The sequence below is a fragment of the Bradyrhizobium sp. SRL28 genome (assembly GCF_018596315.1).
GTDB lineage: Bacteria > Pseudomonadota > Alphaproteobacteria > Rhizobiales > Xanthobacteraceae > Bradyrhizobium.
The window spans coordinates 52,435-158,553 of record NZ_JAHEAG010000018.1; the positions used below are offsets into that span (position 1 = coordinate 52,435).

A 106,119-nucleotide genomic window follows, 5' to 3' on the forward strand; every position below is an offset into this window, starting at 1 on the left:
GCTGGCGCCGCGGGTGGGCCGTGCCGCTGAGGCCTGGCCGATCCGGTCCGTGAAGTATGTCAACGGCTTCCCGGCCGGCGGCGCCACCGACACGCTCTCGCGCGTGCTCTGCCAGAAGATGAGCGAACTGTCCGGCCAGTCCTTCGTGGTCGAGAACAAGGCCGGCGCCGGCGGCGTGCTGGGCGCGGACGCGATCGCGAAGTCGCCGGCGGACGGCTACACGATCGGGCTCGGCGGCATCGCCTCCAACGTGCTCGCGATCGGCAGCTATGCCAAGCTTCCGTATCGTCCGCGCGAGGATTTCACCTTCATCACCGGCATGTGGCAATTGCCGAACATCCTGACCGCGAAGAAGGACCTGTTCTCCTCGGATCTCAAGGAATTGCTCGCGGCCTTCAAGAAGGAGCCGGGCAAGTACACTTACGCCTCCGCCGGCTTCGGCACCACGCTGCATCTCTCCGGCGAGATGATGAACAGCATGGCCGGCGTCCAGGTCAGGCACGTGCCCTATCGCGGTGCCGCGCCGGCGCTGAACGACCTGCTCGGCGGCAATGTCGATATGCTGTTCGACAATTTGCCGGGCTCGCTGCCGAGCGTGCGCTCGGGCGCGATCAGGCCGGTTGCGGTCACCGCGAAGAAGCGGATCGCGGAGCTTCCCGACGTGCCCGCGTTCGCCGAACTCCTGCCCGGCTTCGAGATGACCTCATGGACCGCGCTGATCGGCCCCGCCAACATGCCGGGCGATCTCGTCGCGCAGATCAACGCGCTCACCGCAAAGGCCCTGAAGGACCCCTGGGTGCAACAGCGCTATGCCGACCTAGGCGCCACCACCTGGCCGACTACTCCGCAGGAGATATCAGCCTATCGCGACAGCGAGGAAGGCCGGCTGTTGCCGATCATGAAAGCGGCCGGGATCAAGCCGGAGGGCGGGGGGTAATGCTTGCCGCGCAGGCGGCACACATCGCGCGTTGGCCCAATTAGCATTGCCGCGATTTAACTGGTGCATTTTGCCGGATCAGGGCAACACGCGGCGGTGCTGGGCGCACGAGGACTTCCTTCCATTCAGGCGATGCCGGATACCGAGATCACCGAGGAGTGCCGCGCCCTGATCGCTAGCGTGTTCGAGCCCCCGCCCGGGCGGCGCTTGCCGAACGGCAACTGGCGGACCGAGATCGACGCGGCAACGTGGCAGTGGCTGCAGAGGTTGCGGCTGCAAGACGAGTCGATATCGGACTGCATCATTCGCATCGTAATCATCGCCTTGCATAAGCGCGGCTTGCAATAAAGCGCGCCCTGCGCTTGCTTCCCCTTGACATGTTAGCGCTCCGCCATCCGAATGGCGAATAGCGCACAAAGCGCGCGTCGCGGGGTCTCACCCGGCGCATCAAAAACAAAGCGGGAGGATTTGCGAATGCTTCGCCATGTCAGAAATCTTGCTTTTGCGGCGCTTGCGGCCGCAAGCCTGCTCGGTGCCGGAAACGCGCAAGGCGCCTTCCCGGAGCGGCCGATCACGCTGATCGTGCCGTGGGCCGCCGGCGGGGGCACCGACGCGGTCGCGCGCCAGATCGCCCACATGCTGGAACGCGATCTCAAGCAGCCGGTGAACGTCGTGAACCGCACCGGCGGATCGGGCGTGGTCGGCCACCAGGCGATCGCCACCGCCGCGCCTGACGGGTACACGTTCGGTCTCATCACGCTCGAGATCAACCTGATGCACTGGGCGGGGCTCACCGATCTCACCTTTGAGAAGTATACGCCGATCGCGCTGGTCAACCAGGACCCCGCCGCGATCCACGTGAAGGCAGACTCGCCTTACAAGAACGTCAAGGAGCTGTTCGCGCACATCAAGGCGAACCCGAACAAGGTGGTGGCCTCAGGCACGGGGCAGGGCGGGAGCTGGCATGTCGCGCTCGCCGGCCTGATGCAGGCCGACGGCGTTTCGCCCACCTCGATCCGCTGGGTGCCGTCCACCGGTGCTGCGACCGCGCTGACCGATCTCGCGGCCGGCGGCGTCGACTTCGTCGCGTGCTCGATGCCGGAAGCCGAGGCGCTGATCAAGGCGGGGCGTATCCGCAGCCTCGTGTTCTTCTCACCCAAGCGCGCGCCAAATTTCCCTGATGTGCCGACCACCGAGGAGGCGACGGGTCACAAATGGCACAAGGGTGTGTGGCGCGGCTTTGCGGCGCCCAAGGGCCTGCCGAAGGAGATTGCCGCGCAGTACGAGACCGCGATCAAGAAGATCTGGGACAGCGCGGAGTTCAAGGAGTTCATGAACAGGCGCGGCTTCGACATGATCTATCTGGATTCGGCTGGCTTCGCGGAGTTCATGAAGGCGGACAACGAGGACAACGGCAAGGCGCTGAAGTCGCTCGGGCTGGCGAAGTAAGTGAATGAAGTGAGTGAATAGCGAGTAAGGCGGGTTAGCGAAGCGTAACCCGCCTTCGGCCAACATTCGCTGATCTAGCGCACGATTTTGATATCCGGGCCCTTCGGCTTGGGCTGCGGGCGCTCCTGCGTTGCCGCCACACATTCATATTGCGGCCACTTCGGCAATTTTTCGTCGAGATTCACTTCGCGCCATTTCGGGTGTCCGTTGACATCCAGCCAAGCCTTGTTCTCGCGGATAATTTTGGCCACCTTGGCCACATTCTGGCACTGTTCGCCAGCGTAGCTGAACGTTATCAGAACGGCTTTGACCGCTACCGTTCTCACCTCGGATTCCTGCCATTTGTATGTGCCAGCCGGGATGACTGCCGTGAGATAGCTGTCGAGGGCTTTGTCGTCCAACCCGATGAGCTGGAATTTATCGTCGACGGTTGTGTTCTCCGAAAAGAGCGTTGCCGGCGCGCCAGCCACATAGAACATTGCATCGATTTCGCCCTTGCGCAGCGAATCCAGCGCTTCTTTGCCGCCGAGAAATATCTCTTTCGACGGCGTGATTCCGGTCTGGAAGAAAATCGTCTTTGCAGTCAGGTATGTGCCGCTTCTTTGAGGACCTATCGCAACACGTTTGCCTTGCAAGTCCTGCAGCGTTTTCAAGGAGAGATCACCGAGAATGTGGACCTCCTCCTTGTAGAGCGGATAAACGGCGGCAAGCTTGGTGGCGATAACTTTCAGTTCCTGGTCGTCGGAAATGTCGCGGATATATTCGAGCACGTCCGACTGCACGATACCGAGTTGGACACCGCGCTTCCTGCGAACGTCGAACACGTTCTGGATGGAGCCGGCCGATTCAAGAACCTGCAAGTAGGTGCCGCTCGGTTCAGCGATCTTCCTGATGTCCTCGCCAATCTTGATGTAGGTGCCAGTCGCGCCACCGGTGACGATTCCCATCCGCGGCGACGTCGAGAGCGACATGGCAAGGAAAATGGCTGAAACAAGAATCTTCATCACTCATTACCTCGCGTTATAACCGCGATTTGAGACGTTAAACTTAAGGTAGTCTGGTGAGACAAATACGGCGAGTCTGCGGCGCAAAGCCGGAAAAATCTGACTTCCGGCGATCCAGGCCGGGAACTCACAACTCTACCGGGTGTCAGGCGTGAACGCCGCGCCCGCGTTCGCCTATCGGCAAGCATGCGTCTGGCCGTCGTAGCCCCGGTAAGTTCCGGACGACGGATTGTAGGTGCGGAAGCGGGTGCAGAACATGACCAGGGTCCGCTCGCGCGGCTTGTGGGCTGTCTTGGACGGTTGCACCGACTTGGATGGTTGCACCGACTTGGCCGGTTGCATCGATTTACGGTGCTCTGCCGCTTTGCTGCGGACAGCGCTTTTTGATTGCTTGGCGACGGACTTCTGCTTCAAGGCGGCCTTCTGCTTCAAGGCGGGCTTCTCGTGTGCAACCGCTGGTTTTTCCTCGGCAGGAGCCGGCTTCTGCTCGACAACCGCAGGCTTCGCGTCCGGGACGGCCGGCTTCTGCTCGACGATAGCAGGTTTGTCGTCCGTGGCGGCCGACTTCTCCTCGACGGCTGCGGGCTTGTCCTGCGCGATTGCTGGTTTCTCCTCCGCGGGTGCCTGCTTCTGCTCGACGATGGCAGGTTTGTCGTCCGTGGCAGCCGACTTCTCCTCCACCGCCGCGGGTTTGTCCTGCGCGATGGCTGGTTTCTCCTCTGCGGGGGCCGGCTTCTGCTCGACGGTGGCGGGCTTGTCGTCCGCGGCAGGCGGTTTCTCTTCTGCAGCGGCCGCAGGCTTTTCCTGGGCGGGCACCGAGGGCTGCGCTGCGGTCGGGCTCGGATTGTCCGTGGCCGACGTCTGCGCGAGCGCTTGAGCGCTTATCACCATAAACAAGACACAACACAGCACGCCGGCGCGCGCGGCGACGGCGGTCGATAGAACTGACAAACGCATGGATTGATACTCGGCTAATTGTCCCCATGAAAGTTCCACACGCATTTGCGGCAAGTCTGTGAACAGTGCGGCTCTTTCTCTGATGATGACGCGCTTAACGCCGAGCGTGTGTGCCGGCTGCCACACCACGCGTTCTTGAGGCTTGGCCAAGACAGCGAAAGCATCTTGAGAGTGCAGCTATGAAAGGAGACATAGTCATTCCACAACCAAAGCGAGCGTAGCCCGGATGAAGCGCAGCGAAATCCGGGGCGGTGTTGGAGTGGTCCCGGATTGCGCTGCGCTCCATCCGGGCTACGTGTGCGTCATTGTGAGCGAAGCGAAGCAATCCATCGTGCCGCAGGTGGAGACATGGATTGCTTCGCTGCGCTCGCAATGACGTGGGCATGCTTTCGCGATCTCGCGGCATGTTTCACCCGAGGTTTGAAAACTCTGTTGCCCTCCGTTTGAAAAGAGGGCGCAGGGAAGACCGGGTGCTTGCCGCACCCGCGGTCTCGCGTGCCAGTGCACATGGCAAAAGCGCACACGAGCATACAGGTTCGGCGGGAGCATCCCGGCCTTCCCTGCGCAGTGGCTTTACGGCTTACTTCGCGCTCTTCCCGGAGAACGGCTCTCTTGCCTCCGTCGCCTGCGCTTCTTATCGCAAGCTTAGCGCCAGCACCGCGGCGCCCGAACCACGCGACTTCACCGTACGCGTCGGGCGCGTGCGTCTCGCGCGCCTTCCGCGTCCACCGCATCCCACCGCGCGTTCGTGACGTGCGCAACGCCCCTCTCATCGGGTGAGACGGGCGGAGTCAAACCACTGATTTGCCCGACAACGAAAGCGAAATATTTTTAGCAAGGGCACTGGACAGGGGTTGGGTGATTTGCCCGTCGTGTTGTTTTGCCGCATGCGACGCGGCGAGATTTGACTTGCGCGCAGAGCAAATCAGCGGGCAGCGCCGAGGCTGGTTACGGCGGGCAGGCGTAGCCCGGATGAAGCCAACGGGTCGCGCGAATGCGCGCCCGATGACAGGCTCCGCGAAATCCGGGGTGGTGTCGGAGTGATCCCGGATTGCGCTGCACTCCATCCGGGCTACTTGCGGCATACGTGCTGCGCAACACGAAGCGAACCCGTTGTTAAGAATTGCCGCGCGCGGATTTGCGCGATTCCGATTCGTTCTTTGAGAACAAAATAGAGTCGGACGTAGAACGCAGGCTCAACCGGCTTTGGATCGGCCGGCCGATGATGGAATGATTTTGCCTTCATCCGCTTATGGATCGGCAAGTTTGGTCAGATCCCGCATGGCGGGATAGGTCAGGCCAGTTGACGATACACACCGCGCTTTCCAGACATGATGGCTGACGTCGGGCGCACTTGATGCTACCATGCGGCTCGCTCGGATCGTGCGGGTTATGCCTTCTTGCAGGTGTGTAAACCGTTCATCGGCCCTGTCTTAAGTCCGGTTCTGCGAGACAACGTCGTGAACCGGCGATCGGAGCCACAATCTCCCACATACTTCGCCCGTCTGCGGCGAAGCGCCGTTAGAGCATGATCGCGTCGGCGTTCAGCGCCTGCGCGAAGTTCGACATCAGCAAGGACAACGATATGCGCCTTACGTGCCAGCACGTCGTCTCTAACTCCGCGGCAGTTCGCGGCATAGGCGTGAGCCGCCGCCTGATCCAGGGAGGAACCAATGAGGCCCATCAACCCAAGCAAATACGCGATACCCGCCGCAGCGATGACACTTGCGAAAGCGACGCTCCTCGCCGGGGCACTGGTAGCCATTGCTACCGCGGCTGCCCTGGGACAGCCGATTGAAAAGAAGGGGACTACGCCCTACGTGACGCACTTCATTTTCAAGCCGTTGATGAGCATCGACATCTCCGGACTCGGTACGGCCACCACGCTGGAGGCGGTCGGGACTACCGAAAACATGAAGGGCGAGAAGATGCTGGACAAGATGTCGGCCCATTGCGTAGCGCTGAACGTGGCGTCCGGCGACAAGAAATACATCGACGGCGCCTGCGTGCTGGCCGACAGCGACGGTGACAAGATTTTCTCGACCTTCGATACGCGCGACCTCGATAAGTCGCAGCCGAAAATGGATTGTGGCACCCACATCATCACCGGCGGTACCGGGAAGTATAAGGGGATCACCGGGAGTGAGCCATTTGCCTGCATAACCATGCCTGCGCCAGCTGGCCCGGGCGGCTATTTCGCGATGGACATCCCGCATAACACAACGTGGGAAATCAAATAAGAACTCGATCCGGGGGCAGCGAGCGTAGCCCGGATCTCGCTTCGTTCATCCGGGCTACTCGCTGAGTTCAGTCCAACCGCGAAGGAGTATCCGATGAAATCGCTTTTGCTGCTCACGGCGAGCGGTCCGCTACTCATTCTCACATCGCACGAGTCCTTACGCGATCAGCAGCTTCTTGAGGTGCTCAAGCACAAAGGGATCGGCAAGTTCGTTGCGTTTGAGGTTCCATTGTCGCTCGCCAGGGAGCGCTACGGCGGGCATTTTCACGCGGTCGAAAGCAATCTGCACGAGACAGATGATTTGAGGATCCTCGACTTCAACGGCCAGCGGATCTTTCAGCTCTTCCGTTTCGATGAACTCGGTTCACCGATCCTGCAAGAACAGCGAGTGTAGCCCGGATGAGCAACGGGTCGCGCGAATGCGCGCCCCGCGACGAGCGCAATTGCGCTCGCACAGGGATGACAGGCTCCGCGATATCCGGGGTGATTGTCAGAGTTGTCCAGGGAGTAGGGCGGGTTAGCGTAGCGTAACCCGCCGACTTGGTCGCTTGGAACGGCGGATTACGCCTTCGGCTAATCCGCCCTACGCTTGCTCCGCTTGTTGAGCTACGGCGGACAGGTCGGCTAATGCACCCGACGCGCAGCGTGGCCGTCATGCGAAAATCGTCGGGTCAATCCCCAGACAATTGCGGCCGTGGCTGCCGTCGCGATCAGATGTTTCAAGGTGTGTCCGGTGACGAAACCGAAAGCGTTCGCGATCTCGTGGTCGAGCACCTCGACGACCTTGGCCAGGATGTACAGCACCATCGCGGTGGCGAACGCGATGCGATCGGTGCGCGGGGCGCGATGGATCGCTTGCCATAGCGGGATGAGGATGAGTGGGAGCCCTTGCAACAGGAGATATGGTCGCAGGTCGCCCGCGCCGTTCCTGTCGGTGATGGCCCACCACGCGACGCTGGCGACGGCGTAAAGGGCGAGAACGATCACGTCGATTCCGGTCTTCGATCCGCCCTGGGTGTCTCCGCGGACGCCGACGAGCAGGCCGACGCAAACCAGCGCGATCGGCAGCCTGTCCCAGATCAGGCTGATATTGTCGGGGGCGAGATGATAGAACGCGGACCCGAAAGCGGTCAGGAACAGTCCGACCAGGAACAGCCTGTAGCCGGGCCATCCGGCGCGCAACTGGTCGCTGGCGCGTCGGGGCCGCAATGTCAGCCAGCCCCAGATCGCGACCAGAGCGAACCCCGCGTTGGAAAACACATCGGCTGCGTGGGGAATGCCTGACACGGCCGACTGGTCGGCGAATTCGTTGTAATGCGCCGGCTGCGCAATGCGTCCGTGCAGCGCCAGGATCACAATCATGCCGACGGTGATGATCGTCGGAGCGTGCTTGATCCATGCGGCCATGGGGTGGCCCGGACCGATCGAGACGTCCATACCGGGGACGGGTTGCATCGTCGGCTTCTCCAGTACTTGAGCGTTGCTCAAGTATGAGTAGTCCGAAAATGAACAATGTTCAACAAGAATTTTCGATAGGAGCTTTGGCTGGGGATGACCGACCTTGTCGTCGATACGGCCGGGGCGACCTCTTCTCGTGCATCATGGTCTGTATTCAATGATTGTCATTCTATCTGTGGTTGAGAGAAGTTCCAGCGAGTTGCGAGTAGGGCGGGTTAGCGAAGCGTAACCCGCCGACTCGGTCGCGCAGAACGGCGGATTACGCCTTCGGCTAATCCGCCCGACGCTTGCCAATCGTCCTTGCGGGCTAGCGTTTGCTCTCGCTCAGTCGTGTCATCGCTGCCTTTACTTTGAGGGCGTAGCTGTCGGCTTGTTGTTTCTCTGCCGTGACAGGTTGAGAGGTGATTTCAGTGATCTCTAGAACGACTTCGGTAATGGGCTTGCGCGACATAGGCATGAGCATCTCCCACTGAATAAATCGCATTGAACGCATTCGGGGATGAGGAGCGGGAAGCGCGAAATCGAACCGGCCTCTTTGGCTGGAATCCAACGCTCCACCATTGAGCTACACCCGCCGAGAGCCGAAAACGAAGCCGCCAGGCAGAGGGCAATTCGCCTGGCGGCTTCGCTGGCGTGGACCCAGATGACTTGGGGGAAATCATCCGGTAATCGGAATCTATTCGGCTTGCGTAGTGTGGCAACCAAACTCGCGCGTTAAGCTTGATGTGCGCTCTGCAGGTTAATTCTGGAACCCGCCATCGGCCGCCAGGCGCTTGAACTGCCGCTTCATCGCATTGACCCTGACGATATAGGCTGTGACGAGATGATCGCCGCACCGCTCGCCGGGCATCATTTGAAAGTTGCGGCGCGCGAAGGCTGTGGCGGGACCCCCGCCGCAAAGATGGATAAACGCGGCGAGATCCTGCCTCTGCTGCAGGCTTGCCGGCACGTCGGGGACGCGGGCGAGAACCGCCGCGACATTGCGAGCCAGATACACGGACGCGAGCTCAGTGGCGTGGCTCGGGATCGCGCGGATAGTGAGGCTGGTGAACCCGCAGCCGGTATTTGTGACCGCATTCTCTCGGACGCAGGACCGCGCGGCCTCGGCGTAGGCCGGATCGGTCATCTGGAAGAGGCCGACGGCGCTGGAGGCGGGCCGGTAAATCGCGAAAGGATTCAGGCTCAATCGCCAGCGCCAGTAGGTGCGCGCCACCGGGTTGCCTGAACTCTCGACCTGCGCCAGCGCGGCCAGCAATTCGGGCGTGATCGTACTGGTGGAATAGGCGCGGAAGAGCGGTCCGTATTGCCGCCACGTCTCGGCCGGCTCCTTGTCGAGCGCGCCGCCAACGACGGCAAACAGCTCAGTCGGTTTGCGGATCACCTGATAGACAAGGTTCGTCAGCGCGATGAGCACAAGCAGGATCGCCACGACGCCAACGATCCGAGCCGCCCGCGGTGCTCTCGCGAGCTTCCGTCGCGCCCACCGCGCACCGCGCCGCCAGCGGCGGAGGCGTGGGAAGCTCTTGCTTTTTCTTGACATGCGTCTTTTGCACAATAACGAAACGTGTCGCGCTGACGATCTTCTATCCGGATTCGGCTGGCTTCGCGGAGTTCATGAAGGCGGACAACGAGGACAACGGCAAGGCGCTGAAGTCGCTCGGGCTGGCGAAGTAGGTGAATGAAGTGAGTAATAGCGAGTAGGGCGGGGTAGCCAGGCGTAACCCGCCGACGCGGTCGCGCAGAACAGCGGATTACGCCTTCGGGTAATCCGCCCTACGCTTGCTGATTTTCTCGAACAGCGTGAAAAATTTCAGTGCCGCCTTGTGCAACGTCTCACTCTGACGGTCAAGAATGCGTGCCAGGTGGGGAGGTGGATTTCCGCCGTAGTAAGCACTCATGAGCGGTGGAAGAATGGTCCAGACCATCAGAGCGATGAAGCCTAGGATGAGAGCTGTTTTCAAGAACTGCGCCATCAATGCACTCTGCATTTTTGGCTTCTTTCGCGGGAAAGCGGCTCTTGTGTTGTCAAGGCACAGCAAACCCGGCTCGGAAGCCAGTAGTTTGAAGTGCTTGACGGCGCTCGTCCCCATCAAAACCGTAAGCGGGTGAACATAGCTAAAGGTCGGGACACCTTACCCCGAGCCTCGGGGCGGCAGTCTAGACGAGCTTGGCCACAGCGTGTGGCCCACACCGCAATTAAGAACGGTTTTGCTATGTTCAAGGATCGAACCGGAATTTTCGGCTGGTAAGACGTTCTCAACCCTCAGCCGGGCCATAGCCGGCAGCGAGTAGGGGCGGGTTAGCGAGGCGTGACCCGCCGACTTCGTCACTTAGAATGGCGGATTACGCCTTCGGCAAATCCCCTTACGCTTGCTCGCTGACAGTGCCTAACAGTGGGAACGAGCTACGGCGCCGACAAGACTCCGATCGGCCAGACATCGCTGCGCCAATCAGGATTACGCTCGCTAAGCAGCGCTATTGATGATGTTTATGACGTCCGCTGTTGCCTCCTCGTCAAAGTGCCGGTTGGCCCATCGAGCACGGTTAGAATCTCGCCGATGGACCGCTCGCAGACGAAATCCGGTTTGATTTTCTCTGCTTCTGCGACGTAGTTCTTTTCCCTCTGAATGTCTTCAGTCGTCCAGTGCGAGATACGAACGAGCTTTTCATACATAGTACTATCTTTGTGAACCCCGTACTTTGCCCAGATTGCAAAACAGTCTGCCTTCTTAGCCATCAAAACATCTCTTGATATGCTGTCACCAATGTACGCGATGGATGACGTAATCTTATTTTCGACTCTGGCGATCTCAAACAACACCCGGGGGTCCGGTTTCGTTTCATCGGCAGGTAGCTCAGTGGTTATGTGAATCAAATTATCTTCGGGTGGCGGTCGCACTGGAAAAGGTGAATCGTTCTTGCTTTTGGCGCGGCAGAAGATGTGTTGGAATACGTTTGCTAGCCCTAATTGACGGATTCGATGGAGCGTTGCGAAGTAACTGCTATCTGTAAAAGCTATCAAGGTAATATCGCGCGTTCTAAGCTCATCGAGCGTCGTTCGTACATCCGGAAATAAAGCCAGGTTTTCTTTTCGCGTCTTATTGAACGCATGAAAGGCTGGGTCGAGGACCTGCAGAGCTTGGGAGGATCTTTCTTGAGATACGAACTCTTGTACAGTTTTCGTTTCAAGCAGACTAAATGGATGCTCCACGTCGTGATGCTTGACGTGCACGGATCGAAGCTCGTCTAGCAATGCATCTCGGTCGCACTTCAGGATCGATGTCGCGACATCTACCATCGCATAGAATGCAGGTAGAAATGATGCGTACCAATCGTACAGAGTATTGTCTAAATCGAAGACTGCCAACTCGACCCGTTTCATCCGACCGCCTTCAAGAAATTGGTTGCAACGAAGATAAGAAGCGCAAGAAATGCCAAGAAGAAAAAGATGAAATCATAGAACCATCGGAGCTTGTCGCCAGCATTGCGTTTATCGCGACCCACATAGTTGTAAGAGTGTTCCGGGCCGAGCTCTACAGCGGCATCCGAATGTCGGCTGAAGTGAGAGATCGCTTCGGTCATTCCCTTCGTGAGCCCGACAATATGCACGATGTGTCTCTGTTCGAGGTCTTCGCCAAAGCTAACGGCTCCGCGAAGCATTTGATGATAGACGCCGAGATCGAGCCGTCGAACTGCATAGACTGCTGCAGCCGCGGCAACAATAATTGCCAGGGATACATGTAGAACTATCGCGTGGCCGCAAACTGAGAAGGAGTATGCATAGACTGATCGTGCTGCGTCGGATTCACTCGATCCTCCTGGGGATCGTATGAATAAATAAAGAGCTGCGCCCAAGCTCGCTGCAACGAATGTTAGACCTAGTTGTCTGGACTTTACGCACATGTCGTTGAAGTGTTTTTGAGTGTCGACCGCTTGCTTCCAAATTTCGACCAGTAGCTTGTTGTGTGCCTCGGTGCCGTCATCGGCGGACGTTGTCGGATGGGATTTGGATGATTGATTGTCATCGTCATCAGGAATTTCCGGCATATTTACCCTCTATTGGCTCAGCGTTAGTTGGTCTCTTTCTTTCCAATCGCTATCCAAGGCAACGGGTCGATGCCGAGGATCTTCTTATGGTGCTGTCGTTGAAAATCGGGGTATAGATCGTTTATCGCTAGGCAATGAATGATTGCCTCAATCGAAAGAACGGCAAAGAATCCGATCTGCTCCGGAAGGTCGCCGTCGAGAAATGATGATGTAATCACACCAAGGGCATCGCCGTCCTCATGTATTGCGACTCCTCCGCTAAAGCCTCCTCTTGGCGTGGCGGATAGTATGAAGTGAATGAATGGCGCATGTCGCGGAACGACAAAGGCGTTGATCTCAGCTCTGGCTGCAATAAGTGCAGGAGAATTCGTCAATGGAATCGGCGGGTATCCGAGGACAATTGCATCAGACAGCTGCCAGTTGCCGCGATAGACCCAATCGTCGAAATGAACACCTAGCTTAATCGCGCCAACGTTGGCATGCGTCTTCTCCACTCGAAATACGGCTACATCGACGTCAGGATGATCGTGATACTTGGGGCCCTCAATGATCTTGAGGGGTTCCAACCAATGACTCATAAGGGTGGTGCGTTCTGCGCCCCAAGCCTTCTTATGTTGCTCCGCTCGCTCGTCCGGATTTTCTAACTTAAGAACATCGCGGAAGTATTCTTCGGCAGAAATACCTATCGGTTCTGTAATCTTGATTTCAAGAATCTCGTTATTTTCGACCACATGTCGGGCAGTTACAAACACATTGTTGCCGACGTGGAAAGCTGAACCAATTCCACGCGAGCCATCCGGTTTGCAAATATCGATGTACGCCATGGCGTCTGCATGTCGTGCGAAGAGAATTCTTGCAGCTCGACTATCCAATGCTCCTCCGAGCAAATGTTTGCGGGATAGATGGTAAGCTCATAGCGCCAATGTACGAATTGCGCTTGATCTGGCGACTGACGACTTCCGATGTTGGTTGTTCGGTAGTACAATTATAGGTTCTCAAAGCACTCCATGTAAATCGGTACTATGCAGAAGGGCGGCTTCGCAGCCGCCCTTTGCTTCGTGTATTAATCCAAGCTCGGTAGAACGATTAGCTCAAGAGCACCCCGTCGTGCTGCCACACGTATCGCACTTCATGCACGTCCCATTCCGCACCAGCGTGAAGTTGCCGCACTCCGAGCACATCTCGCCTTCGTAGCCCTTGGCCTTGGCTTCCGCCCGGCGTTCGGCCTTGGATGGTGCGACGGCCACCGCCGCGCTGCCGGACTTGCTCCATTGCAGGGCTTCCAGCTTTTCTGTCGGCGACAGGTCGTGCTGGGTTTCCTGCTTTAGCGCGACCGCGCCTTCATGCGCGTCGGAGGCGCGGGCGCTGGGGCCGTGTCCGCCGATCGCGGTGACGTTGCCGGAGCCGCGGGCGTCGACGTCGACGCCGCGCATGACCACCAGATTATCCGTGCGCGAGCGGGTCAGGCCCTTGGACAGATACTTGTTGGCCTGGTGGCCGCCGTCGGACGGCTCCTTGCCTTCCTCGACGCCTTTGCCCATCGCGTCGAAGTTGGACTCAGAGGGATCGACATGGGCGAGATCGAAGCGCGACATGTAGCTGACCGCGAGTTCGCGGAACACATAGTCGAGGATCGAGGTCGCGTACTTGATCGAGTCGTTGCCCTGCACGGGCCCCGCCGGCTCGAAGCGGGTGAAGGTGAAGGCGTCGACATACTCTTCCAGCGGCACGCCGTATTGCAGGCCGAGCGAGACGGCGATGGCAAAGTTGTTGATGAAGGAGCGGAGTGCGGCGCCTTCCTTGTGCATGTCGATGAAGATCTCGCCGAGACGGCCGTCGTCATACTCGCCGGTGCGGAGATAAACCTTATGCCCGCCGACGACCGCCTTCTGGGTGTAACCCTTGCGTCGGTCAGGCATCTTCTCGCGCTCGCGCATCACGACGATACGCTCGACCAGTTTTTCGACGATCTTTTCCGAGACCTGCGCGGCGCGCGCCGCCATCGGCTTGTCGTAATACGCCTCGGTCGCATCTTCCTCGTCGTCATCATCGCTGATGAGCTGCGAGTTCAAGGGCTGGCTCAGCTTCGAGCCGTCGCGGTAGAGCGCGTTGGCCTTCAGCGCGAGCTTCCAGGACAGCAAATAAGCCGCCTTGCAATCCTCGACGGTGGCGTCGTTCGGCATGTTGATGGTCTTGGAGATCGCACCCGAGATGAACGGCTGCGACGCCGCCATCATGCGGATGTGGCTCTCGACCGAGAGATAGCGCTTGCCGATCTTGCCGCAGGGGTTGGCGCAGTCGAACACTGGATAGTGCTCGGCCTTCAGATGCGGCGCGCCTTCGACCGTCATCGCGCCGCAGATATGCACGTTGGCGGCCTCGATCTCGCGCTTGCTGAATCCAACAGCTGAGAGCAGGTCGAAGCCGGGGGCTGCGATGGCTTCCGGGGCGATGTTGAGCGTCTCGCGCAGAAAGTCTTCGCCAAAGGTCCACTTGTTGAAGGCGAACTTGATGTCGAACGCGGTCGGCAGCGCCTTTTCGACCTTGGCCAGCGCTTCGTCGGTGAAGCCTTTGGCCTTCAGCGTGGAGACGTTGATGCCGGGCGAATTGGAGAGCGAGCCGTGGCCGACGGCGTAGGCCTCGATCTCCGCGATATCAGCCTCGCTGTAGCCGAGCGTCCGCAGCGCCACGGGGACTGCCTGGTTGATGATCTTCCAGTAGCCGCCGCCGGCAAGCTTCTTGAATTTCACCAGCGCGAAGTCAGGCTCGATGCCTGTGGTGTCGCAATCCATCACGAGACCGATGGTGCCGGTCGGCGCCACCACCGTGGTCTGCGCGTTGCGGTAGCCGTTGAGCTCGCCGAGTTCGAGCGCCTGGTCCCAGGCGGCCTTGGCGTGGGCGATGACGTCGGCTTGCGGGCAGGAGGCGTGATCGAGCGGCACGGGATTGACGGCCAGCGCCTCGTAGCCACGGCTCTCGCCATGCGCCGCGCGGCGATGGTTGCGGATCACGCGCAGCATGTGCGCCGCGTTCTTCTTGTAGCCGGGGAAGGGGCCGAGCTCCTTCGCCATTTCGGCCGAGGTGGCATACGAGACGCCGGTCATGACCGCGGTCAGCGCGCCACACAGCGAGCGGCCTTCCTTGGAGTCGTAGGGAAGACCCATGGTCATCAGCAGGCCGCCGATGTTGGCAAAGCCGAGGCCCAGCGTGCGGAACTCGTAGGAGAGTTCGGCGATCGCCTTCGACGGGAATTGCGCCATCATCACGGAGATTTCGAGCACGATGGTCCAGAGCCGGCAGAGATGCTCGTAGGATTCGACGTCGAACCGCTTGGTGGTGGTCGAATAGAAGGTGATGAGGTTGGCGGAGGCGAGGTTACACGCCGTGTCGTCCAGGAACATGTATTCCGAGCACGGATTCGACGCGCGGATGTCGCCGGACGACTTGCAGGTGTGCCAGTCGTTCATGGTGGTGTTGAAGTGCAGGCCGGGATCGGCCGAGGCCCAGGCGGCGTGGCCGATCTTTTCCCAGAGCTCGCGGGCCTTCAGCGTCTTGGTGATCTTCTTGTTGGTGCGGCCGATCAGGTTCCAGTCGCCATCGGTCTCGACGGCGCGGAGGAAATCGTCCTTCAGCGAGACCGAGTTGTTGGAGTTCTGGCCTGATACCGTGAGATAGGCTTCCGAATCCCAATCGGTGTCGTAGGTCGGGAAGTCGATGTCCTTGTAGCCTTGTTTGGCGAACTGGATGACGCGCTTGATGACGTTGTCGGACACCAGCGCACGGCGCGCGAGCTTGATCTCGCGGCGCAGGGCAGGGTTCTTTTCGGGATCAAAACAGTCGTCGCCGGAGCCTTCGCAATTGACGCAGGCCTTCAGCACGGCTTTCAGGTGTTTTTGGTTGATCTTGGAGCCGGTGACGAGAGCTGCAACCTTCTGCTCCTCCTTCACCTTCCAGTCGATATAGGTCTCGATGTCAGGATGATCGGCGTCGACCACGACCATCTTGGCCGCGCGGCGCGTGGTGCCGCCGCTCTTGATGGCGCCGGCGGCGCGGTCGCCGATCTTCAGAAAGCTCATCAGGCCGGACGAGCGGCCGCCGCCGGACAGCTTTTCGCCTTCGCCGCGCAGGCGGGAGAAGTTCGAGCCGGTGCCGGAGCCGTATTTGAACAGGCGCGCCTCACGCACCCAGAGGTCCATGATGCCGCCCTCGTTGACGAGGTCGTCACCCACGCCCTGGATGAAGCAGGCGTGCGGCTGCGGATGCTCGTAGGCCGACTTCGACTTGGTCAGCTTCCCCGTGAACGGATCGACGTAATAGTGGCCCTGGCCGGGGCCATCGACGCCGTAGGCCCAATGAAGCCCGGTGTTGAACCACTGCGGCGAGTTCGGCGCGACCATCTGTTTTGCGAGCATGAAACGCAGCTCGTCGAAGAACGCCTGCGCGTCTTCTTCGGTGGAGAAATACTTGCCCTTCCAGCCCCAATAGGTCCAGCAGCCGGCCAGGCGGTCGAACACCTGCTTGGCGCTGAGCTCGCTTACGAAACGTTCGGATTCGGGGAGAAGCGCCAAGGCCTCGGTGTCGGGCACCGAGCGCCACAGCCAGGACGGCACGGTCTCTTCCTCGACCTTCTTCAGGCGCGCGGCGACGCCCGCTTTACGGAAATACTTCTGGGCCAGCACGTCGGAGGCGACCTGCGACCAGAACTGGGGCACTTCGACATTTTCCAGACGGAACACGATCGAACCGTCGGGGTTCCGGATCTCGGATGTCGTCAGCCTGAAATCAATCCCTGCATAGGGTGACTGGCCGGAAGTGGTGTTGCGCCGTTCGATTCGCATAGGTCGTGCCCCGTCTTCTGCCCGGTCCGCTTTTTCGCGGTTGCCGGATGTTATCAATGAGCGAACCTTCGGCACCAAGGTTGAGACAACCTTGGGCCTGAGATCCGCTAGCTCTACCGGTGGACCCGGCCCTGTTTTCTGTCTTCGCCACCCCAAGGGTTCGTCCCGCCGCCGGCGAGGCCAACCCCTTCCACTCAACTCGTCACCTGAGCCATTCGGCTCGTTTTTTTCAGCGCCCGGGTCGCCCCCATTTTTGGGCAGACGAACCCTCGATCCGTGCCTCGACCGGCTGACGGAGTGCGCGTTCAGGAACCCGTTTGGGAGCGACCGGCGGGACCCAAAACTCACTCGCGCCGAACAGGAAGAAAGCTAGGCCAAACCCGTCGCGCCCGTCAAGGACTAGTACGAGTTCCTGAATCAAATACTAAATATGGTGGAAAGTGAGGGATAACAGGGGGTGATGCCGCCCCTGTGATGGGCCCAAGTATCAGTGAGTCCTCAGGGATTCCCAAGGGAAAAAAATTATCCCCACCCTGTGGAGCAAGGCTTCGCCCGCTGTTCACAGGGCAGGTATTTTTTCAGCCATCGGGATTGCGCTTGCGAGACTCACGTAAGCCTACGGAGCGGGGAGGGCTGGCATGTCGGCGCACCCGTGGTCGGAGAGGCAGATAAGCGGCAAGGTGAGGGCCGATTCCACCCTTGCCGGGCTCCATGACAGAATCAAAACCCACCAGCGCGGGTGCGCGGATCGCGCCCGCAGGCCTGATGTTCCTCGCCATCACCTCGGTGGGCTGGGGCTTTAACTGGCCGGTCACAAAATACCTCCTGAGCGAGCTGCCGCCGCTGACCTTGCGCGGCTCGACCGGCATGATCGGCGCAGCGCTCCTGGCCGTGCTGGCGCTGGCGCGCTCCCAGAGCCTGAGGGTCGAGCGGCATTTGTGGCCGCGGCTGATGCTGGCGGCGCTGCTCAACGTCACCGGCTGGATGGTGCTGATGGGGCTGGCGCTGCTCTGGCTGCCGGCGAGCGAGGCAGCGCTGATCGCCTACACCATGCCGGTATGGGCCTCGCTTTTGGCCTGGCCGGTGCTCGGCGAGCGGCCGACGGTGCTGCGCACAGTGGCGCTGGTGATGGCGTTTGCAGGATTGGCCGCCATCATGGGCGGCAACGGCATCACGGCCACGACCGAAAAACTGCCGGGCATGATCATGGCGCTCGCCGGCGCGATGGGCTTTGCACTCGGCACGGTGCTGGCCAAGAAGCTGCCGGTGCCGCTGCCGCCGATCCCGGCCGCCGCCTGGCAGATCGGGCTCGGATGTTTCCCGATCGTCATCATCGGTTTCGCCATCGAGACCACGCATATCGAGCAGGTGAGCCAGCTCGGCTGGTGGCTGCTGGTCTATTCCACCGCGATCCAGTTCTGCATCGCCTATGTCAGCTGGTTTGCGGCACTCGCCCGCCTGCCGGCCTCGGTGGCGGCGATCGGCACCATGGCGGTGCCTGTCATCGGCGTCGTGGCGTCGGCGATTGCGCTCGGCGAGCCGCTCGGCCTGACGCAGATCGTGGCGCTGGTTTTCACGCTGGCCGGCGTGGTGCTGGCAACGCGGTCTTAAGGCAACTCTCTCCCTTTCAGTCCCGTCCTGGCCGCCGCAGGGGGCGAAATTGCGCCCTGCTATGTGATTGTAACGCCTATCAATTCGTTGTATGCCACGGACGAAATTTCGGCCCCACCTGCCTGGATCGGGGCATCAGAGACATCATCCCTGGAAAGAGAGAATATGGCGCGCAACATTTTGATCCTTGGGGCTTCGTATGGCTCCTTGCTGGCGACGAAGCTTTTGATGGCGGGTCACAACGTGACCCTGGTTTGCCGGAAGAAGACGGCCGACCTCATCAATCGCGACGGCACTGAAGTCCGCATCAAGCTGCGCGACGAGGCGGTGCACCGAGCGATCTTCTCGCGCGATCTGCCCGGCAAGCTGGACGCGACCACGCCCGCCGAGGTCAACCTCTCCCGTTACGACCTGGTCGGTCTTGCGATGCAGGAGCCGCAATACACCAACCACACGATCCGCGTTCTGATGATCAAGATCGCCGCCGCAGAGCTTCCTTGCCTTTCGATCATGAACATGCCGCCGCTGCCCTATCTGAAGCGCATCCCGGCGCTGGCGGACATGGACCTGGAGGAGGCCTATACCAATGCATCGGTATGGGAGCGGTTCAAGCCGGGACTGGTGTCGCTCTGTTCGCCCGATCCGCAGGCCTTCCGTCCGCCCGAAGAGGCGGCGAACGTCCTCCATGTTGGCCTGCCCACCAACTTCAAGGCCGCGGCATTTGCCGATGAGAAACACAACAAACTGCTTCGCGAGCTGGAAGCGGACATCGATGCGGTGAAGCTGGATGGCCAGGACGTTCCGGTGAAGCTCAAGGTGTTCGATTCGCTGTTTGTCCCACTGGCGAAATGGTCGATGCTGCTGACCGGCAATTACCGCTGCATCACGCCGAACGAGCCGCAATCGATCCGCGACGCCGTGCACGGCGATCTAAAACTCTCGCAGTCGATCTATGACCATGTCGACGGCATCGCGCGGCGACTGGGGGCGGACCCGACGGATCAGGTGCCGTTCGCGAAATATGCCAAGGCGGCAGAAAGCCTTCTCAAGCCCTCATCGGCCGCTCGCGCGGTTGCCGCTGGAGCGCCTTTCATCGAGCGCGTCGACCTCCTGGTGAAGCTGATCTCGCATCAGCTCGGCGCGCCCAGTGCCGAGATCGACCGCACGGTCGAGACCGTGGATCAGAAGCTGAACGAGAAGATCGTGGCGGGCGGATCCGGCTCGTAGTGACGGGCGCGTAAGCGCTGCTCGGGAAGGGCGCCACGGCGGATGGAGATAGGCACTACCCATTCGCCGCGGTGCCAGACGCTACGTCAAGTTCTGGGCCAGCACGCTTGACCGAACTCACTCCGATCGTATCTTGTCGGAAGGATCGCGCGCACCGTGACGCACCGCGTGAATGATGATTTCAGCGTCGGTCGTCTCGTAGAAGATGAGATATGGATAAGGTGCCGTTGCGACGCGCCGAATGGTAGGGTCGTCGGTTACGGCGCCAGCCAGCGGATACTGCAGGACCAGATCGGTGACGGCGCGAATTCAGGTATGGATGCGCGCAGCTCCCTGCGGGGAACGATCAGCGATGTAGTCCAGAATCGATGTAAGATCGGCGAGCGCGGGAAGCGTATGGCGCAGCCTCATAGGCCGTGCTTCGCCCATACGGCGCGCACCTGTTCATCTGTTGCGAATTCACCGCGCTCAGCAGCAGCCTTGGAGCGCGCAATCGCCTCGCGCTCGTCGGGGGAAAGCACAACCGGCGCAGCAAGATCGGAGCCCGCAAGCTGCATGATGGCACGTGCGATGTCGTCCTGGTCAGCCGACGGCAGGCGACGCACCGCTTCCACGGCTTCATCGAGGAGCTTTGTCATGGCCACAATATAAGGTCGCGAAACGTCGAAGTCGAGGAGTTGGCCGCGGGCGGGCTCCCGCTCGCAGTGACAGGCCCTAGACGTAAACTTGCTTCACCAATTCGGGCAGGATTTCTTTGAGCCGCCGGTGACTGATGAGCGGGGTGGCGGCGATCTCGGCTAGCCGCCGTTCAATATGGGGCCATTGATTTGTCTCGCGCGGGTCGGTGTCGTCCTTGGCGAGATTGCAGGGGTAACAGGAGAGCACGCGATTGCCCCGGATATTCTGACCTCCCTTTGAGAGCGGGATGAAATGGTCGATGCCGGCTCTGACTTTGCCGTCCCATTTGATTCTTGGGAGTCCAATGTTGCAGTAGGCGCATCGTCCACCCCAATCCACGTAGCAGCGCTTGTAGTTCAAATTGGGCACGGTCATTGGCTCTTCCGAGAATCCTTATATCCAAGGTTTTCCTTCACCATAGACTAACTCGGCACTCAAAACGACGCTGCTGGCGCGGAGAAGCTTGCGCCTTGTGCCGATTCACCCCGTCAGCGCGCGGCGGATCATGTTGGCCAATTGAGACTTGCGATACGGCTTGGTCAGCAGCAGCACGCCGGGATCGAGGCGGCCCTGATGCACGATGGCGTTGTCGGTATAGCCTGACGTGTAGAGCACCTTGATGCCGGGCCGGAGCTTCAACACCTTCTCCGCCAGTTCGCGGCCGGACATGCCGCCGGGCATGATGACATCGGTGAACAGCAGATCGAACGCCTGGCCGCCTTCGATCAGGTTCAGCGCCGCTGGTCCGTTGGCGGCGCCCACCGTGCGGTAGCCGAGGCTCTGCAATTGCGCGGTGACGAAATTGCGCACCAGCGCGTCGTCTTCCACCACCATGATGGTTTCGTTGCCATGCGGCAGCGGCGCCGCCACGGCTGGTGCTGCCTCGATCTGGCCGCGGGCAGGCGGCAGATAGAGCTTGATCGTGGTGCCGTGGCCGATCTCGCTGTAGATCCGGATGTGTCCGCCCGATTGCTTGACGAAGCCGTAGACCATGCTCAGGCCGAGGCCCGAGCCCTTGCCGACCTCCTTGGTGGTGAAGAACGGCTCGAACACCTTGTCCAGCACCTCCTGCGACATGCCGGCGCCGTTGTCGCTGACCGCGAGCATCACATAGGGGCCGGGCTTCGAGTCCGGATTGGCCTGCGCATAGGCTTCGTCGAGTACGACGTTGCGCGTCTCCAGCAGCAGCTTGCCGCCGTTCGGCATCGCGTCGCGGGCGTTGATCGCCATGTTGAGCAGGGAGTTGGCGAGCTGCGAGGCGTCGATATGGGCGGTCGCCACTTCCTGCTCGAGGATCGAGTCGACCTCGATCTGCTCGCCGAGCGTCGGCCGAAGCAGTTTTGCGATGTCGAGCACGGTGGCGTTGATGTCGACATTGCGCGGCTGCAGCGGCTGGCGGCGGGCGAAGGCGAGCAGATGCTGGATCAGCTCGCTGCAGCGTTCCGCCGCCTGGTCGATCAATTCGGCCGTCTTCTGCAGCGCCGGTTCATGCGTGAGGCCCGCAACCAGCGTTTCGGTGGTGCCGGTGATCACCGTCAGCATGTTGTTGAAATCGTGCGCGACGCCGCCGGTGAGCTTGCCGATAGCGTCAAGTTTCTGCGATTGCAGCAGCTTGTGCTCGGTTTCGCGCGAGGCGGTGGCGTCGTGATAAACCAGCGCCGCGCCGCTGATGGCGCCCGAGCCATCGCGCAAGGGCCGGCCGCTGATCATGAGATGAACGGGCGGATTGCCGCTGACGGGGCGCACCACGATTTCGGTGGCGTCGAACGCTTCGCCGCGCAATGCCCGCGAGGCGGGCATGTCATGGACAAGCACCGGGGTGACGCCGTCGGCATGAAAAACCGTGCTGAGCGAGCGCAGCAGCTCGACCGTCATCCCCGGCCGGTAGCGCAGCATCTTCTCTGCGGCCGGGTTGGAGAGCAAAATCTCCCCCTTGGGGTCGATGACGAGCACCGCCTCCGCCATGCTGTGAAAGGTGCTCCGCAGCACGGCGGCCGAAAGCCTGAGTTCGTCATGCGCGGCGACCAGATGCTCGGTGCGCTCGGCGACCGCTGCCTCCAGCGCCTCGTTGGTGGCCTGGGTGGCGCTCAGCGAATCCTGCAGTTCCTGCCGCGAACGGCGGGTCGACACCGTCAGAACGGTGGCGAGGATCAGAATCAGCGCGACGCCGGCGAGATCGATCGCCAGCAGGATGCTTCCGTTGGTTTCGGATTCGGCGCGCCTGGCGAACAGCAGCCTGCGCTCTTCCGCCACCGCCTTTTCGAGATTGCCCGCGATCGCGGCCGTCGCCGCACGGTCCTCTTGGCTGACAAGTGCTGATATCGCGGCGCCGTCTCCCGCTGTCCGGAGTCTGATCAACTCGCCATTGACGGCAATCTGTCGCTCCATCAGCGCCTTGGTCTCTTCGATCAGCCGCTTTTCGGTCGGGTTGTCCTTGACGGCATCGATCAGTGCGTCCAGGGCCGGCAGGATCGCGTCGCTGGCGGCGCGATATTCCGTGGCAAATACCTGATCGCCGCTGAGCGCAAAGCCCCGCGCCGCGCTTTCAGCCCGGCGCAGCAGCGGCCGCATGTCCGAGGCCTTCCCGAGTATCCCGAGCGCACGGTCGACGGAGGCCGAATCGGACCGCGACTTGAGATCGAGACCAATCGAGGCAGCACCGATAATGAGGAGGATAGCGAGGCCAATTCCAAGGATGATACGCTGCGAGGGCATTGCCAGTTGCTTACTTCACTTTTTCGAGTGGCGCGCGGTGGCTTTCGGTGTGGTGATGCACTGATTGACCGAGGTCAACAGCGCGTCCGGCGTGAAGGGCTTGCGCAGGCAGCATGCCGCGCCGAGTTCGATGGTCATCCGCAGGAAATCTGGCGCGCGTTCGGCGTTGGCGAAGGCGTAGCCCGACATCGCGATGATCGGTATGTGCGGCTTGCGCTCGTAAAACATCCGGATCGATTCGAAGCCGCGCATATGCGGCATGAATACGTCGATCAGCATGACGTCGAAATCGGAGGCTTCGAGTGCGCGCATTCCCGCTTCACCACCGTCGGCAACGGTGACCTCGAAACCCTTGCGCGTCAGACAGACCTCGATGGCAACGCTCACCATCGGGTCGTCATCGACCACGAGAACGCGCGGCACGATGATTCCTTCTTCCTCGGGCGGCGGCCAGATGACCGGCACATCCCATGTGACGATTAAGTCGAAACGCCGACAGGTCGTCTGTATGCTAGAGTGCACATAAAAGTTGTTGAGGGCAATTCCGTTTCGCTATGTCAGAACGAGAGCAAATGTACCTCCGGTTCCGGATCTAAGCCTGCCATGTCCCCGATCAATCGCGCGGGGCGGCTGTCGCCGCTCGGGCTTATCGTGCTTGCCGTTGCATCGGTCGGGTGGGGCCTCAACTTTCCCATCATGAAACACTTGCTGACGGAATGGCCGCCATTGTCCTCGCGCGGGCTGTGCGGTATCGCCGGCGCCGCGGCGCTGGCGCTGTTTGCGCTCGCGCGGCGGCAGAAATTGAGCGTGCCGCGGCCGATGTGGCTGCGGTTGCTGCTGGTCTCGATGCTGACGATCGGCGGCTGGGTCGCGTTCATGGGGCTGGCGCTGTTGTGGCTCAATGCCAGCGAGGCCGCGGTGCTCGGCACATCGATCCCGGTCTGGGTGGCGCTTCTGGCATGGCCGATCCTGGGGGAGCGGCTGTCGCCGCTGCGCGCCGTCGCGCTGACGGTCGCGCTCGCCGGCATCGCCGTGCTGATCGGCGGCAACGGCCTCGAGGCCAGCGTCGAGAAGTTGCCGGGCATCGCGTGTGCGCTGGCTGGCGCGGTATGCGTCGGCCTCGGCACCGTGCTGACCAAGCATTTCCCGCTGGCGATGCCGTCGCTGTCGCTGGCCGCTTGGCAGGTCGGGCTCGGCTGCCTGCCGATCGCGATCGTTGGGCTTGCGGTCGAGCAGCCGCAACTGGCTGCGCTGTCACACGTCGGCTGGGTGTCGCTGCTCTATATGACGCTGATCGCGTTCTGCCTTTGCTACGTGTGCTGGTTTGCCGCGCTGGAACGGCTTCCGGCGGCGACGGCCTCGATCGGAACCTTGCTCGTTCCCGTCGTCGGGGTGCTTGCGGCCGCAGTGATGCTGCATGAGCCGCTCGGCCTGCGCGAGATCGCGGCGCTGGTGTTCACGCTGGGCGGCGTTGCGGTGGCGCTGCGCTCGTAATCTTGCAACGAAAAGGGGCGGCGCACCGTAATGCGCCGCCCCTCGAACTTACGATATCATGTTATTGCGCGGGGCAGGGGTGCCGCTGGCCGTCATAGCCGAGATAGGTTCCTGACGCCGGATCGTAGGATTTGTACCGCTGCATGCAGTACGCCACGGCATCATCGCCGGCCGGGGGCGCTGCGGCGACCACGCTGTCGTCGTAATACCCATACGAGTCGTCATAGTAGGGGCTGCCGTAATAGCCATAGGTCGAGCCGATGCCAACGCCGACCGCGACACCCGGCCAGAAGCCGCCGTGACGGTGCCGATGATAATGGCGATAGCCGCCGCCCTGCCAGCCGCCGCCCGCGACGGCTCCTCCGCCGACGACGGGTCCGGGCCGGACTACGCCGGGTCTGCCTACACCAGGGGTGCCTGCAATGGCGCCAGGCCTAAAGCCGCCACCACCGCCGGGCGCAACGGCCATGCCGCCGCCTCTAACGCCGCCACCGCCGCCGGGTGCAACGGCCATGCCGCCACCTCTAAAGCCGCCGCCACCGCCGCCGATAGCCGCGCCGCCACCACCGCCTCTAAAGCCACCGCCACCGCCCATAGCTGCGCCGCCACCGCCGCCGCCGCCGGCCCTGGCACCGCCGCCACCGGCCACCGCGCCGCCTCTATCCTGCGCCTGGACGGCGCTGATACCCGGCGCGACCAACGGCAACACAAGCGCAATCGCCGCCGCTGTACTCAAAACTTTCAGATTGATCATTGTCGACTCCATTTACGGGATATAGGCCCTAACCCGTTCAGCGGGCGGACGTTCCCGAGCCCGCGTCTTGATTGCGCGCAGGCTGAACCTGTCAGGTCGGAACTGTACGCGGAATGAACGGATTGCGCCGATTCCGCGACCATGCGCGGGCGCGATCGGGCCGTGCAAAGGGCCGGTCCGGCAGGGCTGCAACAAGGCCTGCAATATCAGCCTTTGTCTGGACAATCCGGCGCTCCGGTGGCATCAGAGCGGCACGACATCTCGAACCGGCCGAGCCCTCATGAAGCTGTTTCTGCTGAAATTTTTCACCTGGTGGAGCGGTCAGACGTTCGGCACGCAATTGTGGACGTGGCGATTCGGCGAACTGGTCGGCCAGGACGAGCAGGGCAACAGCTACTATCGCACCAAGGGCCGCAAGATCGATCCGACGCTCGGCTTCGAGCGGCGCTGGGTGATCTATAACGGCTATGCCGAGGCGAGCCGGGTGCCGCCATCATGGCATGGCTGGCTGCATCACACCGTCGATGTCGCCCCGACCGAAGAGAGCTACACGCCGCGGGAATGGGAAAAGGCGCATGTTCCAAACATGACCGGCACGCCTGGGGCCTATCGTCCCTCCGGCTCGACGCTCGCCAGTGGCCGCCGTCCCAAGGCGACCGGCGACTACCAGGCCTGGACGCCGGGAAGCTGAACTCTCGATAAATTTACCCGTTTCTCGCCGCCACGGTCTTGCTGCACATTATAGGTGTATATACACTCATTGTATGAAACAGCATTCCGATCGCGATACCGACTACATGGCCGCAGCCGGCTGTTTCTGTCTCGCGTCGCGGCAAGCCGCGCGGAAGATCACCCGGCTCTACGATTCCTATATGCAGGGTTCTGGCGTCCGTGCCACGCAGTTCACGATCCTGTCGCAACTGATGCTCCGCGGCGAAATGCCGATCGGCAAGTTGGCGAGCTTTCTCGGGATGGAGCGCACCACGCTCAGTCGCAACCTGACCCTGCTGGAAGGGAAGGGCTGGATTTCGATCAACGCCGGCGAAGATCCGCGCGCGCGCGTGATCGCCATTACCGCACCGGGGCGCGGTGTCGTTCGGCGCGGGTTTCCCTACTGGTCTAAGGCGCAGGCGCATATCGGAAAGATGCTGGGCGCGGATGGCGAGGCCGCGTTGAAGCTTTTGAGTTCCCGAAATCTGGAGTGAGACGAACGGGACGTTGGCCGCGCTTCGTTCATCTCAATAGGTGTAACTACACATAAAGAGGTGTGTCATGCTGGACTTCATCGGGACCGTCGTTCTCGTTGCCGCGATCATCGTCAGCATCAATGCGCTCACCGGAGCGATGCCGATCAGCCCGTCGCAACGTCTCGCCCTTTCGGTCGGCGCCGGTCTATGGACGGGTCTGGCTGCCGCGCTCGCCGGCGCGAACCTGTTCCTCGGCACAAATCCGGTGGGGCCGCCGACGATCGGTGCGGTCATCGCATTTCCGCTGATAGCGACTGCCGTTGCGGCGTCGGTCTCGCCGGCTGTGCGCGCTGCGCTACTCGGGATGCCGATGCCATTCCTGATCGGCTTGAACGTCTGGCGTGTGGCGGGAGGGTTCTTCCTCCTGCTTGCGGCCGAAGGCCGGCTTGCCGGACCGTTTCCAACTTCGGCGGGCTGGGGCGATATCATAACCGGCGTGTTGGCCTTGCCCGTGGCCTGGCTCGCGCTGCGCGGGCAAGGCAGGGCGCTGGTCTGGAGCTGGAATGCATTCGGCATGCTCGATCTTGTGGCCGCGCTTGCATTCGGAATTATCTCCGCGAATGGCTCGCCGCTGCAGATCATTCACGCCGGGGAAGGCTCGGAGGCGGTGCAGGTGCTGCCATGGGCGCTGATTCCGACCGTGCTGGTGCCGATGTTCCTGATTGTACACGGTATTATCTTTGCGCGGCTGGCGCAGGCCGGCCAGCGCGCGCCGGGGTGAAGCCTGGCGTTGCGCTGCCGTGCGTTCCGGTTTTGCACAGCCTCGCCTGTGGATAGCGGGATCAGCGGGTACAACCATCGCCACCGCCTTGTGCTCTCCGCGAGGCTGCGGCTCAATGGGGACATCTTACGGAGATGGGAAACCATCGCGTCGGTGCCGGGCTCCAGTTCGCGACTGCCCCGGCGAGCAGCGGCCACCGAGTAGGAAACGGCTGGGACATAGGCCCCCGGTGCAGATTTCCTGAAATCGCCCGCTAATGTGTGGCTGTCGTAGGAAAGGAAAGGCCGTCTGGGAAACCAGGCGGCCTTTTTCTATTTGTTGTTCTTTGTGGCGAGGCTGACGTGTTCCGGACGCGGTGCAGCGTGCAACGGTGCACCGCAGAGCCGGGACCCACGCCGCTCATCTGGGTCCCTGCGGAGCGTCACCATAGCGTGTCGAAGACGCGCGTAAACGCGCTGATGGTGCCGCACCGCGTCCGGGACACGTGATGCTTACGCCATCCGCGCGGCGGCGCGGTCGATCATTTCGCCGCGGCGGATTTGAGCCGGTGCAATCCTGTCTTTCATGATGGCGAGGACTTCCGGCGGCGCAGTGTCCGGCGAGCCGGAATTGAACGGTGGCGCGGGATTGTATTCGAGGCGGAGCTGGATCGCTTCCGCGGTCCGCCTGTCGTGCAACAGCGAGACCAGCGTCAGCGCGAAATCGATGCCTGCGGTGACGCCGCCGCCGGTGACGCGGTTTCGGTCGACACAGACGCGCGTCTTGGTTGGGATCGCGCCGAAAGCTGACAGGAAATCCATCGCCGTCCAGTGCGTCGCCGCGCGGTAGCCTTTGAGCAGGCCGGCGGCGCCGAGCACCAGTGAACCCGTGCAGACCGAGGTGATGTATTTCGCGCCCGGCGCCTGCTTGCGCAGGAAGGCCAGCATGTCCTCGTCGTTGATCATGTCGTCGGTGCCGAACCCGCCGGGCACGCAGATGACGTCGAGTTGCGGGCAGTCTGCAAAGGTCGTGGTCGGCGTCAGCACCAGCACGGAATCGCTCGTGACCGGTTCGATCCGCTTCCAGATCAGATGAATTTGTGCGCCGGGCAGGCTGGAGAACACCTGCAAGGGGCCGGTGAAATCGAGCTGGGTGACGCGCGGGAACAGCACGAGACCGATATGCAGTGGCGCAGGCGTGGGAGACGGTGCGGACATCGTGACCTCCGGAAAAATTGGCTTGACGGGAGGCACCCTGACATGGTCGCTTCATGTCAGAAATGGCATATTTCCCTCATTTCAGGACATCAGCCAAAAAGCGAGCTGCATGATGATCGGCGTTCTCGTGTTTCCGGATTTCCAGTTGCTCGACGCCGCCGGCCCAATTTCGGTGTTCGAGATCGGGGCGCGCTACGCCGAAAACGCACCCTCGATCAGGGTTGTCGCTGTGACGCCCGGACCGGTGCGCTCATCCTCGGGCGTCGAGATGCTCGCACGCGGGCTAAAGCCGTCGGGCGCGATCACGACGCTGATCGTCGCGGGCGGCGAGGGCGTGCGGCAGGCGGCGACCTGCGAGAAGACGCTTGGCTTCGTGCGCACGCTCGCCAGGCGCGGCGTCCGCATCGCCAGTGTCTGCTCCGGCGCCTATATCCTCGCCGAGGCCGGACTGCTCGACGGCCGCCGCGCCACCACGCATTGGCAGCGCACGCGGCATTTTCTCAAAACCTATCCGCAGGTAAAGCTCGAGCCGGACCGCATCTTCGTCCGCGATGGCGACATCTGGACGTCGGCCGGGATATCGGCGGGCATCGATCTGTCGCTGGCGATGATCGCTGAAGATTATGGCGACGAGATCGCGCAGAAGGCTGCCAAGCAACTCGTGCTCTATCACCGCCGCAGCGGCGGCCAGTCGCAATTCTCTTCGCTTCTGGAATTGAAGGCGCCGAACGGTCGGTTCGGACCGCTATTGGCCTGGGCCCGCGAGAATCTCGATGCGCCGCTCACGGTCGAGGATCTCGCCGAGCAGGCCGGCATGAGTTCGCGGCATTTCACTCGCGCCTTCATGGCGGAGACCGGCACCACGCCGTCAAAGGCCGTGGAGCGGTTGCGCATCGAAGTGGCGCGGCAGCGCGTGCAGTCCTCCAGCGAAGCGATCGAGCGTGTCGCGCAAACCACTGGTTTTCGCGATCCGGAACGGATGCGCCGCGCCTTCATCCGCGCCTTCGGCCAGCCGCCGCAATCGCTGCGCCGCGCGGCGCGGGCAGGGTAGACGTGGAGAACCACTATCGGCGGAAATCCACCCGGCCTTGCGCAAAGTAGCCGTCTATTCGCTGGTCGCTCACCACCAGGCCGACCCAGGGGACTGTGATCTCCGGGTTGTTCAGGTTGATATACTTGCCCACCAGCCGGTGCGGACCTTCGCGCCTGGCGTCGATGAGGCCCCTGCGCTTGCCGGAATCCCAGTCGAATAACAGGTACACGCGGTCTCCCACGATCCTTGCCTTGCCCTGGCCCTGTTTCCATTTGTCGGGGGCATCACCCGGTATGGTGGGATCCGCAGCACCCTTCCAGCGGCTCGACCACTGACCTTCGATCGTGCCGTGCGGGTAGCTGGTATCTTGAACGCTCCACGGCTTTGCATTCTCGTCGGTGGTAGATTCCTCCGGCACCGTGCTGTGGGCGTATTGCGTCACGTCATCGTCGTTGGGATGCGGAACGTCCATGACGCCGAACGGATTTCGGATTGCCGGATCGTTTTCGGATACGGCGTTTCGCTTTGTGCTTTCGGATTTCACTGATGTCTCCAACTGCAATGGCCAAGCTTCGCTCCGAACGGCATGGCCGGCTTCGTGAACGTTGCGATCGCAGAATGGAGGCGTGGCGGCCACCCGGTTTCCGGGGGAACCTTGCTGGCTATGTCGAACGTTTCCGGCGCTCGATGATTCGGCGCCGTACGCCTAGTTTACGCAACGTCGGCTTGCGCGGTCTGCTGTTCTTCCGCGAGCAAGGCATCGAGATCGACGAGCTGCGGATCGTCAGCATCGGGTTCGCCTAATCCTGCGCTGCCATGAAGATGCATCAGGGTCTGCACACGGCGGGCGTTGAGATGGTCCACGTGCTGATGCTGCAGCGCTACCGTCAGCAACGATTTGGGCAGCCCGACCAGGGTAAAGGCCGAAACCTTGCGCACCTCGCCGTCCTCGCGCCAGAGCAAAGGATGGAGCGTGTAAATCAATTGCCGTTCGATCTCCGGCGATGACGGCTGCTCCAACTCTGATAGCGTGAGGCTGGAGAGGTTGGCGTTGCCTGCACGGGTTCGCACGGCGGCGGATCGCAGCTCCCAGCATATCAAGTCTGCTGCCGAGAGAACCTCGCGACGCACGGCATCCACGTTGCTCGAAAACCTGGTTGCGTCCGATATCGACAGCGCAGCTTTGGTGACAGCCTCGACCAGCGCCGTGGCATTTGCGTCAAATCCCGGCGCAGCGCGCTCGACGGCCGTAGCCATCGCTTCGATCTGGTCCGCCATCGTGTCGCGGTCGCGCTGTGCCTTGGCATCGGCCAGTGCGCGCTCGGCTGATGCTACCTGCTCGTCGTGTTCTACCAATGCGGCGCGCCACGTCTTGGTGCGCTCTTCGACAGCACGCATGTCGGCCTCTGCCCGATCGAGCCGGGCGGCGGCAGCTCCTGCCACCGCCAGCCGTTCGGCCGCGGCGCGTTTCTCAGCAAGTTCCGTTTCGGCAACGCTCAAGCGGTCGGCCAGCTTCTGCCGGGCCGCCAATTTCTCCTTCAGCGCGTTCTCGAAGCGCTCGATCGGATCGAGTTCCCGCTTGAAAAATTCGCGCTTAAAAAATGCCATGGCAATACCCCCGCGCGTCACGATCATCTGCCGAATCAGCAAGCAGATTCGTTATTTGCGAAGACTAGCCCGAAAATGGGAGAGATTGCGGCTTGATGACGCCGGTCAACAAGATGGTGCCCGGGAAGGGGCTTGCCATCACCTCCGGTGGGCCAAAGCTAATGCGGCGTGTCGGGGTTCCAGCCGAGCACGGCCAGCATCACGAAGAATCCGACCACATAGGCGACGGCCACCGGCCAGCCCTGGCTGACCCAGCGTCCGACGGATTTGGCTTCCGGATACATGTTCGACAAGGCGACGCCCGCTGACGATCCGAACCATATCATGGAACCGCCGAAGCCGACGGCATAGGCGAGATACCCCCAGTCGTAGCCGCCTTGCTTCAGCGCGAGCGCGGTGAGAGGGATGTTGTCGAACACGGCGGAGACGAAGCCGAGGCCGAGCGCGGTCGGCCACGAGGCAGCCGGCAGCTTCTCGACCGGCATCAACGATGCCGCGGTTACCAGCGCGAGCAGGAACATCGTACCCTTGAAGGTTTCGGGCATCACCTTCCAGTCCGGCGCGCGCCATCCCGCCGTCAGCAGAATGACCGCCCAGACGGCGATGCCGAGAACCGGGACGGCATCGAGCAGGGCGGGGAACTTCAAATTGGCGATGATGTTCGCAGCCAGCGCGGCAATCAGAATGGCGGCGACGATGCAAACCCGCGTCGGGTCGATCTTCGGACCTTTCGATGCGTCCTTCTGGATCGGCGAGTAGCGCTGCTGCTGAATGGAGCCGGGCACGGCGAAGACCAGCATGGCGACGACGGCCGCGACATAGGCTTCCACCACGGCGAGCGGGCTCACGCCGGCGATCCACATCATGGTCGTGGTGGTGTCGCCGACGACGCTGCCGGATCCGCCGGCATTGGAGGCTGCGACGATCGCGGCGAGATAGCCGATGTGAACCTTGCCCTGGAACACGTGCCGCGCAACGGTGCCGCCGATCAGTGCCGCCGCGATATTGTCGAGGAAGCTCGAGAGCACGAACACCAGGACGAGCAGCACCACGCCGCCCTTCCAGTCGTCCGGCAACAGCGCCGGCATCACATCCGGAATCCGGCTCTCCTCGAAATGCCGGGATAGCAGCGCAAACCCCATCAGCAGCAGAAACAGATTGGCGAGCGTGACCCACTCATGCGCCATGTGGTGGCCGAGGCCGGCCACGCCCGCACCGTGCTTGAAGCCGGTGAAGATCAGTTTGTAGACGATGATTGCGGCGAGACCGGCGAGCGCGACCTGGAACGTCTTGTGATGGAACAGCGCAACACCAAGCAGCGTCAGCGCGAACAGGATGAAGTCGACGGGTATTCCGAACACAAGTATCGGCTCCATCGCTATGGCCTCAAACGCGCTGAAGGATGACCGCTACTCTGTGTTATTTCAGCGCCTTCATCCATGCGGCGATTTCGCTGACCGCGACGTTGGCCTGCTGCAGCAGCTTGCCCATGGTGAAGAAGCCGTGGAACTGGCCGGGGAATTGCCGATAGGTCATGGGCACGCCGGCTTCCTTCAGCCGCGCGGCATATTCGTCGCCCTCGTCGCGCAAGGGATCGGCGCCCGCGGTCAGCACATAGGCCGGCGGTAAGCCCGCGAGCGTTTTCGCGCGTGCGGGCGAGGCTTTCCAGTGGTCGATGTCGGCCGCGCCGTTCAGATAGTGGTTGCAGAACCATTTGATCACGGAGTGCGTCAGCAAGATGCTGGTCTCGGGCTCGCTGTGCGAGGGATGCTTCATCGCAAAATCGGTGGCGGGATAGATCAGCACCTGGCCCGCGAGTTTTGGGCCGTCGCCGTCGCGCGCGGCCAGTGCCACGACGGCGGCGAGATTGCCGCCGGCGCTGTCGCCACCGACCAGCAAGTGCCCGGCGTCGATGCCGAGCTGGCTGGCGTTGGCGGCAACCCACTTGGTTGCGGTGATGGCGTCGTCGACAGCGGCAGGAAATTTGTGCTCCGGCGCCAGCCGATAGTCGACCGAGATGACGATCAACTCGCCTTCATGGGCAAGCTTCTGGCAGGCCACTTCATGGGTATCGAGATCGCCGATGACCCAGCCGCCGCCGTGAAAGAACACCAGGCACGGCGCAAGGCCGTTGTTCTTGCGCAGCGTCTTCGGGGTGTAGATGCGCGCCGGGATCGCGCCGTGCGGCGCGGGGATCGACAGCGGCTTGTTCGATTCGAGCGCGGGCGGCTCGGGGTTCATGACGACGCGGGCGTTCCGGTAATACTCGCGCGCTTCCGGTGCGGTCAGCGTTTCATAGGCGGGACGGCCAGCTTCCTGGAAAGCCTTGTAGACGGCGTCGGCATCGGGATCGAGCGTGACGGGCATGGCGGCGAAGACCTCGTGCGTTGATTGAAAGCTCAGGCGGCGGTGCGGCCGCCGTCCACGGTATAGGCGGAGCCGGAAACATAGCTCGCCTCGTCGGAGGCGAGGAACGCCACGACGGAGGCGACTTCGGACGCCTGTCCGAGCCGCCGCGCCGGAATCCGGTCGACGATCTTCTCGTTCGGCGGGGGCGTATTGCCGGGATTGCGGCCCTGCAGGATCGTGCTCAGCATCCGGCTGTCGATCAGGCCGGGGCAGACGCAATTGACCCGCACGCCGGTGCCGGTGCATTCCCAGGCGGCGGTCTTGGTGAGCCCGATCACTGCATGCTTGCTGGCGCTGTAGACCGCGATCATCGGCGATCCCATCAGGCCGGCGATCGATGCGGTGTTGATGATGCTGCCCTTGTTTTGTTTCAGCATCACCGGCAGCACGTGCTTCATGCCGAGAAAGACGCCGACCACGTTGACGTCGAGCACGCGCCGAAAACTCTCCAGCGAATATTCCGGGATCGGCTTGACGTCGCCTTCGATGCCGGCGTTGTTGTAGAACGCGTCGATCGTGCCGAACCTGTCGACGGTGGCGCGGACATAGTCCGCGACCTCGTCCTCCTGGGTGACATCAGCCGTCACCGCGAGCGCTTCGGCGGAGGCGGGCAGGTCCTTGATCGCGGCCTTGAGGTCGTCTTCCTTGCGGTCGATGGCGACGATACGGGCGCCGCGTTCCGCTAACAGGCGGATGGTTGCGGTTCCGATGACGCCGGCTGCGCCGGTCACGACGGCAACCCGGCCATCGAGGCGAATTCGATCGGGCATGTCTGAGGTTTCCTCTCGCTCCTCCGGTTATCCCGGATTTTGGTGGTTTTCGCGCCAGGCGTGGGCACCCTCGCGCGAACGGAAGCGACTATTTCATCTGAAACGGCGCATGACTAGATCATGGCACAACTGTCGAACGCCGGTTTCCACGCTCCGGGGCCATGATCGGGATCATGGCTCGACTATCGAAAGCCCGTTTCAGCCTTCCCGGGCCATGATCGAGTGCGGCGGGAAGGGGGCAAGCCGCCCTTTCCGCGCCGTATTCGCCGTGTTAACCGGGAGGGACGCGAGCGGCGGACAAGTCTGTACTATGTCGCGAGCCCGATTCGCCTGTAAAAGCCGCGAGATGTTTCGAACCATTGCCCTGACCGGTCTTGCGGCCCTGATTGCCGCCACCACGACCTCGCTTGTGCCGCCGGCGCAGGCGCAGATCGGCAATATCTTTTCCGATCCGCCGCTGCGGCCGCCAGGCGCCATTCCGCGCGGCAATCAGCAGCAGCAGCCATTCCCCGACGACGACGAGGAAGTGCCGGAACTGCCGCGTGGCCGCCTGTTGCCGACCCCGAACCGACCGCCGCCGGGGCAGGGCGCGCCGCCGCCGGGAAGCTTCCAGTCGCAGCCGCTGGCACCGCCGCCCGGAACGACCGTTGCTCCCCAGGGCACGCAGCCGGGTGTCGCCGTTCAGCCGCCGCAGCCGGGCCAGCCGGGCGTCGCCAACGCGCCGCCTGGCCAGCGCCAGCCCCCGGCCAAGGGCGTGCCGAGTTCGCCGGCGACCCTGCAGCCGGGCGACGAGGTCGTTTCCGAGCCGCCGGCCACCAAGATCACCAACAAGAAGGCGAGCTTCTCCGGCCTCGACAAGATCACCGGCCGCATCATCAATTTCGAAGAAGATATCGGCGAGACCGTGCAGTTCGGCGCGCTGCGCGTGAAGACCAGTGCCTGCTACACGCGGCCGTCGACCGAAGCTGCCAACACCGATGCCTTTGTCGAGGTCGACGAGATCACGCTGCAGGGCGAGGTGAAGCGGATTTTCTCAGGCTGGATGTACGCTGCAAGCCCCGGCCTGCACGGCGTCGAGCATCCGGTCTACGACATCTGGCTGACCGACTGCAAAGGCCCCGACCAGACCATCGTCAGCGCGCAGCCCGATCCGCCGAAGGGGGCCGCGCCGCCACCAGGCGCAAAGCGTCCGCCGCAGCCGAAGCAGGCGGCTCCGCGCCCGCCGGGACCGCCGCCGCAACCGCAATTCCAGCCGCAGCCGCAACAGGCTCCTCCACCGCCGCCTCCGCCGCAACAACGGCCGGGTGGACTGTTTGGCGGATTGTTCGGGAATTAAGCGCAAAGAACGTAGCCCGGATGGAGCGAAGCGCAATCCGGGATCGATCTCGCACCGGTGAGTCCCGGATTTCGCTGCGCTCCATCCGGGCTACGGCCTCCGTGCGATAATCTCCAGCGCTTCCTCGCCGCTGACGCTGGCCTGTAACCGCATAAAATCCGCAGGCTCGCCCGCGATCGCCTTGTCGAGCAAGGCGCGATAGCGGCGCCGCGAAATTTCGACCGCGCCGAAGCTGCGCAGATGTTCGGTGACGTATTGGGTGTCGAGCAGTTCGAACCCGCCCGCGATCAGCCGCGCCACCAGATGTACCAGCGCCACTTTCGAGGCGTCGCGGGTACGGTGAAACATGCTTTCGCCGAAGAAGGCGCGTCCCAGGCTGACGCCGTAGAGGCCGCCGACGAGGTCGCCGTCCTGCCAGACCTCGACGCTGTGGCAGTGCCCGAGCTCATAGAGCCCGACATAGAGATCGCGGATGCGCTTGTTGATCCAGGTGTCGTCGCGGCCCGGCTGCGGCGCCGCGCAGCCCGCGATGACCGCCTTGAAGGCGGTATCGACGGTAACGCTGAAGACGTCCGAGCGCACGGTGCGGGCCAGCCGCGAGGCGATGCGGAAGCCTTGAAGCGGAATCACGCCGCGCATTTCCGGCTCGACCCAGAACAGCGTCGGGTCACCGGCGCTCTCGGCCATCGGGAAGATGCCGCAGGCATAGGCCCGCAGCAGCACTTCGGGGGTGATTTCGGAAACGGCTGACTCGCGCGATGTCATGCGCTCATGATAGCAGGACGGATGGGGCCTATGCTACGCTCCGCAGCAACCGGTGCGCAGCCGTCGCCGCACGATGCGAGGGGATGACGGACGGGCAATTCACCCGGCCGAATTCCCGCAGAAGAGTGCAGCATGAGCGCAGTGTTGATCGTGGTTCCGGTGTTCGCGTTGATCGCGGCCGGCTATGCGGCAGTTGCGCTACGCTTCATTTCCCCGACGGCGCACAAGGGTATTTCCGAGTTCGCCTTCAGCATCGCCATTCCCGCGCTGCTGTTCCGGATCGTGGTCGTCGCAGAATTTCCCGCCGTCAACGCCTTCGCGGTGTGGGGCGCCTATTATGGGGCAACGGCAGCGACATGGATCGTCGCGCTTCTGGCGTCATCGGTTCTTCGGCAATCCCGGCCCGATGGCGTGGTGCTCGCGATCGGCTCGATCTACGGCAACATCGTGATGCTCGGCCTTCCCCTGACGCTGTCGGCTCTGGGAAGTCAGGCGGCCGGCTCGATGGCATTGATCCTGTCGGTCAACACGCCGCTGCTTTGGCTTTGCGGCACGCTGCAGATGGCATGGGCTGAGCGAAAGTCTTCCGAGAGCGCGCCGCTCCTTGTGCTGCGGGCCGTTCGCGAGATCGCGCGCAATCCGATCATGCTCGCGCTCGGCTTCGGCTTCCTCTGGCGCCTCACCGGATTGGGACTGCATCCCGTCGCGGACAAGACGCTGGAGCTGCTGGCGCAGGCGGGCTCGCCCACGGCGCTGATCGCGCTCGGCATCAATCTCTTTGGATTCAGGATCAAGGGCCAGGCGCTCGCGATGGCCGTGATGTGTGCGCTCAAGCTGCTGGCGATGCCGGCCATTGCCGCGATCCTCGCGTTCTACGTCCTCGCCCTGCCGCCCATTTCCGCGGCCGTGATTGTCCTCTTTGCAGCCATGCCGACCGGCGCCAATGCCTACATCTTCTCGGCCCAGTACGGACGGCTCACCGAGGCCGTCTCGGGCGCCGTGGCGCTCGGGACGGTTTTGGCCGCGGTGACGTTGCCCGTCATCGTCGCATTCGTGACGGTCGCGCTGCGCTAGGCGTCCGACAACCGTCGCAATTCTAGTCCTCGTAGCCGAACAGCTTTGCGGGGTTGGTCACCAGGATCTTCCGCAGCTCGGCCTCATCGGGCGCGTAGCGATAGAGCAGCTCGAGCAGGTCGGCGTCGTTGGGCGGCTGCACCACCGAAACCGGGTGCGGCCAGTCGCTCGCCCACACGCAGCGGTCGGGGGCGGCTTCGATATAGGCGCGCGCGATCGGAATGACGTCGTCCCACGGCGGGCCCTTTTTCGACGTCTTCTCGCCGAGCGACAGCATCACCCAGAAATTGCCCTTCGACAGAAGCTCCAGCATCTTCTGCAAGTTCGGATCTTCCTTGCCGCGCGCAGGATCAGGGCGGGCCATGTGGTCGATCAGCACGGGCACGTCGAGGTTTTCGTACTTGGAGACGCTGGAGACGATGCCGTCCTTCTCCGGCTGGATTTTTGCGTACCAGCCGAGTTCGCGAATTCTGGCGATCGCGCGGGCAAAATCCTTGTCCGAGAGTACGGCGCCGAGTTCCTGCCGGAAACTGAAGCGGGCGCCGCGCACACCGGCATCGTGCAGTTTGGCGAGATAGGCGTCGTCGGCTTCGGCAAACACCAGCGCGTTGGCGCAGCCGCGATAGTTCGGTCCCATCGCGGCGAGGGCGTCGAGCACCACGGAATGATCGGCGCCATAGGTCGTGGTCTGCACGATGATGCCGCGCTCGATGCCGAGCGCCTTGTGCACGCGCAACGCAGCCTCCCAGGTCGCGCTCGGCATCTGGTAGGCGGCGCCCGGCCGCACCGGATATTTGTCCAGCGGACCCAGCACATGAAACTGGCTGTCGATGCTCTTCGGCGGCGGCAGTTTTGAGGGGCGGCGCGGGTTCGGATCGAAGGGAAGATAGGTCGGCATGTCAGGTTCCTTGTTCGATCGCGGTCAGCCGATCACGGCCGTAAAGTCGCATTGCACGAGCGCGCCGTTGTCCATGTCCATCTGCAGCGCGTGACGGGCGGGGCGGGAATGCTCATCGGGAAACATCTTTAGCCACTCGGTATTGACAGGCGCGCGCTGGGTGCGATCCTGCAGCCACACCGTCATCTTGATGATGTCGGAGGTCGCCCCGCCGCCGGCCTCCACGATCGCCTTCATGTGGCCGAACATGTTGGCGCACTGATCCTCGATCTTTTCCGGCATCTTGCCGGTTGCTGGGTCGCGGCCGAGAATGACGCCGGACATCAGGAGATTGCCGATGCGGCAGGCGTTCGGAATGGGATTGGCGTGCTTGAACTCGCCGATATGAATGCTCTTGCGCCTTGTCATCACTTCTCTCCCTGGGACGCTTTCTTGTTCAGACGAATTGGCAGGACACCGATCCGAACTGGCCGTAATCGGCGTGAAACGTGTCGCCCCTGATGATGTCGACCGGGCGCGTAAACGATCCCGCCAGCACCACTTCGCCAACGTTGAGAAACTCGCCCTGGGCGGCCAGCCGGTTGGCCAGCCAGGCCACGCCGTTGGCGGGATGATTGAGAACGCCGGCGGCGATGCCGGTCTCCTCGATCTGGCCGTTGCGAAACAACAGCGCGCCAATCCAGCGCAGGTCGAAATCGAGCGGACGGATCGGCCGCCCGCCGACAACCAGCGCCGCATTCGCGGCATTGTCGGAAATCGTGTCCATCACCTTGCGCGGCGCCTTCGTCTCGGGGTCGACGCGATGCATCCGCGTCTCCAGGATTTCGAGCGCCGGCGTGACGTAATCGGTGGCATTGAGCACGTCGAACAGCGTGCACTCCGGACCTTCCAACGGCGTCTTCAGCACGAAGGCCAGTTCGACCTCGATACGGGGAGCGCGGAAGCGGTCGAACGGGATCGCCGACGCGTCCGGATAGAACATGTCGGCGAACAGCACGCCGTAGTCCGGCTCCGAAATCCCGACGGCGTTCTGCATCGCTTTCGATGTCAGGCCGATCTTGTGCCCCTTGACGATGCGGCCGCGGGAAAGCTGCAACTTCGTCCAGGCGCGCTGAATCGCGTAGGCGTCCTCGATCGTGAGATCGGGATATTCGAGCGTGAATGCCGATATCAGCGACTTGCTGCGTTCGGCGTCATCCAGGCGCTGCGCCAGCCGTTCGACGGTTTGTTGATCGAGCATCGGCTATTTCTCCTCCGCCACGGTGTTGCGAAGGATGCCAATACTAGCGGATTCCACCTCGACGACGTCGCCGGGCTTGAGCCAGCGCGGCGGTGTGAACCGGGCGCCGGCCCCGGTCGGGGTCCCCGTCGCGATCATGTCGCCGGGTTTCAGGGTGGCGAACGTGGAGAGGTAGGCGATCAGGAAATCGAACGGGAACATCAGCCGCTCGGTGGAATCGTTCTGGCGCACCTCGCCATTGACGCGGGTAATAATGTCATGAGGTCCGCGCGGATCGCATTCGTCCGAGGTGGCGATCCACGGCCCGATGCTGCCCGAGCGATCGAAATTCTTGCCCTGGGTGACGTTGAACTTGCCGTGGTGCAGCCAGTCGCGAACACTGCCTTCGTTGCACAGCGTCATGCCGAAGATGTGCTCCCACGCGCGCTCGCGGGGAATGTGCCGGCCTTCCTTGCCGATCACGATCACGAGCTCGCCCTCATAGTCGAGCTGTTCGGAGATCTTCGGCTTTTCGATCGGCTGACCGGAGCCAACGACGGAGGAGGGGTTGCGGACAAACAGGCTCGGATATTTCGGCAGGTCCGAATTATCCTTGTACTCGGCGTTGCGGTCTTTGTAGTTGACGCCGATGCACCAGAGTTTTTCCGGGTTCGGAATCGGCGGCAGCAGCACCAGATCGTCGAGGGCATGGCTCGGTTTGAGGCTGGCGACCATCTGGCGCGCAACTTCCAGGCCGTCCTTGGCGATCAGGGTCCGAAGGTCAGGACATTTCGGTCCGAGCCGCTGGGTGAGGTCGACCACGCCGCCGGCAACGGCCGCGCCGAAGCGCGGCTCACCGTTTGCGAGAAAACTTAAGAGATGCATGCGGTGGATCTCCGGATCAGCGCCGCGTTCACGCGGGCGTTAGCGCCTTGCGACGCTTCAGGATTCAGTTTTCGAGGTCTGGAATACGGGTTTCAGGGTGACGATCTCGCCCAACTTGGCGTAACGCGGACCGGCGATGCGGGCGATCGGATCGAGCGCCTCGGTTTCGATCTTGCCGTTGTGCACCAGCCCATCCCTGATATGGAAGACCAGCACTTCGCCGACGATCAGCCGGCTGCGGGTCTCGCCGAATTCGAGGCACTGCCGGAAGCGGCATTCCATCGCAATCGGAGCTGCGGCGAGACGGGGCACCTTGACGCGTTCGCCCGGCAGCGTTGAGAGTCGCAATTCCTCGACCTCGCTGACATCAGGCGGATGCTCGGTGGAACTCTCGTGCACCGCCGTCATCAGGCTGGAATCCGCGATGTGAACGACATACTCCTCGTTGTTGAGGATGTTCTGCGCGGTATCCTTGTAGATTCCGCCCTTGCGGCCGACGCTGATGGCCAGCATCGGCGGCTTCGGCGAAACGAAGGTAAAAGCGCTGAACGGGGCGAGGTTAAGTACCCCGCTGCCCGACAGGCTGGTCACCCAGGCGATCGGGCGGGGCACCACGACGCCGGTGATCAGCCGGTAGGCCGTTTCGGCGTCGAGATATGCAGGGTCGATCCGCATCGGGATGCGCCTCAGTCAGCCTTGATGTTCGCCTTGCGGACCACGGGAATCCACTTGGCGTCCTCGCGTTCGAGGTAGCTCGTGAACTCTGCCGGCGTCATCGATACGGCCTCGGCGCCGAGCGCGTTGAACTTCTCGACGATGGCGGGATCCTTCAGGATCTCCGCGAGGGTCTCGTGCAGCTTGGTCACGACCTCGGCCGGCGTGCGCGCGGGCGCGAACAGGCCGGTGAAGGTCTGGCCGTCAAATTCCTTGTGGCCGAGTTCGGTGAAGGTCGGGACGTCGGGAAGCCACGAGGCGCGGTGGGTGCCGGTGACGGCGAGCGCGCGCAGCATGCCGCTCTTGATGGACGGCAAACCGACCGAGATCTGGTCCAGCGCAAATTGCACCTGTCCGCCGATCAGATCGTTGAGAGCAGGCGCGTTGCCGCGGTAGTGCACCGTCAGCCATTCCAGGCCGAGCGTCGATTGCATCAGCTCACTGAGCAGATGGTTGGTGGTGCCCTGGCCGGGGGAGGCCATCGTCAGCTTGCCGGGATCGCGGCGGGCAAGCTCGATGAACTCCTTCAGATCCTTGGCCGGCACCGACGGATGCACTTCGAGCACCAGCGGGGTCATCGTGATCGAGCTGATGGGTGCGAAATCCCGTTTCCAATTATAGGCGTCGCGCTTGGCGATTTCGGGAGCGAACAGCACCGGGCCGTTGGCGCCGACGAACAGGGCGTAGCCGTCGGGCGCCATTTTCGCGAACGCCTCGCCGGCGATCAGGCCGCCGGCACCGGCCTTGTTTTCGACGATGAAGGGCTGGCCCAGCTTGGCCTGGAGCCTGTCAGCGATGACGCGCGCCGCGCTGTCGACGTTGCCGCCCGCCGGATAGGGCACGATCAGGCGTACCTGCCGCGCCGGCCATTGCTGGGCGTCAGCCGGTGTACTCAACAAAGCCGCAAATAGTGCTGATACAGCGACGCCTGCGATCGCGAAAAATTTCATCGCATTCTCCCGAAAAGCGGCGCATCTGCCGCTACCATTCTTGTTTTGCGCGAGCCCCGTCCCAGCGGCATGCGCATGTATTGTTCCGCGCCGCGATGTTGCGCGCGGCCCTTTCGCTGTCGACCAAATTGTGGTGTTTATGTCCACATTGTGGACATAGGACAGTGCGTATGACCAACAGTCGGTTAAAGGCGCGCAGGCGAGGGCCGCGGCAGGGCGGGCAGGTGATCCGCCGCGCGGTGGCCGTGCTGCGGACGCTCGCGATTGGCGGAGAAAAAGGCGTGCCTCTGGTCGATATCGTGCAAGCGACCTCGCTCGCTCGCCCTACGGTACATCGCATCGTGCATGTGCTGATCGAGGAGGGGATTGTCGAGCGCAGCGAGCGGACCGGAAATTACGTCGTCGGCCGCCAGGTGCCGGAACTGGCGCTGGCGCGTCCCTCGCGTTCACCGCTGATGGTTGCGGCCGAGCCGCATCTCGCGGCGGTGTCGGCGCAGCTCGGCGATACCCTGTTCCTGACGCTGCGCACCGGGCTCGATACGCTGTGCGTGGCGCGCCGCATCGGCAGCTATCCGATCCAGGTGTTATCGATCGAGGTGGGCGTGCGGCGTCCGCTGGGCGTCAGCAGCGCTGGGGTCGCGATCCTGGCCGCCATGCCTGCTCCGGAGGCGCGCAAGATCGTGCTCGCCAACGAAACGCGATTTGGTGCCTACCGGACCGACACGCCGACGGTGCTCGGACAGGTCCAGCTCGCGCGCCGCCGCGGCTACAATCTGCGCGACGTCGGCCTCGTGCAGGGCACAAAGTCGCTTTCGGCCTGGATACGAACGCCGGACGGCCAACCCGCCGCCGCGATCACACTCTCCGCCATCAGGAACAGATTGAGCCCGCGTCGCGCGATCGAGGTGGCGGACGTTCTCGTCGCGGCTGCACGCGCGATCGAAGCGGCGACGCCGAGGGATTAGTGGCTTAGCTCGCCGCTGCTTTGGTCGATTTCGGCGCTACCACCGGAACGCGGCGGAAGCGCAGCACGATCCTGGTGCCGTGATGGTCGGGATCGCGCTCGGCGCTGGCGTCCAGCTTGGCGGCCATCGCGCTCACGATGCGTTGCCCCATGCCGGTGGAGCGTGGGTCGGCCTTGGCGTTGAGGCCGACGCCGTCGTCGGCAATCGCGACCACGAGATCGTCGCTATCGGCCTTCAGCTCGACGTGAATGGGACCGGCGCCGTCGGGATAGGCGTATTTGACGGCGTTCATCACCAGCTCGTTGACGATGATGCCGATCGCCACCGCGCGGTCCGGGTCGATCTCGATCGGTTCGGCCTTGAGCGTCAGGCGCGACATCCTGTTGCCTTCGGCCGAACGCCGGAGATCCTCCAGCAGGGCTTCGAGATACTGGTTCAACAACACGCTCTTCAGATCGTGCGACGTGTACAGCCGGCGATGGACCTGTGCGACCGCGGCGACGCGGCCCATCGCATTGGTCAGCGCCGCCTTGACGTCGTCCTGGGTCGTCGAATTGGCCTGCAGATGCAGTAGCGAGGCGATGATCTGCAAGGAGTTGCCGACGCGGTGGTTGACTTCGCGCAGCAGCACTTCGCGCTCGGCGGCGAGCGCCGCATAGCGGTCGCGCGAGCGGTGAACCTCGGCTTCCGCCTCGTCGCGGGCCCGTTGAAGCTCGGCCTGCCGCAGCGCGCCGTCGATCGCGACCTGAAGCAGCGGAATGAAGTCGCCCTGCGTGTCCTTGACCAGATAGTCGGCGGCGCCGGCCTTCAACGCGGTGACGGCGATCGCCGAATCCTGCGAGGCCGTGACGAACACGACCGGCGGGGCGTTCGCTATCGCCATGATCTGTTCCAGCGTTTCGAGGCCGTCGAGGCCCGGCATGTACTGGTCGAGCGCAATGACATCGATGCCGCCTTGCGCCAGCCGCGCCAGCCCTTGCTCGCCGCTTGCCGCGAGGACGATCTTGAAGCCTGCCCGCGTCAGGCCGCGGTCGACCAGCCGGGCAAGGCCAGCGTCGTCATCGATATACAGCAGTGTCGGCGTCGCGGGTTTCATGTGACGGCAGAGGGTACCTGGATGACGGAAAAGAACAGACCGAGCTGGCGAATCGCGTTGGCGAAGCTTTCGTAGTTCACGGGCTTGGTAATGTAGACGTTGCAACCGAGTTCGTAGCAGCGCTTGATCTCATGGGAATCGTCTGTCGTGGTCAACACCACGACCGGCGTAGTCTTGAGATATTTGTTTTCCTTGACCCGCTTCAGAATGTCGATGCCGGTCGTGTCGGGCAAATTGAGATCGAGCAGGATCAGGAGCGCGCTGCCCTTGTGGTCGAGACCCGTCCCGTCCTTGCCGAACAGATAGTTCAGGGCGGCTGTACCGCTGGTGAACGGCTTTATCTCATTGTTGACACCGGATCGGCGTATATTCCGCTCGATCAGGCGGGCATGACCCTCATCGTCCTCGATCATGATGATGGTGACTGGATTATTCATGTCCGTGTATTCCGGTTGGCAGACCAATTAATGGGCAGCGTGATCGTGAACGTGCTGCCCTGGTGAAGTTCCGACGCGACCGACATGGTTCCTCCCAGGCGGCGCACCAAGGCGCGGACATGGGCAAGGCCGATGCCCTGTCCGGGCTTGTCCTGAGTTCCGGCGCGGCGGAACAGCTCGAAAATGCGCTGATGGTCCTTGGGATCGATACCACGCCCATTGTCCGATAACTCGAAAATCGCAAAACCGAGCTTGGTGCGGCCGCGCACGGTGATTTCGCCGGGGACGCCGGTCTTGAGGTATTTGAGCGCATTGTCGATCAGATTGGAGAAGATCTGCTCCAGCGCAAGACGATCGCTGACGATATTCGGCAGCGCGTCGATCCGGATCTCGGCCTGGGCTTCGGCGGCCTGATGCGCCACGGTCTCCACGATGCCCTCGATCAGCTCCCTTGTATCGATCCAGACCGGCTCGAACTCGCGCCGTCCCTCGCGGGTGAGGTTGAGGATCGCCGATATCAGCCGGTCCATCTTGCCGATCGACGACTTGATGAAGCTGAGCGCCTCGGAGAAGTCTTCCGAGAGCTGCTTGTCGGAGCCTTCGAGCACGGGTTCGGCGGTATCGGTGGCGTTTTCCGGGGCTGCTGGTGCGGCGGACTGCTCGCGGGAAAGTGCTGCGATCCGTTTGAAGATGTCGCCGCGCAATTCCTCCAGTTCGCTGGTGAAGCCCATGATGTTCACCAGCGGCGAGCGCAGATCGTGGCTGACGATGTAGGCGAAGCGCTGGATCTCGTCATTGGCTTCGCGCAGGTCCGCGGTGCGCTCGTCGATCGTGGCCTCGAGGTTGAGATGACTGTCGCGCAGCCTGGTGTCGGCCTCGTCGCGTGCGTGAGACGAACGCCGGACCAGGAAGATCGCGATGCCGGCCAGCACGACCACGAAGCCCGATCCGATGCCGGTGATCGAGGCCGCCAGCGTCTGGCTGCGATCGGCGTTGGTCGTGCGCTCGACAAACAGACGATCTTCCTCGGCCCGCATTCGCACCGCGAGATCCTCGATATGTTTCATGGTGTCGCGACCGATGCCCTCGCGCACGATCTTGGCGGCGTCGCTCATGCGCTGTGACCGGGCCAGTTCGATCGTCGTACGGAATTCCTCGATCCGCTGTTCGTAGAGCGGCATGATCTCGTTGATGAGCTGCCTTTGCACCGGATTGTCGCTGATGAGCTGGCTCAACCGCGTCAGCGCCGGCGTCAGCTCGGAGATGGCTTGCGCAAAATCGGTCTGAAAATCCGGCCGCAATGTCGCGAGGTAGCCGCGCTGTGCGCTTTCGGCACGCCGCAACTGCAGTTGGACGAGCGATATCTGGTTTTCAACCTCAACGGTGTGCACAACCCTGCGCGCGTCCTCGCGCGCCTTGTTCACCAGATGGACCGAGCCCGCGCTGATGGCGGTCAACACCAGGAGCCCCGCCGCAAGCAGCAGGATGTGCCCCATCGCGCGCTTGCGCTGGGCCTCAGCGGTCACGGTGATCTCGCGTCATGGACAAACGGAACAAGCGCCCCTGGTCACCCCTACACACCCCAACGTGCGATGGAACCCATTGGTTCCATGCGCCGTCGAATATTTCAGGAGGTTCTCGCTCAGGTCTTGCCGTCCACCGGCTGGCCGGCGAGGTACTGCTCGAGCCAGTGGATGTGGTAGTCGCCGTTGATGATGTCGGCCTCCCGGACCAGCGCCCGGAACAGCGGCAGGGTGGTTTCGATGCCGTCGACCACCATCTCGTCGAGCGCCCGGCGCAGCCGCATCAGACATTCGGCGCGGGTCTTGCCGTGCACGATCAGCTTGCCGACCAGCGAATCATAATAAGGCGGGATGACGTAGCCCTGATAAACGGCGGAATCGATCCGCACACCGAGCCCGCCGGGCGGGTGGAACTGCGTGATCTTGCCAGGTGAGGGGCGGAAGGTCTGCGGGTTTTCCGCATTGACGCGGCATTCGATGGCATGCCCGATGATGGCGATCTCTTCCTGCTTCGCGGGCAGGTCGCCGCCGGCGGCGATGCGGATCTGCTCCAGCACGAGGTCGATGTCGGTGATGCTCTCGGTGACGGGATGCTCCACCTGGATGCGGGTGTTCATTTCGATGAAATAAAACTCACCATCCTCGTAGAGAAATTCGATGGTGCCGACGCCGAGATATTTCATGTCCCGCATCGCCTTGGCACAGGTCTCGCCGATCCTGGCGCGGGCGGAGGCGGCGAGAACCGGCGAGGGGCCTTCCTCCCAGACCTTCTGGTGACGGCGCTGCAGCGAGCAATCGCGCTCGCCGAGATGGATCGCGCCGCCGCGGCCGTCGCCGAGAATCTGGATCTCGATGTGGCGCGGCTTCTGCAGGTATTTTTCGAGATAGACCGAGGCGTCGCCGAACGCCGACTTGGCCTCGTTGGACGCGGTCGACAGCGCCATCATCAGATCGTCGGCGGAGTGCGCCACCTTCATGCCGCGTCCGCCGCCGCCGGCCGCCGCTTTCACCAGCACGGGGAAGCCGATCGCCTTGCCGATCGCCAGGGCGTCGTCGTCGGGCGAGACCGCGCCGTCGGAGCCGGGCACCACCGGAATGCCGAGCCGCTTGGCGGTCTTCTTGGCCTCGATCTTGTCGCCCATCAGGCGGATGTGCTCGGCCTTCGGGCCGATGAAATGCAGATTATGTTCGGCGAGGATTTCGGCGAAGCGGGCGTTCTCCGACAGGAAGCCGTAACCGGGATGCACGGCGTCGGCCCCCGTGATCTCGCAGGCCGCGAGCAACGCCGGGACGTTGAGATAGGAGTCCTTTGACGGCGGCGGCCCGATGCAGACGCTCTCGTCGGCGAGCCGCACATGCATGGCGTCTGCGTCGGCGGTGGAATGCACCGCGACGGTAGAGATACCGAGCTCCTTGCACGCGCGCAGCACGCGGAGCGCGATCTCGCCGCGATTGGCTATTAGAATCTTATCGAACATCGCAGCGCCTGACGTTGACGAACTTATTCAATGATCACGAGCGGTTCGCCGAATTCGACCGGCTGGCCGTCCTCGACGAGAATTTGAGTCACCGTGCCCGCGCGTGGCGATGGGATCTGGTTCATCGTCTTCATCGCTTCGATGATCAGGAGAGTTTGCCCGGCCGATACCTTGCTGCCGACATCGATGAACGGTTTGGCGCCGGGCTCGGGCGCCCAATAGGCGGTGCCGACCATCGGCGAGGGGACCACGCCCGGATGCTTGGCCAGGTCGGCACCCGCCGCGGGGACTGCCGCCGCAGCAACCGGCGCCGGCTGGAATCCCGCCGGCATCGCCGCCGACACGGTGATGTTACGCGCGACCCGCACCCGCAGGCCGGAACGCTCGATTTCGATCTCGGTCAGGCTGGTCTCATCCAGCAATAGCGCGAGTTCGCGAATGAGCGCGCTGTCGTCGCTCTTCAGGTTTGCGGCTGATTTGTCCGCTGACTTGTTGTCGGGCTGGCGGGCCATGCTCTTGATCCGGAATTCTCGATGTGGGTGACGGCTGAAGCGTCAGGCTTGGTGTCGTTCGACGTCAGGTTTGAAGTCAGGTTTTTGAAGTCAGGTTTTGGCCTTGGCGCCGAGTTTGGCGGCAAGGCCATTGATTGCGAGGCGGTAGCCATCGATGCCGAAGCCGCAGAGCGATGCAAAGGCGGCCATGGCCGTGTAGGAGTGATGACGGAAGCTCTCGCGGGCGTGGATGTTGCTGATATGGACTTCCACCGTCGGGATTTTCACCGCGACCAGCGCATCGTGCAACGCGATCGAGGTGTGCGAATAGCCGCCGGCGTTGATGACGATGCCGACCACCTTCTTGGCATGCGCCTCGTGAATGAAGTCGATCAATTCGCCTTCACGGTTGGACTGGCGGCAATCGGCCTTCAGGCCGAATTGCGCCGCGGTTTCCACGCAAAGCTTTTCGACATCGGCGAGCGACGCATGGCCATACTTCTCCGGTTCCCGCACCCCCAGCATGTTGAGGTTCGGGCCGTTGAGCACATAGATCGTCGCGGCAGAGGCTTGGGCCATCCAATTTCCAGCAAAAGGGGGGCGGGCAGGTCGCGGGGGGTTATAGGTAACAACGGGCCGAAGGGGAAGCCTCGTACCCTGCCGCAGTGTGCCCCAAATGCCTCATCCGGTTCGTAAAAAGCCCCGTGGAACCTACGGAAATCGCTCATTAACCAATGTTAAAGGGCGAGCCGTCGGGGAAACCGGCAGGCCGTTGTCCCCTTTACCAGCGACCCTGAAGCCGCAGGCTTTCGGCGAGGTCGCCGCGAAAGTTGTGCTGCCCGAGGTGGAGCAGCTTGCATTGCAGGTCGAACGGCGCGCCCGGTCTATTTAGGTTGCTGGTTGCCGGTTGGCTTGTTCTCCGGCGGCATGAGCTTGATTGCGGGCGCAGGCTTTGGTGATGCAGTCTGCTTGGCGTGGTTCGGTTGAGTGGAGCCTTGGAGTGGAATCTTGGCGTGGAGCCTTGGAGTGGAGTCTTGGCCGCAAAAAGGGCGGGCATTTCTGCCCGCCCTGATGCTTGCGAAAGCTCGCTGTTAGGATTCCAGAACCGCCACGATCTCGAAGGTGTCCGGATCAATGATCACGATCTGCTCCTTGACGAGGATGTATTTGTAACTGCGCCATTCCGGATAGATCGTTACAACTCGCGGCGGCAGTGCGTGGAAGTGCACGTCGCGCGGCACGCGGGTGCCGACCGAAATCGAGAAGTTCACGTTCGTCACCGGCTGAACGCGGGTCTCCTTGATCACGGTGGTGATCTGGGTGCGCTGCTCGGTCGAGAGCTTCGCCCCGGCACCCGCCTGTCCGGTCGTCTGCGACTTGCTGTCGGCCGCGCCCTTCTGCTCGGCCTTCATGTCCTTGCTGGGGGCGCCCTTGTCCGTCGTCGTCTCCGTGCTCTTCGACTTTTCACCCTTCATGTTGTCCTGGGCTGACTTCTCACCCTTCACGTTGTCCTGGGCCGATTTCTCGCCCTTCGCGCCGGGCTTCACATCGTCCTGGGCGCGCTGGTTCTTGCCGCCCTGCGGCATCTTTTCGTCGGACTGGGTGGCCTTCATTCCCTTGTCGGTGCCCTTGGAATCGGAGGCGCTATCACGATTCATCGGGGCCGCGGATGGCGCACCTCGCTCGGAAGAAGGCGCGCCCTGCTGCGCCGTGGAACCTGCCGGCCCTGCGTCTCGGCCCATTCCGGTGCCCTGCGCATTGGCAAAACCGGTTCCGGCGATCAGGGCCGCCGCGGCGACCGAAATCAAAAAGCGATTAGTCATCTAGTGTCTCCTCACATGTCTCTGCATTGCCCAATCGACAACGAAGGGAATTGCGCGATGTTCCGGAACATTGGCGGTTCAGCCGACTTTGTTTTGTGAATGCGGGATGAATGGCCGCGCCGCAGAATGCCCAAAGAAAAAGGCCGGCTGTTGAGCCGGCCTTTTCATCGCAATGCTGCAGTTCGCCTCAGCACGTCGCCTTGCCGCAACGGGCGTTGCTTATCTTTTCGCGCAGGTTCTCGACGCCGACCGCGCCGATCACAACCTGTTTGCCGATCACGTAGCTCGGCGTGCCGTTCATGCCCATCGCTTCGGCGAGCTTGAAATTCTCCTCGAGCGTGTTGCGCACTTCGGCGCTCGAGAGATCCTTCTCCAGCTTCGCCATGTCGAGGCCGACTTCCTTGGCAACGGCCATTGCGCGCGCCTTGTCGGCGGCGCCGCGGCCGGTGAGCAGCTTCTGGTGGAAGTCGAGATATTTCTTGCCGGTCGGATCCTGCATGCGCACCGCGACGCCGACCTGGGCGGCTTCGACCGAGCCCGCGCTCAGCACCGGAAATTCCTTGAGCACGACCTTCAACTTCGGGTCGCTCTTCATCAGCTCCATCATGTCCAGCATCGCGCGCTTGCAGTAGCCGCAATTGTAATCGAAGAATTCGACGAAGGTGACGTCGCCGTCCTTGTTGCCGACCGTGACGTTGCGCGGCGAGTTGAAGATCGTGTCCGCATGCTTGGCGACGCCGGCTTCATGCTTGGCGGCTTCCGCCGTGGCCTGACGCTTGCTGAGTTCGGTCATTGCCTCTTCGAGCACTTCGGGATGTGCAATCAGGTAATTGCGGATGATGGTCTCGATGTCGCCGCGCTGGGTGTCGGTGAAGCTCTGCGCGGAGGCGGGCAGCGGCGCGCCGCAGAGCGCCAAAGCGAACAATGCGGGAATGAGAAGACGGAACGAGGGCATCGGTAAATCCTTATGCGGCGGGTTCCCGGTCAATTCTGCTGAAGGCCGGCTTCTGGGATAATGGTCCGTGGTGGTCAGGTCCGATTATAGCGGAACCCAGTACATTTCTAGTTGCTCTTCTGGCCCGGCAGCGGCTTGGCGCTCACAATGTCGTCAGCCTTGACCCATCCCGGCGTCCCGATCGCGAAGCGCGTTTTCGCGCGCGATGCGAGATCGCGCGCCGTCTTGCTGTCACCGCGAAGGTAGGCGGCCTGGGCCGACGCCAAATCGGCCTGCGCGTAGTCGCCCTTTCTTCCATAGGCCATGGCGAGCTGGGTGTAGCCGATCAGCGCCTCGGGCTCGCGCGCCGTCGCCGCGCGCAGGATCGAGATGGCCTCGTCGGTGTAGGCGTTGTTGCCGGTTGCCACCAAGGCCTGCCCCAGCATCATCTCGATCAGCGGCGAGTTGTTGGAGAGCTGCACGGCCTTGCGCAGCGGTGCGATCGCCTCCTGCGGCTTGCCGCCCTCCAGCAGCGCTTGCCCGCGCACTTCATAAAAATAGGGATTGTTGGGCTGCTGCTGAAGCAAGGCGTCGATCTGGGCAAGTGCGCTGCGCAGATCGCCGTGCCGATAGGTCGCGATCGCGTGCGCATAGCGCGCGGGCAGGCTGTTGTTGGACATCGGATAGCGTCGGTACACGGTCTCCTGCCGCTCCATGAACGCCGAGATCTTGGCGCGCACCATGTCGTGACGCAGCTGCAGGGCAGGGTCGTCCTTCTTGTCCCAATAAGGGCTCGACCTGGCCAGTTCTTCCAGCGCGGCGACGCGCTGAGCCGGCATCGGATGCGACTGAACGTAAGGGTCCGAGCCGCGCGCGGCGAACAGGCTCTCCTCGGTGAAGCGCTTGAAAGTTTCGTACATGCCCTTGGCGGACTGGCCGGTGGTGTTCAGAAATTTCACGCCGGCCTTGTCGGCGTTTTCCTCCTGCTGGCGCACGTAGGAGAGCAGGTTGCGTCGGATGATTTCTCCGGGAGCCGAGAACATTGCCGCGCCGGCGTTCGCCAGGCCGCTGTTGCCGCCGCCCCCCTGTGCGCCCGCCACCATCGCGCCGGCGCCAAGCAGCATGGCAATGATCATCTGCGTCTGGGCCTGCGCCATCTGCTCGCGCATCTTGGCGAGATGGCCGCCGGCAAGATGGCCGGTTTCGTGCGCCATGACGCCGATGATCTGGTTCGGTGTCTCCGACTGCATGATCGCGCCGTAGTTCACGAAGATGCGGCGGCCGTCGGCAACGAAGGCGTTGAAGACGCCCTGGTTGATGATGACCATCTGGATGTTCTGCTTTTCCAGACCGGCGGCGCGCAAGATCGGCCTTGTATATTCGCGCAGCAATTGTTCCGTCTCGGCGTCGCGGAGCACAGGCGGGCCCCTGTTCTCCTGCGCCGTCGCGGCCATCGGCGCAGCGACAAGCGCGACGGCTGTGGCCAGCGCAGTCAACTTCAGTGATTTCTTGCGTATGGCGATGCGGAGCATGAGCGGTCTTTGGCGATTGGCTTTCATTCCGGATTTGGCCGGAAGCCGGTTCGGTCTCCGATTAGATCAGAAACGGGTCCCAGTCTGTTGTTTCAACGCGTTTCTTCACCCGAGCCGGGGTATCACTGCGTGAACCCGGGTATCACCACGTGAACCCGGTATCACTTCGCTGGAAAAAGCTATAACAAGCCACCGAATACGGCCAGTCTGGGGCGGTAACCGGTTCGGGAACCTGAATTCGGCGCGCGCCCGTGCAAATAGCAGATATCGATGCTGAAATCGACACTTGAAGACCGCGCGACGGCGCTGCTGACGCCCTCGGCACGAAGCGACGTCCCGCCCTTCATGGTGATGGACGTGATGGCGGCCGCGGCCCGCATCGAAGCGGCCGGCGGCCATGTCATTCACATGGAGGTGGGGCAGCCGGCGGCGCCGGCGCCCAAGGTCGCGATCGCGGCCGCGCATACAGCACTCGATGCGGCGCGGATCGATTACACGTCCGCGCTCGGCATTCCCACGCTGCGCACGCGGATTGCAAAACACTACCGCGATACTTACGGCTGCGTGGTTGATCCCGAGCGCATCGTGATCACCACCGGCTCGTCCGGCGGTTTCATTCTGGCGTTTCTGTCGATGTTCGAGCCGGGCGACCGGGTGGCGGTCACGGTGCCGGGCTATCCGCCGTACCGGCATATCCTGACGGCGCTCGGCTGCGAGCCGGTGCTGATCGAGACGTCGAGCGCGACGCGTCATGCGTTGACGGGTGAGGCCTTGCTGGCCGCGCATCGCAAGACGCCGCTGAAGGGCGTGCTGGTCGGCAGCCCCGCCAATCCGACGGGGACGATGATGTCGCGCGAGGCGCTTACCGGCCTGATCAGTGCGGCGGAAGGCGCGGGCATCCGCTTCATTTCTGACGAGATCTATCATGGCCTCGACTATGCGTTTCCGGCGGTGACGGCGGCGGAGCTTTCGCCGCATGCGCTCGTGATCAATTCGTTTTCGAAGTATTTCTGCATGACCGGCTGGCGGGTCGGCTGGATGGTGGTGCCGGAGCCATTGGTGCGGCCGATCGAGCGGCTGCAGCAGAACCTCTCGATCTCGGTGCCGACGCTGTCGCAGATTGCGGCCGAAGCGGCATTCGAAGGCCGCGAGGAGATGGAGGCGATCAAGCGCGGCTATCAGGAGAATCGTCAGATCCTGATCGAGGGACTGCCGAAGGCCGGCCTGACCAAATTCCTGCCGGCGGATGGCGCCTTCTACCTGTACGCCGATGTTTCCGATTTTACCTCCGACAGTTTCGAGTTTGCCGGCCGGATGCTGGAGAACGCGCATGTGGCAGCGACGCCGGGCGTCGACTTCGATCCGATTCACGGCCGCAGTTTCATTCGCTTTTCCTACGCGCGCTCGGCCGATGAGATGCGTGAAGCGGTGACGCGCATCGCGCGTTGGCTTCGCTAGCGCGCGTCCACTTCGTTCCATCATTTTGCGCCGGTGGAAAATTATTTTTCCGATAGCGGCATCGTTTCGCCTGTCGATGCAAAAAAAACCGCCCGGTTTTGGCCGGGCGGTTTTCTTTTTGGTTCGATCCTTACTCGGCGCTGCCGAAGCGCCGCGACCACCAGCCCGCCTTGCGGGGGGCGGCTTCGCCGGTCGGAGCCGGCTCCGGCTCGGTCGGAGCAGGCGCGGGAGACTCGACCGGCTCCGGCGCGCTGTGGCTGACGGAAGGCGCCGGTTCGGCCGGAGCGCTGGTCATGAAGCTGACTTTCTCGCGTACGGTCGACCGCCGCCGCGCGGCCTCCTGCCTGGTTTCTTCAGCTGATGGCGCGGGTGCGCTCTCGACCGGCTCAGGCTGGGCATAGGCCGCCGGCTGCATCTCCGCCGGCTGCGAGACTGGTTCGGGCGGAATGTCGGCCTGCACCAGCGATGGCGCGGGCTCGGACGCGCCGCCGTCGAAATCGGCAACCGCGCTGGTCACTTCGGGAGCCGGCGTCGGCCCGAGTTCGTCGGCGATCGATCCGGCAAGGCCGTCTTCCAGCTCGGTACCACGCCGGCGGCGTCCGCCGCGACGGCCGCGACGGCGCGGGCGCCGCTCACCACCGGCAGCCTGATCGCCACGGGCCATGCCGGGCTGTTCGTCGCCTTCGTCCTCGTCAGCGTCGCCGTCCTCGCTGGTCGCGCCTTCGACGGCCTCGCCCGCGACGCGCATCACGTCACCGTCCTCGCGCGGGGCGGCGCCGTCACGCGGCTCGCCACGGCCGCGTCGACGTCGGCGCCGCTTGCGGCGGTGCCCGTCTCCTTCGCCTTCGCCCGCCGCCGCTTCGGCGGCATCGTCGGTCAGTCCCTCGGTCTCCTCGGTTTCGACCTCGGATTCGGTTTCGAGGTCGAACGCCTCGTCGTCGTCATAGGCTTCCTCGATCTGCGGCGGGAAGGCGGCAGCCTGCGCCGCCAGCAACGCCTTGGCGGCTTCCAGCGTGTGCACCTGTTCGCCACGATCGATGATGAACGACTGCTGACCGGCGACGGTTGAATCGGCGCTGACGGCGAGCGACACCTTGAAGGCGTTTTCGAGATCGCGCAGATGGCCGCGCTTGTGGTTGAGCACATAGAGCGCGACGTCGGTGCGGGTGCGCACCACGAGATTGTGGGTCGCGCCCTTCATCAGTATTTCCTCGATGCCGCGCAGCAATTGCAGCGCCACCGACGAGACCGAACGGACGTGACCGCTGCCGCCGCATTGCGCGCAGGGCTCGGTCGAACTCTCCAGCACGCTGGCGCGGATGCGCTGGCGCGACATCTCCAGAAGGCCGAAATGCGAGATGCGGCCGACCTGGATACGCGCGCGATCCTGCCGCAGGCAGTCGGAGAGTTTTCGCTCGACCGCGCGGTTGTTGCGCTTCTCGTCCATGTCGATGAAGTCGATGACGATGAGGCCTGCGAGATCGCGCAGGCGCAATTGCCGCGCGACTTCCTCGGCCGCCTCGAGATTGGTCTTGAGCGCGGTGTCCTCGATGTGATGTTCGCGGGTCGAGCGGCCGGAGTTGACGTCGATCGAGACCAGCGCCTCGGTCTGGTTGATGACGATGTAGCCGCCGGAACGCAGCTGCACGGTCGGCGAGAACATCGCATCCAGTTGGCTCTCGACGCCCATCCGCGAAAACAGCGGCTGGCCGTCGCGATACTGCCGCACCGCCCGCACGTTCGAGGGCATCAGCATCTTCATGAAGTCGCGCGCTTCCTGGTAGCCGGCTTCGCCGGCGACCTGGATTTCGTCGATTTCCTTGTTGTAGAGATCGCGCAGCGACCGCTTGATCAGCGAGCCTTCCTCGTAGACGAGGGTAGGGGCCTGCGACTTCAGCGTCATGTCGCGCACGGTTTCCCACATGCGGATCAGATATTCGAAGTCGCGCTTGATCTCGGGTTTGGTCCGCGAGGCGCCGGCGGTGCGCAGGATGATCCCCATGCCCTCGGGCACGTCGAGGTCCTGCACCACTTCCTTCAGCCGCGAGCGGTCCTGGGCCGAGGTGATCTTGCGGCTGATGCCGCCGCCGCGGGCGGTATTGGGCATCAGCACCGCATAGCGTCCGGCCAGTGACAGATAGGTCGTCAGCGCCGCGCCCTTGTTGCCGCGCTCTTCCTTGACGACCTGAACCAGCATCACCTGGCGGCGCTTGATGACTTCCTGAATCTTGTACTGGCGGCGTGGGCGGAACGGGCGTTCCGGAACTTCCTCCAGCACGTCGTCGCCACCGACGGATTCGACGATTTCCTCTTCGGCATCCTCGCCGTCGTCTTCATCATCATGGCCGTCGTCGCGTTCGGAAGTTGGGGCGAGTTCGTCGGTAGAAGCAACGGCATACCCTTCACCGGCGTGCTCGATATGCGGCGCGTCGTCGGCATGGGCCGCGTTTTCGCGCGCCTGTTCCTCGTCATGATGTTCATCATGAGCGTGTTCAGTATGAGCATGTTCAGTCGTTGCCTCGGGGGCGGCCGCCTCGACCGGCGCCACGGCGGGCGTGCCGGATTCCAATTCCGCAACCGGTGCTTCGCCTGCGGCATCTGTCCGTTGGTCAGGACCTGGGGCATCGTGATCGTGGGGACGATCGTGATCGTGGGGACGATCGGGGTCGTGGTGATCGTGAGAATGATCGTGACCATGCGCCTCGTGACCATGCGCATCATGGTCGTGATGGGCGGTATCCTCATGATGCCCGGCATCACTCTCATGGTGCTCAGCGTCGTGCGGATGCACTTCGCCGGCATACGCGCCTTCGTGCTGGTGCGCCTCGCCTTCATAGGGCTGGGTCGCCTGCGCCGGATCCTGGGCGGCGTTCTCGACGACGTCGCTCTGGACACGGTCGCCATGGCCGCGGCGGCGCGCATTGCGGTGGCGCGAGCGGCCACGGTGGCGGTTAGAGGAGCGGTTCTCGCTCTCTTCCTCGGCCTCGCGATGGGCGCGCTCGTCGGCCTCGATCAGCGCCTGACGGTCGGCGACCGGGATCTGATAGTAATCCGGGTGGATTTCGCTGAACGCCAGGAAGCCGTGGCGGTTGCCGCCATACTCGATGAACGCCGCCTGCAGCGACGGCTCTACGCGCGTGACCTTGGCTAGATAGATATTGCCGCGCAGTTGCTTGCGTTGGGCGGTCTCGAAATCAAATTCTTCGACGCGGTTGCCACGGACCACAACGACCCGGGTCTCTTCCGGGTGGGTGGCGTCGATCAACATCTTGTTGGGCATTTTGGAACTCTTGACGGCGGCGGGCGCGGTGCATGGCGCGCGCAAATTGCGCGGCCCGGTGACGCGACGGTCCACCTGATTCGGGGGTGAGGGGAAGGCCAAAACGCACTTCTTGGCGCCGCGCCGAACGGGGAGCCACCTGAGCGAGGCGACGTGCGAAGCTTTCGCTTCGCGTCGACGCGATCGTTCCGTGGATCCTGGTCGGCAACACAGTCTGGCGCATCAAGCGTCGGCCCGTCTAAACATGTTGGCGGAAAGGATACCGCCGTATCTATCGCTGAAGGCCCGGTTCGGCGCCTAAACGCCCGCCGGCCATCGCATATCGGACCGTTTTGGGTCCGGATAATCAGTTTTGCCGTGTCTCAAACCGTCCCTGGAAAAGGTACCTGGGACCGGACGCCGCTCGGGCTCGAAACCGCCACTCCGTGTCAGCCGCGCGCAGCGCTGGCTGTGGAGGGATCGGGAAAGACGCAGGTTCCTCCGACTTGGAAGGCTCCAGCGCTGCACCGGGAGGCTGAACGCGACACAACCGGGAGTATTAGCCGTCAGCCCCTCGTACATACGTGGATTGGGGGCTGCGTGCAAGGGAAGCGCAAGGGAACCCGCTACCGAGCGTCGCACCGCGGCAACACTTGCTCCTTTTCACAGATTAGCCCTTAAGGTCCGATTAACCCTGTGGTCCTATTGCGGTAAGGGAGGGCCCCTCCGGAGGCACCGAATCGTTGGCGAGCCGTGCAAATCACCTTGTTTTGCTGGGATGTGGCCGATTGTGCGCCGCAGCATTGCTGTGCGCCCAGATGGTCGGCCCCAGCGCGGCCCAGGCGCCGGCTTATCAAGCACCACCCGTCTATCAAACACCGCTTTATCAGGGACCGGCCGCCATTCCGAGCCCGGGGGCGGCATCGAATCTCCCGATCGCGTCTGACGCTCGCCTGGCCGGCGATGCCAAACAGACCCGTTTCATCCTCGATCTCGACAAGGCGATCCAGTTTCGGGCCTTTGCCCTGGCGGACCCCTATCGCGTGATCGTCGATCTTCCCCAAGTCAGTTTTCAGCTTCCGGCCGGAGTCGGTGTTGCGGGACGGGGATTGGTCAAGGCGTTCCGCTACGGTCTCGTCATGCCGGGCGGATCGCGGATCGTGTTCGATCTGAACGGACCGGCCAAGATCGCCAAATCCTATGTGCTGGAGGCGGCCAACGGCCAGCCGCCGCGGCTGGTGCTCGAATTCGAAGAGGTGGACCGCACCGCCTTTGTCCAGTCGCTGCCCCCCGAAAACCGCCCCGAACTGCGGCCGGCGATCGCTGAGGCCAACGCCGCCGTTGCCAAACCAGATGCGACAGCCGCGCCGAAGCCTGCACCCGGGCCGCCGGACCCGAGGCCGGTCGTCGTGATCGATCCCGGCCATGGCGGCGCCGATAACGGCACCGAGGCCGGCGGCAACGACATCATGGAAAAGAACCTGGTGCTCAGTTTCGGGCTGGCGCTGCGCGACCGGCTCGAGAAGTCGGGTAAGTATCGCATCGTCATGACCCGGACGGACGACACCTTCGTTGCGCTCGGCGACCGCGTGAAGGTCGCGCGCAATGAGTCGGCCGCGTTGTTCATCTCGATCCACGCCGACGCCTTGCGGCGCGGCGAGGGCGACGCCCAGGGCGCTACCATCTACACGCTGTCGGACAAGGCCACCGATAGTGAGGCCGAACGGCTGGCGGACGCGGAAAACAAGTCGGACGCGATCGGCGGGGTCAGTCTCGCCGACGAACCGACCGAAGTCGCCGACATCCTGATCGATCTGGTGCAGCGGGAGACCAAGACCTTCTCGAACCGGTTCGCGCGGGTGCTGATGGGCGAAATGAAGACCACGGTGCGGATGCACAAGCACCCGTTGAAATCGGCCGGTTTCCGGGTGCTGAAGGCCCCCGACGTGCCCTCGGTCCTGGTCGAACTCGGCTATGTCTCCAACAAGGCCGACCTCGAACATCTGGTGTCGGAGAACTGGCGGAACCGGACGGTCGGGGCGATGGCGCAGGCAATTGATGCGTTTTTAGCCAAACGGCAGGCAACTGTCGGGCCGGGCAAGTGAAAAGTCCGGTGCCGGTGGCGTAAGAGCAGGGTGAAAAGCGTGCCCTCCAGTGGACCAAGCCCTAGTTTGGCCACAGCGGCAGCGGTATAGAAAATCGACTGCTGGTCTTCGGAATCGGTCAATTTGTCCGCCGGACCTTTTATTGTTCGACCGCGTGGCGGCAACTCGTTCGGCAGGATTGCCGTGGTAGGCTAGACGCCGCAGATTTGGCGCACAGGGTTGGAACGGAAACTTCGATAATGCGCTTGCTGGTCCGGTTTTTGGGTTTCCTGTTCGCGGCCGGGACCGTCGTGTTCCTGGTCGGCGTGGCCGGCGTCGCGGGCGCGATCTGGCATTTCTCCAAGGACTTGCCCGACTACTCACAGCTCCAGGATTACGAGCCGCCAGTGATGACGCGCGTGCATGCGTCTGACGGCGCGCTGCTCGGCGAGTATTCCAAGGAGCGCCGCCTCTATCTGCCGATCCAGGCGGTGCCGAAGCTCGTCATCAACGCCTTCCTCGCGGCCGAGGACAAGAACTTCTACGAGCACGGCGGCATCGACTTCACCGGCATGGCGCGCGCGGCCGTGGTGTATGCGCAGAACTTTGGCTCCAACCGCCGGCCGCAGGGCGCTTCCACGATCACCCAGCAGGTCGCGAAGAACTTCCTTTTGACCAACGAGGTTTCCTTCACCCGCAAGATCAAGGAAGCCTTGCTGGCGATGCGCATCGAGCGCGCCTATTCGAAGGACCGCATCCTCGAACTCTATCTCAACGAAATCTATCTCGGCCTCGGCGCCTACGGCATCGCTGCGGCATCGCTGGTCTATTTCGACAAGTCGGTGAACGAACTCACGATTGCGGAAGCCTCCTATCTGGCGGCGTTGCCCAAGGCGCCTGCGGCGCTCCACCCGGTTCGTAACCGCGACCGCGCGGTCGAGCGGCGCAATTACGTCGTGGATCGCCTGGTGGAAAACGGCTGGGTCAAGCAGGCCGACGCCGAGAAGGCCCGCAAGGAACAGCTCAACGTCACCAGCCGCGGCAACGGCGCGCATATCTTCGCCGGCGAATATTTTGCCGAGGAAGTCCGGCGCGACATTTTCGAGCGCTACGGCGAAAAGAAGCTCTATGAAGGCGGACTGTCGGTCCGCGCCACGCTCGACCCGAAGATGCAGGTGATGGCGCGCAAGGCCATGGTCGCCGGTCTGGTCAAATATGACGAGGCGAGCGGTTGGCGCGGCGCACCGTCGAAGCTCGACATTTCCGGCGACTGGGGCGTCAAGCTCGTCGACGTCAAGGCGCTCAGCGACATCTCGCCGTGGCGGATGGCCGTGGTACTCGAGACTAGCGACCAGTCGGCGCGGATCGGCTTCCAGCCCGGCCGCGAACTCGGCGGCGCCGTCAGCAAGGTCAGGCAGACCGGCATCATCACGCTCGACGGCGTGCGTTGGGCCAAGGCGGCCTCGGGTCCTTCGAGGGGCAAGACACCGACCTCGGTGGCGCAAGTCGTGTCTGCCGGCGACGTGATTTATGCTGATCCGCTGTTCGACAAAGAGGGCAAGCAAGTCGAAGGTCAGTATCGGCTGCGCCAGTTGCCGGAAGTTTCCGGCGCGATGGTTGCCATGGATCCGTGGACCGGCCGCGTGCTGGCGATGGTCGGCGGCTTCTCGTTCGACCAGAGCCAGTTCAACCGCGCTACGCAGGCCTATCGGCAGCCGGGTTCGTCGTTCAAGCCGCTGGTGTATTCGGCGGCAATGGACAACGGCTACACCCCGTCGACGGTCGTTGTCGACGCGCCCATTGAAATCGATCAGGGACAGGGCGTCGGTGTCTGGCGCCCGGAAAACTATTCGTCCGGAAAATACCAGGGACCGGTCACGCTGCGCAACGCGCTGAAGAATTCGCTGAATACGGTGACGGTGCGGCTGGCGCAGGACATCGGCATGCCCTTGATCGGCGAGTATTCCAAGCGTTTCGGCGTCTACGACGAACTGCCGAACTATCTGTCGTATGCACTCGGCGCTGGTGAGACCACGGTCATGCGGATGGTGACGGCCTATTCGATGTTCGCCAATGGCGGCCGCCGCGTGAAGCCGACGCTGATCGATCGTATTCAGGATCGCTACGGCCACACCATCTTCAAGCATGACGCCCGCGAGTGCCGCGGTTGCGACGCGCCCGGCGGCTGGAAGAATCAGCCCGAGCCGCAGCTCGTGGACCGCCGCGAGCAGGTGCTCGATCCGATGACGGCCTACCAGATCACTTCGATGATGGAATATGTGGTGCAGGCCGGCACCGCCACCGTCGTTAAGGAAGTCGGCAAGCCGATCGCCGGCAAGACCGGCACCACCAACGATGAAAAGGACGCCTGGTTCATCGGCTTCTCGCCGGACCTCGTGGTCGGCATCTATGTCGGCTTCGACAAGCCGCGCAATCTTGGCCGCGGCATGACCGGCGGTCATCTGGCCGCACCGATCGCCAAGGACTTCCTGAAGCTCGCGCTCGCCGACAAGCCCGCGGTTCCCTTCAAGGTGCCCGCCGGCATCAAGCTCGTCCGCGTCGACCCCAAGAGCGGCATGCGCGCCGGTCCGGGCAGTGGCGGCCTGCTGGAAGCCTTCAAGCCGGGCACCGCACCGCCGGATAACTACTCGGTCATCGGCGTGGCCGATGCGGACGGCCGGATGCCGCAAGGGTACCAGCAGGGATATCAGCAAGGATACCAGCAAGGGTACCAGCAGCCCGACGCCGGCAATATCATGCGCCCGGGAACCGGCGGGCTTTACTGATCCGCACGGAGTGTTCACAACCCCAAGAAGTATCTTCGGACATAGCGCTATAGGAAAGACCCGACGGATCTGAGCGATCCGTGTTGCGGGAGAGGAAATGTCCGATGGACACGAGTACAAGCGCCGGCTGTTCCGGTGCAAGGGTTGGAATGGAACTTCGGTAATGCGCTTTCTGGTCCGGTTTTTGGGTTTCCTGTTTACCGCCGGAACGGTGGTGTTTCTGGTGGGTGTGGCCGGCGTCGCGGGCGCGATCTGGCATTTCTCCAGGGACTTGCCCGACTATTCGCAGCTTCAGGATTACGAGCCGCCGGTGATGACGCGCGTGCATGCGTCTGACGGTGCGCTGCTCGGCGAGTATTCCAAGGAGCGGCGCCTCTATCTGCCGATCCAGGCAATGCCAAAACTCGTCACCAACGCGTTCCTCGCGGCCGAGGACAAGAACTTCTACGAGCACGGTGGCATTGACTTCACCGGCATGGCGCGCGCGGCCGTGGCGTATGCGCAGAACTTTGGCTCCAACAAGCGTCCGCAGGGCGCCTCGACGATCACCCAGCAGGTCGCGAAGAACTTCCTTCTGACCAACGAGGTTTCCTTCACCCGCAAGATCAAGGAAGCCCTGCTGGCGATGCGCATCGAGCGCGCCTATTCCAAGGACCGCATCCTCGAGCTCTATCTCAATGAAATCTATCTTGGTCTCGGCGCCTACGGCATCGCCGCGGCGTCGCTGGTCTATTTCGACAAATCCGTAAACGAACTCACGATTGCGGAAGCCGCGTATCTGGCAGCGCTGCCGAAAGCACCGGGAACGTTGCATCCGGTACGCAACCGCGAGCGGTCGACCGAGCGGCGCAACTACGTGATCGATCGTCTGGTGGAAAACGGCTGGGTCAAGCAGGCCGACGCGGACAAGGCCCGCAAGGAACCGTTGGCCGTGACCAGCCGGTCCAACGCCGCGCATACTTTTGCCGGCGAGTATTTTGCCGAGGAAGTCCGGCGCGACATCTTCGAGCGCTACGGCGAAAAGAAGCTGTACGAAGGCGGATTGTCGGTCCGTACCACCCTCGATCCGAAGCTGCAGGTGATGGCGCGCAAGGCTGTGGCCGCCGGCCTCGTGAATTTCGACGAGGCACAAGGCTGGCGCGGCGCCATGAGCAAGCTGGACATTTCCGGCGACTGGGGCGTGAAGCTCGCCGAGATCAAATCGCTGAGCGACATCTCGCCCTGGCGGATGGCGGTGGTGCTGGAAACATCCGACCAGTCGGCACGGATCGGTTTTCAGCCCGGCCGCGAACTGGGCGGCGCGGTCTCAAAGGATCGGCAAACCGGTCTTATCACGCTGGATGGTGTCCGATGGGCGAAGCCGGTCGCCGCCGCGGCGCGCGGCAAACCGGCGACGGCCTCGGTCTCGCAGATCCTGTCGCCGGGTGACGTGATCTACGCCGATCCGCTGTTCGACAAGGAAGGCAGGCAGATCGAGGGCCAGTATCGGCTGCGCCAGATACCGGAAGTGTCCGGCGCGATGGTCGCGATGGACCCGTTGACCGGCCGCGTGGTGGCGATGGTCGGCGGCTTCTCGTTCGACCAGAGCCAGTTCAACCGCGCGACCCAGGCCTATCGGCAGCCCGGCTCGACGTTCAAGCCGCTGGTCTATGCGGCGGCGATCGACAATGGCTACACGCCGGCGACGATCATGATCGACGGCCCGATCGAGATCGACCAGGGACAGGGGCAAGGCGTCTGGCGGCCGGACAATTTTTCGGTGGGCAGCTACAAGGGTCCCATCACGCTGCGCGAGGCTTTGAAGCACTCGCTCAACACCGTCACGGTGCGGCTGGCGCAGGATGTCGGCATGCCCCTGATCGGCGAATACGCCAAACGCTTCGGTGTGTACGAGGACCTGCCGAACTATCTTTCCTATTCGCTGGGCGCCGGCGAAACCACGGTCATGCGGATGGTGACGGCCTATTCGATGTTCGCCAATGGCGGCCGGCGGGTGAAGCCGACGCTGATCGACCGCATTCAGGATCGCTACGGACGCACGATCTTCAAGCATGATCAGCGCGAGTGCCGCGGGTGCGATGCGCCGGAGGGCTGGAAGAATCAGCCCGAGCCCCAGCTCGTCGATCGCCGGGAGCAGGTGCTCGATACGTTGACCGCCTACCAGACTACGTCGATGCTCGAAAGCGTAGTGCAGGGTGGCACCGCGGCGATCCTGCGCGAACTCGGCAAGCCGATCGCCGGCAAGACCGGCACCACCAGCGACGCGAAAGACGTCTGGTTCGTCGGCTTTTCGCCCGATCTCGTCGTCGGTCTCTATCTCGGCTACGACAAGCCGCGCACGCTGGGCAGGGCCGCGCAGGGCGGCCGCATCGCCGCCCCGATCGCCAAGGATTTCCTGAAGCTCGCGCTCGCCAACAAGCCGGCGACCCCGTTCAAGATTCCCGCCGGCATCAGGCTGGTTCGCATCGATGCCAAGAGCGGCACGCGCCCCAACCCCGGCGGCGAGGGCGGCCGCACGATCCTGGAAGCGTTCAAGCCGGGCACCGTGCCGCCGGATAATTACTCCGTCGTTGGCGTTGCCGAAGGGGACGGACGGGTGCCGCAGGAAATCCCGCCCGACGCCGGCAATATCATGCGTCCCGGAACCGGCCGGCTTTATTAGCCGATTGCGCTTTGCGGCGTCCGCCGCTACATCCGTCGGACATAATCCAGTAGCGGTTCCGACCGCAGACAGAAGAGACCATGCGCGCCGAAGTCGAACGCCTCGTAGAAGAGATCAAGCAGTCAGTCGGGCTGCTGAGGAGGCATCTTTGACGTCGAGAAATCCACGGCTCGCCTCGCCGAGCTGAACAAACTCGCCGAAGATCCCAATCTCTGGAACGATCCCCAGAAGGCCCAGAAGCTGATGCAGGAGCGCACCTCGCTGGTGGATGCGCTCGAGGGCATCGGCAAGGTCGAGCGTGAGCTCGACGACAATGTCGAGATGATCGCGCTTGGCGAGGCCGAGAACGATGAAGGCGTGGTGGTCGAGGCCGAGAACGCGCTGAAGGCCCTGAAGAAGGAAGTCGCTCGCCGCGAGCTGGAAGCGCTGCTGTCCGGCGAGGCCGACCGGTTCGATTCCTATCTCGAAGTGCATGCCGGCGCCGGCGGCACCGAGAGCCAGGACTGGGCCGCTATGCTGCTGCGCATGTATACGCGCTGGGCCGAGGAGCACGGTTTCAAGATCGAGTATCTCGAAGAGACTCCCGGCGAAGAAGCCGGCATCAAATCTGCGACCATCCAGATCAGCGGGCACAATGCCTATGGCTGGCTGAAGACGGAAGCGGGCGTGCACCGCCTGGTGCGGATCTCGCCGTTCGATTCCAACGCGCGGCGACACACGTCGTTCTCGTCGGTGGCGATTTTTCCGGTGGTCGATAACAGCATCAAGATCGATATCGCCGAGTCCGACGTGCGCACCGACACCATGCGCTCGGGCGGCGCCGGCGGGCAGCACGTCAACAAGACCGAATCCGCGGTGCGCCTTACCCATATTCCGACCGGTGTCGCGGTGGTCTGTCAGGCCGGCCGCTCGCAGCACAAGAACCGCGCCCAAGCCTGGGACATGCTGCGCGCGCGGCTCTACGAAATCGAGTTGAAGCGGCGCGAGGAACAGGCCGCCGCCGATCAGGCCGCCAAGACCGATATCGGCTGGGGCCACCAGATCCGCTCCTACGTGCTGCAGCCCTACCAGATGGTGAAAGACCTGCGCACCGGCGTGCAGACCTCGGATACCTCGGGCGTGCTCGACGGAGACCTCGACGAGTTTATGGCGGCGACGCTGGCGCAGCGCGCCTTTGGCACCACGCCCGGCGCGGTCGAGGACGTGGATTAATCCATGACCAAAGTGGCCTTCATCGGGCTCGGGCGGATGGGCCACGGCATGGCCGCCCGCTATCTCGATGCAGGTTTTCACGTTGCGGTGTGGAATCGCAGCAAGGCCAAGGCGGAAGACCTGATCGCGCGCGGCGCGCGGTGGGCCGCGTCTCCGGCGGAGGCTGCCGATGGCGCTGATGCCGTCGTGACCATGGTCGCGGACGATGTGGCATCGCGTGCCGTCTGGCTCGGCAAGGACGGCGCGGCTGTAACGATGAAAGCGGGCAGCCTCGCGATCGAATGCTCGACTGTCTCGCATCAGCACGCGCTCGATATGGCACGCGAACTGCGCGGCCGCCGCCTGATCTATATCGATTGTCCCGTCACCGGCCTGCCGCAAGCGGCGGCTGCCGGAAAGCTGACTTTGCTGGTCGGCGCTGATGCGGCCGATCTCGATCGCGCAAGACCCTATCTGGCGCCGATCGGCGATGTGGTCAGACATTTCGGCGCGGTCGGCACCGGCACCGTCTTCAAGCTGATCAACAACCTCATGGGCGCAGTGCAGATAGCGAGTTTGGCCGAAGGCGTTGCGATGGCCGAGCAGGCCGGGCTCGACATGAACCTCGTGGCGGAGGCGTTGGCGACCGGCGCGGTGGCAAGTCCACAGGTGATCCGGCATTCAAAGCGCATGGTGACGCGCGATTTTTCCGGCGCGTCGTTCACGGCGGCGCTTCGCTACAAGGACGCGGCCTATGCCGTGGCGCTGGCCGAAACGCTGCTGCCCGGCGTGCCCGTCAGTCGCGCCGCGCTTGCCGCCTATGAGAAGGCGAAGGCAAGCGCGCCCGACGACGACGAAGGCAGGATGATCGAGATCGTGTCGCGTCCGAAATAGCCTTCGGAAATCGGGTGGACGACGGCGTACGTCCGGTCTAGCTGGTTGCGCGATTTCATCAGGTTCCTGTGAAATGACAGTCAGCGACGGCCGGATCGATGCGCGCGACTGGGCGTTGCTAGCTGCATTGTCGGTGCTGTGGGGCGGATCGTTCTTCTTCAATGGTGTGGTGCTGCGTGAGCTGCCGCCGTTCACGCTCGTGCTGTTGCGCGTGCTGCTGGCCGCCATGATTCTGCTGCCGGTGCTTTGCGTGCAGCGACTGCCGTTTCCGAAGGGGTGGATGGGCTGGAGGCCGTTCTTCCTCATCGCCTTGTTCAACAATGTGCTGCCGTTCTCGCTGATCGTCACCGGACAGGTGTACATCCCGAGCGGGTTGGCTTCGATCCTCAACGCCACCACGCCGCTGTTCACGGTGGCGGTGATGGCGGCGGCGGGCGAGGAGAAGCTCGTCATCAGGCGTGTGGCCGGTGTGATCGTCGGCCTTGTCGGCGTCGTGATCCTTCGCGGCGGCGGGCTCGACTTTGCCAGCGGGCAGGGGCTCGGCGTTCTGCTGTGTCTCGCGGCGGCGCTGAGCTACGGCATCTCCGCGTTGATAGCCCGGCGCGCGCTATCGGATTCGCCGCCGCTTGCCACCGCCACGTTTCAATTAATGGCATCGAGCCTGATGATGGCTGTCGTCGCCGGCATTTTCGAGCGGCCGTGGCAACTGCCAATGCCTGATGCGGTGACATGGTTCGCGGTGCTCGGTCTTGCCGGCTTGTCGACGGCGCTGGCCTATATCGTGTTCTTTCAGATCCTGCGGCGCTCCGGCGCCACCAACGTCATGCTGGTGACGCTGCTCGTGCCGGTCACGGCCATCCTGCTCGGTTCGCTCGTGCTCGGTGAGCAGATTTCGTCGCGCGAAATCGCGGGCGCTCTGGTGATCGGCAGCGCGCTGCTGTTGATCGACGGCCGTGTGCTAAAATTTCTCGAACGTCGCTAGTTCGCTCACGCAGGCGACGCGAGCGCGCTTGACATTTGCCTATATAGCAATACGATTTGCTTTATAAGCAAAAGGAGAGCAGGGTGGTTTCGGCAGAAGCTGATCGGCGCGCCCGCGAGGCGGCGCGCCTTGCCGCAATTGGAGCCGTCATTCGCAGGGCCCGTTCGGCGCGCGGTTTGACGCTCGATGAACTTGCCGGAATGGTCGGCCTGTCCCTGACATTTCTCTCGCGGATCGAGCGCGGACTCATCGCGTGTTCGATCGGTAATCTCCTGGAAATTGCCGGCGTCCTTCAACTGCCGCCGGCCGAATTGTTTGCCGACATCGAAGGAGAGGACCGAACGCGCGCGTATCGCGTGGTGCGGTCAATCGATGCCGTTCCATCGAAGGGCGCCGACGCAGATTATGCCTGGCGCAAGCTCGCTTCGGGCATCGGCGAGCAACGGCTGGAAACTTTTCTGCTCGAACTGTCGGCAAAACCGCGCAAGCCGACGCTGGTCGCGCATCCCGGCGAAGAAATGTGCTTTGTCCTCGAAGGCAGCGTCGAATTTCAGGTGGGCGACGAAACCATCGTGCTGGAGCGCGGGGATTCGATTCATTTGCGCTCAGACGTACCGCATATGGCATGGGCGCGCGGGTCCGGCAGTGCGCGCCTGCTCATGGTGACATCAATCGAAAATCAGTCGGCCATCGCGGTTGAGTGGTGGAGCAATATTGCGGGCAGGAAAAGCGAACGAGAGAGCACGGCAAAAGGGAGAGCAAAATGAGTGCTGTCAGCAGCAAGGAGATTCCCGATACGGCGGCCGCAAATGCGGAATTGACGACCGCGCGCGAAGCGTCGCGAAAGGACCACAAGCCTTACGAGGCGCGCCATTTCGAGGAAGTCGATTGGGAGACAATCCGGTGGCCGGGCGAGACAGGCAAAATGCTTTTTCATCCGCGGCCGGAACGTCCGACCGAACCGAACGCGGGAATTCTGCGGCTTGAGCCCGGCGCCTATCACCCCGAGCACTATCATGGCTTCGCGCAGGTCTGGCATATCCTGAAAGGCGAGTTTTCAATCGACGGAACGCTGCATGGTCCGGGAACGGTGCTTTTCCATCCCGACCCGCACTTCGAGGGCGAATTCCGCACCGAAACGGGCGGGGAGATATTCATCGTCCAATATCCTGGTCCGACGACCGGCGAGCGGCCGATCTATGGCGGCCGGTTCAACATGGCGGAACGCAAGGCGGTTGCGAGCGAACGCGTCGATCTCTGAACCGGCGGATCACCTGATCTCAGGGAAGAAGCCAATTATCGCATAGGCTGGCTGGAAGCCGATGTCTTCTTCCAGTCGGCAAGCCAGTCTCTGAACCTTCCGCTGTTGCGCTCGCCGCCATGCCAGGCCGAGTGCACGGTGCCGTCGTCGGCGACCATGATGACGGCATCGAGCCCCTTGGAGCGGCGTAGCGTATCGATCGCCTGTTGCGGCGTCTGCGCGATCGGTCCCGCGACATTGAAGGACGTGTTGACGGACAGCTCGACGCCGATATGGCGGCCGAGCGCCTTGAGATAGGCATAGGTGAGGGGATCGTCTTCGGCACGCACGATCTGGATGCGGCCGGTGCCGTCGGCGTGAATGACGGCTGGAATTTTTTCGTGGGCATGCGGCTTCGAATGCGCCGTCAGCACCATGTAATTGTAGGCGTTGTAGTCGGCATCCGAGGCGCCCGGCAGCAGTTCGAAATATTCCTGTGCTGCTTCCAGCGTCGCCATCGGCGCCAGCGGGCGGATGGCCTCGCGGTATTTGACGCGCTCGTTGAGCCGCTCGCGCGCCTCCGCATCGCAGGGATTGGCGAGGATCGAGCGGTGGCCGAGCGCGCGCGGACCGGTCTCGGCCGCGCCCTGATAGAGTGCGATCACGCCGCTTTGCGCGACCATGAACGCCATTAGATCGGCGATGGCGTCGCGGCCCTCAGCCGTCGAGATATCGCCGATGCGTTGCGAGGCGATGTCGTCGGCTTCGAGTGCGCTGACGACGTCTTGCGGCGTCGGCGGCGTGCCGCAATAGAAGGCGTGCGTCATCGGCGCGCCGCGCGGGGCGCCCGCGAGATGCGCGAACAGCCAGGCGGCGCCGATGGTGACGCCGGGATCGCCGGGGACCGGCGGTACCCACAGATTCAGGTGCGAGTTGCGCTGCTGGGCTTTGGCGAACCAAGCTTCATCGAAATGTTCGAGCAATCGCATATTGCCGACTGCGTTCAACGCCACGCCGCCGGTCAGCACCAGCCGGTTTGCACCTGACACGCGCAACAGATGATCGACGACATGGATCATCGCGTCCTCGAACACCAGTTGGGTCGCGGCCGCCTTGTCGAGGCGATCCTTGGTGTCGGGGCGGTGGTGGATGTCCTCGACACGCAGCACCGCATCCGGATTCCAGAGCTGGTCGGGTTTGAGCGGTTCGCCGAGGATCTCGGTGAGCGCTTGCTTGTAGGGATGATCGAAGGGGTCGCAATACCAGTTGGCCATTGCGCGGTTGAGCCGGACTTCGCCGTCTGCACCGAAATGCAGAACGTCTCGCAACCGCGCATAATAGGGATTGCTGGCACGGTCCATGTCGCCCCACGCGGCGGCGCCCATATACCGGCCCTCGCTGGAAAGCCAGGTCCAGCCGCCCTGCGTCGAGGAAAGGACGCTGTAGAACGCGCCGAGTGAATCGAACATGCTGTCGTTGCAGTAGAGCCGGCGCATCGCGCCGTTGTCGACCACGTAGAGCGAGATCGATCCCTGATCGCCGGTGCCGTCGAGCACCGCAATCGCCGTCGGCGCGCCATCATCGGCAAATGGCGAGGCGGCATAGGAAAACCAGGCATGGTTGTCGTGATGCGGCAGGCAGATCAGCGGCACGCGGTCGGCAAGACCGAGCTGGCGGGCGAGGATCTTTGGCGTCCGCGTCATCTGGTCGAGGCGGCGGCCGTCGAAGCCGGCGGCCTCGGTGGTGCGCACCAGCTTAAAACTCTGCGGCAGTTCCTCGATCACCGAGCGCGCCAGCGTGCCGGCGAGCGTTGGATAATCCCAGCTCGTGAGCCAGGCATCGATATCGCCGATATCGCGGCCCATCTTTCGCAGCGTCGCCACAACCGCGTCGACCGACAGTTTTGGATACTCGGTGGTGTGCTTGTTGCCCGAGAAGCGCTCTTCCTCGTTGTTGACGATCAGCCGCGGCCCGTCCGCTTGCGTCACCTCGACCAGTGCCAGGCCTGAATTATGCGTGCCGGGTGCGCCGAGGCCCGCGACATAGACCGTTTCGCCTCGCGCAAGCTTGTCGCGTACATGCGCGATCCGCGCATCGGCGAATTCCGAGCCGAGCTGGTGAAATCCCGCAACTCCCATGGTTTTCGCCGCCAGCCAGCGCGCGAAGCGGAATCCGATGCCAGCGAGCCTGGGATGCCGCGGACCAATTCGTATGTTCGGTTTCAACCTGTCCAACCTCTGGGCCTTGCACGCATGGTAATGAAGCGAACCTGCATCAATCACAATTGGCGCCGGGCAACAATGCCGTTTCGTCATACGGAATAAGCGCATGCTTGCAAGCGTTGATGCGACTTGCGAAACTTGGCTGCAACAAGACTGAAAAAAATGGAAGAAAACGATGCCGGTTTGTCGCCCTGACAGTGTTCGTCGTCGCCGCAACGGTCGCGACCGCGGTTCAGGTGCTGAAGCAGTGCGGCGACAACCTCACGCGCGAGAACGTGATGAAGCAGGCCTGGAGCCTGAAGGATTTCACCAGCGAGGTGCTGCTGCCCGGTATCAAGATCAACACGGTCGCCAACGACTTCTTCCCGGGCGCCGCTGATGGCGATCTCTGCATTGCATTGCCGCGCCTGTGCGGAAGGCGCGGCGTATCCGTCTTTAGGGCTTAGGTGATGGGCTCTTGCCCCGAGCTGAGTCTGACGTCCGCGCGCAAAACTTCTGCGGATCGACGGCATCGCCGTCGATCCGTGTCGGTGGGGTGGGGGCATTAGAGGTTAAGGCACCAAGCGTGGTGCTCTGCTCGACCGTCACTATCCCGGAATATCCGGCTCCACGAGTGACGCGAGCTGGGCGAGCGACTGTTGCCAGCCGAGATAGCAGGCTTCGACCGGAATCACCGTCGGCAAGTTTGTCTGTTCGATGTTGATTTCGGTTCCGACCAAAACCGCTTTCAGGGTCACGGTGACCTCAATTACGCCAGGCAAATTGGGATCGTCGAAACGATCGGTGTAGCGGATACGCTCGTTGGGCACGATCTCCAGATATTCTCCGCCGAACGAATGGCCCGCGTTCGTGGTGAAATTCGTGAACGACATCCTGAATGTGCCGCCAACCTTCGGTTCAAAATGGTGGACTTTGCAGGTGAAGCCGTAGGGCGGCAGCCACTTGGCCATGGCGTCCGCATCGAGGAAGGCGCGAAAAACCTTCTCCGGCTTGGTGGCGAGAACACGATGCAAACGAACGGTATTGCCTTGGGACATGACGTTATTTTCTCCATTACTGAGCGGAGTGTATCGCGGGATTTACTTGGGTTAGCTCAGTCTCTGCCACAAGGACGCCTGGCCTCCCTGCGAGCCGACACGGAGCCAAAAAAAATTCACCGACGCGGGCGCGCGCCGGTTCCATTTTATGTGACGGTGGAACGGCGAGGGTAGGGAGAGTATTTCGCGCGCGATCGACAAGCGAGCAAGCCAGTTCCGACGGCGCGATGCTAGCCCGAGCTCAGCCTCACGCCCGCGCGCAAAAACTTCTGCGGGTCGACGGCATCGCCGTCGATCCGTGTTTCGTAGTGCAGGTGTGGGCCGGTGGAGCGGCCGGTGGAGCCGACGGCGCCGATCACCTGCCCGATCTTGACGACGTCGCCGACCCTGACGTGAATTTCAGAGAGATGGCCGTAGCGGGTCGACAACCCGTTGCCGTGGTCGATCTCCACCATGCGGCCATAGCCGCCCATCCATCCCGATGACAACACCTTGCCGTTCGCGGTGGCGCGGACGGGGTCGCCGGTGGCGGCGCGGAAGTCCAGGCCGGTATGCATGGCGGGGCGGCCGAGGAAGGGATCGCTGCGGACACCGAAGCCCGAAGTGAATTCGACCTCGCCGACAACGGGTTTGCGATAGGGCACCAGCGCCAAGGTCGCATTGAGACGCTGCATCTGGGCGCGGGTGAGGTTGATCCGGTAGAGCTGGCGCTCGAACGCGCCGGCATCGGCCGAAAGCTTCACCGGCACGAACGGGCCGCCGATGGCCGAGCGGGGCGTCGCCGCTTCGAGCTGCGCCATGTCGAGGCCGAGATCGGTGAACACGCCGCGCATCCGGCGGAGGCGCGATTCCATGCCGTCCTCGACCGAGCTCAAGGCTGCAATCTGCCGCCGCTCGACCGAATCGAGCGAGGTCTGCAGGCGGACCAGAACGTTGTCGACGCCTTGAACCTTGGCAAACTGATTTGGCTGCGGCTTGACGACGACGGGCGCGCGCGATTCCAGCCGCGCTTCGCGATCCGGCGGCGCCACGAAGATCACGGTGTCGCTGATCGGGGAGGGTTTTGGCGTGCCGGAAGCCGGCGTCTCCACGGCCGCGCCGCGAGCCGGAGGCCTGATCGAACCGGTGGCCGCGCTATCCGGGATCGCGCCAAGCGCAGTGGCGCGCGATTCGAGTGCGGTCTGGCGGCGCATGATTTGGTCGAGCTTCTGGTCAAACTGTTCCTGATCGAGCAACTGGCGGCTGGTGGTGCGGTCGACTTTGGCGCGCAGCTCCGCGATGCGGTCTTCATAGGCGTATTGCATCTCGGCCTGACGGGCGATTAGCCGGGTCAGGACGTCGTCGCGAAACGCGAAATAGGTAGCAGTCGCCGCCGACCACATGCCGAGCAACACGATCGTGCCGACAACGATCCAGAACACGACAGGGCCGAGCCGGACCTGCTTGCCGGCATGCACGATGGTGTAGCCGTCGCCGTCTATCGCCGCTGCCTTTGCCGCATGCGAGGCGGGGCGGCGGGGCGGTGTCCGGCCATGATCGTGGGGATGGTGGTGATCGGAATAATGATGACCGGAACGGTACGACATCGGCACTCCCGCGCCGGTCGGAGAGGAGTTCCGTACGGCTCAATTTGCGTGCCGATTTGACCCTTTCATGGTTAATTTTTGGAAAATGGAGCCTCCAAATCGCCTGCCAGGTCATATGGCGCGGGCCGCGGCCAGCACCTCGTCGGCATGGCCGTCGACCCGCACATTGCGCCAGATTTTGGCGATCCGCCCATCGGCGCCGATCAGAACCGTCGTCCGAATGATTCCCATGAAGTTCCTGCCGTACATCGATTTTTCGCCCCAGGCGCCATAGGCCTCCAGCATCTCATGTTGCTCATCCGAGATCAGAGGAACCGAAAGCTGATGCTTGCTGCGGAAGGATTCCTGGGCTTTTACGGTGTCTGCCGAGATGCCCAATACGGCGGCCCCCTCGTCGGCAAACGCGTCATTGAGCCGCGTGAAGTCGATTGCCTCCCGGGTGCAGCCCGGCGTGTCGGCTCTCGGATAGAAAAACAGCACCAGTTTCTTGCCCGCATAGTCGGCCAGCGAGATGGTACCGCCGCCATCGCGCGGCAAGCTGAAGCCGGGGGCGATCACTCCCTCGACCAGTGCGGTTCCGGCCGGCGCCTTGGGCGGAGCCGATAGATTGGATTTTATTAACTGTTTCGATGTCGGCTTATGCGACGCTTTGGCTGACGGGGTTTTGGCCGTCCTGGCGGCGGGTTTGACTGCCTTGCTGGCTACCTTGGCGGCAGGCTTTTTCGCCGGTGTGGTCGCACCGCGGCTGGCGGTCTTGCTGGCTGGTTTGCTGGCGGTCTTGGCCGCGGATGGTTTTCGGGCGGACGTCTTGGGGCTTTTGGGGGATGGCTTGGAGGATTTCGTGCGCGTTTTCTTGGACATACGCCTTCCTTTCGTCGCTTTCCGCAGTTCAACCATTAGGGTATTGCGGGTCTTGCCTTTGACCGTCGGATTCGCTCCGGCTGATGGGCAGGTTTTATGACCCCGGAGTATGGTTACAAGGAATTCGACGCTACACCCGTCCGCTCGTCGATGGGTCCGCCCAATCAACCCTTGGGTCCGACCACGAGTAACAGTATTAATCGAGGATTGGCAGCGATGCCGGCACAGGAGCGCTCGATAATGATCGAAGAGCGCGCCCTTGGCGGCGATCAACCTCAGCGCCGGCACCGAGAGGCAATGGCTAGGAATACTTCGCCCAAGGGGTCGAATCCGCGTGCCGAGGCCCACACCTCTCAGTGGGATGATGCGGCCGGCTGGGATCAGGAGCCCGATGAGGCGGCGCGCCATCGGACAAAGCGGTTGCTCGCGCGCTCCAATTCCAGATTTAACCGGCTGGGCGACAAGTTCGCGGCGCTGCAGCTCTGGCTGACCGGCGAACGCTGGGTCAAGCGCCTGGCGATTGTGGTCGGCGTACTGGCCGTAATTTTCACCGGCTGCTTCGGTGGGCTGTGGTGGCGACTCGGCGCCGGCCCCATCAATCTCGACGTCGCGACGCCCTGGCTGGCAGCCGCGATCGAGGAAAATATCGGCCACGGCAATACGGTTGCGGTCGGCGGTACGCAGATCGAGCGGGCCGGGCGGATTCGAATCGCGGTGCGCATCCGCGATATCGTGGTGCGCGACCGTGACCAGGTCATCGTTGCCACGGCACCGAAGGCCGAGGTGAAACTATCCGGCACGGCGCTTCTGATGGGGCGGCTGCGTGCTGAAAGCCTCAATCTGGTCGACGCCGAACTCGCGGTGCGAATCACGCCGGACGGCCAGGTGACGGTGTCCGCCGGCGATACCGCAAAGCCGCTGGCGACGGGCGTCGCCTCCAAGCGCGATGCCGGCATGGCACCGACATTCCCCCGCCAGGTGACGGTGACCGCGCCCGCGCCAGGCGCTGTTGCGACGGCTCCCGACACGACGCAGAACGGATTGTTGGCCGGCCTCGACTGGCTCGACAGCCTCAGCCTGACCGGCCTCGACGGACAGAATCTGAACGAGATCGGCCTCAAGAACGGCAATCTCGTCGTCGACGACCAGCAGCGCGGCAACAAATGGACGTTCGACAATATCAGCCTCAGCATGCGCCGGCCGAGCGGCGGTGGGGTCGCGGTGAGTCTTGGCGAGGAGGGCGCGCGCCCGTGGTCGCTCAAGGTCGTGGTCGGGCCGCAGCAGAACGGCGTGCGGTCCGTCGATCTTCGCGCCGACAAGGTGCCGGCCGCCAACATCCTGCTGGCGATGCGGGTCAAGGACCTGACCTACAGCGCGGAATTGCCGCTCTCCGGCGAGTTGAAGGGTGAACTCGGCCGCGATGGCGTGCCGACCTATTTGCGCGGCAAGGTCATCGCCGGTGCCGGGAACCTTATCGACAGCGATACGCCCGATTATCCGATGCCGATCGATTCGGCGGAGATGAGCGTCGAATGGGATTCCGGACGGCGCGTGCTGGTCGCGCCCTTCAAGGTCGTTTCCGGCGCAAACCGGATCACGTTGCTCGCCCATCTCGAACCGCCGAACGGCGCCACTACCGAATGGCAGGCGGGCTTCAGCGGCGGCACGATCCTGCTCGCCGGCGCCGATAACGAGCCGCCGCTGATCTTCAACCGCATCGCGATCGGGATGAAGTTCGACACCGACCGGAAGCGCGTGCTGCTCACCCAGGCCGATATCAGCAATGGCGAGATCGGCATCGCCGGCACCGGCAGCATCGATTATGCGGGCGAGGCGCGGCTGCAGCTTGGTTTCGCGGGCACGCCGATGTCGGCATCCGCACTGAAGCGGATGTGGCCGATCCTGATCGTGCCCGAAGTGCGCGAGTGGGTGATCGAGCGGATCGAGAAGGGTACGCTTCAGCGCATCGAGGTCGGCGTCAATTCGCCGGTGCGTAACCTGCCGCGCAAGGGGCCCCCGATTCCGGATGATGGTCTCGCCGTGAACATCGTTGCGTCGGGCGTCACGGTTCGCCCGGTCAATGGCATGCCTGCGGTCCGCGATGCGGATTTGAAAGCGCGGGTTACCGGGCGAACGGCAACGGTGACGATCGGGCAGGGAATTGCCGACACGCCCGCCGGGCGCAAGATCAACATTTCCGATTTCTCGTTCGAGGTGCCGGACATGGCGCCGAAGCCGTCGCCCTCGCGGGTGAAGTTCAGGGTCGATGCTTCGGTGCCGGCGGCGGCCGAGATCCTGGCTTCCGACCGCATCAGCGATCTATCCGGCACGCTGATCGATCCGAACGCCAGCAAGGGGACGGTTGCCGCCAACATCACGCTCGCCATGCCGGTCACGGGCTCGATGACCAAGGCCGACACCACCTACACAGTCATGGCCGATCTCGGCGGGTTTGCGGCCGACAAGCTCGTGATGAACCAGAAACTGGAGGCCAACGCGCTGAAGGTGCTGGCCAACAATGCGGGCTACCAGGTCAAGGGCGACGTCAAGATCAACGGGCAGCCAGCCTCGCTGGATTATCGCAAGCCGAGCGAAGGCGACGCCGACATCAGGCTGCAGGCAACGCTCGATGACGCCAGCCGCCAACGCCTCGGGATCGATCTCGGACCGGCCGTAAGCGGCTCCATTCCGATCAAGGTGATCGGCAAGATCGGCGAGAACGACAGCCGCGTCGGCATCGAGGCCGACCTGACCTCACTTCGGCTCGACAACATCCTGCCGGGCTGGGTCAAGGTGCCCGGCAAGTCGGGCAAGGCGACGTTCATCGTGGTGAAGAAGGAACAATCGACGGTGTTCCAGGACATCGTGGTCGAAGGCGGCGGCGCTTCGATCAAGGGATCGCTGGAAGTCGACCAGAACGGCGACCTGTTGAACGCGAACTTCCCGACCTACGCGCCGTCGGACGGCGACAAGACCACGCTGAAAGCCGAACGCGGCGCCGACGGCATCGTGAAGGTCATGATGCGCGGCGACGTGTTCGACGGCCGCGGCTTCCTCAAGTCGGCGATAACGGGCAAGGAGACCGATCCCAAGGGCAAGTCCAGGAACATCGACCTCGACATCGACCTCAAGCTCGGCGCGGTGGCAGGATTCAACGGCGAGGCGTTGCGCAGCGTCGATAGCAAGTTCTCCCGCCGCAACGGTGTCGTCCGAAACTTTACACTGTCCGGCAAGATCGGGCGCGATACGCCCTTGACCGCGGATTTGCGCCTCCGCGGTCAGGGGCAGGGCCGGGACGTCATTGTGCTGCAGACCAATGACGCCGGCGCCTTCCTCCGCTTCACGGACATGTACTCAAAGGTAATTGGTGGCCAGCTCTCACTCGCCCTGGAGCCTCCGACGGTTGAACCCAGCGCCAAGGAAGGCCTGATCAACGTCCGCGACTTCTCCATCAAGGGTGAGGCTTCGCTCGACCGCGTCGCCGCAGGTAATTCTACCGGCACTCAGAGCGGCGTTTCCTTTACGGCATTGCGGGCCGAGTTCACCCGCCAGAGCGGACAGCTTACGATCCGCGATGGCGTCGTGAAAGGACCGATGGTCGGTGCGACCATCGAAGGCAGCATCGATACCGTCGCCAATCAGGTTCGGATGAGCGGCACCTTCATTCCGATGTATGGATTGAACAACATGTTCGGCCAGATTCCCGTGCTTGGCCTGTTCCTCGGCAACGGCGACAAGGAAGGCCTGTTCGGCGTGACCTATGAAGTGGTCGGCACCCCCGGCCAGCCCGTGCTGCGCGTCAATCCGATCTCGGCCATGTTTCCGGGCGTGACGCGAAAGATCATGGAATTCAACACCGGCAAGCAGAATACCCCGATCGAATTGCCGCCGAATAACTAGGCCGGCCGCGCTGCGGCGAGACGAGATACCTCATCTCGCACCTAGCCAGTCGTCATGGCCGAGACCGCCCGCGCGACCGAAGCCAAAGTGGCGTTCTGCTGCGCGGTAGAAGCGGTGGCGCCAGTCAGATAGGCGGCGATCACGATGGGGGCTTTGTTGGGCGGCCAGACCACGGCAACGTGATTGTTCGTGCCTCGATCGCCGGCGCCGGTCTTGTCCCCGACGCGCCAGTCTTTCGCCAAACCTGCACGCAGTCGCGCGTCGCCGGTCTTGTTGGCGATCATCCATGCCGTCAGTTGCTCACGCGATGCAGCCGACAACGCCGTGGTTCCGAGAATGAGGGCCTGCAAATTCGAAGCCATTGCATTCGGTGTCGTGGTATCGCGGGGGTCGTCGGGCAAAGCCTCGTTGAGCGAGGGCTCATCGCGGTCCAGCCGCGTGACCTGGTCACCCAGACTTCGTGCGAAGGCCGTCAGCCCCGGAGGTCCGCCAATGCCGGCGAGCAGCAGATTGCCGGCGGTGTTGTCGCTCCGCGTTAGCGCCGCATCGCAGATTTCAGCGAGCGTCATGCCGTCGCCGCCGACACGCTTTTCAGTTACCGGTGAGTTCACGACGAGTGCGGACGCTTCGAATGTTATGCGCCGGGTCAACTGTTCCTTGCCGGCATCTACGCGCGCCAAAGTCGCCGCGGCTGCCAGCACTTTGAACGTGCTGCACATCGGAAAACGCTCGTCACCCCGATGGACATGACGCGCGCCCGTTGCTGTCTCGAGGACACAGACACCCAGCCGGCCGCCGCTCTCGCTTTCCAGACGCTTGAGGTCATCGATCAATCGTTGATTAGCGGTCGATGCACGCACCGCTTTAAGTCGGCCGCTCACGGCAGTCGCTATCAGCGCTGTGCCAAATCCAAGCTGGAACTGTCTTCTGGTGATCACTGCGAATCCCTCCTTGCTGCGAGCGGGAAGGTGCCGACGGGCCGTCGTCTTGACAAACGATCAGTTCTGCGGGCAGGCATAAGAAAAACTAGGGACAAGCAATGCGGCGCCGGACGAAGCTTTCGCACCTTCCGCTCAATGCGCTACGGGCCTTTGAAGCGACGGCGCGCCACCTGAGTTTCACCCGTGCTGGTCTGGAACTTCGAGTCACGCAGGCCGCCGTCAGTCAGCACGTGAAAGGGCTGGAGGACCGGCTTGGCGTACAGCTGTTTCGCCGGCTGCCGCGCGGCGTTGCGCTCACCGATGAAGGACAATCGCTGCTGCCGAGCATTGTCGAGGCCTTCGGCCGGCTCACCGAAACGCTCAATCGTTTTGAAGACGGTCGCTATCAGGACGTCATCTCGGTCGGTGTGGTCGGGACCTTCGCTTCGGGATGGTTATTGCCGCGGCTCGACTCTTTTAGGAAAGCCTATCCGCGGATCGATTTGCGCTTGTTCACCAACAACAACCGTATCGACATCGCGGGTGAGGGTCTCGATTTCGCGATCAGGTTTGGCGACGGCCTTTGGCACGGCACCGAGGCGACCCATTTGATGGGGGCGCCATTTACCCCATTCTGCGCGCCTTTGCTGGCTCGCAGGCTGAGCCGGCCGGCCGATCTCAAGCGCGAGGTGCTGCTGCGTTCCTACCGACAGGATGAATGGCCGCGCTGGTTTACCGCAGCGGGATTGCAGAGTCCGGTGCTCAAGGGAATGGTGTTCGATTCATCGATCACAATCGCCAGTGCAGCGGCGCGCGGCTTCGGCGTTGCGTTGTTGCCGGCGGCATTGTTTCTGGACGAGGTCCGTCAACGGCGGCTGGTCCGTCCGTTCAAGATCGAAGTGGCGCTTGGCGATTATTGGATTACGTCGCTGCACTCCCGGCGACCTTCGCCCGCGATGCTCTCATTCAAGAACTGGTTGCTTGAAACGATCGCGGCAAAAAACAGCAGCCCCGGCAAGCAGGCCGAGGCTTAGCTACCGCCGCAACGCCGGCACGACGAGAAACGGAATCATCCCGAGCACCACCGCGACCAGCGCGAAGGCGATCACGGGATCGTAGCTGTGGGTCCAGTCGTGGATCAGGCCGCCGGCCCATGCACCGAGCCCTGAGCCAAGGCCGCTGCCGATCGAGATCGTGCCGTAGATCGTGCCGACCCGCTCGCCGCGAAAGATCTTCATCGCGGTCGCCGTGATCAGCGGGCCGCGCGAACCGATCATGCTGCCGAAAGTCACGACGAAGGCCGTGAGCAGCCAGAAGTTCGGATAGTACTGCAGCAGCCAGAGCAGGATGATGCCTAGAATCGAAATGGCGTAGCTGAGCAGCACCGACGGGCGGCGGCCGATGATGCTGTCGAGTTGCGTCACGCCGAGCATGCCGAACAGCAGCACGATTCCGGAAAAGCCCCAGGCGGTCGCCGCCTGCAGCGGCGGGAAGCCGGCGTCGATCAGATAGGCGACGATCTGCGCGGCAAGCGCATACATCCCGACCGCCGTGAAGAAGAAGGTGGCAAACAGCGCCCAGAAGGCGTGGTGGCGCATGGCGCTCGTGAGCGTCCAGCCCGCGTCGACGAAACCGGGATCGGTTTTTCGGGCGATGTGCGGCGAGCCCTTGGAGAACAGCCGCCACGGCAGCAGCAGCAACGGCACCAGCAGGCAGAGCGCGACGATGCCGAAAATCTGGTAGGCGCCGCGCCAGCCGACATGATCGATCAGCAGTTGCGAGGCGGGTAGCAACACCAGCACACCCGCGCCGGCCGCGGAATAGACCACTGCCATTGCCGTCGGCAGGCGTGGGCCGAACCAACGGCCGAGCAGGATCGAATTCGGCACGTTGCCGATGAAGGCGATGCCGATCCCGACGGCGAGCCCTACACTCAACTGGAATTGCCACAGCGCTTGCGCCTGCGATGCCACCAGGAACGCGCCGCCGAGCAGCAGCAGTCCCAGCGAATACACGGTGCGGGGGCCGTAGCGGTCGAACAGCCGGCCAACCACGGGCGCCGTCAGTCCGCCGGCAAGCCAGGTCAGCGAATAGACCGAGACCACCTGGGCGCGGTCCCAGCCGAAACTCTCCGAGATCGGTTTGAGGAAGACCGTAAAGCTCTCACCGAGGCCGCGGCCGATAAGCGCCAGCGTAAAGCACAGCGCCAGCACGTTGAGCGCCACACGCCGCGACTTGAGCGGCCTGGCTAGCGCATCTCCCTCTGGCGTCTTGTTATCCATAGGACGCAGGGAGCGCGTTTCCGCAGCTCCCCGCAAGCCTCAAAAGCGAATGCGCCTATGCAGGACCGATCACGCGGGTTTCAGCAGGACGTGCTTTTTCTTCCCCATGGAAAGCTTGATGACGCCTTCCGGCGTGAGGTTGGACGGCGTCAGCACCATCTTCTCGTCGGTCACGGCGACATCGTTGACGCGCAAGCCGCCGCCCTTGATCTGGCGTCGTGCCTCGCCGTTCGATGCGACGAGACCTGCTTTCACGAACAGCCCCAGCACCCCGGCGCCGGCTTCGAGTTCGCCGGACGAAACTTCCACGGTGGGCAGGCTCTCCGCGATCGCGCCTTGCTCAAAAGTCTGCCGGGCGGTTTCGGCGGCGGTGTTGGCAGCCTCGCGGCCGTGCAACAACGCGGTGGCTTCCGTCGCCAGCACCTTCTTGGCCTCGTTGATCTCACCGCCCTGCAACGCCGCGAGCTTTGCGATCTCGCTCATCGGCAGGATCGTGAACAGCTTTAGAAACTTGACGACGTCGGCGTCCTCGACGTTGCGCCAGTATTGCCAGAAGTCGTAAGGGCTGAACTGGTCGGCGTTGAGCCACACCGCGCCCTGTGCGGTCTTGCCCATCTTGGCGCCTGACGCGGTCGTCAAGAGCGGCGTCGTCAGCGCGAACAATTGCGGCGTGCCCATACGGCGGCCGAGATCGACGCCGTTGACGATGTTGCCCCATTGATCGGAGCCGCCCATCTGCAGGCGGCATCCGGTGCGCCGCGCCAGTTCGACGAAGTCGTAGGCCTGGCAGACCATGTAGTTGAACTCGATGAAGCTCATCTCCTGCTCGCGTTCGAGACGGAGCCGCACCGAGTCCATCGTCAGCATGCGGTTGACGGAGAAATGCCGGCCGATGTCGCGCAGCATCTCGATCCAGTTCAGTTTCGTCAGCCACTCGGCATTGTCGAGCATGATGGCATCGCTCGGGCCGGAGCCGTAGCGCAGTACCTTCGCGAACACGCCGCGGATCGAGGCCTTGTTGGCCTCGATTTCCTCGATCGTGCGGATGGCGCGCGATTCATCCTTGCCGGAGGGGTCGCCGACCATGGTGGTGCCGCCGCCCATCAGGGTGATCGGCTTGTTTCCGCTCTGCTGCAGCCAATGCAGCATCATCATGGTGAGATAGTTGCCGATATGCAGCGACGGCGCCGTGCAGTCGTAGCCGACATAGGCGGCAGCCTGGCCCTTGGCGGCAAGCGCGTCGAGGCCCTCGAAATCGGAGCATTGGTGGATGAAGCCGCGATCCTGTAAAATGTTCAGGAAATCTGATTTAAATGCGGTCATGGCAGGCTGCTCTGTCATTCTATTTTCACTGTAATTCTAACGAATTGCGGAACCATGGCGGGAACAGGCTGCCTAGGGCCGGGCGCTGTGGCATTATAAGATGTCTGTGTTTGGCACAAGCTGATCGTCGTCGGCGGGACGGATCGAGCAGGGCGTTGCAAAGGCACGATTTAACATGATGTTGACCGCACTTGGTCTGATGAGCGGCACCTCGCTCGACGGGGTCGATGTCGCTATGATCGAGACCGACGGCCGCCGGGTGAACGCCCTGGGGCCCTCCGGATACCGCCCCTATACCGACTCGGAGCGCAGCCTGCTGCGGCAGGCGCTCTACGAGGCCGCCGATTTGCCGGATCGCGCGGCGCGGCCCGGCTGCCTGCGCGAAGCCGAGCGGGTCGTCACATCTGCGCATACCGAGGCGGTGGCCGCGTTTATCGCGCAACACCGGCTGCGCTTCGACGACATCGACATCGTCGGCTTTCACGGCCAGACCGTGCTGCACCGGCCCGAGAAGAAGTTGACCGTTCAGATCGGTGACGCCTCCGCGCTCGCCAGGTCGATCCACGTCCCGGTCATGTATGATTTCCGCGCTGCCGACGTCGACGCCGGCGGGCAGGGCGCGCCCTTTGTGCCGGTTTATCATCGTGCACTCGCCCAATCGCTTGACTGGGAGGGCCCGACCGTCGTGGTCAATATCGGCGGGGTCGCCAACATCACCTATATCGACGGCGACACGCTGATCGCCTGCGACACTGGCCCCGGCAACGCGCTGCTCGACGACTACATGTTCCGCTGGCTGAACCAGCGTTTCGATACCGAAGGCCGTACCGCGGCGCTGGGCAAGGTCGACGCGGCCTGGATCACCCGCGCGCTGCAGATGCCGTTCTTTTCACTGCCCCCGCCGAAATCGCTCGATCGCAACGAATTTGCGGGGCTGAAGCTTGGCGATGTACCGCCCGAAGATGGCGTGGCGACGCTGACCGCCTTTACCGCGGCTGCGATCGCCCGCGTGGTGCCACTGCTGCCGAAAGAACCCAAGAACTGGATCGTAGCCGGCGGCGGCGCCCGCAACCTGACCATGCTGCGGATGCTGCGCGAATGCCTTGCGCCGGCGACCGTCCAGGCGGCGGACACGCTGGGCTGGGCGTCCGACGCCATCGAGGCGCAGGCCTTCGGATTCCTGGCCGCGCGGGGCCTGAAAGGTCTGCCGCTGAGCTACCCCGCCACCACGGGGGTGCCGTTCCCGATGACCGGGGGCATCATCGCGCGACCCTGACAGGTTCAAGATCTGTTGATGCAATTGCATCGACCTTGACGACTGCATGCAAATGCATCTAGTTAGATGCAGATGCATTGAGCGAGGCTTGTTGGCCTTCGCCTGGGAGGTCGTCATGGCACCAAAACTCACGCTGATCAGCCACAAGCTTTGTCCCTATGTGCAGCGCGCGGTGATCGCGCTTACTGAAAAGGGCGTCCCATTCGAGCGGATCGATATCGATCTCGCCAACAAGCCGGACTGGTTCTTGAAGGTTTCGCCGCTCGGCAAAGTGCCGGTGCTGCTTGTCGAAACCAAGGACGGCGAAGCTGCCCTGTTCGAGAGCAATGTCATCTGCGAGTACATCGAAGATACGCAAGGCGGCGCAAAGCTGCATCCGCAGGATCCGCTCGAGCGTGCGCGGCATCGCGCCTGGATGGAGTTCGGCTCCACCATTCTGAGCGAATTATGGGGCCTGGAGACGACGGGTGATCCCGCGGTCTTTGAAACCAAGCGGAAGGCAGTAGCCGCGAAGTTCGCGCAGGTTGAAAACACGCTCGGCGCGGGACCATTCTTTGCCGGCAAGGATTTCAGCCTGGTGGACGCGGTGTTCGCGCCGATCTTCCGCTATTTCGATGTTTTCGATCAGTTGATCGATCTCTCGGTGTTCGCCGATACACCGAAGGTCCGCGCATGGCGAAAGGCGCTGGCGCAGCGGCCGAGCGCGCGCACGGCGGTGGGCGCCGACTATCCGCAATTGCTGCACGCGTTCCTGGTGCGCCATGACGCGCATATGCTGAAGCTCGCAGCTTAGGTAGCGCCGTGTTGCTGTAGCCCGGATGGAGCGCAGCGCAATCCGGGAATCGTCAACGCTGGCAGCGGCCCCGGATTTCGCTGCGCTCCATCCGGGCTACAAGAGGGTCAGCCGTCTTAGCGGACGTTGGCGAGCCGCATGTCGAGATAGCCGGTCACCGTCTCCATCAGCGGCTCGAGCTTGCCGTCGAAGAAATGGTTGGCGCCCGGGATGATCTGCTGATCGATCACGATACCCTTTTGGGTCTTCAGTTTCTCGACCAACGTGTTGACGTCCTTCGGCGGCACCACCGCGTCCTTCTCGCCATGCACGATCAGGCCCGAGGACGGGCAGGGCGCGAGGAAGGAGAAGTCATAGAGATTGGCGGGCGGCGCGATCGAGATGAAGCCTTCGACCTCGGGCCGGCGCATCAAGAGCTGCATGCCGATCCAGGCGCCGAACGAGAAGCCGGCGACCCAGCAGGCGCGCGCTTCAGGATTGATGGTCTGGGCCCAGTCCAGCGCCGAAGCCGCGTCCGACAACTCGCCGGTGCCGTGGTCGAACGAACCCTGGCTGCGGCCGACGCCGCGAAAATTGAATCGCAGCACCGAGAAGCCGCGATGCGCAAACGCGTAGTAGCACTGGTAGACGATCTGGTGATTCATCGTGCCGTGGAACTGCGGATGCGGATGAAGGATCATCGCAATCGGCGCGTTCTTCTGCTTGGCCGGGTGATAACGGCCTTCGAGGCGGCCCGCGGGGCCGGTGAAAATTACTTCAGGCATTGATGATCCCTAGGCAACGGACGTGATCCGGCGGAGAAGATGTGATCATGCGTCGTTGGACGATGCGCGGACGGGCGCTCCCGTGAACTGGTTGCGGCCTTCTAGCATGAGGCGAGGGGCAAAAAGCAAGCATCTTGAACATCTGGAAGGCAGTTCAAGGCGTTAGCCTGAGATTGTAAGAGACGGCGCGATCCCCAATTGCCATAAGGCATCTTGCGCGGGCGTGAGGCCGAGGCTCGCCGGAGCTGCTGGCCGTTATAGGTATTATTATACGGAAATGCCTGACCGGGTCTATCTCGACTGGAATGCGACGACGCCGCTTCGCCCCGAAGCCAGGCAAGCGATGACGGCTGCCTGGGACATGGCCGGTAATCCGTCCTCGGTTCATGCCGAAGGTCGGCAGGCGCGTCGGCTGGTCGAGGATGCACGCACCGCCATCTCCGCGGCTGTCGGCGCCCGGCCGCAGGATGTGGTGTTTACGTCTGGTGGTACGGAGGCGAATGCGCTGGCGCTGACGCCGGGACTGCGCCGGGGCGCGGGCGAACCGGTCCGTCGGCTATTGGTCTCGGCCATCGAACATACGTCGGTGCTGTCGGGCGGGCGTTTCTTGCCGGAGGCGATCGGCTCCATCCAGGTTACCGGATCCGGCCTGATCGACATCGACCATCTGCGGAGGCGTCTTGCCGTTGGGCAGCCGGCGCTTGTTTCGGTCATGCTGGCCAATAACGAGACCGGCGCGCTTCAACCGGTCGGCGAGGTCGCTGACATCGTGCATGAAGCCGGCGGGCTGTTGCATGTCGATGCAATCCAGGCGTTGGGAAAGATACCTTTTGATATCAAATTGGTGAAAGCCGATCTGGTCACGCTTTCTGCGCACAAGATCGGTGGCCCCAAAGGGGCGGGGGCGCTGGTCCTGGCGGAGGACGTGCAGGGGCTGGAGCCGCTGGTGCGTGGCGGTGGTCAGGAGCTGGGGCGGCGCGCCGGCACCGAGAATGTCGCAGGCATTGCGGCGTTCGGCGCGGCAACCACTGCCGCTATGGCCGCGTTGGCGGGGTACGCCGTGCGGCTTCAGGTTTTGCGCGAACGCCTTGAGAAGGGGTTAATGCAAACCCCTGGTATGATTGTATTTTCGGCCGATGCCCCGCGGTTACCGAATACCACCCTGTTCACCGTTCCCGGTCTCAAGGCCGAAACGGCCGTGATTGGTTTCGATCTCGGCGGTATTGCGGTATCCTCTGGTTCCGCCTGCTCGTCCGGCAAGGTCCAGCCGTCGCACGTCCTGGCTGCCATGGGGGTTGGCGGGGAACTGGCGCAGGGAGCGGTGCGGCTCAGTCTGGGCTGGTCTACCACGGAGGCAGACATTGATTTGGCCCTTGAGGCTTGGCGAAAGCTTGCCGATGCCTTACTTAGAGGGCGACGAAACACAGCTTGAAACGTTCTAAGTGAGTTTCGCCGGAACGCTTCGTCGCTGATTTGGAATTGTTCCACCGCGGTCCTTGAAACCGCGAGCGGAGGATGGAATGCCAGCCGTACAAGAGACGGTCGAGCGCGTGAAGCGCATCGACGTCGACCAGTATCGATATGGGTTTGAGACGCTGATCGAGTCCGACAAGGCCCCCAAAGGTCTCTCGGAAGACACCGTCCGCTTTATCTCAGCGAAAAAGAACGAGCCGGCCTGGATGCTGGAATGGCGTCTGGAGGCCTATCGCCGCTGGCTGACCATGACCGAGCCGACCTGGGCCCGCGTCAACTATCCCAGAATCGACTACCAGGATCTCTATTACTACTCCGCGCCTAAGCCGAAGAAGCAGATCGGCTCGCTCGACGAGATCGATCCGGAGATCCTCAAGACTTACGAGAAGCTTGGCATCCCCCTGCGCGAAGTCGAGGTGCTCGAAGGCGTCGTCAGGCCGGAAGGCGAGCGCAAGATCGCCGTCGATGCCGTGTTCGACTCGGTCTCCGTCGCCACCACGTTCCAGAAGGAATTGAAGGCGGCCGGCGTGATCTTCATGCCGATCTCGGAAGCGATCCGCGAGCATCCCGAGCTGGTGAAGAAGTATCTCGGCACGGTGGTGCCGACCTCGGACAATTACTTCGCGACGCTGAATTCCGCGGTGTTCTCCGACGGCTCGTTCGTCTACGTGCCGCCGGGCGTGCGCTGCCCGATGGAGCTGTCGACTTACTTCCGCATCAACGAGCGCAACACCGGCCAGTTCGAGCGCACGCTGATCATCGCCGACAAGGGGTCTTACGTCAGCTATCTCGAAGGCTGCACCGCACCGCAGCGCGACGAGAACCAGTTGCATGCCGCCGTCGTCGAACTCGTCACGCTCGACGATGCCGAGATCAAATATTCGACGGTGCAGAACTGGTACCCTGGCAATTCCGAAGGCGTCGGGGGCATCTACAATTTCGTCACCAAGCGTGGCGACTGCCGCGGCAACAATTCGAAGATTTCCTGGACCCAGGTCGAGACGGGATCAGCGATCACCTGGAAATATCCGAGCTGCATCCTGCGCGGCGACAATTCACGCGGCGAGTTCTATTCGATCGCGATCTCGAACGGTCACCAGCAGGTCGACTCTGGCACCAAGATGATCCATCTCGGCAAGAACACGACCAGCCGGATCATCGCGAAGGGCATCGCGGCGGGCGTTTCCCAGAACACCTATCGCGGTCTCGTCACCGCGCATCGCAAGGCGACCGGCGCGCGCAATTTTACCGCCTGCGACTCGCTCCTGATCGGCGACAAATGCGGCGCGCACACCGTGCCTTATGTGGAAGCGAAGAATTCATCCGCGCTGTTCGAACACGAAGCGACCACGTCGAAGATTTCGGAGGACGTGCTGTTCTACTGCGTGCAGCGCGGGCTCAGCCAGGAAGAAGCCGTTGGCCTCGTGGTCAATGGTTTCGTGAAGGATGTGCTGCAGCAGCTGCCGATGGAGTTCGCGGTTGAGGCGCAGAAGCTGATCTCGATCTCGCTCGAAGGATCGGTTGGATAGCGACCTCATCCTGAGGAGGCAGCGTGAGCGGCTGTCTCGAAGGATGAGAGGAAGATTGTTGGCCACGTCCTTCGAGACGCGCCTGACCGGCGCTCCTCAGGACGAGGAACAAGGAACGGAAAACAATGTCTCTACTTGAAGTCAAAAATCTGAAGGTTCGCGTCGAGGATAATGAAATTCTCCACGGGCTGACGCTCACCGTGAATCCGGGCGAGGTGCATGCGATCATGGGGCCGAATGGCTCCGGCAAATCGACGTTGTCGCATGTGATCGCCGGCAAGCCGGGCTATGAAGTCACCGACGGCGAAATCCTCTTCAAGGGCGAAGACCTTCTTGAGATGTCGCCGGATGAGCGCGCCGCCAAGGGCGTGTTCCTGGCCTTCCAGTATCCGGTCGAGATTCCGGGCGTTGCGACCATGACGTTCCTGCGCACCGCGCTCAACGCCCAGCGCAAGGCACGCGGCGAGAGCGAATACTCAACGCCGGACTTTCTGAAGAAGGTGCGCGAGGTCGCAAAGTCACTGAACATTCCGCAGGACATGCTCCGCCGCGGTGTCAATGTCGGCTTTTCCGGCGGCGAGAAGAAGCGCAACGAGATTCTGCAGATGGCTTTGTTTGAGCCAGCCGTCTGCATCCTCGATGAGATGGATTCCGGCCTCGACATCGACGCGCTCCGCGTTGCGGCCGATGGCGTCAACGCGCTGCGTTCGCCTGATCGTGCCATGGTGGTCATCACCCACTACCAGCGGCTGCTCAACTACATCGTGCCTGACTTCGTGCACGTGATGTCGAAGGGCCGGGTCGTCAAAAGCGGCGGCAAGGATCTGGCGCTGGAGCTCGAGGCTTCCGGCTACGCGCAGTTCGAAGACGCAGCCTGACAGGTATCGTGATGAATTTGGCTTTGGCAAAGAACGAGACCGGACGCGCGCTGAGCGACAGCTTCGCGGTCGCACGCGACCGGCTGCCGGGTACCGGCAAGGTCGCCGAGGCGCGAAGTGCTGCATTCGAAGCCTATGACCGTGTGGGCCTGCCGCACCGGCGCATCGAAGACTGGAAATACACCGACCTGCGCGCACTGATGCGCGAAGTGCTGCCGCTGGCGCCCGCACCGGATGCTGCCGCGCTGAAGCGGGCTGCGGCCGCTGTGAAGCTGCAGGCGGTCAAGGAGACGCGCCGGTTGGTCCTGGTGGATGGCGTGTTCGCGCCAAAACTTTCCGAACTGGATGGGCTGGAGAAGGGCGTTGCCGTAGGCACCTTGCGCGGCGTCCTGGAATCCGGCGAAGCCGCCGTGCAGGCCCAACTGTTTACGCTCGACACCGCCAATCCGATGATCGCGCTCAACACTGCGATGATGACCGACGGCGTGGTGATCGAGATCGCCAATGGCATCGTGGTGACGCAGCCGCTGCATATCATTCATGTTGCGACGGGCACCACTCCCACGGCGATGTTCACACGCTCGCTGCTGCGGCTCGGCAAGGACGCCGGCGTGACGCTGGTCGAAAGCTACATCGCAGCCGACGGCGCGAAGACCTATCAGGCCCACGACTCGCTGGTCATCTCGATCGGCGACAATTCGCGGCTCGACCATGTCCGCCTGGTCGAGGACAGCCGTGAGGCCGTCAATATTTCCTCCGCCGTGATTACGCTGGGCGCGCACGCGCATTTCAACACCTTCGGCATGACCTCGGGCGCTGCCGTCAGCCGCTATCAGGCGACGATTGCGTTCGCCGGCGAGGGCTCCCGGGTTGAGACCAATGGCGTCAATCTGCTCAATGGCCGCCAGCACGCCGACACCACGCTGTTCATGGACCACGCAGTGCCGCATTGCGCCAGCCGAGAAGTGTTCCGCGCCGTCGCCGACGACCGCGCCCATTCGGTGTTCCAGGGCCGCATCATCGTGCGCCCCCACGCGCAGAAGACCGACGCCAAGATGATGACGCGGGCGCTGCTGCTGTCCGACGAGGCCGAGGCCGACAACAAGCCGGAGCTCGAAATCTTCGCCGACGACGTCACCTGCGGCCATGGCGCCACCACGGGCGCGCTCGACGAGAGCCTGCTGTTCTACCTGCGTGCCCGCGGCCTTTCCGAGAAGGAAGCCCAAGCGCTGCTGATCCAGGCATTCGTGGGCGAGGCCATTGAATCGATCGTCAATGATGATCTGCGCGAACTCGCGATTGCAGCGGCGCACCGGTGGCTGGAGGCAAGGGGATGACAATGCATCCGGCGGTGTCCAACGGTGCATATGACGTCGCCCGCGTGCGGGAAGATTTCCCCGCGCTGGCGATGAAGATTTATGGCAAGCCGCTGGTCTATCTCGACAACGCGGCCTCGGCGCAAAAGCCGAATGCGGTGCTCGACCGCATGACGGAAGCCTACAAGAGCGAGTACGCCAACGTGCATCGCGGCTTGCACTACCTCGCCAATGCCGCGACCGAGGCTTACGAGGGCGCACGCGCCAAGGTGGCGAAATTCATCAATGCGGCGCGTAATGAAGAAATCATCTTCACCCGCAATGTCACCGAGGCCATCAATCTGGTGGCATCGTCCTGGGGCGAGCCCAATATCAAGCCGGGCGACGAGATCGTGCTCTCGATCATGGAGCACCACTCCAACATCGTGCCTTGGCACTTCCTGCGCGAACGCCATGGCGCGGTGATCAAATGGGCGCCGGTCGACGACGACGGCAATTTCCTGATCGAGGAATTCGAGAAGCTGCTGACGCCGCGCACCAAGCTCGTCGCCATCACCCAGATGTCGAACGCGCTCGGCACCTTCGTCCCGGTCAAGGAGGTCGTGAAGCTCGCCCATGACCGCGGCATTCCGGTGCTGGTCGACGGCGCACAAGGCGCGGTACATCTGCCGATCGACGTGCAGGACCTCGATTGCGATTTTTATGCCTTCACCGGCCACAAGATCTATGGTCCGACCGGCATTGGCGCGCTCTATGCCAAGCATGAGCACCTGGTGGCGATGCGGCCCTATAATGGTGGCGGCGAGATGATTCGCGAGGTGGCAAAGGATTGGGTCACCTATGGCGACCCGCCGCACAAGTTCGAGGCCGGGACGCCGCCGATCGTCGAGGCGATCGGGCTGGGTGCTGCGATCGACTACGTTAATTCGATCGGCAAGGAGCGCATCGCCGCCCACGAGCACGATCTCCTGACCTACGCCCAGGAGCGCCTGCGCGAAATCAACTCGCTGCGCCTGATCGGCACCGCGCGTGGCAAGGGACCGGTGATTTCCTTCGAGATGAAGGGCGCTCATGCCCATGACGTCGCGACCGTGATCGACCGGCAGGGGATTGCGGTGCGCGCCGGCACCCATTGCGTGATGCCGCTTTTAGAGCGGTTCAATGTCACAGCCACCTGCCGGGCATCGTTTGGGATGTATAATACCCGGGAAGAAGTCGACCATCTGACACAGGCGCTGATCAAGGCGCGGGAATTGTTCTCATGAGTGACACAGCCGAAGTCAAATCAGCCAATATGGAAACCATCTCGGCGCTGCCGCCCGAGGAAACCGAGCGGCTGGGGACCGAAATCGTCGCTGCGCTGAAGACGGTATTCGATCCGGAAATTCCGGCCGACATCTACGAGCTCGGCCTGATCTACAAGGTCGACCTCAAGGATGACCGTGGCGTCGACGTGATGATGACGCTGACCACGCCGAACTGCCCGGCGGCAGGCGAACTGCCGACCATGGTGGAGAACGCGGTCGCCAGCGTTCCCGGCGTCGGCGTCGTCAATGTGAACCTGGTGTGGGATCCGGCCTGGACGCCGGATCGCATGTCCGACGAGGCGCGCCTCGTCCTCAATATGTGGTGAAGGGATCCGTTGCCGAAATTATCCGGTGTCATCGAGACCGCGCTTTACGTTGATGACCTCGGGCGCGCCCGCGCATTCTACGAGAAGGTGCTCGGACTTGTGCCGCTGACGGCCGACTCGCGATTTCTTGCCTACGATGTCGGCGGCCGCAGCGTGTTGCTGCTCTTTCTCCGCGGTTCGACACCCGAGCCGATCCAACTACCCGGCGGCACCATTCCGCCGCATGACGGCAGCGGCCCTGTTCACATGGCTTTTGCCATTGCGGCGGCCGAACTGCCGGCCTGGGAACGGTCGCTTGGTGAGCACGATGTCGTGATCGAAGGCAGGACAGATTGGCCGCGCGGCGGAAGGAGCATCTACTTCCGCGACCCGGACAATCACCTGCTGGAGCTGGCGACACCGGGAATTTGGGCGATTTACTAGGAGACTGGCCGTTCGTTTCGACGGGTTCTGATCGAGTTCATGACGCGAGACCTTCACAGCGGGAATTTCGTTGTTATTTTAATGGTAAGATAGTTCGTCGCCATGATGCGACGCGGGAGATCGACTGCAATGGATACCACCGTCCAGTCTTCCAAGCCGAAGCCGCGGCCGCGCCCGCAGGTCATGAAACTGACCGAGGCAGCCGCGCAGCGGATTACAGAGCTGACCAAGCGCGCCGATTCCGAAATCGTCGGGCTTCGCGTCGGCATCAAGAACGGCGGCTGCGCCGGCCAGTCCTACACGGTGGAATATGCCCATGAGATCCGGCCGACCGACGAAGTGGTCGAGGACCGGGGCGTGAAGATCCTGGTCGATCCCAAGGCGGTCCTATTCCTGCTCGGCACCGAGATGGACTACAAGGCCGACAAGATGCAGGCCCAGTTCATCTTCAACAATCCGAACCAGGTCTCCGCCTGCGGCTGCGGCGAGTCGGTGCAACTGACGCCGGCGAAGGTTTAACCGTCGCGGGGTCCATATGGATCGCGACTTCCTGATCGACCTGTTCGCCGATTTCGGCCCGGTTACCATTCGCCGAATGTTTTCAGGCTTCGGTATTTCCGCCGACGGCACCAATTTCGCGCTTGCGCTGCGGGCGGGGCTTTATCTTCGCGCCGATGAACAAACGATCCCGCAGTTCGAAGCTGAAGGGTCGGCGCCATTCCAGTACCAAACCCGGACCAAGACGGTCACCGTGAATTCGTACTGGCAACTGCCGGCGCGTCTGTTTGATGATTCCGAGGAACTGGCCGATTGGGCGAGGGCGGCGCTGGCCGCAGCGCAACGCGCGGCTCTGCGCAAGCGGCCGAAGGCGCGCAAGGCGGCGAAGCCGAAGGTTTTGAGCAAGGCTGTGAGCAAGCCGGCTGCTGGCCGTAAGCTGGCGGCGAAGCGGCGCGCAGCGAAGGCGAGGAAGGCGACGCGCCGGTAATTGGCGCTCAGGCGACCTGGCTGCGGGTCTCGGCGGCGTATTCGGGATCGACTTCGCAAATCACGCGGTTGCGGCCGTTGCGCTTGGCGGCATAGAGGCAGGCATCGGCGCGCTCGATCAGCGAATCCGTGTCATCGTCGGGCTTCAGCATGGAGACGCCGACGGAGATGGTGACGCGGCCGAGAATTTCGCCGGTGGATTTCTTCTTCAACTCCTTCGCCATCACGGCGCGGCGGATGTGGTCGGCGACCGTCAGGGCCTGGCGCAGGCCGGTGTTGGGCAGCACCACCGCAAATTCCTCGCCGCCATAGCGGGCGGTGATGTCCTGGCCCTTGATGGTCTGCTTCAGCGACATGCCGACCAGTCGCAGCACCTGATCGCCGGTGAGGTGGCCGTAGGAATCGTTGAACGATTTGAAATGATCGATATCGAACATCAGCAGCGATAACGGCTCGCCACTCGCCAGCGCCGCCCGAACCGCCATGTCGAACGAGCGGTCGAAATATTTGCGGTTGCCCAATCCGGTCAGCGGATCGGTCAGGCTCTCGGCGCGGATCGCCTCGAGGCTGTGCTGGAGGTTGCTGATCTCGGTCTTTGACAGCGTCAGACGATTCTCCAGCGCCTTGTTGGTCTCCTGCATCTCGCGGGTCGATTTCATGAGACCGTCGATGATCGCCTTGAGCTGATCGCGGTTCTTGGCATTCCGGAGCTTCTCGCTGGCGCCGCTCAGCTTGGCGTCATAGCTCTGCGACATGCCGAGCGCTTCCGTGATCAGGTTCATCACGTCGTCGATTTCGCCGATCACGCGCGCGCCGACCTTGTCGATACGGTCGGAAGCCTTGATGTGCGAGAGGTAGGTTTCGTAGATCTGTTCGAGATCGGACTCGCTCAGCCTGCCGTTGCGCGCCAGCGTCTCGTTGATGATCTTGTTGAGGGGGGCATTGTATCCGGTCGCGTAGACGTACCAGATTTCGTAATTGCGCGGGACGGCGGTCTGCCGGAGGGATTTGATCTGGCCCAACGCGACTTCGGCAAACGCCAAAGTGCGTTCGTGTTCGTCCAGCAGCTTGACCACTGATCCGTCCCCAATATCGAGCAGCGCCGCTCGTTGCCGTGCCGCAATGATTAAATTATCTGCGACAGGTTAATGGAGGAGGATGAACGGCCGGTAAACAGTTCCGGCCGTTGGATCATTGCCAAGTTCGTTCAGACGCGGGCGCGAACCGGCCGCAACAGGAACGCCGGAAGATGCGAGTGATCGGCGGGCTCCGATTCAGCATCGCGCTGGGCACGCCGCGGTTCCGGACGACCGATTGAGGGCACGCGCGAAGGCTGTGCAGGAGCGGGCGGCACGAAGGCTGCGGCCGCTGCCTGCGGCTGCGGGCTGGCACTGCGGCCGGCGCCCTTGGCATGCCGCGGTTCACGGTCGCCGCTCTTTTCGCTGCGCTTGTCAGCACTCTTATCAGCGCCCTTGGCGGCGCGCGGCTCGCGCTCACGCCGTGGCTTGCGGCCGCCGCGCGAACCGTCCCGGGAACCCTCGCGTGAGCGATGTTCGCGCGGCTGATCGCTCTCGCCGGACGAATCCGAGTGCGCGCTATAATCGCCTTCGGCAGGGGGAATGTTTTGCCCGATCAGTCGTTCGATCGCAGCGATTGATTTGTTGTCGAGCGAGGTGACGATCGAAATCGCGGTGCCGGCGCGTCCGGCGCGGCCGGTACGACCGATGCGATGCACGTAGTCGTCGGCATGATGCGGTACGTCGAAATTGAAGACGTGGCTGACGGCGGGAATGTCGAGGCCGCGGGCGGCGACGTCGGAGGCGACCAGCAACGGGATCTCGCCCTTGCGGAATTGATCCAGTGCCGCGGTGCGCGCCGACTGGTCCATATCACCGTGCAGGGCGCCAACGCTGAAGCCGTGCTTCTGCAGCGATTTGTAAACGACGGCGACCTCGCGCTTGCGATTGCAGAAGATGATCGCGTTGTTGAGATCCTTGGCGTCGCGCAACAGGCGGCGAAGGATTTCGCGCTTCTCGTGCGGCTCGCGGCCGCAACCAACCTGGAACTGCGATACGCCCACCGCAGTCGTGGCGGGCTTGGAGACTTCGATACGCTCGGGATTGTGCAGGAAGGCTTCGGTGATGCGGCTGATTTCCGGCGGCATCGTCGCGGTGAAGAACAATGTCTGCCGCGTGAACGGCACCAACTTGCAGACGCGTTCGATGTCGGGGATGAAGCCCATGTCCAGCATGCGGTCGGCTTCGTCGATGACCAGCAGTTCGACGCCGGTGAGCAGGAGACCGCCGCGCTCGGTGTGGTCGAGCAGGCGGCCGGGGGTCGCGATCAAGACGTCGACGCCGCGGGTCAGTTTACTGTCCTGGTCGCCGAACGAGACGCCGCCGATCAGGAGCGCGACGTTGAGTTTCTGGCCGATGCCGTATTTGTCGAAATTCTCTTTCACCTGTGCCGCGAGTTCGCGGGTCGGCTCGAGAATCAGGGTGCGGGGCATTCGTGCCCGGGCGCGGCCCTTTTCCAGCAGGGTGAGCATGGGCAGGACGAAGGCAGCGGTCTTGCCGGTGCCGGTCTGGGCGATGCCGAGAACATCGCGGCGCGCCAGCACGTGGGGGATCGCCTGTTCCTGGATGGGGGTTGGGGTGGTGTAACCGGTGGCCGCAACCGCGGCGAGGACCTTATCGGAAAGTCCGAGATGGGAAAAAGACATTGAGCCTCTAGTCGACACCGCCGTTCGGAATCGAGGGTAAAAAGGCTGTCGCGTTTTGCCCCGAAACGGCGCGCTTTGAAAAGCTGGGGGCTCTGACTTACGCAGACGAGCGGCTAACCTAGGGAATCGCGTTTCGATCCAAGGCCGCGTTGAGCGCGAACATAGGGTCCAAATGGCCAAAGTCAATCTGGGAACCGGCCAAAAGGCCGAAAAGCCTTAATGTTTTCGAACAAATAAGCGCCGTACCTGTCATTTACCGGTCAAATCAGTCGATGCCCGGTGGTCGGATGAAGGGGCGCTGACGGGCCCTGATCGAGCGCCTTGTGCTCTGAACTCGCCGGGGGGCATCCCTACGGCTGCATGAAAGACCCGATAGAACGTCGCCAGACTCTCGAAGCCGCAGGCGCGGGCGACCTCGGCAATCGGCCGTCCTGGCGCCTCACGGAGCAACTGGCCGCTCAGGCGGATGCGCTGCGCGGTCACCGTCTGGGAAAAGCTCTGGCCTGTGCCCTCGAACAGCATGTGCACGTGGCGGACCGAAACCCCAAGCAGGTCGGCTACCGTCGCGGGTGAGAGGCTCGCTTGCGACAAACGGCGCGTGATCAACCGGCGCGCCAGAGACAGGCGGGCTGCGCGCAATGCCCGTTGTCCGCGCCGGCTTCCTGCCGCGACAATGCCGCGCTCGATCAGCGCCAGCTCCGCCAGCGCATTGACCAGCGAGGTGGATCTCGCCGTGTCACCATCCTCCACCGCCTCCTTGAAGTCGGCGTAGCTGGCATCCACAAGGGGAGCCCATCCGCGATCGCCTGATGTCTCCCGGACAACGTCATGGCAGACCAAACCAGGTGCCGGCGTTTTTTGGATTGCGGCAGCAGGCGAGCCCGCGGCCGCTGATTCCAGGTCACAATCGAGCTCACTATGCATAGCGGATGACACCTCTGCCTGCGTAAGAGCGCGTGATGTTTGAGAATCCGCTTTTCCCAGATGCGGCTCAGCCTGTCCTGAAACGGGGGAGCGGAAGTTCTGAAGTTTTTCTGAAATTAGGCATATTCGGCCAGCATAAGTGCCTTTTCCGACGGATGCCGACCCGTGGTAAGGAGATCGCGGCCCGGCGCACCTGACCGATGAGGTGCGACGAGGGGAGCCGAGTGATTGAACCGCTGTGGTGGGCGTGCCGACTACGTCATGAAGCGGCCGCAGGAGTCGGATTTTTCGTGCCGGGGGAACTTTGATGAGGCGTTGGATTTCCAGATTTTTGGCGGCAGCCGGAACGGTTGCCGCCTTCGCGGTATCTGCCGCTCCCGCTTATGCCGAAAAGCGCGTTGCGCTGGTGGTCGGCAACAACGACTACCGGAACGTGCCCAAGCTGCAGAAGGCGGTCAACGACGCCCGCACCATGGGCGATACGCTCAAGCAGCTCGGCTTCACGGTGATGGTGGCGGAGAACCAGAACCGGCAGGCGTTCAGCCAGACGCTGCTGGCGTTCGACAAGGCGGTCGATGCCGGCGACACCGCGTTCTTCTTTTTTGCCGGCCATGGCTTCGAAATCGCCGGCCAGAACTTCCTGTTGCCGACCGACGTGCCGGCGGCAACCGAAGGCCAGGAAGAGCTGGTGCGCGACGCCTCGGTGCTCGCCGACCGCATCATCGAACGGCTGCAGAACCGCAAGGTGCGCACCGCCATTCTGGTGTTCGATGCCTGCCGCAACAATCCGTTCGAGCGTACCGGCACGCGTGCAGTTGCCGGCCGCGGCGGGCTGGCACCGATGACGCAGTTGCCGGAAGGCGTGTTCTCGATCTTCTCGGCAGGGCCGCGGCAGACCGCGCTCGACCGGCTCTCCAATGACGACGCCAATCCCAATTCGGTGTTCACGCGCACCTTCGCCAAGGAGCTGACGCAGCCCGGCGCGAACCTCGTTCAGGTCGCGCAGCGCACGCGGCGTCTGGTCAGCGAACTGGCGGAGACGGTCCGCCACAAGCAGATCCCGGTCTATTTCGACCAGATGGTCGACGACGTGTTCCTGAACGGTCTTGCGAAAGTCCAGCCCGAGGCGGCGGCGAAGCCCGCCGAAGCGCTGCCAAAGCTGGCGGCCTTGCCGCCGGTGCAGCAACTCAAGCCGCAGAACGATTCCGTCAACGCGCCGATCGCGATGTTCTCGCGCCACAATGGCGGCTGGACCGTGGTGTTCTCGATCGCCGACCCGACGCTCGGCATTTCCTGGCGGCTGGGGGACGCCGGCGATTTCCGCGAGACCGGCTTCATGGACACGCTCGACCCGCGGACGCGCAAGCGGATGCCCAACCCGTCGGTCGAACTGCCGGCGGATGCGCCGGCGGCCATGATCCAGGTGCGCTATGTCGACACCAATGGCGAGTTGCAGGGCCCGTTCCCGATCCGCTTCGACCCCGAGGCCGCCCTGATCCGCGACCAGCGCAAGATCCTCGACATGACCGCGACGAGCTGGCTGTCGTTCCGCGAATTCAACGGCCTTCTGGTCTATTACACGCATCTGATGTCGTATCGCTGCGCGATCCGCGAAGTGCGCGTCGGCATCGACAGCACGGTGCCCGACAAGGTGCTGAAGATGCCGCCATGCGATCCCAGGGATCCCAGCGTCATTCCGCACGAAGCGACGCCGTATTTGAAGCTCGCGCCGCAGACCAGGTCGGTCTCGGTGGAATTGACCTATCGCGACGGCAGCGTGTCGGAGATCAAGAGTTTTCGGCGGTAGAGTTTTCGCCGCGCTGGCGGCCGTCATAACCCGCGCATACGGGATATCCAGTACGCGGCGGCCTATCCACGTCATTGCGAGCGAAGCGAAGCAATCCACATCGCGGCATAACGAAAGAATGGATTGCTTCGCTTCGCTCGCAATGACGGTGTTTAGCATCTGGCATATGTTCGCATTCTCGCGACGCGATGCGCCCGAGATTTTGTTTGAAGCCTTGTCCCTCAAACGAGAGGGAGCAGGGAATGCCGGGTGCTTGCTGCACCCGCGGTCTCGTGTGCAAATATTGCAGAGAGAGCGCACACGAGCATACAGGTACAGCCGGAGCACTCCGGCATTCCCTGCGCAATGGTTTGACGGCTTATGCCGTGCTCTCCCTGGAGACGAATTCGTTTTGCCTCCATCGCTGCCGGCTTGATGGCGGATCGACCCGGTTGAATCGAATTCGCCACCGACAGCTTGACACCAGCAACGGGTGCCAGGACCACACGGTTTTGCCGTACGCTGCAACGTCGGTCATCTTGCGCGCCGTGCTCGCTCACGGGAAAACCCGCCCTGCAAACACGCTTCGCGCCTGACGCTGCCTGCGTCCACCGCATCCCGTCCCGCGTTCGTGACGACGCGCGATCCGCCCCTCTTGCCGGGTCGGGACGGCGCGGAAATAGCCACTGATTTGGGGTGATGGAAAGCGATATATTTTTGCAAGGGAGGCTGGACGACCCAAATCAGTTTGAAACGATTTGGAAAATCGCGATTTACGCGCAACGACATCTTGAAGCGTTCGAGCCGAACTAGCCTTGGTGTTGCTTCACTCACGCAGGCATGAACGGAAGTCGGATCGGCTATTCCGATGAGCGTTTGGCGTAGCGGTTGCGCTCGCCTCGACGCGCTTGATCTCGCTTCAGCCAATGGCATTATTGGGGGAACGAGTGTCGGCTTCGAGCAAACTCAGGTTGGAGGCATCGGTGCGCATAACTTATGTCAGGGTGTTCGTGATCGATTTGGCGGCTGCCAAAAAGTTCTACGCTCAAATTCTGGGATTGGAGATATTGTGGGAATACGAGAACAAGGCGATCGGATTTGATCTTGGTCCCGAGTTGATTGTCGAAGATGTGTCTTCAGAGGAAGACCGTGAGGAGCGACACCTTGCAGGCCGATTCGTCGGATGCTCGATTGAAGTTGAGGATATTCAGGCCACGTATTCCCAACTTGTAGCGAAGGGCGTGCATTTTACGACTCCACCCGAAAAACAGGAATGGGGCGGTACGCTCGCGCATTTCGAGGACCCTGCCGGAAATGTCTGGACCTTGGTCGGCTGAAGGTGGTGGTGGCAGAAATACTGTTCGTTTCTCGGCGGCGAGCAATGCAGTAAGCTTGGACAAAGCGCTGCCTGGCTTGCGTAAACGCATACCTGAAATCCTCCCAACCGCGGTAGCATTATTGCATTCCGCGGTGCTGGAGTTGCGGAAATGCCGATTAAACCGCCCATTGTTACAGAGATGGACCTGATACGCGGCCGTCGGATCGTGCGGTCATTGACGCCCCTCAAACGGCTCACTTGCGACGATGCTCAGATCGTTGCGAGGGCAATTGCCGAAAGCTTCGCGGAGGGTCGCAAACAAGGTGTTGATCTAGCGAAGGATACTTTGCAAGCATACCCATGGTGTCCCAAGGAAGCCGCAGCGAAGGGGATGCCGCCTATTCCGGAGTTAAAGGAAGTCCTTCGGTTTCTGTCGGGAGACCATGGACAACCAAACCGGGAGTAGCTTGGCAAGACTTCAATTTCCGGCCTGGGTCACTCGCATCGGTTTGGCAGCTTACATTCTTCTCACCGTCGGCTTATCCTTCGTGCCAACGGGGGCGACATAGGCTTCTCTGAGAAGGAATGGCAGCTTGCGCTATCTCTTCGAGGACTACACATTTGACACGGAACGGCGCGAGCTGCATCGGGGCGTGCATGCGGTGTCGGTCACGCCGCAGGTTTTTGACCTGCTCGATTACTTGATTCGAAACAGGGAGCGCGTCGTCAGCAAAGACGACCTCATTGGTGCCGTTTGGAACGGACGCATTGTCTCTGATGCTGCGTTGACGACCCGCCTGAACGCCGCCCGGCATGCAACCGGCGATTCCGGTGAGGCGCAGCGCCTCCTCAAGACACTGCCGCGCAAAGGCTTCCGCTTCGTTGGTTCGGTGCAGGAGACGCAGACGCCTGCAATCGCAACAGTCGCCACTCATCCGGGCGAACAGGACCCCGAACGTACTGCCCTTCCAGGACAGTCCGGCGTGATGGACGGAGAAGGATTTGGTGCGGCAACACACAACGGTGGCACGATCTCGGACCGGCCCCGTTCGGCTCGTCTTTCAATCGTTGTGCTGCCGTTCGTCAATCTCGGCGGTGATCCGGAGCACGACAGTTTCGTAGAGGGTGTGGCCGAAAGTTTGACCACGGACTTGTCGCATTCCCGCAACTTGTTTGTAATCGGCCGGAACAGCGCCTTCAAATATAAGGGAAAGGAAATCGACGTCCGGCAAGTCGGGCGAGAATTGAACGTCCGCTACGTGCTCGAAGGCTCGGTACAGCGGAACGGCAATCGGCTTCGGATGAACGTGCAGCTGATCGATGCCGAGAACGGTAAGCATCTTTGGGCCGAGCGCTTCGAGAAGCCCATCGCTGACCTCTTCGATATGCAAGACGAAATCGTATCAAGGCTGGCCTACACGTTACACGTCCAACTCGTCATAGCCGCGGCGCGACGAGCAGAACGTTTAGCGCACCCCGATGCGAAGGACCTGAACTTTCAAGGTGTTGCCTGCTTGCACAAGGGTGCAACCTCTGAATACATAACGCAAGCGCGCGGCTTTTTCGAACGGGCCCTGGCAATCGACCATCGAAGTTTCGTAGCGCTGTTCGGCATGGCAAACGTCGATCTGATCGCGGGGTTCTCCCTACTAACTGACGAACCGACCGCGGGCCTTTCGGCAGCCGAAACAAATGCGATCAAAGCGCTTTCGTTAGCCCCGGACGATGCACATTTGCATCTGACCTTGGGTGGCATCTACATTTTGACAAGCCGCGCTGTTCAAGGGATTGCTGAGTGCGAGCACGCATTAGCGCTTGATCGAAATACAGCCAAGGCTCACGGCGCTATTGGTCTTGCTAAAGTACTTATGGGTCGCGCTGCCGAGACTGAGGGCCATGTACTCGAAGCTTTACGTCTTTCCCCTCGCGATATGAGTGCCAACTGGTGGATGCATTTTATGGGCGCAGCCAAGATGCATCTCGCTGCGGATGCCGAAGCCGTCCGATGGCTACGACGAAGCATTGAGATCCACCACAACTTCCCTCCAGCCCATTTTGCGTTAGCCGCCGCCTTGGGCCTCCTCGGCACGCTGGATGAAGCGCGAAGCGCTGCGCAGGCGGGACTTGCGCTAAACCCAGGCTTTACCATCTGTCGCTTGCGCGCCGCCAAGTTCAGTGACAATCCGACGTACCTTGTTGGGCAGGAGCGGTTTTGTGAGGGCATGAGACTAGCTGGGGTGCCGGAGGGGTGATGTCGGAGATGGGGCAAACGCGGACTTCGCGCTCAAAAGCCTGATGCCGTGGCCGGCATGTCGGAATCGCATCGCGCGGATATGCAATGCCTGTTCGCACGATCCGTGGATATGAGGGCAGGGTGCTTACGATCGCACAACAGTACCTGTCGGCGTGGCAAAGCCCTCCATTGTCCTGATCCGCTTCTCGAGCCACCAGCCATATTCCGGTGTCCAGTCCTCAAAGCGGCTGTTGATGCCGAGATCGTGCGACCAGTGGAGGGCGATACTGGGATTGTATTGCGACTGACGACCCACCGCGATCAGATCAGCCTGGCCGTTTTCAATGATGGCTTCGGCTTGTTGGGCCTCCAGAATGAGGCCGACGGCCATCGTGGGGATGTTTGCTTCCCTGCGAACCCTCTCGGCAAAAGGAACCTGGAAACCAAGACTGCGCGTGACCTGCGCTGCCGTTGCAGCACCAGCAATCCCGCCCGAGGAACAGTCGATCACGTCAACCCCGCGCGCCTTCAGTTCCTGCGCCAGCGCCACGGTGTCATCCATATTCCAGCCCTCGCGCGAGCCATCGACCGATGAGACACGCACGAACAGCGGCATCGTATCAGGCATTTCGCGCCGCACGGCCTCGACAATCTCCAGCGGCAGGCGCATGCGGCCGGCACGGTCGCCGCCGTACTCATCATTGCGCGTGTTGGAGACCGGCGAGAGAAAGGACGCCAGTAGGTAGCCATGCGCCATGTGAACCTCGACAACGTCGAAGCCGGCCTTCACCGCATTGCGCGCGGCGTTAGCCCAGATCGCGGGCATGGCTCGGCATTCGGCCGTGGTTAGCTGCCGTGGCGTCAGCCAGCCCGGCGCGACAGGCTCGGCCGTCGGTCCGACCGGCTGCCAGAGTTTTGCGCCCGCCTTGAGGTTCTCCTCAGTCAGCGGACCCATGCCCTGCATGGCAGTCTGCGAGGATGATTTTCGCCCGCCATGGGCGAGCTGGATGCCGATCACCGTGTCCTGGCGCCGCATGAACTCGATCAGCGGTTTGAAACTTTCGGCCTGGGCCTCGTTCCAGATGCCGAGATCATTCTCGTTGATGAGACCGACTTCCTCGACCGCGGTCGCCTCGACAAAGACCAGCCCAAACCCGCCCAGCGCGTGGCGGCCGAGATGCACAAGGTGGAAGGTGCCGCAGCTATGGCCGGGATCGCAGCGGTAATGGACCATCGGCGGTACGACGAGCCGGTTCTTCAGGGTGAGGTTTCGAATTGTCAGGGGCTGGAAAAGCTTTGGCCGCGCCGCTCCGCTGCCGCCGGGTCCGTCCGTCACTGCAGTGCCTCCCGAGATCATTGTTTTGCATATCAAATCAGCTTCTGGCGGGGCCGGAAAGATTTATCGACCAGCCACAGATCCTCTCCATCCTGCAGGGGGCGGGATTGATCAAAGCCAGGGGCCCACGTAAGTTGAAAATGCTGATGATCGTCACCGTCTTCGCCATGCTCGGGTGACCATGGAGCACTTCGGGGGAAATGCGTTGCGCCCAAACCCGTTGAAACCTCGCCTTGCGGCCGGCGGCTGTGCGTTCGGAACGATGACGTTCGAATTCTTCACGCCCGGCTACCCGACGATCTGCCGCGAAGCAGGCGCTGAGTTCATCCTCTATGATATGGAGCACTCAGGCGTCGGCTTCGAGACAATGAAGGCGCAATTCGCATTCTGCCGTGGGCTTGATCTGGTGCCTCTCGTCCGCGTTCCCTCGGGCGACTACCATCACATTGCGCGTGCACTCGACATTGGTGCGATGGGCATCATGGTGCCGATGGTCGAAACACCGGAGCAGGCGAGGGCGATCGTTGACTGCACCAGATATCCGCCGGCAGGACGACGTGGCGCCGCTTTCAATGTAGCGGCGCACGATGACTATTCGGGCGGGCCCGAGGCCGACAAGATCGCCCAAGCGAACGCGCGCACGATGGTGATCGCGCTGGTGGAGACCGCGACAGGCATCGAGAATGTCGAGGCGATCGCGGCGGTCGACGGCGTCGACGTGGTCTGGCTTGGTCACTACGATCTGACCAACTTCCTCGGCATCCCCGGGCAGTTCGACAACCCAAAATTCCATGCCGCCGTCGATAGACTGGTCAAGGCATGCAAGAAGCACGGCAAGACGCCGGGCTTTCTCGCCGGCAATGAGCAATGGGCGCGCGATTGTCGTGCCAAGGGCTTTCGCATGATTGCCTACGGCGTCGACACGCTATTGATGCAAGCCGCGCTCGCGCAAGGCATCAAGCTGTTGCAGGGACCGTGACGAATTAGAGCGAAGTGCGAATTGCCGCCGGGCACAAGCGGAAATGCGGCAGCATTCCTTCAAATGATCCAAGAACTGAGAATTTTAGGGCGTCCTGTCGCGCCGTAATCGGCTTTGTGTGCGCGAAATGAATTACCTCTGTAACGCGCGTTTCAAGCCGAGTTGAGTTTATTGAATCGGAATTTAATGGGACGGGCGCGCGGTCTCCCTACATCCAATACCAGATATCCGCATCGGATGCTGCAAGCAGATAGCTCGCGGTCCAGACAGCGCGCTCGCGTCCTGAAGCGTGATCAATTCGTCTTGTCCCACGCGGCTCTGCAATCGATCCATATAGGAGAAACGAAAATGACTTCATTCAAAGCTCTTGCAGCGGCCGCGCTGCTGGCCGCGACCGCCGCGACGCCGGCATTCGCGCATGCTCCTGGCGGCGACCACGCCCTGTACATCAAGAATCTACGCGACTCCGGATATAATCCGAAGAACGACTTCAATCCGAACGGGACCATGAGGGCCGCCATCCAGGAGCCGGGCGCGTTCGCGTTCTATTATC

General features: G+C 62.6%; 95 protein-coding genes and 2 pseudogenes (1 of these 97 only partly in view). 45 read left to right on the plus strand and 52 right to left on the minus strand.

Annotation, left to right across the window (positions count from 1 at the left end):
* Positions 1-937 carry the 3' portion of a tripartite tricarboxylate transporter substrate binding protein gene (locus KIP88_RS28065; RefSeq protein WP_214491311.1) on the plus strand. The gene continues 65 nt to the left of window position 1, outside the view, so only the last 937 of its 1,002 coding nucleotides appear in the window; its start codon lies off the left edge, out of view; the stop codon is at positions 935-937.
* 125 nt (positions 938-1,062) lie between these two features.
* Here the strand turns inward: KIP88_RS28065 and KIP88_RS28070 are convergent, their stop codons facing one another.
* Complete coding sequence (locus tag KIP88_RS28070; RefSeq protein ID WP_214491313.1) at positions 1,063-1,248, minus strand: hypothetical protein; 186 nt, start codon at positions 1,246-1,248, stop codon at positions 1,063-1,065.
* Between the two features lie 163 nt (positions 1,249-1,411).
* Here KIP88_RS28070 and KIP88_RS28075 point away from each other — a divergent pair, with 163 nt between their 5' ends.
* A complete protein-coding gene (locus KIP88_RS28075) occupies positions 1,412-2,386 on the plus strand; it encodes a tripartite tricarboxylate transporter substrate binding protein (RefSeq protein ID WP_214491315.1) in 975 nt (324 codons plus the stop codon).
* A 74-nt stretch (positions 2,387-2,460) separates the two neighbouring features.
* Here KIP88_RS28075 and KIP88_RS28080 read toward each other — a convergent pair whose 3' ends face one another.
* Both KIP88_RS28080 and KIP88_RS28085 read right to left on the minus strand, forming a co-directional pair.
* Positions 2,461-3,390, minus strand: a complete 930-nt coding sequence (locus KIP88_RS28080) for a TAXI family TRAP transporter solute-binding subunit (RefSeq protein WP_214491317.1) — start codon at positions 3,388-3,390, stop codon at positions 2,461-2,463.
* Between the two features lie 174 nt (positions 3,391-3,564).
* Positions 3,565-4,497: a BA14K family protein gene (locus KIP88_RS28085; RefSeq protein ID WP_214491319.1), complete on the minus strand. Its 933-nt coding sequence runs from the start codon at positions 4,495-4,497 to the stop codon at positions 3,565-3,567.
* Positions 4,498-4,573: 76 nt separating this feature from the next.
* Between KIP88_RS28085 and KIP88_RS28090 the strand changes: the two genes are divergently transcribed.
* The 3 genes from KIP88_RS28090 (at position 4,574) to KIP88_RS28100 (ending at position 6,980) form a co-directional block, all read left to right on the plus strand.
* Entirely contained in the window at positions 4,574-4,723 is a 150-nt protein-coding gene (locus KIP88_RS28090; protein WP_214491321.1) for a hypothetical protein, read from the plus strand.
* Between the two features lie 1,297 nt (positions 4,724-6,020).
* Positions 6,021-6,587, plus strand: a complete 567-nt coding sequence (locus KIP88_RS28095) for a hypothetical protein (RefSeq protein WP_214491322.1) — start codon at positions 6,021-6,023, stop codon at positions 6,585-6,587.
* 93 nt (positions 6,588-6,680) lie between these two features.
* A complete protein-coding gene (locus tag KIP88_RS28100) occupies positions 6,681-6,980 on the plus strand; it encodes a cytosolic protein (protein WP_214491324.1) in 300 nt (99 codons plus the stop codon).
* 230 nt (positions 6,981-7,210) lie between these two features.
* On the opposite strand, the gene KIP88_RS28105 is transcribed toward KIP88_RS28100, so the two are convergent.
* The 3 genes from KIP88_RS28105 to KIP88_RS28115 form a co-directional block, all read right to left on the minus strand.
* Positions 7,211-8,041 (minus strand): hypothetical protein, encoded by an 831-nt coding sequence (locus KIP88_RS28105; RefSeq protein ID WP_214491326.1) that lies wholly within the window; start codon positions 8,039-8,041, stop codon positions 7,211-7,213.
* A 310-nt stretch (positions 8,042-8,351) separates the two neighbouring features.
* Positions 8,352-8,501, minus strand: coding sequence for a hypothetical protein (locus KIP88_RS28110; protein ID WP_214491327.1), 150 nt, complete (start codon positions 8,499-8,501; stop codon positions 8,352-8,354).
* 282 nt (positions 8,502-8,783) lie between these two features.
* Entirely contained in the window at positions 8,784-9,584 is an 801-nt protein-coding gene (locus KIP88_RS28115) for a transglycosylase SLT domain-containing protein (RefSeq protein WP_214491334.1), read from the minus strand.
* Between KIP88_RS28115 and KIP88_RS28120 the strand changes: the two genes are divergently transcribed.
* Positions 9,578-9,718, plus strand: coding sequence for a hypothetical protein (locus tag KIP88_RS28120; protein ID WP_214491336.1), 141 nt, complete (start codon positions 9,578-9,580; stop codon positions 9,716-9,718). The genes KIP88_RS28115 and KIP88_RS28120 overlap by 7 nt on opposite strands.
* Before the next feature lie 77 nt (positions 9,719-9,795).
* On the opposite strand, the gene KIP88_RS28125 is transcribed toward KIP88_RS28120, so the two are convergent.
* From KIP88_RS28125 to KIP88_RS28145, 5 genes are all read right to left on the minus strand, one after another.
* Positions 9,796-10,032 (minus strand): hypothetical protein, encoded by a 237-nt coding sequence (locus KIP88_RS28125; protein WP_214491337.1) that lies wholly within the window; start codon positions 10,030-10,032, stop codon positions 9,796-9,798.
* Between the two features lie 500 nt (positions 10,033-10,532).
* The gene (locus KIP88_RS28130; RefSeq protein WP_214491339.1) at positions 10,533-11,426 is read right to left on the minus strand and encodes an HAD family hydrolase; all 894 of its coding nucleotides are present in this window, start codon (positions 11,424-11,426) and stop codon (positions 10,533-10,535) included.
* Positions 11,423-12,091, minus strand: coding sequence for a hypothetical protein (locus KIP88_RS28135; protein WP_214491341.1), 669 nt, complete (start codon positions 12,089-12,091; stop codon positions 11,423-11,425). Before KIP88_RS28135 ends, KIP88_RS28130 begins: the two co-directional genes overlap by 4 nt.
* A 23-nt stretch (positions 12,092-12,114) precedes the next feature.
* Positions 12,115-12,915, minus strand: coding sequence for a serine protease (locus KIP88_RS28140; protein ID WP_214491342.1), 801 nt, complete (start codon positions 12,913-12,915; stop codon positions 12,115-12,117).
* Positions 12,916-13,182: 267 nt separating this feature from the next.
* Positions 13,183-16,929 (minus strand): vitamin B12-dependent ribonucleotide reductase, encoded by a 3,747-nt coding sequence (locus KIP88_RS28145; protein WP_214491344.1) that lies wholly within the window; start codon positions 16,927-16,929, stop codon positions 13,183-13,185.
* A gap of 711 nt (positions 16,930-17,640) precedes the next feature.
* Here KIP88_RS28145 and KIP88_RS28150 point away from each other — a divergent pair.
* Both KIP88_RS28150 and KIP88_RS28155 read left to right on the plus strand, forming a co-directional pair.
* A complete protein-coding gene (locus tag KIP88_RS28150) occupies positions 17,641-18,540 on the plus strand; it encodes a DMT family transporter (RefSeq protein ID WP_214491346.1) in 900 nt (299 codons plus the stop codon).
* A 165-nt stretch (positions 18,541-18,705) separates the two neighbouring features.
* Complete coding sequence (locus tag KIP88_RS28155) at positions 18,706-19,767, plus strand: ketopantoate reductase family protein (RefSeq protein ID WP_214491348.1); 1,062 nt, start codon at positions 18,706-18,708, stop codon at positions 19,765-19,767.
* Between the two features lie 117 nt (positions 19,768-19,884).
* On the opposite strand, the gene KIP88_RS46705 is transcribed toward KIP88_RS28155, so the two are convergent.
* The 5 genes from KIP88_RS46705 to KIP88_RS28180 form a co-directional block, all read right to left on the minus strand.
* Positions 19,885-20,076, minus strand: a complete 192-nt coding sequence (locus KIP88_RS46705; RefSeq protein WP_308163660.1) for a type II toxin-antitoxin system RelE/ParE family toxin — start codon at positions 20,074-20,076, stop codon at positions 19,885-19,887.
* Between the two features lie 98 nt (positions 20,077-20,174).
* The gene (locus KIP88_RS28165; RefSeq protein ID WP_214491350.1) at positions 20,175-20,405 is read right to left on the minus strand and encodes a hypothetical protein; all 231 of its coding nucleotides are present in this window, start codon (positions 20,403-20,405) and stop codon (positions 20,175-20,177) included.
* Between the two features lie 76 nt (positions 20,406-20,481).
* The gene (locus KIP88_RS28170) at positions 20,482-20,820 is read right to left on the minus strand and encodes an HNH endonuclease (protein ID WP_214491352.1); all 339 of its coding nucleotides are present in this window, start codon (positions 20,818-20,820) and stop codon (positions 20,482-20,484) included.
* Positions 20,821-20,925: 105 nt separating this feature from the next.
* Complete coding sequence (locus tag KIP88_RS28175) at positions 20,926-23,160, minus strand: CHASE3 domain-containing protein (protein ID WP_214491353.1); 2,235 nt, start codon at positions 23,158-23,160, stop codon at positions 20,926-20,928.
* A gap of 15 nt (positions 23,161-23,175) precedes the next feature.
* On the minus strand, positions 23,176-23,583 hold the full coding sequence (locus KIP88_RS28180; RefSeq protein WP_214491355.1) for a response regulator: 408 nt from the start codon (positions 23,581-23,583) through the stop codon (positions 23,176-23,178).
* Positions 23,584-23,763: 180 nt separating this feature from the next.
* On the opposite strand from KIP88_RS28180, the gene KIP88_RS28185 reads away from it, so the two are divergent.
* Complete coding sequence (locus KIP88_RS28185; RefSeq protein ID WP_214491358.1) at positions 23,764-24,654, plus strand: DMT family transporter; 891 nt, start codon at positions 23,764-23,766, stop codon at positions 24,652-24,654.
* 61 nt (positions 24,655-24,715) lie between these two features.
* On the opposite strand, the gene KIP88_RS28190 is transcribed toward KIP88_RS28185, so the two are convergent.
* A complete protein-coding gene (locus KIP88_RS28190) occupies positions 24,716-25,408 on the minus strand; it encodes a BA14K family protein (RefSeq protein ID WP_214491360.1) in 693 nt (230 codons plus the stop codon).
* Positions 25,409-25,688: 280 nt separating this feature from the next.
* On the opposite strand from KIP88_RS28190, the gene KIP88_RS28195 reads away from it, so the two are divergent.
* From KIP88_RS28195 to KIP88_RS28205, 3 genes are all read left to right on the plus strand, one after another.
* On the plus strand, positions 25,689-26,099 hold the full coding sequence (locus KIP88_RS28195; RefSeq protein ID WP_214491362.1) for an NADH:ubiquinone oxidoreductase subunit NDUFA12: 411 nt from the start codon (positions 25,689-25,691) through the stop codon (positions 26,097-26,099).
* 73 nt (positions 26,100-26,172) lie between these two features.
* Positions 26,173-26,613, plus strand: coding sequence for a MarR family winged helix-turn-helix transcriptional regulator (locus KIP88_RS28200; protein WP_214491364.1), 441 nt, complete (start codon positions 26,173-26,175; stop codon positions 26,611-26,613).
* A 67-nt stretch (positions 26,614-26,680) separates the two neighbouring features.
* The gene (locus KIP88_RS28205; protein WP_214491365.1) at positions 26,681-27,376 is read left to right on the plus strand and encodes a hypothetical protein; all 696 of its coding nucleotides are present in this window, start codon (positions 26,681-26,683) and stop codon (positions 27,374-27,376) included.
* A gap of 491 nt (positions 27,377-27,867) precedes the next feature.
* Here KIP88_RS28205 and KIP88_RS28210 read toward each other — a convergent pair whose 3' ends face one another.
* A complete protein-coding gene (locus KIP88_RS28210; protein WP_214491366.1) occupies positions 27,868-28,572 on the minus strand; it encodes a DJ-1/PfpI family protein in 705 nt (234 codons plus the stop codon).
* 112 nt (positions 28,573-28,684) lie between these two features.
* Between KIP88_RS28210 and KIP88_RS28215 the strand changes: the two genes are divergently transcribed.
* A complete protein-coding gene (locus KIP88_RS28215) occupies positions 28,685-29,623 on the plus strand; it encodes a GlxA family transcriptional regulator (protein ID WP_214491367.1) in 939 nt (312 codons plus the stop codon).
* A gap of 13 nt (positions 29,624-29,636) precedes the next feature.
* On the opposite strand, the gene KIP88_RS28220 is transcribed toward KIP88_RS28215, so the two are convergent.
* The 5 genes from KIP88_RS28220 to KIP88_RS28240 all read right to left on the minus strand — a co-directional run bounded on the left by KIP88_RS28220 (position 29,637) and on the right by KIP88_RS28240 (position 34,392).
* On the minus strand, positions 29,637-30,149 hold the full coding sequence (locus tag KIP88_RS28220; RefSeq protein ID WP_308163657.1) for a hypothetical protein: 513 nt from the start codon (positions 30,147-30,149) through the stop codon (positions 29,637-29,639).
* A gap of 167 nt (positions 30,150-30,316) precedes the next feature.
* Entirely contained in the window at positions 30,317-31,213 is an 897-nt protein-coding gene (locus KIP88_RS28225) for a hypothetical protein (RefSeq protein ID WP_214491368.1), read from the minus strand.
* A gap of 158 nt (positions 31,214-31,371) precedes the next feature.
* Complete coding sequence (locus tag KIP88_RS28230) at positions 31,372-32,589, minus strand: SLC13 family permease (protein ID WP_214491369.1); 1,218 nt, start codon at positions 32,587-32,589, stop codon at positions 31,372-31,374.
* A 43-nt stretch (positions 32,590-32,632) separates the two neighbouring features.
* Positions 32,633-33,580: an alpha/beta hydrolase gene (locus KIP88_RS28235; protein ID WP_214491370.1), complete on the minus strand. Its 948-nt coding sequence runs from the start codon at positions 33,578-33,580 to the stop codon at positions 32,633-32,635.
* Positions 33,581-33,612: 32 nt separating this feature from the next.
* Positions 33,613-34,392 (minus strand): SDR family NAD(P)-dependent oxidoreductase, encoded by a 780-nt coding sequence (locus KIP88_RS28240; RefSeq protein WP_214491371.1) that lies wholly within the window; start codon positions 34,390-34,392, stop codon positions 33,613-33,615.
* Between the two features lie 346 nt (positions 34,393-34,738).
* Here KIP88_RS28240 and KIP88_RS28245 point away from each other — a divergent pair, with 346 nt between their 5' ends.
* Positions 34,739-35,728 (plus strand): DUF2155 domain-containing protein, encoded by a 990-nt coding sequence (locus tag KIP88_RS28245; RefSeq protein WP_214491372.1) that lies wholly within the window; start codon positions 34,739-34,741, stop codon positions 35,726-35,728.
* A gap of 90 nt (positions 35,729-35,818) precedes the next feature.
* On the opposite strand, the gene aat is transcribed toward KIP88_RS28245, so the two are convergent.
* A complete protein-coding gene (aat, locus tag KIP88_RS28250) occupies positions 35,819-36,493 on the minus strand; it encodes a leucyl/phenylalanyl-tRNA--protein transferase (protein WP_214491373.1) in 675 nt (224 codons plus the stop codon).
* 132 nt (positions 36,494-36,625) lie between these two features.
* Here aat and KIP88_RS28255 point away from each other — a divergent pair, with 132 nt between their 5' ends.
* Positions 36,626-37,567, plus strand: a complete 942-nt coding sequence (locus KIP88_RS28255; protein ID WP_214491374.1) for an AEC family transporter — start codon at positions 36,626-36,628, stop codon at positions 37,565-37,567.
* 22 nt (positions 37,568-37,589) lie between these two features.
* Here KIP88_RS28255 and KIP88_RS28260 read toward each other — a convergent pair whose 3' ends face one another.
* Genes KIP88_RS28260 through KIP88_RS28285 form a run of 6 tightly spaced genes read right to left on the minus strand, consistent with a single transcriptional unit; the run spans position 37,590 to position 42,233 of the window.
* Positions 37,590-38,465: an amidohydrolase gene (locus tag KIP88_RS28260; RefSeq protein WP_214491375.1), complete on the minus strand. Its 876-nt coding sequence runs from the start codon at positions 38,463-38,465 to the stop codon at positions 37,590-37,592.
* Positions 38,466-38,489: 24 nt separating this feature from the next.
* Positions 38,490-38,873: a RidA family protein gene (locus KIP88_RS28265; protein ID WP_214491376.1), complete on the minus strand. Its 384-nt coding sequence runs from the start codon at positions 38,871-38,873 to the stop codon at positions 38,490-38,492.
* Positions 38,874-38,901: 28 nt separating this feature from the next.
* Positions 38,902-39,705 (minus strand): 2-oxo-hept-4-ene-1,7-dioate hydratase, encoded by an 804-nt coding sequence (gene hpaH / locus KIP88_RS28270; RefSeq protein WP_214491377.1) that lies wholly within the window; start codon positions 39,703-39,705, stop codon positions 38,902-38,904.
* Between the two features lie 3 nt (positions 39,706-39,708).
* Positions 39,709-40,569: a fumarylacetoacetate hydrolase family protein gene (locus KIP88_RS28275; RefSeq protein ID WP_214491378.1), complete on the minus strand. Its 861-nt coding sequence runs from the start codon at positions 40,567-40,569 to the stop codon at positions 39,709-39,711.
* Positions 40,570-40,626: 57 nt separating this feature from the next.
* A complete protein-coding gene (locus KIP88_RS28280; RefSeq protein ID WP_214491379.1) occupies positions 40,627-41,244 on the minus strand; it encodes a flavin reductase family protein in 618 nt (205 codons plus the stop codon).
* Positions 41,245-41,255: 11 nt separating this feature from the next.
* Positions 41,256-42,233, minus strand: a complete 978-nt coding sequence (locus KIP88_RS28285; RefSeq protein WP_214491380.1) for a tripartite tricarboxylate transporter substrate binding protein — start codon at positions 42,231-42,233, stop codon at positions 41,256-41,258.
* Between the two features lie 170 nt (positions 42,234-42,403).
* Here KIP88_RS28285 and KIP88_RS28290 point away from each other — a divergent pair, with 170 nt between their 5' ends.
* Positions 42,404-43,198, plus strand: coding sequence for an IclR family transcriptional regulator (locus tag KIP88_RS28290; RefSeq protein ID WP_214491381.1), 795 nt, complete (start codon positions 42,404-42,406; stop codon positions 43,196-43,198).
* Positions 43,199-43,202: 4 nt separating this feature from the next.
* On the opposite strand, the gene KIP88_RS28295 is transcribed toward KIP88_RS28290, so the two are convergent.
* From KIP88_RS28295 to KIP88_RS28335, 9 genes are all read right to left on the minus strand, one after another.
* Positions 43,203-44,294, minus strand: a complete 1,092-nt coding sequence (locus tag KIP88_RS28295) for a sensor histidine kinase (protein ID WP_214491382.1) — start codon at positions 44,292-44,294, stop codon at positions 43,203-43,205.
* On the minus strand, positions 44,291-44,731 hold the full coding sequence (locus KIP88_RS28300) for a response regulator (protein WP_214491383.1): 441 nt from the start codon (positions 44,729-44,731) through the stop codon (positions 44,291-44,293). The genes KIP88_RS28295 and KIP88_RS28300 overlap by 4 nt, the downstream gene beginning before the upstream one ends.
* Complete coding sequence (locus KIP88_RS28305) at positions 44,728-46,257, minus strand: CHASE3 domain-containing protein (protein ID WP_214491384.1); 1,530 nt, start codon at positions 46,255-46,257, stop codon at positions 44,728-44,730. The genes KIP88_RS28300 and KIP88_RS28305 overlap by 4 nt, the downstream gene beginning before the upstream one ends.
* A 116-nt stretch (positions 46,258-46,373) precedes the next feature.
* Complete coding sequence (gene accC / locus KIP88_RS28310; RefSeq protein ID WP_214491385.1) at positions 46,374-47,732, minus strand: acetyl-CoA carboxylase biotin carboxylase subunit; 1,359 nt, start codon at positions 47,730-47,732, stop codon at positions 46,374-46,376.
* 23 nt (positions 47,733-47,755) lie between these two features.
* A complete protein-coding gene (gene accB / locus KIP88_RS28315; protein ID WP_214491386.1) occupies positions 47,756-48,244 on the minus strand; it encodes an acetyl-CoA carboxylase biotin carboxyl carrier protein in 489 nt (162 codons plus the stop codon).
* A gap of 90 nt (positions 48,245-48,334) precedes the next feature.
* The gene (aroQ, locus tag KIP88_RS28320; RefSeq protein WP_214491387.1) at positions 48,335-48,802 is read right to left on the minus strand and encodes a type II 3-dehydroquinate dehydratase; all 468 of its coding nucleotides are present in this window, start codon (positions 48,800-48,802) and stop codon (positions 48,335-48,337) included.
* Between the two features lie 512 nt (positions 48,803-49,314).
* A complete protein-coding gene (locus tag KIP88_RS28325) occupies positions 49,315-50,046 on the minus strand; it encodes a DUF1236 domain-containing protein (RefSeq protein WP_214491388.1) in 732 nt (243 codons plus the stop codon).
* Between the two features lie 187 nt (positions 50,047-50,233).
* Complete coding sequence (locus tag KIP88_RS28330; protein WP_214491389.1) at positions 50,234-51,001, minus strand: DsbA family protein; 768 nt, start codon at positions 50,999-51,001, stop codon at positions 50,234-50,236.
* A gap of 107 nt (positions 51,002-51,108) precedes the next feature.
* Positions 51,109-52,512 carry a M48 family metalloprotease gene (locus KIP88_RS28335; RefSeq protein WP_249791067.1) on the minus strand — a complete coding sequence of 468 codons (1,404 nt, stop codon included), beginning with the start codon at positions 52,510-52,512 and terminating at the stop codon, positions 51,109-51,111.
* A 270-nt stretch (positions 52,513-52,782) separates the two neighbouring features.
* Here KIP88_RS28335 and KIP88_RS28340 point away from each other — a divergent pair, with 270 nt between their 5' ends.
* The gene (locus tag KIP88_RS28340) at positions 52,783-53,970 is read left to right on the plus strand and encodes a pyridoxal phosphate-dependent aminotransferase (RefSeq protein ID WP_214491391.1); all 1,188 of its coding nucleotides are present in this window, start codon (positions 52,783-52,785) and stop codon (positions 53,968-53,970) included.
* A gap of 130 nt (positions 53,971-54,100) precedes the next feature.
* Here KIP88_RS28340 and KIP88_RS28345 read toward each other — a convergent pair whose 3' ends face one another.
* Positions 54,101-57,250 (minus strand): ribonuclease E/G, encoded by a 3,150-nt coding sequence (locus tag KIP88_RS28345; RefSeq protein ID WP_214491392.1) that lies wholly within the window; start codon positions 57,248-57,250, stop codon positions 54,101-54,103.
* A 722-nt stretch (positions 57,251-57,972) separates the two neighbouring features.
* On the opposite strand from KIP88_RS28345, the gene KIP88_RS28350 reads away from it, so the two are divergent.
* From KIP88_RS28350 to KIP88_RS28385, 9 genes and pseudogenes are all read left to right on the plus strand, one after another.
* Complete coding sequence (locus KIP88_RS28350) at positions 57,973-59,334, plus strand: N-acetylmuramoyl-L-alanine amidase (protein WP_214491393.1); 1,362 nt, start codon at positions 57,973-57,975, stop codon at positions 59,332-59,334.
* A 239-nt stretch (positions 59,335-59,573) separates the two neighbouring features.
* Complete coding sequence (locus KIP88_RS28355) at positions 59,574-62,099, plus strand: penicillin-binding protein 1A (RefSeq protein WP_214491394.1); 2,526 nt, start codon at positions 59,574-59,576, stop codon at positions 62,097-62,099.
* A 163-nt stretch (positions 62,100-62,262) separates the two neighbouring features.
* Entirely contained in the window at positions 62,263-64,761 is a 2,499-nt protein-coding gene (locus KIP88_RS28360) for a penicillin-binding protein 1A (protein WP_214491436.1), read from the plus strand.
* Between the two features lie 80 nt (positions 64,762-64,841).
* A protein-coding gene (prfB, locus tag KIP88_RS28365; RefSeq protein WP_214491395.1) for a peptide chain release factor 2 occupies positions 64,842-65,973 on the plus strand; the annotation gives its coding sequence in 2 pieces (ribosomal slippage) (positions 64,842-64,910 and positions 64,912-65,973; 1,131 coding nt in all).
* Positions 65,974-65,976: 3 nt separating this feature from the next.
* Positions 65,977-66,846: an NAD(P)-dependent oxidoreductase gene (locus tag KIP88_RS28370; RefSeq protein ID WP_214491396.1), complete on the plus strand. Its 870-nt coding sequence runs from the start codon at positions 65,977-65,979 to the stop codon at positions 66,844-66,846.
* A 73-nt stretch (positions 66,847-66,919) separates the two neighbouring features.
* Positions 66,920-67,828: a DMT family transporter gene (locus KIP88_RS28375; protein ID WP_214491397.1), complete on the plus strand. Its 909-nt coding sequence runs from the start codon at positions 66,920-66,922 to the stop codon at positions 67,826-67,828.
* A gap of 83 nt (positions 67,829-67,911) precedes the next feature.
* Positions 67,912-68,139: pseudogene (locus KIP88_RS48550) on the plus strand (helix-turn-helix domain-containing protein); the annotation flags it as partial.
* Positions 68,140-68,595, plus strand: a complete 456-nt coding sequence (locus KIP88_RS28380; protein ID WP_249791068.1) for a cupin domain-containing protein — start codon at positions 68,140-68,142, stop codon at positions 68,593-68,595.
* Positions 68,592-69,089 (plus strand): cupin domain-containing protein, encoded by a 498-nt coding sequence (locus KIP88_RS28385; protein ID WP_214491399.1) that lies wholly within the window; start codon positions 68,592-68,594, stop codon positions 69,087-69,089. The genes KIP88_RS28380 and KIP88_RS28385 overlap by 4 nt, the downstream gene beginning before the upstream one ends.
* A gap of 35 nt (positions 69,090-69,124) precedes the next feature.
* On the opposite strand, the gene KIP88_RS28390 is transcribed toward KIP88_RS28385, so the two are convergent.
* Positions 69,125-71,206, minus strand: coding sequence for a carbamoyltransferase C-terminal domain-containing protein (locus KIP88_RS28390; RefSeq protein ID WP_249791069.1), 2,082 nt, complete (start codon positions 71,204-71,206; stop codon positions 69,125-69,127).
* Between the two features lie 308 nt (positions 71,207-71,514).
* Here KIP88_RS28390 and KIP88_RS28395 point away from each other — a divergent pair.
* Positions 71,515-71,658, plus strand: a pseudogene (locus KIP88_RS28395) (branched-chain amino acid ABC transporter substrate-binding protein); the annotation flags it as partial.
* A gap of 219 nt (positions 71,659-71,877) precedes the next feature.
* Here KIP88_RS28395 and KIP88_RS28400 read toward each other — a convergent pair.
* From KIP88_RS28400 to KIP88_RS28410, 3 genes are all read right to left on the minus strand, one after another.
* A complete protein-coding gene (locus KIP88_RS28400; protein ID WP_214491401.1) occupies positions 71,878-72,327 on the minus strand; it encodes an SRPBCC family protein in 450 nt (149 codons plus the stop codon).
* Positions 72,328-72,557: 230 nt separating this feature from the next.
* Complete coding sequence (locus KIP88_RS28405) at positions 72,558-73,913, minus strand: M23 family metallopeptidase (RefSeq protein WP_214491402.1); 1,356 nt, start codon at positions 73,911-73,913, stop codon at positions 72,558-72,560.
* A 111-nt stretch (positions 73,914-74,024) separates the two neighbouring features.
* Positions 74,025-74,774 (minus strand): peroxiredoxin, encoded by a 750-nt coding sequence (locus tag KIP88_RS28410; RefSeq protein WP_214491437.1) that lies wholly within the window; start codon positions 74,772-74,774, stop codon positions 74,025-74,027.
* Between the two features lie 216 nt (positions 74,775-74,990).
* Between KIP88_RS28410 and KIP88_RS28415 the strand changes: the two genes are divergently transcribed.
* Positions 74,991-78,674 carry a DUF3971 domain-containing protein gene (locus tag KIP88_RS28415; RefSeq protein ID WP_214491403.1) on the plus strand — a complete coding sequence of 1,228 codons (3,684 nt, stop codon included), beginning with the start codon at positions 74,991-74,993 and terminating at the stop codon, positions 78,672-78,674.
* A gap of 41 nt (positions 78,675-78,715) precedes the next feature.
* Here the strand turns inward: KIP88_RS28415 and bla are convergent, their stop codons facing one another.
* The gene (gene bla / locus KIP88_RS28420; protein ID WP_214491404.1) at positions 78,716-79,612 is read right to left on the minus strand and encodes a class A beta-lactamase; all 897 of its coding nucleotides are present in this window, start codon (positions 79,610-79,612) and stop codon (positions 78,716-78,718) included.
* Between the two features lie 101 nt (positions 79,613-79,713).
* On the opposite strand from bla, the gene KIP88_RS28425 reads away from it, so the two are divergent.
* Positions 79,714-80,628: a LysR family transcriptional regulator gene (locus KIP88_RS28425; RefSeq protein WP_214491405.1), complete on the plus strand. Its 915-nt coding sequence runs from the start codon at positions 79,714-79,716 to the stop codon at positions 80,626-80,628.
* On the opposite strand, the gene KIP88_RS28430 is transcribed toward KIP88_RS28425, so the two are convergent.
* Both KIP88_RS28430 and tyrS read right to left on the minus strand, forming a co-directional pair.
* On the minus strand, positions 80,629-81,876 hold the full coding sequence (locus KIP88_RS28430) for an MFS transporter (RefSeq protein WP_214491406.1): 1,248 nt from the start codon (positions 81,874-81,876) through the stop codon (positions 80,629-80,631).
* 69 nt (positions 81,877-81,945) lie between these two features.
* Positions 81,946-83,199, minus strand: coding sequence for a tyrosine--tRNA ligase (tyrS, locus tag KIP88_RS28435; protein ID WP_214491407.1), 1,254 nt, complete (start codon positions 83,197-83,199; stop codon positions 81,946-81,948).
* 175 nt (positions 83,200-83,374) lie between these two features.
* Here tyrS and KIP88_RS28440 point away from each other — a divergent pair, with 175 nt between their 5' ends.
* Both KIP88_RS28440 and KIP88_RS28445 read left to right on the plus strand, forming a co-directional pair.
* Positions 83,375-84,475 (plus strand): anhydro-N-acetylmuramic acid kinase, encoded by a 1,101-nt coding sequence (locus KIP88_RS28440; RefSeq protein WP_214491408.1) that lies wholly within the window; start codon positions 83,375-83,377, stop codon positions 84,473-84,475.
* Positions 84,476-84,590: 115 nt separating this feature from the next.
* The gene (locus KIP88_RS28445; RefSeq protein WP_214491409.1) at positions 84,591-85,268 is read left to right on the plus strand and encodes a glutathione S-transferase family protein; all 678 of its coding nucleotides are present in this window, start codon (positions 84,591-84,593) and stop codon (positions 85,266-85,268) included.
* 116 nt (positions 85,269-85,384) lie between these two features.
* Here KIP88_RS28445 and KIP88_RS28450 read toward each other — a convergent pair whose 3' ends face one another.
* Entirely contained in the window at positions 85,385-86,032 is a 648-nt protein-coding gene (locus KIP88_RS28450; RefSeq protein WP_025589847.1) for an alpha/beta hydrolase, read from the minus strand.
* Positions 86,033-86,309: 277 nt separating this feature from the next.
* On the opposite strand from KIP88_RS28450, the gene KIP88_RS28455 reads away from it, so the two are divergent.
* The 9 genes from KIP88_RS28455 to KIP88_RS28495 all read left to right on the plus strand — a co-directional run bounded on the left by KIP88_RS28455 (position 86,310) and on the right by KIP88_RS28495 (position 94,269).
* On the plus strand, positions 86,310-87,464 hold the full coding sequence (locus tag KIP88_RS28455; RefSeq protein ID WP_214491410.1) for a cysteine desulfurase family protein: 1,155 nt from the start codon (positions 86,310-86,312) through the stop codon (positions 87,462-87,464).
* An 88-nt stretch (positions 87,465-87,552) separates the two neighbouring features.
* A complete protein-coding gene (gene sufB, locus KIP88_RS28460) occupies positions 87,553-89,034 on the plus strand; it encodes a Fe-S cluster assembly protein SufB (RefSeq protein ID WP_214491411.1) in 1,482 nt (493 codons plus the stop codon).
* Positions 89,035-89,159: 125 nt separating this feature from the next.
* Positions 89,160-89,912, plus strand: a complete 753-nt coding sequence (sufC, locus tag KIP88_RS28465) for a Fe-S cluster assembly ATPase SufC (RefSeq protein WP_214491412.1) — start codon at positions 89,160-89,162, stop codon at positions 89,910-89,912.
* Between the two features lie 11 nt (positions 89,913-89,923).
* Positions 89,924-91,249 carry a Fe-S cluster assembly protein SufD gene (sufD, locus tag KIP88_RS28470; protein WP_214491413.1) on the plus strand — a complete coding sequence of 442 codons (1,326 nt, stop codon included), beginning with the start codon at positions 89,924-89,926 and terminating at the stop codon, positions 91,247-91,249.
* Positions 91,246-92,493 (plus strand): cysteine desulfurase, encoded by a 1,248-nt coding sequence (locus tag KIP88_RS28475; RefSeq protein ID WP_214491414.1) that lies wholly within the window; start codon positions 91,246-91,248, stop codon positions 92,491-92,493. The genes sufD and KIP88_RS28475 overlap by 4 nt, the downstream gene beginning before the upstream one ends.
* Positions 92,490-92,861, plus strand: a complete 372-nt coding sequence (locus KIP88_RS28480) for an SUF system Fe-S cluster assembly protein (RefSeq protein WP_214491415.1) — start codon at positions 92,490-92,492, stop codon at positions 92,859-92,861. The genes KIP88_RS28475 and KIP88_RS28480 overlap by 4 nt, the downstream gene beginning before the upstream one ends.
* Before the next feature lie 9 nt (positions 92,862-92,870).
* Positions 92,871-93,284, plus strand: coding sequence for a VOC family protein (locus KIP88_RS28485; protein WP_214491416.1), 414 nt, complete (start codon positions 92,871-92,873; stop codon positions 93,282-93,284).
* A 129-nt stretch (positions 93,285-93,413) separates the two neighbouring features.
* Positions 93,414-93,803, plus strand: coding sequence for an iron-sulfur cluster assembly accessory protein (locus KIP88_RS28490; RefSeq protein WP_214491417.1), 390 nt, complete (start codon positions 93,414-93,416; stop codon positions 93,801-93,803).
* Between the two features lie 16 nt (positions 93,804-93,819).
* The gene (locus tag KIP88_RS28495; RefSeq protein ID WP_214491418.1) at positions 93,820-94,269 is read left to right on the plus strand and encodes a TfoX/Sxy family protein; all 450 of its coding nucleotides are present in this window, start codon (positions 93,820-93,822) and stop codon (positions 94,267-94,269) included.
* 7 nt (positions 94,270-94,276) lie between these two features.
* Here the strand turns inward: KIP88_RS28495 and KIP88_RS28500 are convergent, their stop codons facing one another.
* From KIP88_RS28500 to KIP88_RS28510, 3 genes are all read right to left on the minus strand, one after another.
* Complete coding sequence (locus KIP88_RS28500) at positions 94,277-95,344, minus strand: GGDEF domain-containing protein (protein ID WP_214491419.1); 1,068 nt, start codon at positions 95,342-95,344, stop codon at positions 94,277-94,279.
* Positions 95,345-95,475: 131 nt separating this feature from the next.
* Complete coding sequence (locus KIP88_RS28505) at positions 95,476-96,990, minus strand: DEAD/DEAH box helicase (RefSeq protein WP_214491420.1); 1,515 nt, start codon at positions 96,988-96,990, stop codon at positions 95,476-95,478.
* A gap of 249 nt (positions 96,991-97,239) precedes the next feature.
* The gene (locus tag KIP88_RS28510; RefSeq protein WP_308163658.1) at positions 97,240-97,773 is read right to left on the minus strand and encodes an AraC family transcriptional regulator; all 534 of its coding nucleotides are present in this window, start codon (positions 97,771-97,773) and stop codon (positions 97,240-97,242) included.
* 448 nt (positions 97,774-98,221) lie between these two features.
* On the opposite strand from KIP88_RS28510, the gene KIP88_RS28515 reads away from it, so the two are divergent.
* The 3 genes from KIP88_RS28515 to KIP88_RS28525 all read left to right on the plus strand — a co-directional run bounded on the left by KIP88_RS28515 (position 98,222) and on the right by KIP88_RS28525 (position 103,270).
* Complete coding sequence (locus KIP88_RS28515; RefSeq protein WP_214491422.1) at positions 98,222-99,721, plus strand: caspase family protein; 1,500 nt, start codon at positions 98,222-98,224, stop codon at positions 99,719-99,721.
* Positions 99,722-100,683: 962 nt separating this feature from the next.
* Positions 100,684-101,037, plus strand: a complete 354-nt coding sequence (locus KIP88_RS28520; RefSeq protein ID WP_214491423.1) for a VOC family protein — start codon at positions 100,684-100,686, stop codon at positions 101,035-101,037.
* Between the two features lie 574 nt (positions 101,038-101,611).
* The gene (locus KIP88_RS28525; protein WP_214491424.1) at positions 101,612-103,270 is read left to right on the plus strand and encodes a winged helix-turn-helix domain-containing tetratricopeptide repeat protein; all 1,659 of its coding nucleotides are present in this window, start codon (positions 101,612-101,614) and stop codon (positions 103,268-103,270) included.
* Between the two features lie 126 nt (positions 103,271-103,396).
* Here KIP88_RS28525 and KIP88_RS28530 read toward each other — a convergent pair whose 3' ends face one another.
* Positions 103,397-104,587 (minus strand): NADH:flavin oxidoreductase/NADH oxidase, encoded by a 1,191-nt coding sequence (locus tag KIP88_RS28530; RefSeq protein ID WP_308163659.1) that lies wholly within the window; start codon positions 104,585-104,587, stop codon positions 103,397-103,399.
* Positions 104,588-104,849: 262 nt separating this feature from the next.
* Here KIP88_RS28530 and KIP88_RS28535 point away from each other — a divergent pair, with 262 nt between their 5' ends.
* Together KIP88_RS28535 and KIP88_RS28540 are read left to right on the plus strand one after the other, a co-directional pair.
* Complete coding sequence (locus tag KIP88_RS28535; protein ID WP_214491426.1) at positions 104,850-105,566, plus strand: HpcH/HpaI aldolase/citrate lyase family protein; 717 nt, start codon at positions 104,850-104,852, stop codon at positions 105,564-105,566.
* A gap of 348 nt (positions 105,567-105,914) precedes the next feature.
* Positions 105,915-106,119 (plus strand): hypothetical protein (locus KIP88_RS28540; RefSeq protein ID WP_214491427.1); only part of this gene is annotated, 205 nt, incomplete at its 3' end.

Bases quoted from the DNA above. Each gene is read 5' to 3' on its own strand.
- KIP88_RS28070 (WP_214491313.1), bottom strand. From the start codon at position 1,248: ATGCGAATGATGCAGTCCGATATCGACTCGTCTTGCAGCCGCAACCTC.
- KIP88_RS28075 (WP_214491315.1), top strand. From the start codon at position 1,412: ATGCTTCGCCATGTCAGAAATCTTGCTTTTGCGGCGCTTGCGGCCGCA.
- KIP88_RS28080 (WP_214491317.1), bottom strand. From the start codon at position 3,390: ATGAAGATTCTTGTTTCAGCCATTTTCCTTGCCATGTCGCTCTCGACG.
- KIP88_RS28090 (WP_214491321.1), top strand. From the start codon at position 4,574: ATGAAGCGCAGCGAAATCCGGGGCGGTGTTGGAGTGGTCCCGGATTGC.
- KIP88_RS28095 (WP_214491322.1), top strand. From the start codon at position 6,021: ATGAGGCCCATCAACCCAAGCAAATACGCGATACCCGCCGCAGCGATG.
- KIP88_RS28100 (WP_214491324.1), top strand. From the start codon at position 6,681: ATGAAATCGCTTTTGCTGCTCACGGCGAGCGGTCCGCTACTCATTCTC.
- KIP88_RS28105 (WP_214491326.1), bottom strand. From the start codon at position 8,041: ATGCAACCCGTCCCCGGTATGGACGTCTCGATCGGTCCGGGCCACCCC.
- KIP88_RS28110 (WP_214491327.1), bottom strand. From the start codon at position 8,501: ATGCCTATGTCGCGCAAGCCCATTACCGAAGTCGTTCTAGAGATCACT.
- KIP88_RS28115 (WP_214491334.1), bottom strand. From the start codon at position 9,584: ATGTCAAGAAAAAGCAAGAGCTTCCCACGCCTCCGCCGCTGGCGGCGC.
- KIP88_RS28125 (WP_214491337.1), bottom strand. From the start codon at position 10,032: ATGCAGAGTGCATTGATGGCGCAGTTCTTGAAAACAGCTCTCATCCTA.
- KIP88_RS28130 (WP_214491339.1), bottom strand. From the start codon at position 11,426: ATGAAACGGGTCGAGTTGGCAGTCTTCGATTTAGACAATACTCTGTAC.
- KIP88_RS28135 (WP_214491341.1), bottom strand. From the start codon at position 12,091: ATGCCGGAAATTCCTGATGACGATGACAATCAATCATCCAAATCCCAT.
- KIP88_RS28140 (WP_214491342.1), bottom strand. From the start codon at position 12,915: ATGGCGTACATCGATATTTGCAAACCGGATGGCTCGCGTGGAATTGGT.
- KIP88_RS28145 (WP_214491344.1), bottom strand. From the start codon at position 16,929: ATGCGAATCGAACGGCGCAACACCACTTCCGGCCAGTCACCCTATGCA.
- KIP88_RS28150 (WP_214491346.1), top strand. From the start codon at position 17,641: ATGACAGAATCAAAACCCACCAGCGCGGGTGCGCGGATCGCGCCCGCA.
- KIP88_RS28155 (WP_214491348.1), top strand. From the start codon at position 18,706: ATGGCGCGCAACATTTTGATCCTTGGGGCTTCGTATGGCTCCTTGCTG.
- KIP88_RS28165 (WP_214491350.1), bottom strand. From the start codon at position 20,405: ATGACAAAGCTCCTCGATGAAGCCGTGGAAGCGGTGCGTCGCCTGCCG.
- KIP88_RS28170 (WP_214491352.1), bottom strand. From the start codon at position 20,820: ATGACCGTGCCCAATTTGAACTACAAGCGCTGCTACGTGGATTGGGGT.
- KIP88_RS28175 (WP_214491353.1), bottom strand. From the start codon at position 23,160: ATGCCCTCGCAGCGTATCATCCTTGGAATTGGCCTCGCTATCCTCCTC.
- KIP88_RS28185 (WP_214491358.1), top strand. From the start codon at position 23,764: ATGTCCCCGATCAATCGCGCGGGGCGGCTGTCGCCGCTCGGGCTTATC.
- KIP88_RS28190 (WP_214491360.1), bottom strand. From the start codon at position 25,408: ATGATCAATCTGAAAGTTTTGAGTACAGCGGCGGCGATTGCGCTTGTG.
- KIP88_RS28195 (WP_214491362.1), top strand. From the start codon at position 25,689: ATGAAGCTGTTTCTGCTGAAATTTTTCACCTGGTGGAGCGGTCAGACG.
- KIP88_RS28200 (WP_214491364.1), top strand. From the start codon at position 26,173: ATGAAACAGCATTCCGATCGCGATACCGACTACATGGCCGCAGCCGGC.
- KIP88_RS28205 (WP_214491365.1), top strand. From the start codon at position 26,681: ATGCTGGACTTCATCGGGACCGTCGTTCTCGTTGCCGCGATCATCGTC.
- KIP88_RS28210 (WP_214491366.1), bottom strand. From the start codon at position 28,572: ATGTCCGCACCGTCTCCCACGCCTGCGCCACTGCATATCGGTCTCGTG.
- KIP88_RS28215 (WP_214491367.1), top strand. From the start codon at position 28,685: ATGATCGGCGTTCTCGTGTTTCCGGATTTCCAGTTGCTCGACGCCGCC.
- KIP88_RS28225 (WP_214491368.1), bottom strand. From the start codon at position 31,213: ATGGCATTTTTTAAGCGCGAATTTTTCAAGCGGGAACTCGATCCGATC.
- KIP88_RS28230 (WP_214491369.1), bottom strand. From the start codon at position 32,589: ATGGAGCCGATACTTGTGTTCGGAATACCCGTCGACTTCATCCTGTTC.
- KIP88_RS28235 (WP_214491370.1), bottom strand. From the start codon at position 33,580: ATGCCCGTCACGCTCGATCCCGATGCCGACGCCGTCTACAAGGCTTTC.
- KIP88_RS28240 (WP_214491371.1), bottom strand. From the start codon at position 34,392: ATGCCCGATCGAATTCGCCTCGATGGCCGGGTTGCCGTCGTGACCGGC.
- KIP88_RS28245 (WP_214491372.1), top strand. From the start codon at position 34,739: ATGTTTCGAACCATTGCCCTGACCGGTCTTGCGGCCCTGATTGCCGCC.
- aat (WP_214491373.1), bottom strand. From the start codon at position 36,493: ATGACATCGCGCGAGTCAGCCGTTTCCGAAATCACCCCCGAAGTGCTG.
- KIP88_RS28255 (WP_214491374.1), top strand. From the start codon at position 36,626: ATGAGCGCAGTGTTGATCGTGGTTCCGGTGTTCGCGTTGATCGCGGCC.
- KIP88_RS28260 (WP_214491375.1), bottom strand. From the start codon at position 38,465: ATGCCGACCTATCTTCCCTTCGATCCGAACCCGCGCCGCCCCTCAAAA.
- KIP88_RS28265 (WP_214491376.1), bottom strand. From the start codon at position 38,873: ATGACAAGGCGCAAGAGCATTCATATCGGCGAGTTCAAGCACGCCAAT.
- hpaH (WP_214491377.1), bottom strand. From the start codon at position 39,705: ATGCTCGATCAACAAACCGTCGAACGGCTGGCGCAGCGCCTGGATGAC.
- KIP88_RS28275 (WP_214491378.1), bottom strand. From the start codon at position 40,569: ATGCATCTCTTAAGTTTTCTCGCAAACGGTGAGCCGCGCTTCGGCGCG.
- KIP88_RS28280 (WP_214491379.1), bottom strand. From the start codon at position 41,244: ATGCGGATCGACCCTGCATATCTCGACGCCGAAACGGCCTACCGGCTG.
- KIP88_RS28285 (WP_214491380.1), bottom strand. From the start codon at position 42,233: ATGAAATTTTTCGCGATCGCAGGCGTCGCTGTATCAGCACTATTTGCG.
- KIP88_RS28290 (WP_214491381.1), top strand. From the start codon at position 42,404: ATGACCAACAGTCGGTTAAAGGCGCGCAGGCGAGGGCCGCGGCAGGGC.
- KIP88_RS28295 (WP_214491382.1), bottom strand. From the start codon at position 44,294: ATGAAACCCGCGACGCCGACACTGCTGTATATCGATGACGACGCTGGC.
- KIP88_RS28300 (WP_214491383.1), bottom strand. From the start codon at position 44,731: ATGAATAATCCAGTCACCATCATCATGATCGAGGACGATGAGGGTCAT.
- accC (WP_214491385.1), bottom strand. From the start codon at position 47,732: ATGTTCGATAAGATTCTAATAGCCAATCGCGGCGAGATCGCGCTCCGC.
- accB (WP_214491386.1), bottom strand. From the start codon at position 48,244: ATGGCCCGCCAGCCCGACAACAAGTCAGCGGACAAATCAGCCGCAAAC.
- aroQ (WP_214491387.1), bottom strand. From the start codon at position 48,802: ATGGCCCAAGCCTCTGCCGCGACGATCTATGTGCTCAACGGCCCGAAC.
- KIP88_RS28325 (WP_214491388.1), bottom strand. From the start codon at position 50,046: ATGACTAATCGCTTTTTGATTTCGGTCGCCGCGGCGGCCCTGATCGCC.
- KIP88_RS28330 (WP_214491389.1), bottom strand. From the start codon at position 51,001: ATGCCCTCGTTCCGTCTTCTCATTCCCGCATTGTTCGCTTTGGCGCTC.
- KIP88_RS28335 (WP_249791067.1), bottom strand. From the start codon at position 52,512: ATGCTCCGCATCGCCATACGCAAGAAATCACTGAAGTTGACTGCGCTG.
- KIP88_RS28340 (WP_214491391.1), top strand. From the start codon at position 52,783: ATGCTGAAATCGACACTTGAAGACCGCGCGACGGCGCTGCTGACGCCC.
- KIP88_RS28345 (WP_214491392.1), bottom strand. From the start codon at position 57,250: ATGCCCAACAAGATGTTGATCGACGCCACCCACCCGGAAGAGACCCGG.
- KIP88_RS28355 (WP_214491394.1), top strand. From the start codon at position 59,574: ATGCGCTTGCTGGTCCGGTTTTTGGGTTTCCTGTTCGCGGCCGGGACC.
- KIP88_RS28360 (WP_214491436.1), top strand. From the start codon at position 62,263: ATGCGCTTTCTGGTCCGGTTTTTGGGTTTCCTGTTTACCGCCGGAACG.
- KIP88_RS28370 (WP_214491396.1), top strand. From the start codon at position 65,977: ATGACCAAAGTGGCCTTCATCGGGCTCGGGCGGATGGGCCACGGCATG.
- KIP88_RS28375 (WP_214491397.1), top strand. From the start codon at position 66,920: ATGACAGTCAGCGACGGCCGGATCGATGCGCGCGACTGGGCGTTGCTA.
- KIP88_RS28385 (WP_214491399.1), top strand. From the start codon at position 68,592: ATGAGTGCTGTCAGCAGCAAGGAGATTCCCGATACGGCGGCCGCAAAT.
- KIP88_RS28390 (WP_249791069.1), bottom strand. From the start codon at position 71,206: ATGGGAGTTGCGGGATTTCACCAGCTCGGCTCGGAATTCGCCGATGCG.
- KIP88_RS28400 (WP_214491401.1), bottom strand. From the start codon at position 72,327: ATGTCCCAAGGCAATACCGTTCGTTTGCATCGTGTTCTCGCCACCAAG.
- KIP88_RS28405 (WP_214491402.1), bottom strand. From the start codon at position 73,913: ATGTCGTACCGTTCCGGTCATCATTATTCCGATCACCACCATCCCCAC.
- KIP88_RS28410 (WP_214491437.1), bottom strand. From the start codon at position 74,774: ATGTCCAAGAAAACGCGCACGAAATCCTCCAAGCCATCCCCCAAAAGC.
- KIP88_RS28415 (WP_214491403.1), top strand. From the start codon at position 74,991: ATGCCGGCACAGGAGCGCTCGATAATGATCGAAGAGCGCGCCCTTGGC.
- KIP88_RS28425 (WP_214491405.1), top strand. From the start codon at position 79,714: ATGCGGCGCCGGACGAAGCTTTCGCACCTTCCGCTCAATGCGCTACGG.
- KIP88_RS28430 (WP_214491406.1), bottom strand. From the start codon at position 81,876: ATGGATAACAAGACGCCAGAGGGAGATGCGCTAGCCAGGCCGCTCAAG.
- tyrS (WP_214491407.1), bottom strand. From the start codon at position 83,199: ATGACCGCATTTAAATCAGATTTCCTGAACATTTTACAGGATCGCGGC.
- KIP88_RS28440 (WP_214491408.1), top strand. From the start codon at position 83,375: ATGATGTTGACCGCACTTGGTCTGATGAGCGGCACCTCGCTCGACGGG.
- KIP88_RS28445 (WP_214491409.1), top strand. From the start codon at position 84,591: ATGGCACCAAAACTCACGCTGATCAGCCACAAGCTTTGTCCCTATGTG.
- KIP88_RS28450 (WP_025589847.1), bottom strand. From the start codon at position 86,032: ATGCCTGAAGTAATTTTCACCGGCCCCGCGGGCCGCCTCGAAGGCCGT.
- KIP88_RS28455 (WP_214491410.1), top strand. From the start codon at position 86,310: ATGCCTGACCGGGTCTATCTCGACTGGAATGCGACGACGCCGCTTCGC.
- sufB (WP_214491411.1), top strand. From the start codon at position 87,553: ATGCCAGCCGTACAAGAGACGGTCGAGCGCGTGAAGCGCATCGACGTC.
- sufC (WP_214491412.1), top strand. From the start codon at position 89,160: ATGTCTCTACTTGAAGTCAAAAATCTGAAGGTTCGCGTCGAGGATAAT.
- sufD (WP_214491413.1), top strand. From the start codon at position 89,924: ATGAATTTGGCTTTGGCAAAGAACGAGACCGGACGCGCGCTGAGCGAC.
- KIP88_RS28475 (WP_214491414.1), top strand. From the start codon at position 91,246: ATGACAATGCATCCGGCGGTGTCCAACGGTGCATATGACGTCGCCCGC.
- KIP88_RS28480 (WP_214491415.1), top strand. From the start codon at position 92,490: ATGAGTGACACAGCCGAAGTCAAATCAGCCAATATGGAAACCATCTCG.
- KIP88_RS28490 (WP_214491417.1), top strand. From the start codon at position 93,414: ATGGATACCACCGTCCAGTCTTCCAAGCCGAAGCCGCGGCCGCGCCCG.
- KIP88_RS28495 (WP_214491418.1), top strand. From the start codon at position 93,820: ATGGATCGCGACTTCCTGATCGACCTGTTCGCCGATTTCGGCCCGGTT.
- KIP88_RS28505 (WP_214491420.1), bottom strand. From the start codon at position 96,990: ATGTCTTTTTCCCATCTCGGACTTTCCGATAAGGTCCTCGCCGCGGTT.
- KIP88_RS28515 (WP_214491422.1), top strand. From the start codon at position 98,222: ATGAGGCGTTGGATTTCCAGATTTTTGGCGGCAGCCGGAACGGTTGCC.
- KIP88_RS28535 (WP_214491426.1), top strand. From the start codon at position 104,850: ATGACGTTCGAATTCTTCACGCCCGGCTACCCGACGATCTGCCGCGAA.